We start from the raw sequence: 97,090 nt of genomic DNA, 5'->3' as shown, positions 1-97,090 counted from the left end.
TTAACATGTCACTTGGATATTCGAATTTATTATTTTTTATCCGGTTATCCAGTGACACAGTTTAAGTTACACTCTCATCAGCTTCTGAAATTTCTCCACAAATAATCCAACGTGGTAGCCGTCCATTAGTCCGTGGTGTACGTGAATAGAAACAGGCATTGTTTTTATTCCATTATTCTCGGTTACTTTTCCAAAAGAGATTTTGGGCGAGCTGTCGGGATAGGAAAAACTTCGGGCGTGGGAAAGAGCTGTAAAGTCTATCCAAGGAATAGCCGAAAAATGGATAACGCTTTCTCCCGAAACCGCGGGTATTAAATCATTGGACTGCTGTACTCGTTCAATCTCTCTTAACGCTCCTGCATAAAAATCGTTTTCGTCTTGGCAATAATCCATATAGGCAAAACCAAAAGTGCCGTTTGGTCGGTTGATAGTAGGCGAAGCGTTTATACTTTCAAAAAGATAAACTTGTTTGTCGATAATCCTGTATCGGAAATTTTCAATTTCATTGGCTGTTTTCAATGCTCTGAATAAATAGTACAGAAAAAATGAATTGTCTTTTTGCTTGGCAATTTTGTACGCTTGTGTGCAATCTATGTTTACCGTAACGCCAAAAAACGGTTCTTCAAATTGGGAAAAGAATAAAAAATGTTCTTTTCTGTTCCATTGTTCAATATCTATTAATGTTGTCATTTCTATAAATAATTTAGAATGCCGTCAATGCTTTTCAGTTCTACAAAATTATCGTGTTTCAGATTGTGTTCGTGTTGTTCGTGTGTCCACGTTACGTGGTACGGAATATGCCCGCCATATCCGCCCAACTCCAATACAGGCAGTATATCTGATTTAATGGAGTTGCCCAACATTAGGAAATTTTCGGGCCTGCAGTCCAAATGCTTTAACAGTTTTTGATAATCGCTTACTTTCTTGTCGCTCATTATTTCGATATGATGAAAATAGCTTTCCAATCCCGAATTTTTCAGCTTCCGTTCTTGGTCTAATAAATCGCTTTTGGTGGCTACTATCAACCTGTATCTGCCTTTCAACTGTTCCAAAGTTTCGGACACGCCCTGTAATAGTTCGATAGGCTTCTGCAAAAGTTCCTGTCCTATGGCGATGATTTTATCAATCAGCTCCAACGAGACGGTGCGATTGGAAATCCTGCTTGCGGTTTCAATCATACACAATACAAAGCCTTTCACTCCGTAACCATACAGGTGCAGGTTTTTCATTTCGGTTTTAAACAGTTCCTGCGACACCGAATGTTGAGGCAGATAATTTTCGAGTAATGTACAGAATTGTTTTTCTGCTTCATGAAAATAAGGCTCATTTACCCACAAAGTATCGTCTGCGTCCAACGCTATTGTTTTTATGCTGTCTTTCATTCCTTTACTTTGTATTTTTGGCAAAACTCAACAAAGGGAAAAACCAAAAAAAGGACATTTGTCCCGACTGATATATGTTACGAACAAACCAATCATTTTTAGCTTATGTGCAGGAGCTTTACGAACAACAGGAACGTAAGGAAAACATTATCGTAAAGCAATATGCCAAAGGACAAAAGTTATTTTTTCAAAAAGAAAAAGCAACGAAAGTAATGCTTATAAAAGAAGGCATTACCAAATGCTTTTTTACGGAAGACAACGACAAAGAATATATACTCGAATTTTTAGGCAAAGGCGAAATCTTGGGCGAAATTGAATTTATCCGTAAAATCGTCTGCCTATGCAATATCGAAGCGTTGACAGATGTAACAGTTTATGCCATTGCTCCCGACTATTTCTCGGAACTTATCAAAGGCGACCTTAAACTGAACAATCTGCTGTTAGATATTTTTGCGGAACGTATTATCAATACAGCAAGTCGGGCTTCATATCAACAGCTATACACCATTGAGCATAGTTTGGGTAAACTTGTGGAACTGCAATCCAAACAGGAAATATCCATTTCAAAAGAAGATATGGCTTCGTATCTTGGTGTTACGGTAAGAAGTTTGAACAGGGCGTTTAAAAGTTTGTCGAAATGATTTTGAATACATAAAAACAGCCCGCTGCTTAAAACGGTGGGCCGTGTTGTTTTACAGGCTTGCCACAAAAGAGCGTTCCAAACCTTTAAATCTGTGCGATACCTTTTGCATATCCTTACCCACTTTCTCGTTGAGTATCTTGGCGTAGATCTGCGTGGTGGACAACCATCCTCAATCCCGACAGATTCTTGGAGATGAACCCCGCAGTTGTGCGGGAATGGGAGCGGAATCTGGACAAATGCCCGAGCTAGGTATTTATGCGGCCTAGCGGGTATGCCTGTCAGCGGGAAAGCCGGACGATAGCCGGGAATAACACCGGCCACAGAATGGTTTTTTTTCTCCCGGCTATCAATAATTGCAGCACGACAATGCTATCCGGCTCGTCATCGGCCGTGATCGGTTGCCACCCCGCCGACATTCCCGAAACAGCGCTTTCCAATCGGTTTTCCGGCGGGTAATGGAAACACATAAATACCCAGTACTGGGTATTTGCAGCTTCGCGCAGAATCCTGAAATTTACCACAACGAAAGGCCGGAATATGTTCATCCCATCTAACCTGCGGTGCTTGCTTAATCTTCCCGGGATGCATGATCCGGTACAATCCTCACGTCATAAATGAATCAAAAAAATGAATCCTAAAATTTTACTATTCCTAGTTGCCATTTGGCCGTATTTCTTTTGCAGTGCGCAGACAATTCCATTTGGGTTCGCCAAATCGTCCCCACGGTCGCGTTCCGCGGGTTCAGCTGGCAGGGACGCAGACACGGTCGCACAACTGGCGGTCGCCGGCTTAGCCATAGATTACGATGACCTGATAGCCAAATTGGAAGAGGAGGCGGAGAAACAGAAAACGGCGGCGTATTCGGCGTATAAGGATGCCGTGGAATTTTCGGTAGCTCCGGTAGATGAAAATGAGTTGCAGACCTACCGTCTGGCGGCGGAACAGGCGGCGGAGGTCTGGAAGGGAAAGATGAAAACGGTCCAGGACCTGCGTCGGCAGGTCAAGGTTTTTGAGTATCAGAAGCGTCTGGCCGAAGGCCGGATCTTTTTTCCGGTCGGGAACGCGGTTGCCGCACAGGTATATTACAATGGCGCCGCTTCCGATTCCAAGGCAAAGTTTCTAAGCAATTCGTTGCTGACGTACGCCCCCGACGGCGGCACCGCATCGCTTTTCAACGAACTCTATGCGGACTACTATGGATTTCTGAGGGTAGGATTCGGCGCGTTGATCAGCAACAGGCAGGCAGCCAGCGGAAACGGGGAAGACGAGAACAGCGAGGAAACCAAGAAAGATGCTACGCAACGCCTGCTGGGGGGCGGCGGCAACGGCGTGTTCAACGTCAGTTACCCCATTTTGGATGCAATGCCCACCGACCTCTTCTCCATCAAACTGCATGCGGCTCCCAAGGTAGGGATTGACATTCCGACGCTTGGAACCAGTAGCGACAACGTGGCTTACAACATCAACGCAGGGCTGGAAGGTTCCGTATTTTACTCAGGCGTGCTGGAGGTGCTCACGCTCTACAGCAATTTCAGGTTCGCCAAGGTTTCCGGAAACAGCCTGTTTTACAGTAACCTGGGCCGTGAAGGGGACAAAAGGTCTTTCTATTTCCATCAGGTCAGTTTTGGTATCGCCATATCGTCGGCTTTCCGTCTGGGGTACAATTTCTATTTCGGTTCGTCCTTCGTGAACAAAAACTTTCCCGGCAATATTTCCTTCACGTTTGTCCCGAACAGCTAATCCGGAACTTCCTGTGACCACAGGGGATGAAAACGATAAGCCTGGCATTTTGGGATTAGCCGGACCTTTCTTAATCGACCTAAACCCATCCTTAACGCAAAAGCAGGCTCCATATTGTGAATGGGGTAAAACCAATACCGGAGCGGCGTCCGGCAGAATCCCGCGATGCGGGGCAGGTGTTCATAAAAATTCCCCTTAATTCTCCACACCACTGGGAACCAATGCTATTTTCTGTATACATTTGTTCGGAAGTATGATGCGGACATGGCAGAATATGCGGAATATACGGACAGGGAATTGGTTGCCCAGTTGAAATCGGGTGATCAGGCCGCTTTTACCGAAATCTATGACCGGTACTGGTCCCCCATGTACATCCATGTCTATAAAATGCTGCGCAGCCGTGACGATGCAATGGACGTCCTCCAGGACATGTTCAGTGCATTGTGGCTCAAAGCGGCGGATATCAATCCCGAAACCAAGTTGTCCGGCCACCTGTACCTCTCGGCAAGAAACAGGGTATTCAATTTCATCCAGCAGAACAAAGTAAAGAATGACTACCTCGGCTCGGTGGCAGCGTACATGACCGAGGCCGGTACCGAAACAATGGACGCATTGGACCAGCGGGATATGGCCGAAGCGGTCGAGGCCGAAATCGCCAACCTGCCCCCCAGGATGCGCGAGGTATTCGAGCTCAGCCGCAAGCATAACCTGACCCATAAGGAAATCGCCGAACACCTCAATATTTCTGAACAGACCGTCAGGAAGCAGGTGCAGAACGCGCTCCGGATACTGAAGCCGAAGCTTCACGCCATCGGAGCGGGCATTGCCATCCTGATATTTATCCATTAGTAACCAGGTGGTTGTCCCGTAGGCGGACAAATAATGCGAAAAAAGTAATATCCGTTCTACCCTATACCTACGTCCTCAACTGTTTTATAACAAAAGACAGGTTACAGCATGACCAGGCAGGAGGCAAAAGCATTAGTTGAAAAATACAATCAGGGACTGGCCACTCCGGAAGAACGGGCGCGCTTGGAACGGTGGTACCACGAGGAACAGGCCGCGCAGCGGCTTTCCGAGGATGAGGCGGATTTCCTGTTCCTGAAAGATGCCATCTGGCAGGGGACGCTGCAGCGTGCCGGCCTGCATCAGCCGGATTCCAGGATGAAGCGCATCAGGTACTGGTCCCGCATCGGTGCCGTCGCCGCCGTCCTGTTGATAACGCTTTCCGGCACATGGTATTTCCTGGGGGACCGGCTTTTTGACGGCCGGTCGGGTATCGCCGGTGCCCATGACATTATGCCGGGTGGCAACCGCGCGACATTGAAGGTGGCAGGCGGTCAGTCTTACCAATTGGATACCGCCCAGACCGGCATATTGATGGATGGCGAAAACATCCGGTATGCAGACAGCCAGCCCATTGAAGGGCTGATTTTGCAGACAGACAATTTTAACGATGTCGCGCTGCCGCTGGAGCTGGCTACCCCGGTCGGGGGCACCTATCGGGTGACATTGCCCGATGGCACCGGCGTTTGGCTCAATGCGGCATCCACCTTAACGTATCCTTCCAGGTTTGATGGCGATGAGCGCGTTGTGGAACTTACCGGCGAAGGTTATTTCGCCGTTGCCAAGGATCGCAACAGGCCGTTCAGGGTGCGCAGCCGCGGGCAGGAAATCGAGGTGCTCGGCACCGAGTTCAACATTGCCGCTTACGCGGATGAACCGGATATCAGGACCACGTTGGTGGAAGGGAAAGTGAAAGTGAAGGCGATAGGTAATACGCTAGACCAGTCACCGACCACCGATCACCGATCACCGGTTATCCTATCCCCCGGCCAGCAATCCGTCGTGCGGGACGGGGAGGCAACGGTGCGCGAAGCCGATGTCGACGGAGCGATCGCCTGGAAATCGGGTATGTTCCGTTTCAGTGAGGAACCGCTGGAAAGCATCATGCGTAAGGTTGCGCGATGGTATGACGTGGACGTGGAGTTCACCGAACCTTCGCTCAGGAATGAGTCATTTGAGGGAATAGTGACCCGCCACGACAGGGTATCCGCCGTCCTTCGGATGCTCGAGCGCGTCGGAAGCGTCCGGTTTGAAATCCGGGATCGCAGGATTATCGTATTGCCTAAAGAATAAGAAATAAAACACGGACTAACCACTAAACTGAACAGCCTATGCAGGATAGACAAAAAAGCATGTAGCCAAAACAAAAAATTCAGGAGCGGTTGCAACGCCCCTGAATGTTAGAACTGGCCGGTACCAAAAAATGAGAGTGAATCAATTTTAGTTTTTAACCAGTATACAAACGTAGGCAATCTTGTGCATCCATGCAAGTAATGGCTTCCCACAGGCCCCGCGGTTGTATCGAATTTCGCAGGAATGTATAAACGTTATACAAAGGATGCGCCTTGGGTGCATCATTACAAAAGAATCCTATTCATGATGCAGTTGGTGGCGATTTTGATGACGGTTGCTTTTATCCATGTCAGTGCCGCAGGACTGGCCCAACAGGTCACGCTGTCCAAGGAGCGCATCACGCTCAGGGAGGTGTTCAGGGAAATCAACAGGCAGACCGGATACGACTACCTGTGGTCCGCCGATAAGGTCAAGACGTCCACGGTCGTGAGCGTAAAGGCACAGGATATGCCACTGGAATCGGTACTCCAGCAGGTGCTGAAAGACCTTCCGCTAAGCTATACGATAGAAAATAAGACGATCCTGATTGAGGAAAGGGAGAAATCCATCACGGACCGGGTTAAAGATTTTTTTTCAGCCGAAACAAAAGAACTAAACAACCAACAGCCACTAACCGGTCTGATCGTTGACACACTGGGCCAACCCGTGCAGGGCGCGACTATCCGTTACGGAAACCTGACCACTTCAACGGATCGGCAGGGTCAGTTTATGCTCCAAAACGTACCACCAGATGCCACATTGCAAATCCGTATGGTCGGGTTTGAGTCGCAGGAGGTGGCTGTGAACGGGCAAAGCAGGCTGACCATTGTGTTGAAAGCTTCGGTATCGCCACTTGATGAAGTACAAGTCATCGCCTATGGTACAACAAGCCGGAGGCTAAGCACTGGTAACGTAGCTTCGGTCAGCGCAAAAGATATTGAAAAATCCCCGGTGACCAATGTGTTAAGTGCGATTCAAGGCCGCATTCCGGGAATTTTTATCGAACAGGGATCCGGTTTTGCTGGTTCGGGATTCAAGGTACGGGTTCAGGGCGATAACAGTATGAGATTTAACGGAAATCTTCCGTTTTATGTCGTTGATGGTGTTCCCTATCCAGCAGAATTATTGGGCAACATTAACGGGATACGCACCGGCGGCGGTAGTCCATTAGCCTTCATAAACCCATCTAATATAGAGTCCATCAGTGTGTTGAAGGACGCGGACGCCACATCCATCTATGGTAGCCGTGCAGCCAATGGGGCCATCCTGATTACCACCAAAAAAGGAAAACCGGGAAACACCCAACTGGACGTGAATGTAAACAACGGCCGGGGAAAAGTGACGCGCACGATGGAATTGGCAAATACGCAACAGTTTCTCGAAATGGTAAGGGAGGCCTTCCGAAATGATGGTGTTACCAATTTTGACGAAGCGCCTTGGACCGAACCAAGTCGGCGAGCCGCATTGGTCAGCTTGTTGTTCTACGATCCTACACGGTATACGGACTGGCAGAAAGAGCTTATCGGTGGCACGGCGAATTATACCGATGTACGGATGGATTTGTCCGGTGGAAGTAACCATACCAATTATCGTTTGGGAGGCAATTTCAATAGGGAGACGAGTGTCCAACCGGGCGACTTCAGCGACAGGCAGGGTTCTGTGCAGTTTAGCCTAAACAATACGTCTGCCAACCAACGACTGCGGATTGGTTTATCCGCCCAGTATCTGGTTGATCGGAATGCGCTGCCCAGGGTGAACCTAACCGGCATAGCATTCGAATTACCCCCCAACGCTCCAGCGCTGTACAATGCCGATGGCTCTTTGAACTGGCAATGGGAACCCGATTTAGGCACCTTTATTTTTGACAACCCCTTAGCCCAAACAGAAGGAAAATACCAGGCAAATACGAATAACCTAATCGGAAATGCAACAGTGGGTTATCAAATACTGGATGGATTGGATATCAAGGCACTCGTTGGTTACAACAGAATGGATCTTAATGAATTGCAAACCATTCCCAGCACAGTAATAAATCCTGCAGATCCAATTTTCCCCAGCTTCGTTCGTTCAACACGGGTGTCGGATGGAAGTATCAATTCGTGGAATTTTGAGCCACAGCTAACCTATCGGTCGACCAAGGGAAAAAGCCAGTGGAATGCCCTATTGGGTTCTACGTTTCAACAGACTTCAAGGAACAGAAAAGTGCTGGAAGCACAAGGTTTCAACAGCGATGTAGTCATGGAGGACCTCTCGGCCGCATCATCGGTTTCAGTAGCTGGCGGCGGCCTTATTTCCGAGTATCGGTACAACGCCATTTTTGGCCGGTTGGAGTACAATTTGGACAATAAATACATCGTAAATGCAAATATCCGGAGGGACGGCAGCAGCCGGTTTGGCCCGGAAAGCCGATTCAACACCTTTGCATCCGTTGCCGGAGCTTGGTTATTTTCCGAAGAAAGTTTCTTCAATAAGGATGGTGGGCTACTGAGTTTCGGAAAGCTGAGGGCTAGCTTCGGGACCACCGGTAATGACCAGATCGGGGACTATCAGTATTTGCCTCGGTATAATAGCGTCACAGGTATCGACATTTCCGTACCCTATCAGCCCGGATCCACCGGAATAGAAGCAGTTGGTCATGCCAATCCCTATCTGCAGTGGGAGGAGACGCGTAAACTGCAAATTGGATTGGATATTGGCTTTTTCAATGATCGGATCCTGGCCAATTTCGATTATTACGATAACCGGTCATCCAACCAGTTATTGAGTTTCAACTTACCTGCCATGACGGGATTTAATGGGGTGTCGGCAAACCTTCCGGCTACCGTACAAAACAAAGGTTGGGAAATCACGATCAACACGGTCAATATAGAAAGCAGTCAATTCAGGTGGACAACGGGCTTTAATATTACGATTCCACGGAATAAGCTACTGGCATTCGAAGACTTGGATGTATCACCATATGCACAAACCTATGTCATCGGGAGGTCCATCAACACAAACAGGTATTTTGATTTTGCCGGTGTAAATCCCGAAACGGGACTGTACCAATTTAGGGATTCAGAAGGAAATGTAAGGTCCGATCTGGATCCATACAGCAATGATCACCGTACGATTCTGTTGAACAACGATCCTAAATATTATGGGGGTCTTAATACTTCGTTAAGTTACAAAGGATTACAGCTTGATTTGCTGTTGCAATTTGTCAACCAATTGGGTGCTAACTATTATTTTGGTCGATATCCAGCTGGTACTCCTAGTCAGAATGTGCCATTATCGGTAATTAATAATAACTGGAAGCAACTGGGTGACATCGCCGAGACTCAGCGCTATAGTACAAGTTTTTTCATCTTAGACCCACTTAGTAAGGCTTACAACGCATTTTACGCCGCGAGCTACAGTAATGCTGCGTTCACTAATGCAGGGTATATTCGACTGAAAAATCTAATGCTCTCCTATCAGATACCCCAGAAAATACTACAACGTTCGGGACTAAAAAATATTCGTGTATATACGCAGGGGCAGAATCTCTGGACACTGACCGATTATGAAGGTTATGACCCTGAAAGCAGGGGAGCGGTGCTGCCGCCCCTTCGAATGTTAACCTTAGGCCTTCAAGTTATTTTATAAATCACCTATTATGAAAAAGATGATAAAACGATATTATTTCATCCCCCTTCTTGTTTTCATGGTTAGTTGCGAAAGGTTCATTGAATTAGAAGCTCCAGTAACCAGCCAAACAATGGAATCCGCATATGCAGTCGATGGATCCGCAATCGCTGTACTGACCGGCATATATATGAGGATGAGCCAGGAGGACGTTTTGCCCGGCCAGGGCGTAAAATCAACCTCAGTAGTAGCGGGATTATCCTCCGATGAACTAAAGGTTGAAGGAACAAACGGGATTACTGCTCCTGAGCTGATAGCATTGGCTACGAATGAATTGACACCGGTATCGCCTAATTCATGGAACAACTTCTATAACAAGGTGTATCGGGCTAATGCAGCAATTGAAGGATTAATGGCTTCCAACACATTGAACCCCAATGTCAAGCAACAGTTATTGGGCGAAGCGTTTTTCCTTCGCGCATTTTACTACTTCTATCTCGTCAATTTTTACGGCGACGTCCCATTAGCATTGACAACGGACTACACAGTAACAATGGGTTTGAGTCGTTCTCCCCAAGCGGAAGTGTATGGTCAAATTATAGCTGATCTACTGGAAGCGGAGAAGCTATTGAGCGCAGATTACCTAAGTGGCAATTTCCAAGGCGTTGGACAAGAAAGAGTAAGACCGACTAAAGGCGCGGCGCGGGCGCTGTTAGCACGGGCGCATTTGTACATCAACGACTTTGCAAGTGCCGAAAACTATGCCTCGGCCGTAATTGAAGACAATGAACGATATGCATTGACCGAACTGGATGGAGTGTTCCTCAATGGCAGCCAAGAGGCCATCTGGCAACTGCCGTCTGTGGGTGGCGGCAATATTACCAATACACACGAAGGGCGTGCATTTATCGTTGACGAAAACACGAATTTCCTAAACGGGGCCAACTTCGATTTAGCTACCGGCTTATTGGACGCCTTTGAAAACGGGGATGGTCGTCGGTCATCATGGGTGAAAGAAGGGATTTCTTCGACACTGACCCCCTACGTGTACGCTTATAAATATAAAGTCGGGTGGGGCCCGTTACCCAAGACGGAGTCTTCTATGGTGGTACGGTTGGGAGAAATCTATTTGATCCGGGCGGAATCGCGCGCGCGACAGGGCGATATATCCGGCGCACAGGCGGATCTAAATATCATCCGCAGTCGGGCAGGCCTTCCCACTACAGTTGCGGCTACAGCTGAATCGCTACTTTTGGCTCTGGAACAGGAACGCCGTGTGGAGTTGTTCACCGAATGGGGCCATCGCTTTTTTGATTTAAAACGGTGGGGAAAAGTGGATGAGGTATTAAGCCAAAAAGGGTCGGCCTGGCAGACAACAGATCAGCTATATCCACTGCCACAGTCAGAATTAAACAGTGCCCCCAGTCTGCATCAAAATCCCGGGTATTGACAGCTATCAGGAAAGTTAAATACTGCATTAAAATCTGTAAAGGCAATATTTAACTTTCAACTATTGTCATACTACACAGCGCATTTTGTGATGTTTACAAAATCAAGAAATGTGAATTGCACTCATATTTTAAAATTAACAAAGGAAATCTTTAAGTATGAATATTAACGCAGTTATTTTGTTTTCGCTCGGCACATTATTTAGTCCCCCCTCAATCTATGCCCAGAAGCCCCCCATTGATTTAGAGGCCTATGATTCATGGGAGTCATTGGAATATGGAGAAAAGATTTCAGCCGATGGCAAGTTCGTTTGCTATTCCATCAAGAACCGACCCGTTGGGGGCAAAACGTTATGCCTACGCTCGATCAATTTAGATTGGGAATTGGATGTTCCGGGTGTTTCCGCATTTGAAATGCAATTCACCGGTGACAGTAAGACAGCGGTATTCATAAAAAGCGATACGTTGTGCCTATTGGCGTTGGGAACATCGGGGAACATTCATATACCCTCCGTAAAATCGTTCAGCCTTCAGCTCTTCGGTCAAGATGAATATCTTGTATATGCATCAAACACAAGCGAAAATTTGTTGGTATTGAAAAATCTAAGAACAAAAGAAGAGTTGCGTTTTTCCGATATTAAAAGTCATTGGATAAACGACCGTGGCTCAACGGTAGCGCTATTAAAAGAATCCGAGCAAGCTAGGCAAGTATTGCAATTGGTGGAAATTAAACGGAAGCAACCGGTCCCGATTTGGGAAGGGCGGGGGGTGACCAACATGGTCTTCAGTCAATCCGGAGACCAGCTTGTCTTTATGGCTGAAAAACCAGCAACTGAATTGGCCGGTAAAGCAATTTGGCACTATGCAATGGGAAATAGCCGTGCAACCTTGTTGGTGGACGACGGGAGCGCAGGTGTGGACAGCGACTTACAGCTCGGCCGTATCAGACAATTCAGCAGCGACGACACGAGGCTTTTTATTGACCTGAATGAGGGACCACTCGCGAAGGCTGGCAATGATGCGATCATGGTGGATGTATGGAACTATCTCGACCCCAAACTACAACATACTCAATTAGCCGATTTAGGACCAAAGAGTTATCTAGCTATGCTCCAGATTGAGGACAAAGCAATATTCCGACTGCAACAGGAGAACGAGTTTGCTATGTTTAGCAGTGCTTCGAATGATTCTTACGTAATAAATAGCAGTACTAATGGTGGGGGGGATATCTCTGAGGATTATTGGAATACAGCAGCGATGAGGAAAGCTTATTTGGTTAACACAAAGAATAGTTCAAGGAAAGAAATCGAAGTAGGCTCCGTGTTGTCTCCCACCGGGAAACGCCTAGTATATTTTGACAAGTCCAGTAACCATTATATGTCACGCTCTCTATCCGACGACAAAGTTATAATTATCAGTAAATTCATTCCGGAGGAGTTGACCACTTCCTTCAATTCCCGTTTTGGTTCAGAGACATTTGGCATCGCTGGATGGATCAAAGGAAGTGAAAAGGTATTGATATATGACGAGTATGATATCTGGCTGGTTGATTTGAAGACGGAAACAGCCCCAATCAATCTCACGAACAGTTACGGAAGGAAAAATCGAATCATGCTCAGGTTAATGATTAACCCCTATGGTGACAAAATCATTCCGGAAAAAGGGGAAGTATTGTTGACAGGTTACAGCCGTGAAACAAAGGAAAATGGATTTTATGAAATAACCATGGGTAAAAAAGGCGATCCCGTTTGTTTGACAAGCGGTTTGTATACTTACTATGCACGCCAAAAAGAACGAGCGCCTAACGACGGCTTTTTGCCCCAGAAGGCCAAAAATGCAGGGGCTTACCTAGTCAGAAGAGAGTCTGCCACCGAGTCTCCTAATTTTTTTGTGACAACCGACTTCAAAACATTCACAAAGGTAAGCAATGTTGCGCCAGAAAAGAACTACAATTGGTTAACGGTAGAATTGCACAAATGGACGTCCCCGGACGGTAAAGAGCTACAAGGGGTTCTGTATAAACCGGAGGATTTTGATCCATCAAAGAAGTATCCGGTTATCTTCCATTATTATGAAATCATGTCGGATAGGCTAACCAGCTATCAGCCGCCCACGACATCGGGCAATGGACTGAATATTCCGTCAGTAGTAAGCAATGGATATCTCGTATTCACCCCGGACATACTGTATACCATCGGAGACCCAATGCAAAGCATCTATAGTTCCGTGGTTTCTGCGGCAAATTACCTTTCCGGGATGCCGTTCGTGGATTCCACCAAAATGGGCCTACAAGGAATAAGTTGGGGAGCGATACAAACCAACGGCCTAGTAACACATTCTAATCTGTTTTCAGCTGCATGCGCGGCTTCTGGTGCATCTGATTATATCAGCCATTTCGGTGCGATAAGTCACGGTAGTGGTGGCCAAAGCAAGTTTGAACGGGGACAACACCGGTTGGGTGCCAATTTATGGGAACGGCCGGAATGGTTTGTGAATGCATCCCCTGTCATGAATGCACATAAGGTAACCACCCCAATTCTACTAATGAACAATAAAAAAGATACTGCGGTGCCGTTTGAACAGGGGGTAGAATTTTTTACATCGCTGCGTAGACTGGGTAAAAGGGTATGGATGCTGCAATATGATGAGGGAGACCACGGTGTCTCGGGCGAATTAGGTAAAGATTTCACCATACGCATGATGCAGTTTTTCGACCACTACCTCAAAGGCAAACCTGCACCAAAATGGATGACCCGTGGTATTCCAGCCAAATTAAAGGGGATAGAGACCGGACTGGAGTTGGATAATGAAATCAAAACTCCACCCGAAGGTGGGCTGCTAATCCCGGAAGAGAAACGCAAAGTGGACTCTCTAATGCAACGCAAACCGATTACTATAACGATTGATTAAATTCTGAACTTTAAAAAACGATAAAATGAAACAACAAATAAAGTCCTTGTTGCTGGCAGTGGGACTGTTTTTTGCCCTGTCACCGATGTCTTATTCCCAATCACAATGGAAGCCAAGGGCCACACACATGCAATCAAGATGGGCAAAAGGTGTGAAACCGGAGAAGCCCCTCGATGAATACCCGCGCCCACAATTGGAGCGGGGGAACTGGACGAACCTGAACGGGCTGTGGGACTTTGTCATCACCGATTCGATGACAACGGCCATGCCTGCCGCAGAGGATAAAATCCTTGTCCCTTATCCGTTGGAATCGGCACTCTCGGGCGTGAAGAAAACACTGCTTCCCGAACAGCGCTTATGGTATAAACGCAGCGTCAGTAAGCCGAAGTTAAAAGGCGGTGATCGGGTATTGCTGCACTTTGGGGCGGTGGATTATCAATGCTGGATTTATATGAATGGCAAAGAAATAGGCAGCCATGAAGGGGGGTATACCGCATTTAGTTTGGATGTCACCGATGTATGGATAGATGGCCAAAACGAACTGGTCGTTAAGGTCTATGATCCTACCGATAGCGGCTACGGGCCACATGGCAAACAGGTATTGAACCCGGCAAACATCTATTATACACCAAGCAGCGGCATCTGGCAGACGGTGTGGATGGAAATTGTTCCGGAAAACTACATTTCCAGTCTCAAGATGACACCTGATATTGATAAGTCTGTAATCAATATAACCGTGAACTCAGCTGCCCAAACCAGCGTCAAACTGGAGGCTGGCGGGATGCGCATCACCGGGGAATCCAATACCGTAATAACCTTTCCGGTAAAAAATCCAAGGCTATGGTCGCCTGAAGACCCTCACCTATATGACCTGACGGTAACGCTGGGCACTGACAAGGTGAAAAGCTATTTTGGTATGCGAAAAGTAGAAGTGAAGAAGGCCGACGGCGGTCATGACCGCATCTTCTTGAACGGTAAACCCTATTTCAATCTCGGTACACTGGATCAAGGATTCTGGCCCGAAGGTCTTTACACGGCGCCAACCGATGAAGCACTGGCCTTTGACATCAAGGTTATTAAGGCAATGGGCTTCAATACCATCCGCAAGCACATCAAGATCGAACCCGCCCGATGGTATTACCACGCGGACAAAATCGGCGTCCTCGTGTGGCAGGATTTCGTGAACCCAAATCAAGGTAGGCGGAAGGGGTACAAGGATGCATTTGAACAGCAAGCAAAAGAAACGATGGATCAATTATATAACCACCCCTCCATCACTACGTGGGTGCTATTCAACGAACGTTGGGGTGCATATGACCAACAGCGGCTGACGGAATGGGTGAAAACTCATGATCCATCAAGATTGGTTAATGGTCATTCGGGAGAACTTTTGTACGTCAACGATAAGCTGAGAGCGCCATCGAATGATCCCTTTGTAAGCAGCGATTTTGTGGATTATCATTCCTACCCGGAGCCGATGGAGATCAAGGCCATTCCGGGAAAAGCGAGCGTCCTCGGTGAGTTCGGTGGGGTCGGCGTTCCGGTACCTGGCCATCAGTGGGATGATCTGACCGGTTGGGGTTATGTGCAGGTAACGCCGAGGGAACTGGTCGGCAAGTACGACGGCATGGTCAAACGGCTGAAAGAATTGGAAGCACAGGGCTTGAGTGGAAGCATCTACACCCAGCCGTTCGACGTGGAAGGCGAAGAGAATGGGCTACTTACCTACGACCGGGAAATAATCAAAATCCCGCTGGCAAAGCTGCGCGAGATCCATGCCCTACTGAATCCAGGCGCAGCGGCAAAAACAGCTGCCCTTGCAGTGAAAGGCATTGATCCAGACGACACCGATACCTGCTTTCCTGAATTCATGGTGGAGTTCGAGGGAGGAAGACGGGATTCGGCTTTCTTGCGACGGCTGAATTTGATGGCCCTGCGGAAAAAAGACCAAAATGCGGCAATCAAAGTTGCAACTACCTATTTGCAACAGCTTAACAACCTTTTCACCAGGGAAAACCTATCTTTTTTGGATGCAACGACTCGGCGAAGCGAAGATGCCGGATTTAGCATTTATCGGGAACAGGGCCAGCTAATAAACAACGTGCTGGGAAACGATGCTGCTGAACGGAAGGTCCGCAAGATTATCGGCGAAGAGGAAATCGATCCGTATATAAAAGGGGAAGGGGCCGATCCGGATTGGGAAATTATAGGGCGGACGTTAAAGGTAAAGTATGGGGCATTAGGGGAAGAAAAATATAACGGAGCACGTATGGCTTGGGCTTTTCAAAAGAAGGACTGGCGGAATCTCGGTAAATTCTATATGCTCTATTACAGAACAGCAACTCCCCGTTCAGAGTATAATATCAATAACCTCAGTTGGACAATATTCGAACAGATAAGCGATCCGGAGGTGTTGGAGGCAGCAATCGAGACGCAGAAATACAACATAGAAAATCTTGATATCACGGCAACCGCCTTCGACACCTATGCAAATTTACTCTACAAAGCCGGGCGCAAACAAGAAGCCATCGAATGGCAGGAAAAAGCCGTCCAAATGAAAAAGGGCGCTTTGAATGAAAATGTTTTTGCCGAAACTTTGGAAAAGATGAAACGAGGTGAAAAGACGTGGCCAGACAGCGCGTCGTCGCAACAATAAGAATTAACTACCTATGAAATTCATGTGTGTTGACCATAAGCAGCCCCCTGTGCTAACCCCGGCGCGGGGGCGCTTTAGTAAAAGACATAAAATCAATCGTGCAATAGGGAGAGGTTCGGCCGCTTCAATTTTTTAAAAAATACCCCGTAACTCCCCACCTAGGGCAAATTCAGCATTGATATTGGTCCCATAGTTTAACCAATAAGATATGGAGGACCTATGACAACAATGGATTTCGAGAAAGCGAGCTTCAAGGACTTTGAGGACATACCGGGCGTTGACCCCTACGGTCGCGCTGCATTATGGGCGGCCTATGTAGGGAGTCGCAAGAAACTTGGCGAATGGAATTACCGGCAGGAGAACCGTTCCGGCTGCGGGCCGGAGATCGAACTGGATTTACCTGGCATCGGCCACAAACGTTTTGTGAGCCTGGTGTCAAACGATTACCTCGGCTTTACGCAGCACCCGAAGGTAAAACAGGCTGCGATGGATGCCATCCGGCAGTACGGATCGGGAGCGGGTGCAAGCCCGGCCATCGGCGGGCATTACGATTTCCACCAGCGGCTGGAGGAGAAAATCGCGGGATTTTTCGGGCGGGACAGCGCCATCGTGTTTTCCACGGGATACACGGCCAACAGCGCCTCGCTGCAGTGCATGCTGCGGAAGGACGATCTGGCGATCCTGGACATGGCCGTGCACGCCAGTGTGTACGAGGGGTGCCTGATGACGAATGTCAAGACGTTCCCGCACAACAATTTGGATGCATTGGAGCGGGTGCTGAAGTTTTCCAAGGACCGGTACCGTACGCGGATGGTTATTATCGACGGGGTGTATTCGCAGGACGGGGATCTTGCCCCGCTGGACAGGATGCTGGAGCTGTGCCGCCAGTACGGTGCTTATCTGATGCTGGACGATGCGCACGGTACGGGGGTCATTGGAGAAACAGGCCGCGGGGTGATGGAACGTTACGGGTTGCTCAGGGAAGTGGATATCATCACCGGAACATTCAGCAAGACGTTCGCGCATGTGGGCGGCTACGTGGTGGCCAGCCGGGAACTGGTGGATTACCTGAAATTCCAGTCGCGCCAGCACATCTTCTCGGCCACATTGTCCCCTGCATCGGCCTGCATCGGCACGGCCATCGATTTGGTGGATGATGAGCCGGGATGGATGGCCAAGCTATGGGACAACATCGATCACTTGCGTAATGGGTTGCGGGAATTGGGGCTGGAAACGGGCAACACGCAGTCGGCCATCATTCCCGTGAAGATCGGCGACATCAAGCTGAATGCGCAGATCTGCGGGATGCTGCTCAGAACGGGCATCTATGCCAACCAGATCAACTATCCGGCCGTGGCCCGCAAGGACGCGCGGATACGGATGAGTGTGATGGCCACGCATACCACGGAGCAGCTGGACAGAGTGTTGGAAGCATGGGAATGGGTCATCAAAAAAACGGGTCTGCAACGGAAAAAACAAGAGTAAATATAGTAAAGGATCAAATGTTTGACGTCTAATGTCTGTTGTCTATCGTCTGATGTCTAATGTCTAAAAATGGCCACGCCACGGAAGAAATACAAGGTTAGGGACAGGGATGCCACCATGCGCGCATTGAAGGATGCCGTGGGGGATATCCTGCGGGAAACCGGATTTCACGGACTGCGTACTACGGCCATCGCAAGGCGCGTAGGCCGGGACAAGAACATCATCCGCTACCATTTCGGCGGCCTCGGCCAATTGCTTTCGGAATACGTCCGCGAGAAGGATTACTGGCCACCGTTCTTCGAGCGGTTCAGGCCCACGGAACCGGTATCGGCAAGGGAAGTGGAGGCCGCGTTCATCGAACTGATGCAGGAAAACTTCCGCCATTTCAATGGTGACCGGGAAATGCAGAAGGTCATCCTGTGGCAGGCATCGGAGCACCACCCGGTGATGCGGTCGGCATCAGCCCGCAGGGAGGCCGAAGGCCGGCAACTCATCGGGCTGACCGACCAGTGGTTCATGGGAACGGATGTACATTTCGGGGCGGTGCTGGCCATCGTGCTTGGCGGAACGTATTTTCCAATACTGCAGGGCAGCGCGGGAAACGGCCCGGTCTGCGGAATGGACACCGGACAGTGCCGGGATCGGGACATCATTGAGCGCACCATCGGACAGATCATCCAGTGGGCATGGCGGGCAGCCGCCGAAAGCAAGAAAGGAACGGAAATGAAAGAACTCAATTACGAATATGAACTGCTGGAGAACCTGGCAGCCACGCGGATAAAACCGGGTAGGCAGGGTGACCAGCCTGACACTGTGCTGCTTGCCGAGGCCAGGCGGTTGGAGGCGCTATTGCTTGCCGAACTGCTCCGGTTGGATAACGAGACGCAGATGCGGCTGTTCCTGAAAACGCACCTGAATCGGTTGGTCACGCTGTGCAATCGCCTGTACGATCCGCAGTCCCCGTCGAATCCCGATGCGGAGGCACTGCTCGGCATCATGGATGCCCTGCGCAGGGCGGTGTCGGGAATGCTGCCGGAGGAAGTGGCACTGCCGGAATTGTTCCGCAATAACATGACAAGGGATTTCGAGGGGCGATGGAAACAGATGCGCGGACAGTTTGCGGATATGGGTATCGATACCGCATTGCTTGACATCATGGAAGTGCCGCTCCAACGTTTTGCTGATAAGGACAGGACAGCCACGTGGATGGCGTTCCAGTACCTGCGGAAATACATGGAGGGACTGGAAGGACTCACGGCCGCAGGGGTGCTGGACGATTGGCTGGTGGGTGAACGGCTCATCGGGCTGGGGTTCAATCATGCGCGTTTTGCGGCCCATCTCGCGCAGGGCATCCGGTCAAGGGGGGCGGTAATGGACAGCCATGATCGCCGCGAATACCTGCTCGGGACACGCCAACGGGTATTGCAGGTGCACCGCCTTACGATGCTGCGCTTTGACCGGGACACGCCACCGATGTCGGAGGAAATGATCCGCTGGCTGGACGCGGAAATAGGCGGCACGGCGGGTATCGCAAAGCGGCACCCCAACATGATGAAGCTGAACACCAGGTTCAAGGCCACCCAACTCGCACTCTGGCAGAAATTATTGTATGACCACGGGATCTATGACGAGGCGAACCTTGACTTACTGTCCGAAAAGGTGGCGTACTGTTTCACCACTAAAGGACAGGAATCACTGTCGCCCGCCAGCATCAAATCGAAGTTCTATACAAAGGATGCGGACGCGATCAGGACCATCCGCAAGCTGATCGATGATATCCGCAAGGACTTGGATGACTACGGATAACGAAGGACAACAGGGCTTTATTTCATGTGTTTGCCGGGTCGGTGGGGATTCTCACCGGCCCTTTTTTGTTAGGGATCTATGAGTTTCCCCATCCCATGGATTTCCATGAAATGGACGTATTCGTAGAGGAGTTCCCGTGTGAATCCCGGTAGGGCAAGTAAATCCTTGCTCCTGTGGCGGGCGAGGTCGCCGAGCGTATCGAAACCGAGGATCTCCATCGTCACGGTAAATTCGCGGCTCATGCCCAAAGTAGGAATCAGCTTACCCAACATGTCTTTGCCCTGATGTATCATAATACCATAGTATGTCTCAGTTCGCAAAAATACAAATACTACTAATAAGTATGAATTTTTACATAGTAATATAAGAGACGGGTATTCATTTATTTTACCCGATGGCAAAAAAGGTTCAGGAGGCTAAAAAAGTTTCAAAACAGGTCAACGAAGACCTAATCAAATTGGGAAAGCGGATCAAGGAGCTACGGACTAAGGCGGGTTACAGCAATTATGAGTACTTTGCCTATGAACACGAAATTCCGCGCGCGCAATACGGGCGCTATGAACGTGGCGAGGACCTGCGGTATACCAGCCTGCTGAAAGTCATCAAGGCACTCGGCGTAACCGTCGAGGAATTTTTCAGCGAAGGGTTTGACTGACCGGTAGACACCCTTCCGTCTAAACCATCCAGAACAGCATTTCCGTAAACCGAATCAACCAACCAACCCCATTTCATCTACTAATTATATGCATTGCTTTTCAGCAGGGTATATGTGATATACATCTACTTGACCCGTATCGTTCTGTCTCTTTCCTTTGGCAGCTTTCCACAGGTAAACCAAAAAAAGGAGGATAAATGGACGTGATGCACTACGGCAATCCGGGAGCGGAATTGGCAGAAAAATTGGAATCGGAGCTTGACGGGATAACCGATCCGCTACAGCGGCTCAAACTGGCGCTGCGGACCATCCGCAGGGTGAAAGCGGAACTCCGTGAAAAGGTGGATGCCCGGCCACCCGCCACCGCCGGGGAGGAGATTCACCTGTACAAAGAGGTATGGCCCGCTGTCGTAAGCTGGCACATCCAGCACGTGGAAGGATATGCAATGGAAAGCAACCAGCCCATCGGAAACGATGGGAAACTGAGGGAATACTGGGAGCGGGAACTGGCGTTCATTTCACGCTTTTTCGCCATGCAGCCGTTCCACTACCAGTACTACAGGCTGGGTGCGACGGAACTGGATCACCTCTACTTCACGGTGGGTGCGGAAGTGCCGGATGTCCTCATCCCGGAAGTGCCGGACGTGGACGGGCGCACGGGCACCAGGATGGGATACCTGTTCGCCAAATTCATGGCGTATGAGCGGCTGCAGGCGCAGCTGCTTGAATTGCTCCGGGCGCCGGATACCGGTCCCGCGGGTGTAGCCACCCGTGCGGGCAGGGAAATGAAATGGACGGGCGAGACGGGCAACCTGATCGAGCTGGCCTATGGCATTTATGAAACCCGCCAGATCAATGACGGCGGCGTGGACATCGGTGACATCATCGCGTGGCTGGAGGGCAGCTTCAGGGTCAGCCTGCACCGCTATTACCGCAGGTTCAGCGAGATCAAGCGCCGCAAGACCATCAGCAAGACGCGCTTCCTGGATGAGATGCGCGATGCGGTGACCCGCAGGATCGACGAAGGGGATGCCTACAGGCCGCGGGAAACGCCCCGTGGAACGTATTGAGGCGGCCGCGGAGGAAATCATGCCGCCTCCGCATGCGGATTGTCAAACATCCGTAGGCAGCCTTCCCACCTTTGCTTCCGTTATCCCGCCGCAATGGGGCGGCGGGACCAAAATCAAGAACGTATGTTACAGCAATTCACCTGGCAGCAATTCGGGATGGGGGCGGGGGCGGTCGCCGCCGTATGGTACCTCGCGGTACTGCTCCTGTATTTCCGCACCGAGTTATCACGGCTCGGCGCTCCGCCCGGAAAGGGCGCGGGGCAGCACCGCCCCGCATCGGAGGAACCGGAAAATGAGGATGACCTGATGGGCAAAGCGGTGCTGCCTCACGGCATGGACACCGTGGATGCGGACGGCCTGTCGTTCGCGCCCGCCCTGCAGCCGGAGGCATCCTTTCATGCGAAACGGCTGGGCGTGGTGTCGGACGTGATGCAGGAGCTGAAGACGATGGTCATGCTGCTTCAGCGGGAAAACGGCAGCAAAGAGGAGTTTTATGGCCTGTTCGGCCACATCAAGAATACCTACCCGGCTATCCGCGAAAGCGGGCAGCTCGCGGCGCTCACCGGCTACCTGGAAGACCACCTTCCATTTGGATTGACAGAGGAGGAAAAACAGACATTATGGGATTAACCGGCAAAAAGAGAGAATACGATATGAACAGCAAACCATCCAGCAGACAGCGGCCAACGGTGAGGGGTTGGCTACCGGCGGTGACCTTCACCCTTTACCAGATTCTTGTTGCCATCACCACTGCACTGGGGCAGGACTCCGGCGACGGCGAAGCGGGCATCCGCGAGGCTACCGATAAGGTCAAGGGCTACTTCGATACGGGTACGGACCTGATGTACGCCATCGGGGCCGTGGTGGGCCTGGTGGGCGCGGTCAAGGTTTTCAACAAATGGAACGCAGGTGAACCGGATACCGGAAAGGTCGCAGCCGCATGGTTCGGCAGCTGCATCTTTTTGGTGGTCGTGGCCACGGTGCTCAAATCCTTCTTTGGCATCTGACGAATGGAAAGGCAACTGCCCATACACCACATCGGCGGCACGGGATTCTATGTGGACGTGGAGGCCGGGGAGTTCCGTGAGGTGCTCAATCCCGGGAACCGCATCCCCTTCGATGAATTGCGGTTCAAGGGTGATCATTACGAGCTGGCCTTCGACAGTTCCACGCGCGGCGCATACCGGGGTGACCTGGACAGCGCCATCGGTCGGGCACATGTTTCACTCGTGAGAATCCCGCGCCTGTTTGAGCTGGATCCCGAAGGCATGGAACGCAAATTCGCCGGCTGGAAGGCCATCGCCAACACACCGAAAGGAACGGTGCAGCAACAGGACAGCACCGTGGACAAACGGATTCGCTGATGGAATCCCAATACGCACTACCGATACGCAATACATAATGGCAACGGTCTATCACATCAACAAGGGCATCAATAAGCCCATCGAATTTAGGGGCCTCAAAGGCCAATACATCGGCTACCTCGCGGGCGGCCTCGTGGGCCTGCTGCTCCTGTTCGCGGCGCTGTACCTCATCGGCGCGGCACTGTACGTCATCCTGCCGCTGGTCGGCACGCTGGGCACGGCCCTGTTCATCGGGGTGAATCGGCTCAGTCACCGTTTCGGCCGGTACGGGCTGTTGAAATACTTTGCGGCCAAAGGGATGCCAAATTACCTGAAATTCCGCTCACGCCGGGTGTTCACGGCACTGAAAAACGGGGGTTACAGAAAAGGGTTGATGATGGTGATGCTCTTGTCCACCAACAGTTTGTGCTGCATGTCCTCAGAGTACAGCACCTCACATTTTCCCCCAATGGCCGCCGCCACGATGACGGAATCGAATAACTGGAATTTATACCGCAATACGAGTTCGGCCGCGTATGCCAGCGTATCGGGCAATACGGGTATGATATCGCATCCCGCCAGCAATCCGGAAGATTGTTTCAGTAGCTGGTCTTTGGAAAGATCGAGTATCCTCCGGCAGGTGTTCAGGTATTCGGAAACGACCTGTGAAGGGATTTTTGGGGTATCGGCAAGCAGCCCATTGGCAATCGCCCGTTTTTCCGGCGCGGACAGGTCGTGCAGGTATATCAGCACATTGGTGTCAACGGCAAATGCCTTATTCCGCATAGTCGTTGGCCTCGTCACGGTTGAACGTGAATCCGCTAAGGTCCACCAACGAGGGTTTGGTCAGCTTTTCGATCCGGCGGAGGCGTTCGGCGCGGCTCAATTCCTTTTTTCCGGCATTGATTTCAAAGGCAAGCAATTCCACGGTCTTGCCCACCATCTCTTCGGGAAGACGCACGGTCACAGACCGTTTTTTAGGGGTTATGATTTCGCGTACCATCATGGGCATAAAGATACCGATAAATTTTGATAACGGAAAAAATGACGGACATCGGAAAAATATTCCCCATCTACAAGGTCGAAAATGACCTAGTGCTCTCCGTGCGCGGGGACATCACCGTCGCCTACGAGGCCACCTTGCCCGAACTGTTCACGCTGAGCGAACGGGACTACGAAGCCTACCACCAAGCACTCGCCAAGGCCATCAAGGTGCTGCTGCCCCACAGTATCTTCCACAAGCAGGACTGGTTCACCGAAACGGGTCACCGGGCCGATTTCGATAGGGCAGGGGAGGCCTTCCTGTCCCGTTCCAGCGAACGGTTCTTTAACGAGCGGCCGTATCTGGACCACGCCTGCTACATCTTCCTCACCAAGGTGCCCGACAACTACAAACCTGCCACGTCAGCCACTTCGGGCATCCTGCGCAAGTCCGTCGTGCCGGAGCAGGGCATCAGTAAAAAGCTGGTGGGCGATTTCCTGGACAGCGCGGGCCAGTTGGAGCGTATCCTGAAGGACAGCGGTTTCATTACGTTGCGCAGGTTAGACGGGGATGAACTCGCGGGTACTGCGAGTAAGCCCGGCATCATCGAGCGGTACTGTTTCTTGCTGGACAGGGAACAGCATTCCATGATACGCGACATCCACCTGAAAGACGGACTAAGGATCGGCGACAAACACTGCCAATTATATACGCTTTCCGATGCGGAGGATCTGCCGGCCCTGTGCGGCCCGCGCATCAATTATGACCGCTATTCCACCGACCGGACGCGGTTTTCCATGGGGTTTGCCAGCCCGTTGGGGTTGTTGCTCGATGTCAACCACATCTACAGCCAGTACATCTTCATCGGCGATGGGCGCAAGACGCTCAAGAAGATGGAGGCCAAGCGGCTCCGGTTGCAGTCCCTGTCAGCCTATTCGCGGGAGAATGCCATCGCAAGGGATGCCACCAACGATTTTTTGAACGAGGCCATCACCGACCAGCGGATGCCCGTCCGTGCGCATTTCAATGTGCTGGCATGGACGGACGACCCCGCCCAGCAAAGCGAGGTGCGCAACCGGGTCTCCTCCGCCATGGCGCAGCTCGATGCGGTGGCTAAGCAGGAAACGGACGGCGCACCCCAGGTCTGGTTCGCGGGCATCCCCGGCAATGCGGGAGACTTCCCGATGAACGACACGTTCGATACCTTCCTGGAACAGGCCGCCTGTTTTTTAAACATGGAAACGGGTTACCGTTCCAGCATCAGTCCCTTCGGCATCCGCCTCGGCGACCGGCTGCACGGCAGGCCCATGCACGTGGACATCTCGGATGAGCCGATCAAGCGGGGCTTCACCACCAATCGCAACAAGTTCATTCTCGGGCCTTCGGGCAGCGGCAAGTCGTTCTTCACCAACCACATGATCAGGTCTTATTACGAGCAGGGTGCACACGTCGTGCTGCTGGATGTCGGGCATTCCTACAGGGGATTGTGCGATCTGGTGGACGGCTATTACTTCACCTATTCGGAGGCGGACCCGATCCGGTTCAACCCGTTCTACCTCACCGAGGGCGACGTGCTGGACACGGAGAAGAAAGAGAGCCTCAAAACGCTGCTGTTGGCATTATGGAAAAAGGAGGATGAACGGTTCACGCGTTCGGAATACGTGGCGCTTTCCAATGCGCTCACGGGATACTTTGCGCACCTGGAACAGCACCCGGACAGCTTCCCCTGCTTTAATACGTTCTACGAATACCTCACCGGTGTCTACCGGAAGGTGCTGGAAGACGGCCAGGTCAAGGAAAAGGACTTCGACGTGTCCAATTTCCTCTACGTGCTGAATCCCTATTATAAGGGCGGCGAGTTCGACTATTTATTGAATGCCACGGAAAACCTCGACCTGCTCCACCAGCGCTTCATCGTCTTCGAGCTGGATGCCATCAAGGACCATCCCATCCTGTTCCCCGCGGTGACGCTCATCATCATGGACGTGTTCATCTCCAAGATGCGCAAGCTGAAAGGAGTGCGCAAGGCCATCCTCATCGAGGAATGCTGGAAAGCGATTGCGAAAGAGGGCATGGCCGAGTACATCAAATATTTGTTCAAGACGGTCCGGAAATTTTTTGGTGAGGCCATCGTGGTCACGCAGGAGGTCGAGGACATCATCTCCTCGCCCGTGGTCAAGCAGGCCATCATCAACAATGCAGACTGCAAGATATTGCTGGACCAATCCAAGTACCAGAACAAGTTCGACGCCATCCAGCAGCTGCTGGGCATCACCGATAAGGAGAAGTCACTGATCCTTTCGATGAACCGGGCCAACGATCCCAAGCGGAAATACAAAGAGGTCTTCATCTCCCTGGGCGGGCAGCACAGCAAGGTCTACCGCACGGAGGTGTCGCTGGAGGAATACCTGTGCTATTCCACAGAGGAAAGCGAAAAGGTCAAGGTGCAGGAATACGCCGCCAGGTACGGCAGCATCCGGCGGGGCATCGAGGCATTGGCAAACGACATGAGGTCAGGGCAGGGTCCGCCATAAGGCCGGTCATAAAATATATGGCCGCAGCGGGCGGCAGAAGTTCTTTGAAAGTTCGGATAAATAGGAAAAGTTGAACGGATCAAAGTTCTCCGGCTGAACGGAGGCTCTGTTCGATGAGGGACTTGGCAACACGGAAATTGGTGCGCTGGACCCGATTAAGATAGGGACGCAGTTCGGGGATGATACCCCGTTGCCTGGCCATGACCAAAAGCCCTAACGTGCCCTTGAAAGTAAGCCCAACCTTTTGGGCAAATTTGCGGGCTTTCAGGTCATCGAGAATGACCAGATCAGCGTGGATTTCACCCGCCAAAACTAGGGCACTGGCTTCGCCACGGTCGACTTTCCCAAGATAGTTACGAAATATTTTCCGGTCCCTGGCAGGCTGGACGATTACCCATTCGGGAAGAGGCCCACCGAATTCTTCCGCGATTTCCGGTGTAGTGAATACCGTGGAGAACAGTTTCCCCAACACATCCAGCGCATCGATTTTGGAAAGCAGGATGAAACAGCTGGTATCGGTGACAACGATTTTATTTTCGCTCACGTTCCATCGCTTCCAGGTCCTCACGCAGGGCGGGCTCTAAATAATGGATACCGTAATCCACCAGGATTTCGGCGAAATCCCATTTCTTCATGCCCGCCATCTGTGCGGCCTGCCCCAATGTCAGTTTATCCGATTCATACAGTTTAGCCGCGATGAAACGGACGGTATCCTCCCGGTCTTTTTCCAGGGATTTTGGTACCTCAAGTGTCAGCGTAGTCATGATGTAAAGATACGAAATTTTGGTAATACAATGTAATACGACGAGAAAATGAAAACACGAATGCTAACCATGCTGCTTGCGGCCGCCACTATGCTTGCCGCCTGCAACACCGGCGCCGACCGGACCAGGGACTTCATCCCCGGCACGTACACCGACCACGCCGAGGGCGAATACAGCGTGGCCTACGACACGCTCATCATCCAACCGCTGGACGGGAAAACCGCCACCTACCGCATCTATCGCAAGACGGGCTACCGCCGCATCGAAAGCGGCAGGCTCCTGCCGCCGGAGCGGAAAACGGAGGAATGGACCGCCGTCTACAACCCCGAGACCAAGTCCATGCAGGAAACGCGGCGCGGCCGGACGATTACTATTTATCCCGATGCCGGGCGGATACTGGTCGAACGGCGGGAATATGTCAAACTCCGAACGAAGTGATCTTGAACACCGATGAAAACAGACACGAGTGAAAAACTAAAAGATTAACCATGATACAGGAAATGAAGAAAACACTCCGGACATACATGCTCATCCTGCCCATCAGCGCGGTGACGCTGTTCGTATCGCTGCCCGAGGGTGCGACAGCGCAGCTCGCCATTGCCGAGGTCATCAAAGCGGGTATCAAGAAGGTCATCAAGGCCATCGATTTGCAGATCCAGCGGATGCAGAACCGGACCATCTGGTTGCAGAACGCGCAGAAGGTGCTGGAAAACCAGCTTTCCAAGCTTAAGCTGGACGAAATCGCCGACTGGACCGAGCGGCAGCGCGACCTGTACGGCAAATACTACGATGAGTTGTGGAAGATCAAGTCGGCCATCAGCTACTACCAGCGGGTCAAGGACCTCACCGAAACGCAGGTCGCCATCGTTGAGGAATACCGCCGGGCATGGAACCTGTTCCAGCAGGACACGAATTTTACGCCGGAGGAGCTGCTACACATGGGGCAGGTCTACACGGGCATACTGGAGGAAAGCGTGAAGAACCTGGATCAGGTGCTATTGGTGGTCAACAGCTTCAGGATGCAGATGTCCGACGCCGCACGGCTGGAAACCATCAGGAAGGCCGGTGGGAAGATCGACGGGAATTACAATGACCTGCGGCAATTCAATAGGCAGAACAGCCTGCTCAGCATCCAGCGGGCCAGATCATCCGAGGAAACCAAAAAACTGAAGGACCTCTATGGCATCGAATAAATCATCCCTGCTGTCCCTGATCCTTATTCCTTTACTCCTTGCTCCGGCAAGTGCGAAGGCACAGCTGTGGAAGGAATGGTTCCAGCAGAAGAAGACGCAGAAACAATACCTCGGCGAGCAGATCGTGGCCCTGCACGCCTACGGGGCCGTGTTGAAGACCGGATATGACGTGGTATCCTCCGGCCTCGGCTTCATCCGGGGAATCACGGACGGCGAGTTCAATCTCCACGGCCTGTTCTTTGCCTCACTGTCCGCCGTCAGCCCCGCCATCCGCGGTGATGTGCGCATCGCAGAGATCGTCGCCCTGCAAGTGGCCATCATCGCGGCGTTCAACGGTGCGGATAACGGCCACCACAGCGGCTATATCCGCAGCGTGAAAGAAAAGGTGTTGCTGGAATGCGCAGCTGACCTCTCTGAACTGCTGGACATCGTGCTGTCCGGCAAGGTGGAAATGGACGACGACGAGCGGCTCCGGAGGCTGGATAAGGTGTGCACTGCCATGCGCGACAAAGCCACCTTCACCCAGCGCTTCACCGGCGACGTGCGGCTATTGGCGTTGATGCGGAAACGCGAAACGGAACAGATCGACAACATCAAAAACTGGTTCACCCATGAAGAAAATGAATAGCATAATCGCAATCCCACCCTTGCTCCTTGTTCTTTCCATCCTTGTTCCAATAAGAGGAAGGGCGCAGACCGACGAGGTCATCCAACTCCTGCTGAACGTGGAAAAGCTCAGCCAGCTCAAAGGCATCCTCTCGGATATGAAGCGGGGCTATGAAATTATCAGCGGAGGCTACAACGCCGTGCGCAGCATTGCAAAGGGCAATTTCAGCCTGCACGAGACCTTCATAGACGGGCTGATGCTGGTCAACCCCGAAATCAGGAAATATCACCGCATCGCGGACATCATCCGCGCTCAGAAGGACATCGTGCAGGAATACAGGACGGCATTCGAACGGTTCAGGCGCTCCGGTAATTTCACAGAAGAAGAGATCGCCTACCTCGGCAGGGTGTACGGGCAGCTTTTCGAGGCCAGCCTGCAAAACCTGGACGAACTGCTCATGGTCACCACATCCTCCCAGCTGCGGATGTCCGATGATGATCGGCTCCGCGCCATCGACAGGATATTCGCCGACATGGAGGACAAACTGCAATTCCTGCGGCACTTCAACCGCGAGGGCAGCCTGATGGGACTCCAGCGCGAAAAGGAAAAAAAGGAAACGGAAACAATGAACGAAATATATGGAACCAATTAAGCATACACCACCAGCCCGTTCCGGCCTGCGGGCCGTCCGCCCTTTTGCAGCCCTGTCCGCCGCTCCCGTCATCCTTGCCGCGCTTGCCGTGGCCTGCCTTGCCCCGTCCCCTGCATCCGCCCAATCCCTTGCGGGCGAGGTCGCCGGCCTGCATGGCGTGCTGGATAGCGTCCGCGCCGATATGCTCCCCCTATGCGGACAGCTCATCGGGGTGGGCCGCGGTTTGGCCGGCTTTGCCGCCCTCTGGTACATCGCCAGCCGCGTATGGCGGCAAATCGCCCATGCCGAGGCCATTGACTTCTATCCGCTGTTGCGCCCCTTCGCCATCGGGCTCGCCATCCTGTTCTTCCCGCTGGTCATCGGCATCATGGACGCGGTGCTCAGCCCCATCGAGCGCGGCACGGGCAGCATGGTGGAGAATTCCGACGGGGCCGTCGCGGCACTGTTGAAACAGAAGGAGGAAGCGGCGAAGAACTCCCGCTATTGGGAGATGTACGTCGGGGAGAGCGGCACGGGCGACGCCGACAAATGGTACAAATATACCCATCCCGAGGATCCGGGCCGCGAGGACGAGGGATTCTGGGCGGGCATCGGCAACGACATCAAGTTCTGGATGGACAAGCAGTCCTACAACTTCCGTAACTCCATCAAGAAATGGATGAGCGAGGTATTGCAGGTCGTGTTCATGGCCGCAGCATTGTGCATCAACACCATCCGCACGTTCTTCCTCATCGTGCTGGCGATAATGGGGCCGCTGGTGCTGGGGCTTTCCGTATTCGACGGATTGCAGCACACGCTCACCGTCTGGATCGCCCGCTACATCAACGTGTTCCTGTGGCTGCCCGTGGCCAACATCTTCGGCAGCATCATCGGCAAGATCCAGGAGGAGATGCTGAAAATCGACATCCAGCAGATCGGGCAGGAGGGGGACACGTTCTTCAGCGCGACGGACACGGCCTACCTCGTCTTTCTCATCATCGGCATACTCGGCTACTTCTCCGTCCCCTCGGTGGCCAACTACATCGTCCACGCGGGCGGGAGCAATGCGCTGATGCAGCGGGTCAACACGCTGGTCGTGCAGACGGGCACTGCGGTGCGCAACACGGTGGCCGCCCCCATGGGAATGGCCGCTGATGCGCTCGGCGACGGGGCGCGGCAGACCCGGCAGAGCATGGCTACACAGGGGAACAGCGACTATTTCCCGTCCGGCGGCAGCGGCCACCAGCACGACCGGATTTCGGGTAAATAAATAAAACAAAGCAGACAAGTGATCCAGCAGAAAGGGTCTGTTGTCTGATGTCTCATATCTAATGTCTCAAAAATGTTCAAGCAACTCAGAAACATCGACACGGCATTTAAGCACATCAAGGCGTTCAGCATCGCTGTCATCGTCGCTTGTGTACTGATTTCCGGCTTCGCGATCTATAAAAGCTACGAAACCGCGGCACGGGTGCAGTCCAGCATCTGGGTGATGGTGGACGGCAGGGCGGTCAAGGCGATCGCCGCCGGGCGTAAGGAAAACCTCGAAGTGGAAGCCCGCCGCCACGTGGCCGACTTCCACCGCCTGTTCTTCACGCTCGACCCGGACGAAAAGGCCATCACCGCTACGGTCACCCAGGCGCTGTACCTTGCCGACGGGAATGCCAAGCGGCAGTATGATAACCTGCGCGAGAGCGGTTATTACGCAGGCCTCATCTCCGGCAACATCAGCCAGCGCATTGCCATCGACAGCGTGAAACTGGACATGCGCCGTCAGCCCTACGCGTTCCGGTGTTACGCCACGCAGCGGCTCGTCCGCTCCAGCGGCACGCTCACGCGCATACTGGTCACCACGGGCACGCTCCGCGACGTGGCCCGCACGGACAATAATCCCCACGGCTTCCTCATCCAGCGCTGGGAAACCATCGACAACAGCGATATCCAAACGAAATAAAAATGGCAGCAACACCGGAACAACACCACGAAAACACCAGCAATACGACACGTGAACGGCTGGCGCAAAACATCGCCGGCCGCATTACGCGTACCCAGACCTGCGTCGCCGGACGGCTGAACCGCGCCTTTTCACGGCTCGGTAGGGTCACCCAACTGATCGCCATGGCGCTCGTTCTCGCCGCCATGGCGGCTTATTGCGCTTACCTCGTCTTTTCCAACCTGCCATAGTCTGTTATCTGATGTCTATTATCTCATATCTCAACACAAAAAAATGGAAACACCAAAAGTCACCCCACAGATGCAGCAGCGACGGAAGTTCCTGCTTGCATTACCCATCCTCGTGCTGCCTTTTGCGGCGCTGGCCTTCCACGCACTCGGCGGCGGACAGGGAAACCTACGGGAGGAATCGCCCTTCGCGGGCATCAACACCGGACTGCCCGAGGCCAGTTTCCGGAAAGAGCAGCCCACCGACAAGCTGGCCTACTACGAGCAGGCCAGGCGCGATTCCGCGCAGCGCGCAAAGGCCGAGCGCAGCATTGCCACCATCCCCGGCTTCGACAGCACCGGAGGCAGCGGCTCGCAGGAACAGCGCATCAGCGAGAAGCTCGCGCTAATCGAGGCCGAACTCGCCAGGCCGGACGACAACCCGCCCGTTTATGGCGGCAGCGCGGGTTACCGCACGTCACCGGACGTGCCGCGGATGCCGGAGACCGCCGCCGATGTCGAGCGGCTGGAACGCATGATGGACCAGCTCAACAGGCGCGGACCGGATGATGATCCTGAAATGCAGCAGCTCAACGGCATGCTGGAACGGATACTCGATATCCAGCACCCCGAGCGCGTGCAGGACAAGCTGCGGGAACAGTCCCTGGCTAATCGCAGCAGCGTCTATCCCGTCACGCTCGCCGGAGACACGTTGCCCGGCACGGCCATCCGCGCCGCCATCCACCGCGCCGCGGAGGTTACCGACGGGGCCACTGTCCAGCTGCGCCTGCTGGACAGCGTATACATCGACGGGCGGCTCGTGCCGCGCAACAGCTTCGTCCATGGCACCTGCCAGGTGGACGGAGAGCGGCTTACCATCCGCGTCCGCACACTGCGCCACGGCAACGCCATCCTGCCCGTGGCGCTCTCGGCCTATGACATGGACGGGCTGGAAGGTCTTTGCGTCCCCGGCGCGATGACCCGCGACGCCGCCAAGCAGGGAAGCAGTGACGCCATCCAGTCAATGCAACTCATGTCCATGGACCCTTCGCTCGCCGCCCAGGCCGCAACAGTGGGCGTCAACGCCGCCAAGGGACTGCTGTCCCGGAAAGTCCGGCAGGTACGCGTCAGGGTCAAGGCCGGCTACGAAGTCCTGCTCCGCGACGGCAACCAACGCTGATCCATTAACCCTTAAAATAACAGCAAGATGAACAGAACCACCCTTTTGACACTATTGGCCTGCCTGCTTTGGACCGTGGGCAGCGCACAGGTAACACCGCTCCGGTACCGCACCGGGGAAGCCGCGGGAATGCCCCGCAACACCACGGGCATTGCCGACCGCAACAGCCGGATGTCCGCCAAGCTCGAAAGCATCCGCATCCACGGCGACGTGCTCTATTTCACGCTCTTCCTGCATAACCGTTCCCACATCGCCTTCGACATCGACTTTGTCCGGTTCTACATCCGTGACAGGAAGACCGCTAAGCGGACCGTCACGCAGGAACATGAACTTCCGCCGCTGGACATCCACGGGTTGGAACACCCACGCGTGGAAGGGCGCTGCGGCAAAACCGTCACTGCCGCCCTCGGCAAATTCACCCTCGCCGACGGCAAACTGCTGGCCATTGAGATCTACGAAAAGGGTGGGGGCAGGCACCTGTACCTGACGGTACGGTATCACCACATCGAAAACGCAGAGCCATTAAACTGACCGCACCATGCAACTGGCAAGACCCGATATCGCACCCAGGGTAGCCGAGTACCTGCACGGACAGCAGGAACGCGGGATGCAATGGGCCGTCTACGAATCCGAAGCGGACATCACCGGGGCGTGGGACTTCACATGCTTCCGGCGGCAGCGCGATGCGCACGCATTCCTGGACGCAGGGTTTGCAAATCCGCTGCACCTGAGGGTGGACACCATCCCCAGCCTGCTCCACAAACTGGAAGAAAACATTGATCACCAACAAACAATACGAACCGGGGAAACACCCCATAACAAAAAGGAGGATAACATGAATCTCAACAATTTGGAGGAAAACAAGGGATACCTCGCCAAACTGCAATTCGACCCCACCCACATCAAGGAGCTGGAAGAGAAGATGGCCAAGGGCATCGCGGCATTTGAAATCACGGACCAGTTCATCGGGGAGGGGGAACGGAAAAGCATCGTCGACCTGAGTGTACCCGTGCGCCAGTCCGGCCAGTCCGGCAACTACTTCATCGACAGGTACGAATTGACCAACGCCCGGGCTGAACCCCTTCCCGAGGGCCAGCGGTATTTCGTGGTCACCAAGAACGGCGAAAAGAAAGAAGACCTGCAACGCCCGTTCACCAGCCCTACTAGGGCCATCGAATACTTCAACGGGAAAAACGGGGAACGGGAACTGGTCATGGGCAAGACCGCCGCGGACGGTGAACTGCTCGTCCGCAAGGAGGACGACAAGCTGATCTACGTCAAACCGGAGTTCAATGAAACTTACCATTCCAAGCCGCTCACCCAATCGTTCTATATCAACAAGGGCGAAGGCTTCACGCTGCCGCAGGCGCTTAACCTCGTACAGGGCCGCAGTGTCCTGAAGGATAACCTGATCACCGCGAACGGGGAATCCTACAAGGCATGGGTGTCCATCAACCGCACCGACCCCGTTTCCACCGGGACAGGATACCGCTATTACCAGTTCCGCGACCCCCAATACGGCTTCGACATGGGCAAGGCGCTTCGGCAGTACAGCATCCCGGAACAGAACGATCCCGTGAAGCTGAAAGACATCATGGAAAGGCTCCGCAACGGCGATCGCGTGCCAGTGACGATGGAAAAGAACGGCAAAAGCTACAAGGTGATAATCGAAACATCACCCAAGTTCAAGAACATCAACATCCACGAACGTGACGGCAAGCCCCTGATGCGGGAGTTCTTCGACCGCAACAGCCAAAGCCTTTCCGAGCCGAAGGCGCTCAAGCGCAATTGGGACCGCGAACAAAAACAAGGGATGCGGTTATAAAAGCCAAAAAACCAAACGAACGGGAGGAAACTCCCGTTTTTTTAGTTTATTTGCAATGCAGCTATCACCGACACTGCCAATTAACCATTTCTTTAATATAAAAAGTAACCATCATGAGCAAATTCGCACAGCTAAAGGAACTCATCGCCTCCGCGGAGGAAGACGCGTTGAAATTCTACGACAAGGCCAATGCCGCGGCAGGCACCCGCCTCCGCAAGGCGTTGCAGGAAGCCAAGACCCTCGCCCAGGACATCCGCAATGAGGTCACCGCCCTCAAGAATAAAGGGAAATAGCCCCAACCGTTTCCATCCCAATACGATGGCGTACCATATCAAATTACGCCATCGTATTTACTGTCAAATGTTGCTACATAATATGACACTAAACCTTGCGGATATATCCCATTTCGATTTCTTTGAACAACTTGATAAGTACGCCGCAGAAATTGAAGCCATGCTCGAATCTCCCGATATCGAAGCAGTCGCAGTGATTGATTTCAAAACATTCGCGAATACGAAAATCACAGCTGTTAAAGAGCATGTTTCCAAATATATAGAACCCGATGCCAGCGATATCTTAAGTCTGCTGCAAGACCACTGCAACAACGTATTTGATATCGATTATTCCCTATACGGTTTTGACAAGGAACCCGAAATCAAGAAAGAGATTGACCGGCTGGAAGGATACCGCCGGAGCCTGAAGTCGATGATGAAATACCTGTCCATCATAGACACGCTGTTCGACAAAACGTACAAGAACCACATTGAAACGATCATAGATAAAAATGATTTCATACTGGACAAATTAAACGGGCTATTCGATGACCACAATTATTCCGTTTCGCTGATCCTGTCATTTAATGGCATAGGTTTCAGAAATGGTGAACCACGGGAAATCGCTGAGGACTTGGCTAAACGGGGTTATGTCATATTAGAGAGGCGGTACGGTGAATCAGACCATGTAAAAATTTCCGTAAAAGGGGCATCCTATATCGAACGGAAGAATAAACAGCGGAAAAACTCCCAAGCTAAAAATGAGCTGGATAAAAAGATCGACAACATACTCGAACATTTGACGAAGTTGGGTTACGGCCAGGAAATCATTTTCAACGAAATCGACGAACTCAGGGGGTTGCAGCACAAAATATCGAAAAAAACCTGGTCGCAACTGTTAAAGGGGAAATTATTAGATTTGACATTGGACAAATTGATCAATATGGAAACCGCAGCTTCCATTTATGAATATTTGACGAGTAACAGTTTCAGATTACTGAAACAATAATCGGGCTTATGTAACTTTATCGGCAATGGACGACATTCTCTACTATCCCTATATCAACGTCCCGAAAACCCAATGGACGTTGAGAACTCTGTTATACTATGACAGTGTCGGTTCAATCGTTCCGGGAGAATATTTTTATGATCCGGAGCGGCTTTATGACCCTTTTATGCTGGAGCTCGTCAGGGAGCGGTTGGTCGTCCCGATTAACCCATTGGGTGTTCTGGATAATCCGTGGAGGGTCACCGATTCCTTTTTGGAGTATATTGCGGCAAATGCACAACGGATCAGGCGACAGCCTTTTAGACCAGCAGCCACGAGGCGTGTACCGATTCATGATAGCAAATTCCAAGGGGTACACATACATGGGGATAAATTCGGCGACAATCTTTTTGACCGATTGCAGGAGATGGGACTTGCCGAGCGGGGAGCCGGCAGATGGTTCCATGTTGAGCCCCGGACAGCGGGTTCAATGATGGCGTTTTTGGCATCGGTTATCGGAGAAAAAACGGAAAGGTTGCCAACTACCGATGTCAGGGGACCAATCCGTCCACCAAGAAATCTGGCGGCCATGCAACAGAAAAGAGAAACAATACTCCGGGAATTGATCCCTTTTCCCGAAAACATCGATTTATACAGATTAAGGAGGTTCAAGGACACGCATCGCGATTTGCTTATGGCATTCAAAAACCGAGTTGAGATGCTTACACTTGACCCGCAATTCGTCGCAGGAACCGATCTTTTCAATGAACAGTTAAGGGAGTTGACGATTAGACGCGATGAATTGGCCGCCAGGATGGACGAAAACCAATTGGGTAAAATATTGTTCGGTACCGTTTGCGGTTTGATCGGGGCATTTACGGGTCTGATATCTTCCGGTAATACATGGGGAGGAATAGCAGGGGCACTTCCGGGGTTTGCCAACGCCGTGCACGGCGCATTGCAAATTGAACGGGCGGAAAACACCGTAGACCAAAGCGGACTGAAATACCTGGCCCTATTGGATAAACGCTTATCTATACACAAACCATTCACGGTCCGTCGTTGACATTTTAGCGTCACTTATAAATCTCTCTTAGTATATCATCCAATTGGTAATCGGTTGTTTTTCTCAACCCTAAAAAGGATATTTTCCTCTCAAATAAGGCTCGATGGAAGAGTAGTTCCCTGTATATATTTGGAAAGCCAGACTTTAGGAAAATGGTCGTTATTATAGTTCCATTTCCGTAGCTATGGTCAATATCGCTGATCCAAAAGAAATTATGGGGCAATCTTACCTTTGCAAAACTCCAATGGAACCGTTCTCCAATATGGAAATGCCTATCCGTCCAAATGTGGTAACTTAGCCACGCATCTTCTGATTTATCCGAAGCATGGAATGCATAAAGCAAATCGGACTCCTTGGTTCTGAACAATTCCGGCTCCTCTTGATTAAGTTCCATTAGGTCATCGGCTATCATGGGAAGCCACTTGTGGATACGTTTCTCATTCAGATCGGCTGATATTTTCTTTATGGTGGGGAACTGAAAGTCCGCTTTATCATCCAACCATTCCGGTGCAATCCGGATAAGGTAATCGATCAGGGTGTCATAGACGCGACCCTTCAATAAATGAAGCCATCGGTATTCGCCCAACAGCCCGATTAATACGTCAACATTTCTTGGTTTCATAATTCGCGATTTGGATTTTTTTGATGCCATCTATTCCGGACCAAGCCGATTACCTATTTGGTTTGGAACTACCAAACAAGGGTACACTTCCCTATGTAACACCATCAGCCGAAAACTAAATCCGGAAAATTACTTGGATCAGCCTCTTTATGAAACCTGCGGATAACCATCCGGTCAGTGGAAAGTATCAAATCATCGCGAGTAATGCCCCAACCGATGTCAAAACAACAATGCCATACCATACCTTTTTCGGGAACTGTGCTGGTAAAATACTTGAAGTGAAACCCTGCATCCACCAATCTGCTTTTAGTCAGCTCAACTTCGTCTTCATAACCAAGAAATTTGAGCAGAATAAGGTGGTTTTGTTTGATAATCCGGAAAATTTCGCGATAGGTTTCCGGGATTTGTTCTGCAATAACGTGCCGCTTCTTCCTATTGTAACTATTCCGGCAGCCATCGTTACAGAACTGCTTATCGGTACGGCCCCTTAATATTTCATCGCATTCCTTGCAACGCCGTTCCCGGGTGGTTGATGTGTCTTCCATCATCGGTGTCCAATTGGTGTCCTAACAAAGGTAGCGATTAGCGCGTAAACTTTTCGGGAATCGGATAATCGTTTTCCGAATCGGGTATGCATTTTCGTGAACGGGTAATGTGCATTTGTACCGACTTTTTCCTATCCCGCTTCCCAACTTTGCCCGTAAACAACACGAATACGATCATGGCAAACAAATCGGCACTCACCGAAGCATTCCCGTCCGCATCCGGCAAGCGGCATTACTTCCTCGACTATATGCGGGCCGTAAACGGCAGCAACTATATCCGGCTAACGCGTAGCGATGCACAGGAAGACGGCACCTACCAGCGTTCCAGCGTGGTGGTGTTCGAGGAAGACTTCCAGTTTTTCATCCAGGCATTCTCCTCGCTGTTCCACGCAGCGGCATACCTTGACGAAGGGGAGGTGTCGGTTTCCAACCTCAAGAAGGCCAAGCAGGGCTTCCGTCTGAACCCGCCGGATACCGGACGGTTGCGTCCATGCGAGCGCATGGAGCTGCTGGGTCCGACAGAACTATCCGATACCGACCTGTTGGCCACCCTTATCGGCAGCGGCAACCCGTGGCATTCAGCCGTGGATATTGCAAGCCTTATACTGGGCGAGGCCGGCCACGACCTGCGCAAACTCGGACAGGCGGACCACAAATGGTTCATGCGGTTCACCGGAATGGGACTGGCGAAGGCCAGTGCGGTGATGGCCGCGATGGAGCTGGGAAAGCGCATGTTCTGGGTAAACATCATCCAGGGACCGCTCAAAGTGGGATTCATCGAAAGTTAAGGGCGATGGAAAATATCAGCACGTTCCGGGCAGCTATCGATGTGAACGGGGTTATTGTCCCGCATCATTACCTTTGCCATTACCGCACCCTGCGCTTCGGCTTTGACGCACTTTCCTGCAGCATCATCCATTTCAAACAGGGATATCCGGACGCCGTTTCCGCGTGGGTGGACTGCGCTATGTCGGCTGCGCGCAGCGTGGGCATGGGTAAGGGAGACATCGTTGTCCGCCCGATGGGCAGCTTCGAAACGGAAATTTCCGCTTGCGGTTTGGAGTACTCGCTTGATGAGGTATGCCGTGCTATGGCTTATGCTTCCAACAGCCGTTACCTGCCCGTTCTGCTCGAAAAGCGGCATTCCGTTCCATCCTTAAACGGAATGAACCGCACGGAAAGGAGGGAGGCTGTCCGCGGGGCATACCGGGTATCACCGGAATATACAGAAATGCGTTTTCGCCGCATTTGGGTCATCGATGACGTGCTGACCACCGGCGCCACGGCATCCGAAATCGCCCGTATCCTATTGGAGGCCTTCCCCAAGGTATCCCTGTCCATATTCACCCTGGCCAAAGCCGAAAACAACGTGTCGAAAGAACGGCCGACAGCATTGCATGGCGCCCGGTACCGGTGGTCGGCAGGCGGACGTTGGACCCGGATAGGGATGCGGCTATGACCTGACGGGAATACCGGTTAACGCCAAATTACTGTTCACGTACCGAATCTAACACTATAGCCAAGTTTGCCCCAAACCGCCGGTAAGACTATTAGCTGGCTCATCGGCCTTTGCTAAACAAATTTCTCAAACACCCCCCTTACATCAAGGCGGCTCCACTGCGTTCCGCTTGTTTCCGTAAAAAAATCTCCACCCCCCGCGCTGCGCTTGGGGGTCGTATTTTTTTACGGAAAGCCTTGCCTTTAAGGGGGGCGTGTTTAAGGGGGGCTGTTTATCAAAAGCCGGCGAGGCTACTGCCGAGCGACTTTTGCGGAAAAGCTCTTTAAAAACTATGCGGATGGAAAAGAACAAGGCGCCCCCTCCTTGCTCCCCGATTCGGGGCGTATGGGAAGAAGGATTCAACACAATTTTTTATCAAAAATTAAATCATTATGAAAACAGTGGAAACGGCCAATAAGGCCACGGAAAACAAGAACGGAGTAAACAGCAGCACGGTTAAACCAATGGACGGCAAAGCAGCGGCCGCGGGCATCAAGCCCAATACGGGATTCGATGCAAAGGCAGCTACAGCGGAAAAGGACGGGAAGGCAGCGGCTTCCGCAGCCCCCAAGGCCGTGGGCGCGGCGGTCGCCACGCAGCCGGAAGCCAAACCCGCGGCGGCCGGGGAACTGAAAGCCGCGGAGCAGCCCCAGCCGGCCAAACCTGCGTTAAACCTTGAGAACACGCTGAAACTGGTGGAAGAACTCCACCGCAGGAAGCGCCAACGCGACAGGCTGATTGAAACCATCGACAATCTGGAAGCCTTTGAAGTCGAGCAGCAGGAGGAATCGGACGAAACGGACGGCAATTATTACCAAGGCTGCAAACTGGTCGTCGAGGACGATAACCGCAATCAGTTCGCCACCAAAAACCCCGTCATCATCGGGGCGGTGGCAACGTTCGTCCGCGACATGTGTACGCAACGGCTCGCCGAAATCGAGGCCGATATCAAAATCCCCTATTAACCGGTAACCGGATACCCTTTGCACATAGGCAGAGGGTATCCCTTTTCCATAGCATGATGAAATACGAAATCATTTATCTGATGGTACGTGTGACGGTGCAGACCGCACACGCAAACATTTCCGATACCGTGCAAGAGGTGGAAACCGGAAGCGGGATGCATTTGGACGACACTCCCCAAGTAAAGGTACTGGATACCGAAATACTGTTGACAAGAGTAAGTAACCCCAAAAACAACAATCATGGCACATAATATCAATTTCAACGAACGGACAGGAAAACATAGTTTTTTCAGCGTGAAGGAAAAGGCCTGGCACGGCCTCGGTCAGATCGTGGAGGAATACCCCACGAGCGCCGAGGCCATCAAATACGCGGGACTGGATTACACGGTCGAAAAGCGCTACCTGTTCACCTATGGGGACGACACATGCCCCGAAACCGAGGACAACGATTGCGTGATGGAATGGCGCATTGACGTACCAGACCATTTCGCCACGGTGCGCGCCGATACGGACGAAGTGCTCGGCGTGGTGGGCAGGGATTACGAAATCGTACAGAACACGGACGCATTCGCGTTTTTCGATAACCTCGTGGGCGGCAATGGCGGCATAAAATACGAAACCGCCGGAGCGCTCGGAAAAGGCGAAAGAGTATTCATCACCGCCAAACTCCCCGACATGCTGCGTGTGGGCAGGGATGATCTGATCGAGCAGTATTTATTGCTCACCACCTCCCACGATGGGTACGGCTGCATCACCGCGGCATTTACTCCCATCCGCGTGGTGTGCAATAATACCTTGAACGCTGCATTGCGCAGCACCACCAAATGCGTGAAGATACGCCATACCGCAAATGCAAAGGACAGGCTCAACGAAGCCCATAAGCTGCTCGGCATCACCCACCGCCTTGCGGACGATTTGGAAGAAGTCTTTAATCAGTGGTCACGGGTACGCATCAGCGACCCCGATGTTAAAAAGCTGATTCAAATCGCGATGGCACCCAATCCCGAAACCATGGAAGCATTGCGCACCGGCAACGATGACGCGCTATCCACCCAATACCGAAACATGGTAGATAATGCCTTTGAATACGCCATGGCCAGCCCCACCCAACAGGGTGAAAGCGCCAAGGGAACCCTGTACGGCGCATTCAACGGGGTAACCGGCTACTTTCAGAATGTCCGCGGCTACCGCGATGACGAAACCAAATTCAAATCCATCATGGGAGGAACCGCCCTGCAACGGTCGGAAAAAGCCTTTTCCTTATGCACCGACTTCGCCCGTTCAGGTGATAGTGCATTAACCCTCAATTAAATCCAAAAAAGGCGTTTACAGGTCGTGTAAGCGCCTTTTTTGATTAAAACACTTCTTCGCATTATGTAAAAAGGAGGGCTTAAAAGTCCTGAAATGGCCTCTAAAGGCCATTTTTTGCTCCTAAGAGCCTTTAGGAGATGTTTAAACGTTATTTAGGTTTTTTGGGAAGAATGTGATTGAAAAGTATCCAAGATTTATCCCTCAGAAACCGGTTAAGTTGAATGTCGTCAAATTCCGTTTCTCTCAAAATTAAACATAGTAACAGGACTTTTAACTTTTCTGTTAGTAGAAATAAGGCGCTTCCGGTCTTAGCTTTCTTTTTAAGAGATGAATCATAGTGAGTGTAATAGTTCCTACTATTCTTGATGTCGCGAATAAATTGTTCTTTATCATCAATAATATCAGTTAACAAGTCAATATCGTATTCCGAAAGTAAGCTTTTTAGTCTATCGTGAAGGGTCGGTTCATTAGCAAAATGAAGTTTAGAACTCAGCCATTCCTTAAATTCTTTGCTAACATCTTCAATGATGCTGTTTTTCATTGCTTTGTATTCTTCGGTAGGCAGTACTTGATTTTTTCTGAATCGTCTATGGAAGGTTTCAACCGCTTGAACAACGTTCAGAAAGCTGTTTTCAGACAATATCCTATCCGAGGCCACGCTGTCAACCAAAAAGTCGATTGAAGGAGAGAGCCTGTCTTTGATTTCATACCACTTTTTTATTATCCTATTAAAATTGAGTGAAATGTCTTTGTAACTAAATATCATTTGATGCCAAGATTTGTTTTTCGGACTCTTGGCCCAATTACCAAAAAGATAGACCTCAATTATTTTTGAATATCGCTCGCCAGCATGTTCTTCATAGATTTTGGAACTGCTGACATCCAGCGACGTTACCTTTACGCTTTCAAACTGAGCAAGACTTAAAAAATCTTTAAAATGGAACATGGCACCTACTAAGTCCTTAAATGGAGCTTCTTTTTTTGAATGAATTTCAAAAGAAACAGTTTGGGTTAATGAAACAGTTTGATCAGGAAACGGACATCTGAAGCCAAATGAAAATTTGCCCGTCATGTGGTCTGACAACGTAAAGGTGATTTCTTCAGGGCGCCTATATTCAAATCGAATCTTGTCAAAATCAATCTCTTCATCAATAATTCCTGAGACTCCGAGCCATTCGTAGAAATTAGAAAAGTCCCCATTTATAGTGTCGAATTTTAAATCTTCAATGGAGGAAAAATGCGCTCCGACGAATATGACATTTGCCCGATATCTGCAAGTTTTGATTCCGGTTTCGGTTTCTCGGTAACTTATCATGCGGCATTGATGTAGGGTGATTGCCTTGCCTTTATCGTTATAACCAATAATAAGTTCTTGATAATTGTCTTCCAAGGAACGCGTTTGCCCAAATGTGCTCGCAAGTGAAAGCTCGATTATGCTTTTATCGATGTCGAAAGTCAAGGTTCCTGATACTTCTTTGGATTCGGAGGATGGTGAGCTCCAAACACCTTCGTAAACATATGAGTCCTTCATGCAAAGAAGATTTTATATTTAGTTAATGAGAGTGTCTAATCTAATTAGTAATCGATGATTTTATTCGTCAGAAGTAGAGCTAATGGCGGTTTCGATTTTAGAAAGTTCATTCTTAATTCGCTCTTTCGCCTCAGTCTTTTTTATTTCTTCTAGTTTTTCATCTAAAGACAGGCAAATGCACTCTTTTAACACCGGAAAATAGCTTAGGCACTGGTCTTCGTTTAAATTGTGGATTCCACTGCTAGATATACGATAAATGTTTTGATTTTCAGTAAGGTTATGGGGAAGAAAATCTTTTACTTTTTGAAATTTATCCTTGAAGCGTAACGCCTTATATTTTTCAATGTTAAAAGAAGTATCTATTGCAATTAATGTTTTCACTGCATCTTTCATAAAATAATTCTCAATGATTCTCCTAAGATGTGTAAACGCTGCCACTCCGAAGCCATTTGAATGGAGTACAATGGCGCTGTTTAAATCACTAAAATTATCACCGAGGATTTTTTTATACTTGTCAATTTTCCCACGGTTAATTTCTAAAGCAGACGGCGATTGCCCAATTTTCCGAAACCTATTTTCTTCTACGTTGAAGATAAAATAAAGTTTATGACTGTTATTTCGTGTACATGCAAAATCAAGTGAATATAGCCCTATTGGTATTTTGAATGTTTCTCGTGAGCCTGGCCTGTCATACCCTAAGTGTAAATTAACCTTCTTCTGTTTTAGGTCTGAAAGCGATTCGAAATCGTTTGTAAATACTGAATAGCTACCGCAAGATGTGCAATAACAGTCAATAGAACCAATGTAGAGAATAATCTCTTCTACAATATTTTTACCTAATTTATCGATATAATGAAATTTATACGCTGGGGTGTCCAAAATATAACTCCCAATCTCGCTTTTTTCCATTGCTAATTATTTGTAAACAAAGATACTGAAATGGGGTTTAAAACTGGAAAAGTTAGTGGTTATAAGATGTGTGTAGACTTTATACGTTACGGTTAGGATTTTTTTATAATCTCCTCCACCACCTGAAAAATCCCCTCTAAAAGTTCTAAGGGAACCTCATCTTCCGCACAACCAACATAGCGCCCCTGCTTTTGCAGGGGTTTTGTTGTTTTAACGCGAGTCAAGCTTGCTTGTGCGAGCGGTAAAACAACAAAACCATCGGCACGTAGTGCCGGCGCTGTGTTGGCTGTAACTCCCCATCCACAGATGGCTGCTGGTCTGAGTGCGGGAATTGCGGGACTCAGCCAATCTGCTCTTCCGCACAGCCGACATAGCGCCCCTGCTTTTGCAGGGTTTTTTTTGTAGCTCTGAGATGCGGTGTTACTGCTTTGCTATCGGTACATCCAACGCCGCTCCCCGGTCTCCCTGCTCCTCCATCCAATGTTTTAGTTGACTGGTGTATTGGCTGACCAGCGCCTGGTAGGCCGGTTTCCCGGCCAGGTTTTCCAGCTCGTAGGGGTCTTGCTGGATGTCATACAGCTCAACGGCCGGTCGATGCGTAATGCGCGCTATCAGCGGGCTGTAGGCAGGATCGCCGGAGGCTTTTTCAACCCAGGTGGTCCACACAAGATCATTCCGTTGAGGGGCCATCATGTACTTGATGTGATAAACCGAATCAGGCAGCAGGTTCATGATCAGCTTATACCGCTGGTCTCTGATGCTCCTGATGGGATAGGCTGGGCCTTCTGGAATATTGTTGTGGATGCCATAGGCGACCTCACGGTGTGTCGTCTTTTTTCCCTCCATTACGTTTTTGAAGCTTTGACCATCTAATCCAGGAATGGGTTCTCCGCCCGCAATATCAATCAACGTGGGGGTGATATCCTCATACTGGACGATCGCATCCGTTTCTGTTTTCGGACGTACCGTATTGGGCCACCGGATGATCATGGAACTTTTTTGGCCATTGTCAAACAGGGTCCATTTCCCACCTGGGAACTGCGGCCCCTGCTCTCCTAAGAAAATGACGATCGTATTCTTGTCCGCTCCAGTCTCCCTAAGCAGGTTCATGATATCGCCTACTTGATTATCCAGCCTGCGTACTTCCGCCAGATACCGGCAGAACTGGGTTCGTGTGAGCTTGGTATCGACCCAATGGGCAGGTAGTTTGAGTTGGTCGGGGTTAAATTCATCCGGATCACCCATTGTCCAGGGGGCGTGCGGATTGGTGCTCATGATGAATAGGCAGTAAGGATCGCCTTGTTGGATATACTGTCGCACACTATCCAGGGTGTAGTCGTCGGTCTTGGCAACGCAGTTGGGTTCAAATCCGTCGACGATGTCGAAGGGAAAAACGGATGCCGGCTTGGTTACATGATCTTTCCCCGTGAGGCCGACGCGATAACCCAACTCCCCGAGGTAATGGCAAACGCTTTTCAGGTCGTTATACACGGGCTTATGGTTTTGGTAGGCACCGTGCCGGACAGGGTATAATCCGGTGAATAAGGAAGCTCTCGTCGGTATGCACATCGCCTCGGAAGCAATCATCGAATGAAATGTAAGGCCGTCTGACGCCAGTTGATCAATATGCGTTGTCTGTATATTTTCTCCCCCGTAACAGCTCAATTGCCTGGAGTCCAGATCGTCCGCCATGATGATGATGATGTTGGGTTTTTGAGGGTTGGCAGACGCTTGTGCCGCTGCCGATAGCGGAAAAAGAACGTAACATATCAAGCCAATGAGGGGGATAGTACGTGTTGCCTGCTGAACGTTTGTCATGCTGTTTCGGGGTTTATAACGGTCAAACTTAATAAATTACCCAATGATCCAGAAATGATATCGAAACAAATCGCCCCTTATAGGTGTTACTATCCAACGTTAATTTATAAAATCTAAAGATTAAATACCATGGCTATTGTAAAAGTGATTGAGGTGATTGCCTCATCTGATTCGAGTTTCGATGATGCGATCCGCAACGCGGTAAAGGAAGTGTCCGCTACGGTAGACAACATTGATTCGGTATACGTAAAAGATTTCAAGGTGCATGTGAAAGATGGCGAGATCGCCTCCTATGGCGCCATCTGCAAGGTCTCGTTCAGAGTGGAGCGTACAGGCAAATCCGGTTAGGGGTTCCGTGTAGGTGCTTTTATTTCGGCACGTTGCGCTGGCGTCAGTGCCTTGAATTTGGCATAGGTATCCATGATGTAGAGGCGCAGGTCGGCTTCATCCGCGGTGGACAGAAAGTCAACCGTCGGGCGGTATTTGGTCATGTATAGTTCGAGGTCGCGGTCTTTCAGTGGGGTCACGGCCATCACGGCTTCCGGCGTGAAGCGGGCATCGATTTTGCGGCGTTCCTGCTCAGCGAGCAGCAGCTTATAGCGTAGGCGTGCTTGCTTGCCTTGCTGTCCGAACCAGCGGGAGGGGGAGATGCGTACGCCACCGCGGCGCTGCGATGCTTCGGCCACTTGACCTTCTTTTCGCGCGCGTTCAATCTCCGCAACTAAGCGGGAGTCGGTCATCGCCTGTATCTGTACTTCATCGATCTGGATAGCGCTTCCATCGGTGGTCATATACACGCGTTTGATCTCAAACGCCGTGACCACGAGCGTGTCTGTGCGGTACCCGGGATATTCGAATTGCAGGCGTTCATTTTTTTTGACCGGTATCGCAAATTTGCCGTCCGCTTGGCTTTCTGTCAGCACCCCCGTTTCCAGGTTTTTGATTTCGACATATTGCAAGGGCTCGCCATCGCCCAACTCAAGGACATATCCCGTGAGCGTATCCTGCTGTGCGAGGGCGGTGAAGGAAAGAGCCAGTAGGTAAAACAGCACATGCAGCGCCTTGATCAGCCGCTTGGCGCTCGGTGTCGTACGGGTGTATAGACGCTGCATGTGATGTTTCCGTTGATGCTTGTTCGTTATGTTATTGCGTCGGCTGGGCCGAAGCTTCCCATCGGTTGTTGTCCGGATTGTGATCGGGATATACCTTATCCGGATCCAGCTGTACCGACACCACTTCTTCGGTCGATGGATAACTAAAGGTCCAAGAAGTATTGCGCTCCCACACCTCTACGGGCAGCTTGACCCGGTGGGTATCGCCGCTTTTCGTGGTGATGTCTGCCACGATGGGCATGGGCAGCTTCTCCAGGTTGTCTACCGTGATCAGCACGCCCTGTGTCGGATCGTTGTTGGGATAAGCGACAGCGCGCACGGCTTGGTCCAACCGCCAGTTGTATTTGAACCATCCCCGCCAATACCAATTGAGGTTTTCGCCCGCTACATTTTCAATGGTACGGAAGAAGTCTTCCGGGGTAGGGTGCTTGTATGCCCAACGGTGGAGATAGGCTTTGAACGCGCGGTCGAAGCGCTCAGGACCGAGGATCTCATTGCGGAGCAGGGCGAGACCGAACCCGGGTTTCAGGTAAGCGAGCAATCCGATGTTGCGCTCCTGCATGTTTTGCGGGGCACTCATTACCGGTTCAAGATCGGGGCGTGTCAACGCTTGTGCCAAGCGGTTGGCGTCGCCCATGGGGCGGTAGTATTCACCATTGTTGAATGCCTCGGCAGACAAGTCGTTGATAAACGTGTTGAAACCCTCGTCCATCCACGCATGCAGCCGTTCGTTGCTGCCCACGATCATCGGGAACCAGATGTGGCCAAATTCATGATCGGTCACCCCCCACAGTCCATTGCCTTTGGATTTATAGCTACAGAATACAATCGCCGGATATTCCATGCCGCCGATCTCGGCCGCTACGTTTACGGCAACGGGGTAGGGGTATTCCATCAGTGTCTTCGAATAAAACTCGATGGACGCTTTGGTATATTCCGTCGAACGTTCCCAGGCGTTCCCGCCGTTGCTTTCAACGGGGTAGGCCGACAGCGCCAAGGAGGTCTTGCCACTGGGCAGATTGATCTTTGCCCCATCGACGATGAATGCCGGGGAGGAAGCCCAAGCGACATCGTGTGATTTTTCAAGGCGGTATTTCCAGGTCAGCTCTTTTTTGCCTTGCGGACGGGAGCTGGGTTGGGTCACTTCCTCGGCCGATCGAATGATGACGGTTTTATCGCTTTTCTTAGCGCTTTCCAGTCGCTTTGCCTGCTCGGGCGTATATACGTCGGCGGGATTGAGGAGCTCTCCGCCCATGACCACGATGTGGTTGGCCGGGGCAGTGATGTCTACCTCATAGTCGCCATATTCGAGGTAAAACTCACCCGGACCTGTATAGGGCTGTACATTCCAGCCCAGCACATCGTCGTATACCGCCACCCGGGGGAACCATTGGGCGATGGCGAAAATCTTGCCGTTTTGGGTTTCCAGTACACCGGTACGATCGGCCCCATGGGTGGGTACGACGTAGGAGTAGTCGATGCTGATGGTGGTTTTGCCGCCATTGGGTTCCAAGGGCTGGGGCAAAAATACCTGCATGCGCGTATCGGTGATCAGGTGTTCGGCATCGCCGTTGCCGATTTTGACCGACTTGATATCGTAGCCGCCGTCGAAATCCGATCGGGCATCGCCATAGCGGCTTTTGGTCAGCGGCACGATGAGGTGCCCGCGGCCTTCCTGCGAAAACATGTTCTGATCCAGCTGCAGCCAGATGAAGTCGAGCTGATCCGGACTGTTATTGGTGTACTCAAGGGTGACAGTGGCCGTGATGCGATTGGTCTCATCATCCAGCCGGGCCGCAATCTTGTAGTCTACGGCATTCTGCCAATACTTGGGTCCCGGCATGCCGCTGGCTGAGCGGTATTCGGTGCCGTTGCTGCTGTAGAAAAATGGATTGAATGCTTCCTTGTAGTCATACTTGCTTTCGGTGGTTTGCGACCGCACCGTTGATGGCGAAACCGCCAGCAGGAATGCGGCGCCGATAATGCTTGATATAGCCGATTTTTTATTCATATGTGTTTTGTTTGGTATTGATTATTTCAATGTGTTGTTATATTCCGCTTCGTCAAATCCCAAGAGGACGCCCGTGGGGCTTTCGATCACCGGGCGCTTGATCAGGCTGGTCTTCGCCTGCATCAGTTCGTTGGCCGATGCCGCATCGACGACCGCATTTTGCTCCGCCGGCGAGAGCTGCCGCCAGGTGGTGCCCCGTTTGTTTACCAAGGGTTCCCAGCCGACTTGATGTTCCCAGGCTTGCAGTTTTTCTTCCGATACCCCTTCTTTCTTGAAATCATGGAACGTATAAGCGATGTTGTTTTCTTCTAGCCACGAGAGCGCCTTCTTTACTGTGTTGCAATTTTTAATTCCGTAAACGTGCATAATCAAACTTTTATGCAAGCAAACTTAAAATTAATATCCATAATTACCGAAAAAAACGCCCCCTAATTTCCGCCCTGTTGGCCCCCGCCCCCCGACACGTCGTCGTTTTTAATGCCGCGGCGGTTTTTGCGGATTTGGTCTTTCAACCGCCCGAAATTATAGGTGAGGCTCACGTTGAAAGTACGGTAGTAGTTTTGGAAAAACGATGATTGGGTAAAGTTCGGCCCGCTCATGTCGTTCACGTAATTGCGGTACTTGTTAAATGGATTGGAAACTGACCCGGAGAGGCTGAGTTTCTCTTTGATCAGGTCTTTGGAGGCGCTGATGCTGTAGTACGGGAACGAATTGCTCTTTCCCTGCAGCGTGATGTATGGCGAGCTGTAACTGAAATTGCCATTTACACGCCAGCCGTCGTCAAACAGATAACCCAATCCCCCGTATACATAACCGCGCAATCCGGAATTATTGGTTTCTTGCCCACCCACCACGCCTTCCAGCCAGATGTAGCTTATATCACCGCTCAGGTTGAAATTCAGCTTTTTGGTGATGGGATAGTTGATGCTGATGTTGGTGCCCAGGGATTGATCCTCGCCGATATTTTCATAGGTAAACCGCGAGATACCGGTTTCTTCATTGTAGTTGATGAGTTGTTGGATGGTATTATTGGCAAAGGAGTAGCTCATGCCCACATTGATGCTGGCCTTGCCGAAGCTGCTATACCGTAGATTGAAGGTGTTGTTCAGCACCGGGCGCAGGTTGGGATTCCCGGTGTACTCGAAATTCGGATTGGACCGATTGACAAAGGGGTTGAGGTTCCAGATCCCGGGACGTTGTATCCGCTGCGTGAAGCCCAGGTTGAGTGTCTTACCTTGTTTGAGGATGTGGTTGATGGCCACCGAAGGGATGAAATTAAAATAGTTTTGGTCCACATTGGCGTCGCTGGAGATGAAGTCGGCTTTTATGACCGTCTGCTCGGCGCGTAACCCCGCGCTGAAGCCCCATTTCTCCAATTTATACTGGTACGAATTGTAGACGCTCAGGATATATTGATTATTTTCGTATGTATTGGTTTGCGTAGGGTCTTCAATAAAGGAATTGCTTGCCTCATCGAAGTTTGCCGAACGGAAATCACTGCTGTTCAGCCGGAAGATTCCCTTCACACCGCCTTCGATGTTCAGCTTATTGACCGGATGTACATAGTCGGCCTGGATGGTATGCTCGTCTTGGCTGCCATCATTGGTCTGGTTATAGTCCGGCACCACGTAGTTGATCCGGTCGGTAATGCGCATCCGGTTGTCCTGCCCTTCGACATCGTGACCGTACCGGTACGAAAAGGTCAGCATTTGTTCTTTATTGCGCTGAAATCCTTTTTGGTAGTTGAGCGCAACGTTGTAGCCATCCCATTGGGTCTCGCCCCGGTTATACATGGCAAACCCCTGCAATGGCGCACCATCTAGGGTGTTCGTATTTGAAAATTGGCTCATATCGTTATCGAATCGGCCCAGGTTAAATCCGATTTCGCCGGTGATGAGGTTGAGGCTGTCAATATCATAGCTCAGTTCGGTGCCCAGATAGGTAAATTTGCTTCCGCCTTCGGTGAAGCCGTTTTGAAACAGCGTATTGGGCTGGCTGCCCTGCGTGACCCGTTCGTAGCTGCTTTCGGTCTGGGGGCGCTCGGATAAGCTGCCTCCAAAATAAGCAGAAGCACCGAATTTCCCTTGTTTTAGCGTGAGCGAACCGCCTGCTCCCGGTCCGCCCGCCGGCGCCCGGTAACGGAGATTGACCGAGCCGCGATAACCATTGTCGACATTTTTGCTGGTCACAATATTGATGATGCCGGCCAGGCCTTCACTCTCGTACTTCGCGGGAGGGGTGGTGATCACCTCTATTTTTTCTATGGATCCAGCAGGCATGGCTTTCAGCACCTCTTTTGGGTTGCGCGCAATCATGCTGGAGGGCTTATTGTTGATGAAGATCCGATAGTTCGAATTGCCCTGCAACAATACATTTTCATCCCCATCCACCGAGAGCAGCGGCACCTTGCGCAACAGATCCAGTGCGGTGAGCACCTTGCTTTCGGGATCGGCTTGCACATCATAGGTCAGCCGATCGATATCCTGTTTGACGATGGGCCGGGCTGCCGTGACGACCACCTCCTCGAGCGCGCGCGCGTCAGCGGTGAGTTGCACATCGCCCAGCTGCAATAGGGGAGTGCCGTCAACTAGGATAATGGGCAGTTCCTTCGGATGGTACCCCACGGCAATGAAGGTTGCCACATATTTCCCCGGCGTCAATCCTGTCAGTTCAAACTCGCCATTCGCATTGGTCACTTTGGATGTTATCGCGGCACTATCTGCGCGGATGTTGATGGTTACGTATTCCAGGGCTTGGGTACTCGCCGAATCTACAACCCGGCCATTGATGACATAGGTCGTTTCCTGGGCCATTGAAGTGAGAAATGAAAGGAGTAGGAATAAGCTGAAAAAGGGTAGCGATCTACGTGTCATGAGGTTTTACTCGATAAATGGTATGCACTATTGTTTTAGTTCTGTAATACAAAGAAAAGTTTTTAACCCGTTGGCATTTGTTAATTAACGTTAAAGTGTGATACGATAATGATTAGAATGTTACGCCTATTCCATAACTCCGTTAAATTTGTTACACGTGTTATACCTAACAGTCGCGGACGTTCGGCTTTTGTTGCACCGTTTCACTCGAAATCCCTATCTTCGTACCGATGGATAATTTTATCGTTTCGGCCCGCAAATATCGGCCCGCCACGTTCGATTCGGTGGTTGGTCAGCAGCATATTACCGTTACCCTCAAGAATGCGATCAAGAATAAGCAACTCGCCCAGGCATTTTTGTTCTGCGGACCCAGGGGTGTCGGAAAAACCACCTGTGCGCGTATTTTGGCGAAGACCATCAATTGCAGCCAGCTGACCAACGATATTGAAGCCTGCGGCCAATGCGAAAGCTGCAAATCGTTTCTGAATGGCAATTCATTCAGTATCCACGAGTTGGATGCCGCATCCAACAACTCGGTGGATGATATTCGCAATTTGATCGACCAGGTACGCATACCGCCGCAAACCGGCAAGTATAAGATCTACATCATCGATGAGGTGCATATGCTGTCGCAGCAAGCATTCAACGCCTTCTTGAAAACGCTGGAAGAGCCACCTGCTTACGCGATCTTTATTCTGGCAACCACCGAAAAACACAAAATACTGCCCACGATACTTTCCCGTTGCCAGATTTTTGATTTCAACCGCATCAAGGTTGCCGATATGGCTGGTCACTTGGCCGCTATTGCAAAGGAAGAAGGCGTGTCCTATGATGCGGATGCCTTGCATATCATCGCCCAGAAAGCAGATGGCGGGTTACGCGATGCGCTGTCGATGTTCGACCAGATCGTCAGCTTCGCCAATAAGCAGGTCACCTACCAAGCGGTGATCGACAACCTCAATATGCTGGATTACGACTATTATTTCCGGCTTACCGACGCGATCATTGCGGAGGACTCACCCTCGGCCTTGCTTATTCTCGATGAGATCCTGTCGCGTGGCTTTGATGGCAGCCATTTCATCAGCGGCCTGGGTTCGCACTTCCGCGATCTGCTGGTCGCGAAGGAACCTGCTACACTGAAATTGCTGGACACGAGTGAGACCATCCGCCAGCGTTATCTCCAGCAGTCCCAGCAGGTCTCCGCTGGTTTGCTACTCTCGGCACTCAATATTGCCAGCCAATCAGAAATGAATTACCGCACCAGCAAAAACCAACGCCTGCAAGTAGAATTGGCTTTGCTGAAGATGTGCCATGTCGCCTCGGCGATCCAGCTGGCAAAGAATGGGGCCGCCCAAGTCACGATGCAGGTGGCCGAAAAAAAAAAGCCCAGTGAATCCATAGCAGCCGCAGCGCCGACGGCACCAGCCGCGGCCCCCGCGCCGGTTGCGTCAACTGCACGGCCTACACCACCTGAAGGAACTGCCCAAGTGGCTACGGCATCCATATCGCCCCAGTCCCCCAGTCCGCAATCCCCGGTCATCGATCCCCCATCACCGGCCACCGATCCCCCATCACCGGCCACACCAACCGAACGTTCCTGGGGTCAGGTGAAGCTCGGCAATGTCATCCCCGATTTGACTAAAATTTTCGAAGACAAGCAGGCTGCTCCGCAAGCGGACGAACCCAAGTTGCTCACGGGGGAAGAGCGTGAATCCTTCACCTACGACGACCTGCTAACGCATTGGCATGCATTTGCCGATAAGCTGAAAGCGGAAAACAAGATCAACCTGTTTACACTGATGACCGCCAATCCGCCCGAACTGTTGTCTGGCTCCCAAGTAGGGGTTGTGGTGGAAAATCCCATCCAGCAGGAGCTGTTGAATACCTCCAAGATTGATATCCTCAATGAGCTGCGGGCGAGGCTTCGTAATTTTGCCATCGACTTGGTACCCAAGCAAGTGACCAACGATGTAGCGCGCAAACCCTATACGGCTCAAGAAAAATATCAAGCCATGGCGGCGAAAAACCCAACGCTAGATGTATTGCGTAAAACGTTCAACCTGGGGTTGGAATAATTAAAATGTCCCGGCCGTCTAGGCCCTCTGCAACCCGTCGCGCCGAAACGGCTATTTGCTTGTCAAAAACTGCTGTCTTTCTTCCGGTGTGGGAGGGAGACCAGACCCGTGAAGCGACCAGTGATGAAGTGGCCGAGCTCCGCAGGGAGAATGCCCGCCTGAAGAGACCCTAGCCGACCTGGTGCTGCATACCGGTGCACCTACTGCGGCTATTTCCACCTTATTAATCGGAAATAATGTTTCTTTATATGATATTTACGTGCTTTCGAAGTATCCTCAAAAAACCTCCGAAGTCACTTTCGGAAGTGTCCGAAGCAAGTTTTTAAACCGGCTTCGGAGACTTTTCGGACGCTCCGAAGTCGGTTTCTGAAGTGACCAAGCGTCATTTTTGGTGATTTTTAACAAAAAAAAGCCGCCCCGGAACATCGGGGCGGCTGGGGAATCCGATTTGCGGAATCCGTTTTACCGGTTTTTCTCGAAAGTTAAACCATCGATCACCGCTTTGACATGCTTGCCGGGGTAAAACAGTAGGCGCTTGCGGAAAATATTGCCCGCGGTCACCTCCTCTTCGGTCTCACTTCCCGTGCTGTTGCTGCCCAGACGGAATGCGCCGAGATTGCCCAGGCGTACGATATACCCGTGTGAGATGTTGCGGGGGATTTCGCGCACGAGGCTCTGCAATACGGCATAGACATCGGACTCGGTGAGCGATGAGGAGTACGAAATGTCTGCCGCCAGGTTTTCAAGTGTGATCTCGCCGGCATGGACCGGCCGTGCATAGAACTTCTTCGGTGCGTCCGGGTCCCCCGGCTTACCGATTTCCAGAATGTTGTACTTAATTGCCATTGTTAAAAAATTAAAATGTTAAAAAATAAATATCAAGACAAAGATCTATGGATTTGCAAACTGCTCTGTCGGAATTGGCGGTTTTGGCGGGATTGACGGTTTTGGCGGGCGGGTTAGTACAAAAAAAACCGTGGCGGCAATCGACCGCCACGGTTTTCCCATAAAATCTTTCGCTGTCCCGGCAAACCCTTTGCCGGATGTCTGGGTCAGGATCGGTGCATGAAGCGGGAAATTTCCGCTACCGGAATGCCCAGACACTCAGAGGCCTGATAAACCGTTACATGCTGGTGTTTATCCAGATAGGCAACCTGAGATGTTGGAAGAAGAATAATTTTTCTTTCCGCTGCAAATTCTTTTTTATATTCGTCGGTAAGCTAGCCAAATCAACTTAAGGCTGGCTGTTGTCAATCATGAATAAGCTTGCTTGCATTATACATCATGGGCGCAATTAGTAGAGGGCTGCATAATACGGTGCTTTGCTGGTGCTTATTGATATGCAGCCAGATCGTAACAGCCCAGGAGCGGTTGGAAGAAACGTTGATAGCGAAATTTGACCGGTTGACCGCATCCGCGCTTAATGAGGAACGTTTTCAGTCCACGTGTTCGGTGATCGACCGAATGGAAGAATACGACGCTGTCGTCGGGATGAAGTATACAAACCGGCTGATAGCCATCGTCCGCCCAATGAACCGCCGCAAATGGATGCACGCGCTGTTAACCAATAAATATGAAGTTGCCCAGTTGGTCTATCCCTTTCGGGATTCGGCAGCGGCAATCGTCCGTGAGCTTCAGCGAAACGCAGGGGATATCCAGGATATCATTTTCCGTCAAACCATGGTATATAGCGTACATGCCTATATGCAAGCCGGATCGCCAGACCTTGCGGATGAGTTCGCAGGGGTGGGTATACAGGTATGCACAGCCCAGCAAGACTCGTTAAATTTAGCCATGTTGTATGCGCTCAAAGCCGAGTTATTATATAAACAGCAAGCAGATTCGGTAAACGGGGCACTGGAATACGCCTGGAAAGCCCAGGCAATTTCCAAAGGATTAACCAACAAAACAGCGCTTTTTACTTCGTCTTATTCGGCAGCCCACATCGCCTATGTGAATAATCCGGCAAAGTTAGTGGCAGCGCTGGAACAGCTCATCCCTTTATCCAAAGATTCGTCGCTGATTAAACAGCATTTTCACGATCAGACCTTTTTCACATTTGCCAAACCGGATTTTACCATCTACTTGGATTTGATGCGGCTGAACCTGGTATTGATGGATATACCGAGCGCGAGGCGCATGTATCAAGTCATTGAAGCGACACTACTGGCCCGCAAACGTAAAACCGGGATACTGAACAACAGGAGTCTGGGTATGTTGGTTTCAGACCGGGCAGTGATTGAGGCATTTGCAGGAAGCAAACGGTTGACAGGCGAATTGCTGGATTCTTGCCGCGCGTATTTTGCTCCGCTTCCCGAGACGGATATCCCATCCATAAACTATTTTCTTGCCCGCGCGCTGTGGAATGAAATGAACGCGCAATACCCGGCAATGCTTAAGAGTTTGGAAATATTGAAATCCAAGTATGTAGGAGCTGTGCTTCCCTTGTCGTTAACCACGTTGTTTGCCCATGCGTATGCCCTTAACGGATATGATGAGCGTGCACGAGTTTATTTTGACCGTGCTGCGGGAGAACTGAACCAGCGGGAGTATTCTGTCGCAGGTTATTATCATTATCAATACTACGCCGACTGGCTCTACCGGAAAGAGAACTACCGGGCATATGCAGGTGCGCTAAAAACATTCTACAGCATCAAAGACTCCATCGCAAACATCCGGCAAATGCGGGATATCAGCAACATACAAGCCCAACGATACGTCAAGGAACGTGATTTGGAAATCGCTTATCTGAAGAAGATTCAGGAAACCGATGACCAGATGAATCGGCTGATACGGGGAGGTGGGCTGACGGTCTTAGCCGTCCTGATATTGGCGATAGCACTTCTTTACAGCCGCAACCTGCAACGGCGGAAAAGCAACCTGATCCTGCAAGAAAAAAACGACCGCATCAAAACCCTCATCCGTGAGTTGCATCATCGGGTAAAAAACAATTTGCAGGTAATAAGCAGCCTGTTAAGTTTACAATCGCTTAAAATGGAAGAAGGGGCGGCCAGGCAAGCGGTTGCAGAAGGCCAACGTAGGGTAGAGTCAATGGCATTGATCCATCAAAAACTTTACCAGCATGAGGATATCACCGGCGTGGACATGAAAGCTTATATACACGATCTGCTCCAGCATATCGTGTATGGCTTTGGCGTTGCGGATATCGAACTGAAGATCGACGTCGAAGCCGTTTTGATGGATATCGATACCGCAGTGCCGCTGGGGTTGATTATTAATGAGTTAGTTACTAATTCACTGAAACACGGCATCGGGAAAAAGGGTGGAGATCAATTGTCGATAGGGCTTTATAACCGGGAGGATGGTTACCACGTTACGGTTGCCGACAGCGGCCCCGGGTTGCCCGAAGGATTTGATATCACGAGTTCACCGTCGTTTGGCCTGAAGCTCGTAGCCGAACTGGTGCGCCAATTACAGGCAACGATCAGGTGGGAGGGGGGTGGTGGTGCATCGGTCGATTTGATAGTACCTAAGTCGTAGCTAATGGAAAGTGTGAGAATTTTAATTATCGAAGATGAGGCCATTGTTGCCCAAGATCTGGCTGCCCGGCTCGAATCGGCTGGCTACGCAGTGGCCGCGGTGGTTGACAACGGCGAAGAAGCAGTTGCGAAATGCTTACATATTGAGCCTGACCTCGTTATGGCAGACATCCATTTAAAAGGTAAAATGGATGGTATACAAACCGTAGAGCGGATTAATCAAACGAATGCCGTGCCGGTGATTTACCTGACGGCCTATGCCGACGCTCAGATGTGGGAGCGCGCCAAGCAAACCCGGCCTTCTGCCTACCTGACCAAACCCTTCCGTGAGCGCGATATTCACAGCGCAATAGAACTGGCCGTTACCCGGCATCGGGAAAAACGGGACGGCCCTGCGTTGCATGCTCCCAAACCAATCGATCATTTTTTTATCCGGATAGAAAACGGGCGCTTCGAAAAGTTGGCACTGGAAGACCTGCTGTATCTGGAAGCAGATCGCAGTTATTGCCATGTGTATACCCGGCAGCAGCGTGTTACGCTATCCGAACCCCTGAATAAGTTACAGGAAAGAATCTCCCATGAGAATCTCGTCCGTATTCACCGCTCTTACGTGATTAACACGGTTGCTGTGGAGGCTATCGACCATAATACCGTAATCATAAACGGCATTGTATTGCCTATCGGCCAATCGTATGAAGCCGACTTCTTTTCCAAAATCCAATTTATTCGCTAACCGCCCCAAGGGAATCAAATTATCAGCGTTGGGAAACCGGACAGCCCTGTTCGGAAACTATTGCTATGATTTCTTCCGGGTTATTGAAAGTTTTGTGTTGTTGGTGTAATTAACGTCGTCCATAAATTCAACTTAAAATTTGCTTTCATGAAAAATAGCCGGTGTAAAGAACGTGCCCAAAAGCCGGAAACCAGGCGGTAGAAAATACTCACTTGTGAGTACTTTTAGCCACCCCATTTCACTCATCCACTGAATAAAAGAATAGACAAGCATTCTACTTCAAACTGAAAAAAACGAAATGAAAAATAAGTACCTAATCGATCTCTTTCAGATCATTGTATTTGCCTTTATCCACTTGGTCGCCAATGCACAAGAGGGTAATATCAAACGTTATTATTATAATAGTGGACAACTTCTCGCTGAAGGCCCAATGATCAACCTCAAACGGGAAGGCGAATGGAAAGAATATCACAAAAATGGAAATCTGAATGCGGTAGGTAAATTCAAAAGCGACAAAAAGCATGGTAAATGGCGTTTTTTCAATGAAAGTGGCGTTTATATAGGTACGAATACCTTCGCACATGGTGAACTCATACCCTCCGACAACGATATCGGCAAATTTGAAATAGAGGGTATCTCCAATATTTTCTTCCAAAAAGAAGGTGAATATGATCAAGCCTCTTTTAGTGTAGCGCTTTTAAGATACACCTTTGGAACGCCAACCTTTAGAGGCTACATCGGTGGCGGCGCAAGCTGGATTGACTTACCGTATTACCAAGTTGCGTACAAAGACAAAAGTGTTTTGACTGATATACCCAATGAATATCCCAGGGACAGCACCATCGTTTCTATGGGAACAATATCGAACCTATCGGCAACAGCCGGCTTTCAAGGTGAGATTCCATTAGATTGGACCAACAGACCCTATAACGGGTTTAACGTGGTTTGGGACGCGGGTGTAAACATGGGCTTCTTCAACAATTCGAGCGAAAAGGGAAGTGACAATTTTGTTCAACGAACATTTGACGATTTCGTTGCGGAACCCATGTTTAGTGTCAAAGGTACGATAGGATTGGAAATGTACTTGTCTGATGAATTTGGCATTGGCCTTATCGGTGGGTTAAACTACCTTTTAATAAAAAAAGAGGTGAATTCGTCTTATTATACCGATGAAGCCGGATCCTTTTCATTTAATGCCAAGCCTATATCGACCAAAACGCTATTGCCCTTTGTTGGATTGAAGCTGATATTTCGGGATTAACAAATATCCTTACAGATTAATATAGAGAACAATACTCCCACACCCTAAAAAAAGCAATTATGAAAAAAATGCTTCCAATAACGATCTTATATATATTACTGTGGACAACAGTAAAAAGCCAAAACAACTTGGATTACTTGAAACAACATACAGAAGATTTTGTCTACGTTTATTACGAAGAAATGACTCCTGAAGAACATCAAAATCACACTAAGGATTTTACTAAGAATTCAATTCGTTTGACAGGGAAAAGCAGCTCGATGACCGCTGATTGGAAAGATTTGACGGATATCTTTAGAATCCAATATCCGAGACCATCAAACTTCGGAAAAACGACAATGCCCGCTATAGCTCTTAAGAGTGTGGCTGGTCAACAGTTTGTTCTTGTCCCTAAAATAGGCACTGATTTCACCGGATTACTTAATTCGCTAAGGACTGTTGCTGCAAATTCCGGCGCGGCGTTATCGGGGTTAGATTGGCATACACTAAAGCCGTCTTTGACTGAAGTCTCCGATAATAATCCCAAAATCACTAAGCTTAACAAGCTATTAAAGAAGACCGTTGGCCAAAATATAGAATATGAATTGGATGTATACGGTGAAAGCTTCACGCAAATTCTCAAAAATGAACTTTATTGGCAGAAGCAGGAACGCATTCATATGAGGTCAGATACTAGTCATTTCGAGGGAACGGAATCAAGTACTCCGGAGTTGTTTACAGCATCAAAAATCCCTTGGTACGCGTTGCATTCAATCAATGTAAATGAAGTCCCAGCTAATGAAGATTTAAAACTTCTACAGATTCATTTTTCTGAACTGATACAGAACTACAGGTACACAGTCAAAATCTCTTCTTTAATGGACGAAGCAAAAGAAGAATATTCTGATGATGATTTCATCGAAGAGGACCTTTTAACAACTGCTATTGATCTTTATATTATGGCAGAAGACACAGACGAAATCAAACAGCTAATCACAGCATTGTCACAGATGGACAAGACAACGTATGAGTAAAGACGTCTAAAATCCATCGAACTGGAGTCCCTTGTTCTATAACTTCATCAGGCTAGCTAAAATCAGATCGATATGAAAAAGGCACTTCCTATTTGTGGTTTTATGATGTTTGTGATGTATGTTATGGCAACTCAAGCCCAAGACGCTCCAACACCTCCAAATAATCAAAACGACACGACCGGTTCTAACTCCAACACCACAATTAAAGGTGCGAAAATCAACAGAGGTGTCGACACCACTCGAACCAATACCTACTTGATTGAATACGATTTCCGAACCGGGCTGTATAACAGCAATAATCTGAAGATAAAAGTAAACAAACCGGTCGTTTTCAAAATTAAAAACATCAATAGATTGGCTTATAAAGTGGAGATCACCGCCGCAGACTCAGTCATCGGATATAGTGATTTAGAAGGCCTTTATGAATTGATAAACAGCGAAGAACGGGAACAAATCGCGCAACAGCTGCAGTCGGCTGAATCCACCGCATCCCCTCCCTTGGCCACCCCTCCGCCTTTAACCAGTGACGACACCAGTGGACTTAAAAATGGTGACCTGTTAAAGCAGATCAATGGGGCCAACGCATCTTATTTAAAAAGTATCTCAGAAGCATTGGATTCGATAAAAAATAACAAAGAAATACGATTCGATACATTGCTCAATAAGGACAGTGTCATTAATGCCAACTTTGCCGCAAACCTCCCGTTCCATTTCGAGGTACAACGAGAGCTCACCATCCTTTACCTACAGTTGTCGAAACTTCACAGACAGCTCATTGAATTTGGTGAAACCTATCTATATGTGCGCACGGTTATCAACTCGCCTATACTGCCCTTAGATTCCATGCTGGCGATCAAAGCCAAACTGGATGCTGTACACACGATGTTTGACCAACATAAAAATATCATGCACGATTTCAACATCAAGACCCGGCAATTTCAAAACTTATATCAGGCATTGAAATCCAACCCCGAGTTGGGAAAGCTTTTCAACTATGGAGGTGTCATAAAATTAGGATACATAGCTGATCATCAGCATACGGAAGTGGTCGCCTTAAAGGAACAAGTCGATAAGATCGGGTTTGATAAGATAAAAGGTGAAATGATGCAAATACACCATCTGCTAAATGATAACGTAGCAGGCAAGTCGATATTTGAATATGTTTCAAATCCTATCCAAGCCACTAAGGATGTTATCGTATTTGATGTTAAAATCTCAAAGAAAGAAAAAGATAATTCGTTGTTCTACAACGAACGTCAATTTACACACCGGGAGTTTACAAGACACGGCGTCAGGCTTGACCTGAGTGTTGGAGTATCCGGTAGCTTTCATAGTAGCAACTATGCCTACGATCTTCAATATGATTCCCTCGGAAACAAGAAAATAACCAAACAAGATAAGTCGCTGTTCACGCCGTCATTTGTGGGATTCTTTACGACTAGTTACCGTAGCTCAAACCATTGGACAGGCGGGTTGAGTATAGGCTTAGGCATAAGCGCGAGTGAGGGCACATTTACTTTCGATAACTTTTTTCTAGGAGGCAGCTTGATTGTAGGAAAATACGAGCGTGCTTCACTAACCAGTGGAGTATCATTCAGAAATCTGCCCACACTAAATAAGGACTATCGTGTGGGACAGACGGTCTCCGACACCTACACACCGGACAATGTGACAACAAAATCCTACAGGCCCGGATTTTTTATCGCGATATCGTATAACATCACCAAGGGCGTACGGGATAATATTAAGCAAGTAAGATCCTTTTTTTAAGTGATTTCTCTAAATGTGCCCCATTATTAGGGATTAAAAACGAAAACGTATGAAGACAATGCTTCTGATAATATTCTTGACGTTAAATATCATTCGCGGGCACACGACAACAACCAACGTGGAGACTTTCCGCGCGTTCTCTATCCTGACTTCCGATAGGTGGCTGCTTCATGACAACGCATTATGTTTTCACAGTGATTGATTGTTTAACTTGCTTCACAAACATATGGAATGATAATTTATTTAGTAAAAATAGCTGGATTAAAAGGTAGAAAACATCTTTCTCACCTTAAAATGGATGCCTTTCATTGACGTTACGGGTAGAAAACGGTCAATCGGTTTCTGTTTCTGTTTAATTGATTATCGCCCACCCTATCTTTGTTATTAATGTCATCAAACCCACTTAAGTATATGAGCAAAAAAAACGTGCTGTTTACGCTGATTGCCGTTCACGCATGTTCTTTTCTGTTACAGGCCCAGACGACAGACGAGACCCTTGCACGGCTAAACCAATACGGCAACACCTATCTCCATTTTTCCGATAGGCAACTGGCCGCCGAAGATCCGGTAGAGATGGTGTGGGACTATACCTACACATTTTATCCCGATCGGCTGGAAGAAAAGCTCGTTTTTTCGGGTGTGATGACTGATTCGGGTCAGAAATACTACGAAGACGTCACGACCTCCACACTGTACTACAAGGATATTTTACACGATGACTCCGTCGCTTCCATCGCGGATATAACCCGTATGCATCCTGAAGGCTCCATCCATCAGCTTTACATACCCGTGACGCAGTACCACCAGCGCGAAGAGGTTGTATTGTCCCACCGCGAAGGGGAAGCGGGCAAGGTCACCGAAAGAAATCCGAAAGGTGACGGCACGCAGTTTACGCTGCGCTGCATTGGCGATGAAGGAAAGAAAAAGGCTGATATGGTGGTGGCGGCCATCATACGCATGGCGAAGGGAATAAAATGATATTTACTACAAATAAATTAAAACAAGATAAATATGAAAATTCTATTCAGGGTTATGCTTTTATCATTTTTTTGTGTTAGTATGGTTGGATTTAGTTCATGTGAGCCAGCAGAACCGCCCGCACCTCAAAACAAAGTGAAGCCGTATTGCTATCTTGAAAATGGTGAGACGGTATGCTATGAGAATCCGAAATAGACTACGTATCAAAAGAAATCAATCGTTACAAAGAAAAATCCAATAGGTATTTACAAATGATCTTGAAAATACACAATACTCCAATCCCGCGGAGCAAAACATGCGCATGAATTGGACTGATGTAAAGTGTGGGGTGTTATGCTTGCTGGTCGTCGTTTCTGCATTCGGGGCAGGTACAAACAGCAACACCCTCCCAAACCAGCAGAATACACTGACCTCGCTGGCGAACAGCATAAACACACTGCAACGGCAGGCCAGCGGTAGCCGGTACGGCGCGGGCGAAGATGCCATCCGGCTGGGGTTTGCCGGTGACAATTTCAGCGCGGTGGGCGATAGGACGTTCCGCTACCGGGCCGTTTTCAGTAAACAGGGGAAGCCGCTGGAAATCATCGATAAGACGGTCGACTTCTCCACCGTCGCCTCCATCTACCCGTTGCCTGTTTCAGCTGACGGTACAGGGGCAATAGCCGTAGATTTCTCAGGGCCGGAACCCGGTCGGCTGCTATTCTACTATCCCGACAAAGGCGTCGCCGACGGCAAACTGATGAATGCCCTACTGGATTTGATCCATGCGGTAAACAAGGCGAAAGGCGAGGATTTGGACGGACTCTATGCCGATTGGAAGGAATTGGTACAACGAGCCGGGACCCACGAATCCATCTCGCAGTTCATCGCTAAACACCCCGATAGTTTCCTCCGTGATTTTGCGCGCATGGTACGCGATAGCAAACAACGGCAAAAAGATTGACTGATGGCTACATACACATATCCCTCACCGCCCGATACCTCCACCTTGCAGGTAGTCTATGGTAACTACGCCGGTGTATACGGCTTACTGCAATTGTTTTCAACAGGTCTACCGGAGTTGCAGCTCAACTTCTCTCCCGAGCATTTCATGGCTTTTTACGACGACTTCCGGGAGCGCGAAACCGCTGTTGACCTTGCTTCCCCCGAAGACGTGGAACCTGCGGTTTACTGGATAGAAGGGAAAGACTGCTGGATACGGGTCTGTCTGGAAGCACACGAAGGTTACTATGGCTGGAATTGCTTTACCTCAGCGGATAGGGTGGGGCATTACAGGGCGTATTTTTTTCACATGTATGACCCTAGGTAATCACGCCCAACCTTGCTGAATGCTCCGGGATATAAGATCTGCCGGTGTGCCGCCCATTTTGATAGGGGAAATATCGGTATGCATCCCCAATGTGCGGAGAATACCCCTGTCCGCTCCGGTTTGTATGGTGGTGACCTGCTGAAGTATCTGTACGTAATTTCCCGGGGCATTTTGAGCCGGTAGTCGTAACTTATCGCCGCTCGCCGATCTGCTGCCGCCACATGGCATAGTATAGGCCCTTTGCCGCCACGAGTTCATCATGGGTACCGGTCTCGGCAATCCCTCCCTTTTCCAATACGATAATACGGTCGGCATGCATGATCGTGGATAGCCGGTGTGCGATCAATACCGTGATCTGCTCACGCTCGCCCGATATGCCCCGTACCGTCTCTGTGATGGCCTCTTCGGTGATGGAATCCAGGGCGCTCGTTGCCTCGTCGAAAATCAGCAGGCGGGGATTGCGGATCAATGCACGGGCGATGGAGATGCGCTGCTTTTCGCCGCCGGACAATTTCAGTCCGCCCTCGCCCAGCATCGTGTGGATGCCCTTCTCGTTGCGCGCCAGCAGTTGGGTGCAGCTGGCTTTGTGCAGGGCTGCGACGACTTCGTCATCCGTGGCGTCAGGCTTTACAAACACGAGGTTGTCCCGGATGGTGCCGGCAAACAGTTGGGTGTCTTGCGTCACAAACCCGATCTGCCGGCGCATTTCGTTGAAGCGCACTTCTTCGGAGGGGATGTCGTTGAATAAAATCTTGCCCGATATCGGGCGGTATAATCCCACCAGCAGCTTGACCAAGGTGGATTTTCCAGAACCCGACGGACCTACAAATGCGATCGTATCGCCGGTCTTGGCTGTGAATGAAATGCCATCTATGGCATTTTGGGAGGCCGTCTTATGCCGGAAGACGACGCGGTCGAAGACGATCTCATCCAGCGAACCGATGGGCACCGGGTCTTCGGGACGGTGTTCAATAGGTTTGTCCATCAGGCTGTCAAAGAGTTGGATGGACACCTCGGCTTCCCGGTATTGAACAATGATGTTGCCGATATCTTGCAGCGGCATGAAGATGGAAGTGGAGATAAACTGCATGGTAATCAGCTCGCCGGGGGTAAGCATTTCCCGGAAGATCAGCCAAAGCAACGTGAACAAAATGGATTGCCGGAGGAGATTGAGGGTGGTGCCCTGGAGAAAGGAGAGAAAGCGTACCCGCCGTGTTTTGGTCATCTCCAGATCATAGATGGTCTGCGTATGCTCGCGCATACGGCGGATTTCAGGAAACGTAAGCCCGAGGCTTTTGACGAGTTCGATGTTGCGCAATGATTCGGTGATAATGCCCGACATCCGGGTCGTCTCGCGGTTGATGCTCCGTTGGGTGGTCTTGATTTTGCGGCTGAGCATACCGGTGATGGTACCGATGACCACAAAGCCGATGACAAAGATCGGAATCAAAGCCCAATGCTTGGTGATGGCATACCAGATCAAGAATCCGAAGCCCACCAATGATGAAAACAGGATGTTGATGGCTGAACTGATGAACCGCTCGGTATCGGTGCGCACCTTCTGCAAGACGGCAAGCGTCTCGCCGCTGCGTTGCTCCTCAAACTCCTGAAACGATAGGCGCAGGGTTTGCCGCAGCCCATCATTGAAGATCTGCATGCCGAAGCGCTGCACGGCCAGGCGCATCACATACTCCTGAAACGACCGGCTCAGGCGAGCGAGCAGCGCGATGGCAATGGCTACGAACAACCAGAACAGTACGCCCTTGACCAGTTCCTGCTCACTGCGGCCGCCCATGTTGTTGGCATAGTCATCGATGATTTTGCCAAAAATGATTGGATCGATCATTGATAGCAGCTGGGCCACGGCAGCCAATGCCAAGGCGAGGTAGATGGGGCCGCGCTGTGGCTTGAGGTATTTCCAAAGGATCTTCATGCCCGCTTGAGTTTCCGCTCCCCAAGCATCCAGGTTGCTTTTTTCGGTGGCTCTAATTTGATGCTGGGCGAGCCTTCGGCATATTTGCGCATGTGGGCGACTACCTCTTCTACCGAGTCGGTGAAGAGGAGGAGGTCCATGTCTTCGCGACTGATGGTTTCTTCCTCCATCATGCGCTGCACATGGGCGATGATCTCCTTGTGGAAGCCCACGCCCATCACGACGATGGGGAACCGCTGGATCTTGCCGGTCTGGATCAGTGTAAGGGTTTCAAAAAACTCGTCCAGGGTGCCAAAACCTCCCGGCAACACGATAAAGGCAAAGGAATATTTGCGCAGCAGTTCCTTGCGGACGAAAAAGTATTCCATGGTCACAAACCGGTCGAGGTAGGGATTATGATGCTGTTCATGGGGCAGCATGATGTTGCATCCTACGGAGAGTGCCCCGGCATCCCTCGCACCGCGATTGGCCGCTTCCATGATGCCCGGACCGCCGCCGGTCATGATGGCGAAGCCCAATTTGCCGATCTCTGCCGATACCTGACGGGCTAGTTCATAATAGGGATGGTCTTCTTTGAAGCGCGCTGAACCGAATACGGTGACGCAGGGACCGATGAAATGCAGTCCCCGGAATCCTTTGATGAATTGCATGACCACGCCACCGACGTATTTGAGTTCTTTCCAGCGGGCGCGCGCACCCTCCAAGAATTTCTTTTCTTCCCTGAAAAACGCGTTATTCATGGTTATGTATTTTGCTGGTTTACCAATTCGGTGGCTTCCTGCATGATCCTTTTCTTTTTGCGGGGGGCGCAGTCGAGCGCCTCCAGCTGGGTTTCATCATCAAGCAGGTCTTTCACCAAGATGCACCCACGCGTCAGCAGGTTATCTTTCTCTGATTTGTTGAGGGTGGTCAGGCACGTGATGGGGTATAGGCTCGCGTTATCCACGCGGCGTTTGATACTGCTCTCCTCGGGATAATCCCACGCCAGCAGGTTCAGTCCGTAATGCTGCGCGAAATGGATGGAATCGGAGGTCATGTACGCGTTGGTGACCAGCCAACCGGCGGTAAACGGCAGCTCTTTGCCGAAGAAGGAAAACTGACGGCCCTCAAAGTCCTTCACCCTTGACAGAAAATACATGGGTGTCGTCACCGTGATCTTGGCCTCTTCGGTGTTTCGGAATTTGCATTCCACCAAGAGCATCTCGTTGTCCTTTTGGGCCACTACATCGATCTCGTGGGTGACCGAATTGCCGACAAGCAGCTGGCCGGTGATGGTCTGGTAGTCTACATGCCGGAACAGCTTGGCCACCCACTGCTCGAAGTAGTAGCCCGCTGGTCCGAGGTCTTTCAACGCCCGTTTGAGGCTGTAGCGCGCCGCGAAGGAATCTGCTTCCCGCTTCAATAAGCGGAACGCAAGCCTGTAAAGGTCGCGCGTGTGCATCCCGTCGTAGACCATGGATTTCATCGTATTCCACACGCCGTCCACGACATCGGGGGAGGCGCCTGATTTGGAGAGCGAACCTTTCAAACGATTTAGATCGAATTCAACCAGTTCACCGGAGTGTTTCTTCACATGCATAAGCCGGATATTTTTATGCGGCAATATGCATATTTTTTATGCGGATGTCAAATGTTGGTTTTACACGGCGGCGGGCCGGGGTTGCCAGCGCTCCAGCAATGCCGGTAGCTGGCTGAAATCCCCGATTTCGGCATCGGATATTTCCAGCTCATCGATCCCCCATTCTTCCCAGCCCATGACGTTCAGCCAGATGGTCTTGCAGCCGACGGCCTTTGATGGCAAGATATCCCGGTTATAAGAGTCGCCCACGGCAACGCATTCTTCCGGGGGATACCCCAGTCGGCTTACGCCCTTTTCGTAAATCTCGGTATTGAAATGCATCGCGGAGGTGCTGGATTCCACCACATCGGCAAAATACTGTTTAATGCCGAATTCGGTCAGTACCGCATTCAAATTGCCGTAGAAGTTGGACACTAGCACGATCGGGAAGGTGTTGGACAGGTTTTCCAGGATCCGTTTCGTACCCCTGAGCGTACGGAGCGCCAGGCTATTGCATTCCTTGGCAATGGTTTGGACGCTGCTGTAGTCTACCTGATACCCTTGCCCGGCGAGGTAATCGAATTGCTGCGTGATCTTGTGCACCAGCACATCCAGAAACACGTGGGTGGGTTTGATGAACGACTGGGCGGCCAATACGTTTTCCGAATGGGTATACGCCCTGTTGAACATCGCTTTATCCAAGCCGATGACATGTTTTTGGAATTTGTGCCACAAGATGGCACCCCAATGTTGCCCATTCGTATCAATGGTGCCTTCGTAGTTCAATAGAATACCTCTTGTTTGCATAGTGTTGCGTAGTTAACAATTCGTTTTGACTTTTTGTTTTAATAAGTCAAATGTAAAAAATAATCCGGTCGTTCGATCCCGCTTTGTCAGCAGACGAGAATAATGACCAATAAATTACAATCCTCCGTATAAATAGTTATAAGCCCTTGTTTTTCAGCTGGTTTTTCGGTAGTTAAAGATCGCCCACCCATTCAGCACGGCAGCAAATGCCAGCATGATGCCCAGGTGCGGAAAGATGGCGTCCCATCCGCTGCCTTTCAGCACAATCATGCGCATCACCTCCACCAGGTAGCCGACTGGATTCAGTGCAGCGACGGCTTTGGCCCATGGGGGCATGCTGTCGATGGAGGTGAACAGTCCGCCCATGAGTATAAAGATCATCATAAAGAAAAACATGACGAACATCGCCTGTTGCTGCGTGTCGGTATACGTGGATATCAGCAGTCCGAAGCCCAGGACGACCAGCAGATACACCCAAATAAACCCATACATGGCCAGCATGTCGCCTTGGGGTACAATGCCATATATGAGCCAAGAAACCAATAAGCCAAGGGTAAACACCACATTGCCCAACACCCAAAAGGGTATGAGTTTGCCGAGGATGAAATGATGTTTCCGGATCGGCGTCACATTGATCTGTTCGATGGTGCCGATTTCTTTTTCCTTGACGATGTTGAGCGCAGAGAGGAACCCGCCGACCATGGTGACCAAAATGGCCAATATGCCCGGCACCATGAAGAACTGATAGCTGAGCAGGGGATTAAAACGGTTGGAGGAAACCACCTCGATCGACGGTAAGGACTGGAAACGGTCCACCGTCATCCATTCCATGCGGATATCTTGGTTATAGTCACGCAGGATGCTGGACAGGTAGGCGCCCCCTAAGCCGGCCTTCGTACCGTTGATGGCATTGATCGCCAGGAATAGCGACTGTTCTCCTTCGCGGACCAGATCGCGCTCAAAATCACGTGGTATTTCCAGCGTAACGTCCGTCCGGTCCTGTTCGATCAGGCGGTAGGCCTCCTTCATGGAAGCATGATATCCCTGCAACCTGAAATAACCCGACGCCGTGATCTTATCGATCAGTTTCCGGGAATACGGAGAGTGGTCGTGGTCGATTACCGAAAGATTGATGTTCTTGACCTCATAGTCCGCCGCAAGCGGCAAAATAATGAGCTGCATGATCGGCATCACCAAGATCAGCGCCAGTATCGCCCGATTGCGGAAGATCTGCCGAAATTCTTTTTCCAATAAAAATCTAATCGTTCTCATTTTTTTATCAACCATTAGCTATCGGCTAATAGCTATAAGCTACCTATCCATATTCCTTCTGTCCTTGTTCTATCATTACTCCAGCCGTATCTTAAAACTCCTGAGGCTCACGATGAAGAAAAACAGGGTAATGCCGCAGAGGATGAGCGTTTCCTTCCAGATCCCTTCGATGCCTACCCCCTTGATCATGATGGATTTCACGATGATGTAAAACCATTTCGCCGGTACAATGTTTGAAATGATTTGCAGCGGTATGGGCATGTTTTCGATGGGAAACATAAACCCGCTGAACATCACCGTGGGCAACATCATGCCCATCAGCGAAATGAGCATGGCCACTTGTTGGGATCCCGTCTTGATGGAGATGAAAATGCCCAATGTGAGGCAGGTGATGATGAACAAGGTGCTTTCGGCAAACAGCAGCACCCAGCTGCCCACCACGGGCAATTGCAACACGAAAACACTCATCAGCAGGATGGACAATACGTTGATGAGCGAAAGGATCAGATACGGCACCGCCTTTGCCAAGATGACCCATACGGGTTTGAACGGCGATACCAACAGGATCTCCATGGTGCCCATTTCTTTTTCCTTGACGATGGAAATGGCCGTCATCATTACAGACACCAGCATCAGCACCAACGCCATGACGCCCGGCACAAAATTGGGAGCCCCTTTCAATTGCGGGTTGTATAGCATCCGTATCTGGGGCGTGATCCGGTAGGGGAGGTCGGCATTTCCGGTTAATTCCGTTTGGTAATCCTGGATAATGGATGATACATAGTTGGTCAGCGTAGTGGCCTGGTTCGGGTCTGACGCATCGGCGATGACCTGTATCTGGGCGTGATTTTGATGGTAGAGGTCATCTTGGAAGCCGCTGGGAAAGACAATAGCCAGTTTAATCTGGCCTTCCTTGAAGGCCGCCTCCATGCGATTGCGGTCCATCACCTCCTCCCGGAGCTCGAAGTAGCTGCTGGCTGCCAAGCGGTCGATGACGTGCCGGGACGCCTCATCCCGGGCCTGGTCGATCACGACGATCTTGGCGTTTTTCACCTCGTTGGTCAGTGCAAATCCGAAGATCAGGATCTGCGCGAGCGGCATGCCGAATAAGATGAGCAAGGTCCGCCGGTCGCGCAACACGTGGTAAAACTCCTTCCTGATGAATGTGATGAACTGTTTCATGTCCGCTTACTCCTATTCGTTATTTTTCGCTCCCCTGGCCAACTGATAAAACACACCGTCCATGGAATCCGCGTTGAATTGCTGTTTCAACTCCCCGGGAGTCCCCAATGCTGCAATACGGCCATCTACCATAATGGATATGCGGTTGCAGTATTCCGCTTCGTCCATGTAATGCGTGGTGACAAACACCGTGATACCATTTGACGCCGCTTCGTAAATCATCGCCCAGAACTGCCGCCGGGTCACCGGGTCTACGCCGCCAGTGGGTTCATCAAGGAACACGATGTTGGGTTCATGCAAGATCGACACCGAAAACGCCAGCTTCTGTTTCCACCCGAGCGGCAGCTCGCCGACCAGCTTCTTCCGCTCCGCTTGCAGGCCGAGGCGCTCAATCAACGTTTCGCTTTTCGATCGAAGTGCTTGACTGCCCAATCCGTATATGCCGCCGAAGAAGCGGATGTTTTCCAGCACGGTGAGGTCTTCATATAAGGAAAACTTTTGACTCATGTAGCCGATACGACGTTTGATGTGTTCGGTCTGCCGATAGACGTCGAACCCGGCGATGCTGGCATGGCCCGACGACGGGGTCGACAAGCCGCATAACATCCGCATGGCGGTGGTCTTGCCGGCACCGTTGGCACCGAGAAACCCGAATATCTCGCCTTTATGCACCTCAAAAGTGATTTCGTCTACGGCGGTGAAATCGCCGAATCGCTTCGTGAGTTTGTCCGTTTTGATGACCGCTTCTTCCGTGTTCATATCGTCAGCAGTTTAATGAAGCAATCTTCGATGGTGGGCGTGATGGGGATCACCGTGACGCCTTCAAAACCCTTATCGACCAAGAATGCTGTCAGGTCTTCCCCGAAGTGATCCCCATCCATGCCCCGCGCATCCACATGGATATACTCGCCAAACAAATAGCTATTAATAGGCGAAGCATACGTGGGTAATACGTGGATAAGACGCGGCATATCCCCGGCTTTCACGGCATATAGCGGACTGTCAAAATTGCTGACGATCGTTTGCGGGGTGTCGATGGAGAGGATTTTCCCGTTTTGGATCAGCGCGATGCGGTCGCACAGGGTGGCTTCGTCCATGTAGGGAGTGGAAACCACCATCGTGATGCCCTGCTGTTTCAGGCGCTTGAGCATCTCCCAGAATTCCCTGCGCGATACCGGATCAACACCGGTGGTAGGTTCGTCCAGAAAAAGCACGGTGGGTTTATGGATCAGGGCGCAGCAAAGCGCCAGTTTTTGTTTCATCCCGCCGGAGAGTTTGCCCGCCCTTCTCTTTTTGAAAGGAGCCAGCTGCACGTAGATGTCTTCGATGAGGTGGTAGTTCGCTTCCACGGTCGTGTTGAAGACCGTGGCAAAGAACCGCAGATTTTCTTCGATGCTGAGATCCTGGTAAAGCGAAAACCGGCCCGGCATATACCCCACCTTGCTGCGGATCTGCCGGTAATCGTTTACGATGTCATGCCCATCCACTGTGGCCGTGCCGCTGTCGGGAACCAACAACGTAGTGAGCATCCGGAAAATACTGCTTTTGCCCGCGCCATCCGGACCGATGAGCCCGAATAGTTCACCTTTTTCCACGGAAAAAGACACGCGATCCACTGCTTTCACCGTGCCCTTGTTGTATGTCTTCGTGATGTTGTTTAGCGTGACCATGTTTTTCTCGGCTGTCAGCTGATCAGCTTTTTGGCTATTAGCTATCGGCGTATCCTTATTCCTTATTCCTTACTCCTTACTCCTTACTCCTTACTCCTTATTCCTTACTCCCCCTATCAAACCTCACCTCCCCATACATGCCGATTTTCAGCAGGCCGTCGTTTTTGACACGGATTTTGGTCGCATAAACGAGGTTTTCCCGTTCATCCTTGGTCTGGATGGTCTTGGGCGTAAACTCAGCCTTGTCGCTGATCCATTCCACCACACCGGGATAGTCGCGGTATTGACCATCCGCGCTGTCCACCAGTACCGTTACCGGCTGGTTGAGCCGGAGCTGCGCAAATTGCGGTCCGGTGACGTACGCACGGAGAATGATACTGGAAAGGTCGGCGATTTTATAGAGCGGTTTGCCTGCCGAGGTCATTTCGTTCACTTCGGCGTACTTGACCAGCACCGTGCCCGCTATGGGGTTGGTGATGCGGCTTTTGGCCAATTGGTCTTCCAATTGGGCGATCTGGACTTCCAGGGGGGATGCCTCCTGGGTCAGGCTGGATGCCGTGATGCCCAATGTCGACCGCTGCGCGGCAAGTTGTTTCTGGATGACCGCTACCTGCGCCTCGGCATCATCCAATTGCTTAGGGGTGGCGGCATCGGCCTTCACCATGTTAGCCACCCGTTGCCGCTCGCGGGTAGCTTGTGCAAGTTGCTCCTGCAAGGCGGCCAACTGCGCGGCCGTGTTGGGCCGCTTGCTCAGCACGGCGCTTATTTGCGACTGAAGCTGCTGTTTTTTGAGGTAAAGCTGGGTGGTGTCGATATAGCCCACGGCTGCCCCCGCTTGGAGTACTTGGCCCTCTTCAATGGCCAACGCTTTGATTGCGCCTGTGGCTTCGGCGGAGACGATGGTTTCTACGGCCTCGAATGTCCCCGATGCGTCATAAGCCTGCTGGTTATTGGTACAAGCCGCCAGGAGGAGGGAGGCGATCGCTAAGGTCTTTACATTGTTCATATTCATATTAATTTCCGGTGGTGTATTGCATGTCGTACAGGGCTTTCAATCGTTGAATCTCATGGAGGATCCTGGCTAGCTTGGCATTGTCTTCGGCGTTAACCTCCTGCATATAGTCGGCCGTGTTGATCACGCCGTTTTCGAGCTGCGCGAGGGCAGCGGCTTTCACCGAGGTGCGAAGGCGGATGATCTCATCGTCGTGCTCCAGCAGTTCCGCCCATTTGGCTGCTTCGGTATGTTGCTGCTTGAGCGAGAGGTCGGTGTTGAATAAGAACGCTTCCTTTTGCACGTCTATGCCCTGTTGCCTGATGTCCAGCAATGCCTTTTCTTTCTTCAGCGTATAGAGGCCCGACAAAGGGACGCTCAGGCGGATACCGCCGTAATAGTAAGCATCTAAATCGTTGCTGAGCATGTTCAGCGCCGGGCGCCCGATACCACCCTGTAGGAATAGCCCGAGCTGAGGCAGGTTTTTGGCCGAAAGCAACCGGCGCTCAACCGCGATGCTGCCTTGCTGCCGCGTGTACCACTCCAGTTCCGGACGATTGATGTCCAGCGAGGGTTGTACGGTTTCCGGTGTTTCCAGTACGGTGTGTTCATCCAGCGTTTGGTTGACGAATAGGCTCAGCATGTGCAGGTAGGCATTTCTTGACGCCCGCAGTTCCACGGCACGCTGCTGGGCAGTAAGCAGTTCGGCTTCGAGCAGATTTCCGCTGCTTTTTAACGCCGCACCGTTCGCGATAGCGGCCCGGGTTTTGGCGAGGCCCGCCTGAATGTCTTTTTGTACGAGGTCGTTTTGCGCAAGTTGGGCGTCCAATAATAGGATACCGAAGAACAATTGATTCACGCGTTCCTTCAGTTTATGCAGCTCGACTTCCAGCGCTTGCTCTTCCACGAAAGCACGGGCTTCAATGGCTTGCTTTTGCAGGTTGGTGGTGCCACCGTCGTAGAGGCTTTGGTTGACCTCCCCATACAGCTTATATTGGTCTTTACTCAAGGCAGGCACATCTATGCCCGGTACCTGGATGGGGATCTGCGTCACCGCTGATTGGTACGTGGCCTGTCCATTGATGTTGATCTGGGGCAGGTAGCGCGCGTTGGCTTGCTCGATGGAGTACGCGGCACTCTGGCTGATCAGGTTACGCTGCTTCACCAACGGGTAATTTTCAAAAGCCAGGGCATGGCTTTCGTGGAGGGTCAGCCTTGCTGTCTGTGCGTGGGCTGTCAAATGGAAGAGCATTGCGACACAAAAACCGATCAGTAGGAGATAGCGCGTCATTTTGTTTTTATTTTTTGAATTAATCATTTGATTAATATTGATGCAAAAAAATAGCTCATGTTGTTTCCAGCATCGCTGCAAACCACTTTTTAATCCATTGTTTTCGTTCCTTCATAATCGCGGTAATTTCTTCCGATCGGATGCCGGTAATCAGTTGCAGCAAGGGTTTGCCGATAAACGGAAAAATAATCAACCCCAGCATATTGAAAATAAAATGAATGGGGTTCAAATCGGGTCGCCTTTCCTGCAATTGTTTGAAAAAGGCGGAATCCACGATTTTGGTCTTGGTGTTGATCAATGTTGCAAACCGATCAGGATTGGATTTGATCTCGCCCAATACAAATAACGGGATATCCGGATTTTCGAGTAAGGCGTCGATGTAATGCTCCGCGATGCGCTCCACCTTCTGCTCGATGCTGGTTTGCTTATCCATCAAAACAGGAGCGATTTTGCCAAGCAGGATGTGCATCTTTTCCAGGATCACGATTTCGAAGAGTTTCTCTTTGCTGCGGAAGTAATAATTGAGCAAGGCCAGGTTGATACCCGCGGCTTCAGCAATGTCGCGTGTGCGCGTGGCTGCATAACCCTTCTGCGTGAATACCTTGCGGGCAGCTTCCTTGATTTTCTCCTCCGTACTGAGGTCCCCTTTTACCTTCTTGATCGTTGCCATTGTATCGTTTACGAGGCAAAGATAAGAGGTGATTTTGATTTAACCAACTATTTTAATCATTTGATTAAAAATATATTTCTCATACGGTATTTCACTTGGTTTAGGGTGCCGTATCGTCAAGAAAACGCAGGAGCATCGGCACGATGAAATCCGTGTCTTGGTAGCCGGGGCGCAGCGTGGTAATTTCGCCCATATAGGCACCATGCCCGCCCGGAATGATGGCCAAACGGCTGTTGGGAATCAGCCGATGCATTTCCACGGCATGTTCAGGCGTCATCACATCGGCATCACCGATAACGATCAATGTCGGGGCCTGTATGTACCGGATCTGCTCGTCAGGGATGTCTTGGAAGTTGACCATTCGCTTAGCGCTCTTGTCATGCATGGTTTGGAGGTTTCCGGGCTCAGGGGCAACTGCGGCATAGGCGTCTTTGTATAGCTGCGGCATATCCTTGATGGAAGCCTGCTTCATGAACTCCCAAAATTGAGCAGGCACACCGTCGCGTTTGTACATGGCTGACGCGATGATCAGTTTATCCACCGTTTCGGGATGGCGGATCGCGATCTGTAAGGCTGTTGTACCCCCGTTGCTGAAACCGAAGATATCGGCCTTGGCCACCTTCAGTGCTTGCAAAAGGGCCGCCACGTCGTCGGCATCCTGCTCAAACGACAGGTCGGCATCCCGGTCGCCTGTCCGGCCGTGGGCTTGCAGTTCGACACCGATCACCTGCCGGTGTGCGGCAAGCTGCGGAATGATCCGGCCAAAGGATGTCTGTATGGTGGATCCTCCGCCATGGATCAACACCAGTGGCTTGCCCTTGCCATAAATCTCATAATACATCTTCAGCCCATTCACGTCGGAATAGCCGCTGTTAAAGGTGATACGATCCATCTCAGTAGTTTTTGAATGGTTTTCTGCATCCCTGCTGCCTGTACAAGAAGACAGCAGTAAAGCGATTAAAAAAAGCTGTTGTATGGTGCTGTTCATCATGGGTCAGCCATGGTCCGATTAGAAGGGGATGGTCACGGTATTGGCGTTCAGTCCGCTTGTCGTACCGCACGTAGCGTCTATGGTGACACCGGTAATGGTGCTTGCATGATCGGATGCGAGAAATACCGCTATCCGCGCAATTTCATCCATCAGCGGAAGCCGCTTAAGCATGGTGTCGCCCGCTATCTTGCTGATAAACAGGCTAGCCACTTCGGGGTCATGTCTCATCGCTTCCACAAAGGGCCTGGAATCCGGTGAACCGGCGGATCGGATGTTGACCACGCGGATACCGGCCGGCCCGACTTCGGTTGCCAGATCCCGGGAAAAGCTTTCGATGGCGCTACAAGCGGGACCGAAACCACCTACCTGTGGGTAGCCGATTCCGCCGGGCGTAGCGGTGATGGATAGGATCACACCCGCGCCTTGCCTTGACATGATCGGTACCAGCGCTTTTGCGGTCAGGAAGTGGGAGCGCATGGCGATGGTAATGGGCCGCATAAAGTCGTCGAGTGCCATATCCGCTAACGGTATGTTTTGGGTATCCTCCAAGCCGATGGCATTGAAGGAGATATCAATCTGACCGGCCACCTCCATCAGCCCGGTCAGTTGGTCCACTATCGCCTGTCCGTCGCAGGCATCCACAACGGCTATTTCGGCATTGCCGCCTGCCGCCCGTATACGGACTTGCACGGCTTCCAAAGGCTCCTTGGTTCGGCCCGCAAGTAGTACCACCGCGCCCTCATCGGCAAAGGCTTTCGCAACGGCACTGCCGATGGACCCGCCTGCTCCATAAACGATTGCTTGTTTGTTTTTCAGTAACATCAGCTGCAATATTGGTTACTCGCAAAGTTAAGTAGCTGGCTGTAGAAAAGTGGGTAGCAAAAAGGACAAACTGGCGGGGAAAATGCGACAACCGGTCAGCCTACCTTACTGACTTCCATTCCCACCCACACCAAGGCCACGCCCAAAACCACGCTGAGCAGGGTGTAGGCAATCGCGGTGAACACTTGCTGGCTTTCGATCAGCTGCAGGTTTTCATGGGCGAAGGTGGAAAAAGTGGTGTAACCCCCGCAGAAGCCGGTGATGAGCAATAACCGGAGATTGCCGCTGGCAGATGGGGCCTGGTTGAACAGGCCTGCCAATAACCCGATCAGGAAACAACCGGAAAGGTTGACCAGCAATATCGGAAGCGGGAACGTGCCGTGAACGAACCGGCTGGTCAAAACCGATACCAGAAACCGGAGCATGCTTCCGACGGCTCCACCTATTCCTACGGCAATAAGTTGTTTGAACATGGTCACGGCGTTACAGTTGATCGATGGGTCGACGGAGATTGATGCCAAGCGTTTTGAACTGGGAAGGGGTGAGGCCGGTGACCTTTTTGAATTGTGCCGAGAGGTATGCCACACTGCTATATCCCAGCTGGTAAGCGATTTCGCTCAGCGTCTTCTCTTGGTAAGAAAGCAGTTCCTTCACCTTCTCCATACGTTGGAGGATGACATATTGTTCGATGGTGATGCCCTCTTTCTCCGAAAAAAGCTTACTCAGCTGCGAATATTCCTTGTTGAGTTCGTCTTGCAGCACATGGGTGAACGCGAAGTGATTGTCCTCGAGCTCATGGATATGCCGGATGATGACGGATTTGATTTTCTCGACCAGTTGCTGCTGCTGGTTATTCAATAATTCAAAACCGATGGCATTCAGCCGCTGCTCCAGATCCGCATGCTGCTGAGGCGTCAATGGCTCGGCCACGATCGCTTCACCAAGCCTTACATCCAAGGGCGTGATGCCCATCGAAGCGAAGACATCCGATACGGCCTGGATGCAGCGGGGGCATACCATGTTTTTGATGGCGACTTTCATGCAAACAAATGTAATCAAAAAAGTAAATAGAACACATCCGCCTCCATCTCAAAACAACTCCCTGCTTAGGATATAAATCCCCATGGTGAGCACAAACCAGCCGAAGCCTGCTCGCAGGCGCTCGCCCGGTATACGGCGGCCGATGATCCCGCCGATGATCACCCCGAATATGGTTATGCCCAGTATCTTCAAGAGGAAGGGCCAATCGATATAAACGTGTCCTACATCGCCGGCAAATCCCACCAATGAATTGATTGTGATGATAAACAGCGAGGTGCCGATGGCCTCCTTGATGGGAATACGGACCAGTAGCACCAGTGCCGGGATGATGAGAAATCCGCCCCCCGCCCCCAGCAGGCCAGTGACCAAACCGATCGCGAAGCCATAGGCCAGCAACGTGACGAAACGGGCTTGCCGTCCGGCGAGATCTTCCCGGTGTCCGAGGATCATCGATACCGATGCCGCCAGCATCAGCGCGGCAAAAACCACCATGATGGCGGTGGATTTCGTAAGCGTGACGGCACCTACTTGAAACAGCGTATCCGGGATGGCGGGCAATAGGTATTTCCGGACCGCAAAAACCGTTGCTACCGACGTAATGCCAAACGACAGCGCCGCCCGGATGTTCACATGCCCCCTGCTATACTGGTATACCGTTCCCGCTAGGCTGGTGAGTCCGACGATAAACAGGGAATAGGAAGTGGCCAATGCGGGTTCGATATGAAACAGGTAAACGAACACCGGAACCGTGAGGATGGAGCCGCCGCCGCCGATAAGGCCAAGGGAAATGCCGATGAAAACAGACAGAATATAGCCGATGATCTCCATTAATGGTGCGTTGGGTCTCGCTGGCAAAGTACGGTTAATTTGCCAACGCTATCAAGCCGCGTGTTAAAATACCTTTCCAAAAACCAAATGACTCATCAATTGTTTGTATAGCATTAACAGGTGAATTTCAAGCAATCAGATAATATGAACACCAAGACCAAAGAAATACTGGAGGATGTCAAAGATCGGCTTAAAGAAGCCAGCGAGCATCAAAACATTGCCAATTCCGAGCGGTTACTGTCCGTGGGGGCAGGTGCTTTCGTACTCTATACCGGCATCACCGGCCTATTCAGAACTCCCCTTTCTTCATTGGCCGAAGTGGCGGTGGGGAGCTATCTCATCCTGCGCGGTGCGACAGGTTATTGCGCAGTAAAGGATTCGGTATGCCCTGATAGCAATGTAACCATTGTGGAGCGGATTGTGGAATAGGGCATTTTGGCCGGTCGGTGTTTTTGCCGATATTAGGCGGCTGTATATGCATCCCAACAGTACTGCATCATCCCGAGAAACAAGCTCACGCCATGCGAAACGGGTGTTTTCCGGCTCTTTATGGGGTATCTTGGCCAAGATCCTCGATGCGCTGGCGAAGTTTGTCACCATCCCCCTGCTGGTGGGTTTCTATGGCAAGGCGGATTATGGCTTGATCGCCCTGGCGTTCTCACTCAATGCATACTTGCGTTTGATGGACCTCGGATTCAATGTGGGGGCCGTGCGCTACTTTTCCATGTGGACCGCTGCCGGCGAATGGGAGAAGATCGGCAAGGTGTCCCGCTCCAGCATCGTATTCTATGGTGCTATCGGTATTGCCAATGCGGTGTTATTCCTCATCATGTCGGCTTATGGCGAGCAGCTATTCAACCTCACCGATACGCAGGTGCCGCTGTATCGGCAGATCATGTATATCCTGTCGTTTTCTACCGTGGTCAACTGGCTTTCCAGTGTAGCGGTACAGTTACTGAGCGCCAAGGACGAATTGGGCTATGTCAACCGGATAACGGTAATCAGCAGCGTCCTGAATTTTGCAGTTGCCCTGTTAGCCATCCAACTGGAGTGGACCCTCATTACGTATTTTATCTGGTATACGCTATCCACCCTGGCGCCCATCCCGTTTTATGTGGCGCGATTGGGGGTGTTTCCCATGTCACGGAGCACCTTACTGGCCCCACGGTGGCATGGGAGCGCGTTCAGGGAGATTTTGACATACAGTCTGGCGATATTCGTGATGGGCCTGTTTCAGCTGACGGCCAACAACCTGCGTCCGCTGCTATTGGGCAAATTTGCCGACGGTACAGCCGTGCTCACCGACTACCGGATCATTCAAACCATCGCCATGCTCATCGTCGCTTTCGGCGGGGTATTTATGCAGGTGTTGCTGCCCTCGGCGGCAAAAGCCTATGCGGAGGGCAATCAGGAACGGATCGAGCGCATGGTCTTCGAAGCCACTAAATACATATCCATTTTCTTGGGATTCATGGTGTTTGTGCTGATACTGAATGCCGACGATATTTTATTGCTGTACATGGGAAAAGCATATGCCCACTTATCGCTGTGGCTGTCGCTGTGGCTACTCACGGTGTTGCTGTCGATGCACAATACCCCCGTGGCCAGCTTAGTGCTTTCTACGGGCAAGACACGATTTTTGGTGTATTCATCAGCGATCGCCTGCATCGTGTCGTTGCCCATCACCGTCATCTTTGCCGATACGTTACAGGTAGGGGCGGCCGTGGTAGGCTACCTGGTCTATATGGTGCTGCAAATCGGTTTTTTCTATGTGTACTACATTCCCCGGGTATTGAAATTAAACGGCTTCCGGTTATTTACCCGGGCATTCCTCCCCGCCACTGCAGGGGGCGCACTGGCGCTGCTTGTCGGTCGCTATATCGTGCGCTTGCTGCCGATATCCGGCGGATATGGCACGGTAATCGCCAGTACGGTTATATTTACGGTGGTATACGGCTTGTATTTGTTTGCATTTGTGATCAAGGCCGCCGACATCCGTTACCTGAAACAAACACTTATGGGGAAAGGAAAGGGCAATGCCTAAGTTTTCGGTCTGTATCCCGGCCTATAAAAGCCGGTTTTTGCAGGAATGCATTCAGAGTATCCTTGCACAGTCCATTGCCGATTTTGAGCTGATTATCCTCAATGACTGCTCGCCGGAACCGGTGGCGCAACTCGTGGCGGCATTTACGGATAGCCGTATCCGCTATCACGAGAATGAACGTAATGTAGGCGCGGTGCGGCTTACCGACAACTGGAATAAATGCCTGGCATTGGCCGAAGGGGAATACCTCGTGATGATGGGCGATGATGACCGCATGGCACCGGATTACCTGGAAGAATTTTCGGCGTTGATCGCCACCTACCCCGGTTTGGCGGTCTATCATTGCCGGAGCCTCGTCATTGATGACCGCGGCCAGCCACGCCAGCTGACACCGGCTCACCCTTCCTTTGAGCGGGTGTGTGACAGCATCTGGCACCGCCTCAACCAATGGCGGTCGCAATACATCTCGGATTTTGTATACCGCACGGACGCGTTGCGGGAACAAGGCGGTTTTTACCCCTTGCCCTTGGCGTGGGGGTCGGATGACATCACGGCCTACCTTGCCAGCGCGGAGCAAGGCGTCGCCCACACCTATAAGCCGGTGTTTCACTACCGGAGCAATAGCTTGTCCATCACCTCGTCGGGCAACGACTTGGAAAAGATGCGGGCCAACCTGTCGTATGCCGACTGGCTGAGATCTTTTCTGGAGCATCATGTGCCGCATGAAACGGAGCGCGTGGTATATAACACCCTGTGCGAACAGCAAGAGGTGCTGATGCGACGGCGCAAACGCTATACGATGATCTTGTCGATGCAGCGCCGCATGGTCAGCAAGGGTTGGCTTTGGTTCAAACATCGAAGGGAATTTGGCTTGCGTATCAGCGATATCATCATCGCGGCGCTAAAGTCACGTGGACAGCAAAATGGAGACGCGAGTTAACCAGCTATGAACATTATTTTCAATCCACCGGTCAATGAAGAAAATCAATATATCCAGCTATTGGTGGGGGAGTTGCGCAGCAGGGGTTATCGGATCCATCCATTGGATACCCTTTTTTCGAGCACTAAACATTTTAAGTCCATCAAACTCGTCCACCTCAATTGGTTTGAGGTGATCGATGATAGCAGTTTTTTGGTTGCATTGCGGAGTTTTATACGGAAGCTGGCGGTGCTGACCGTCATCCGGCTGAGTGGAAAGCCGCTGGTGTGGACCATGCACAACCGCGTTTCGCACGATGGTCGGTTGACGTTTTTTAGCCGTGTCATCACCCGGTTATTAGTGCGCTGGTCGCAGCGGATCGTCATCCATGCACGGCAATCGGCGGACCTCCTTGTCGCTTACGGTGCCGGTATCCCCCGGAAAGCGGTTTACATACCCCACCCGGATTTTATAGGTGTATACGGAGCGGTGCATCGGCCGTTGTCCCGCCCGGTGGCGGGCCTACACCTGCTGTTCACCGGGATGGTAAAACCCTATAAGAACCTCGAGTTGCTCATCGATGTGGTGGGAGAATTCGGTGCGGGCGTGCAACTGACCATAGCCGGCAAGGCCGTCGATGAACAGTACCAGCGGCAGATCGCATCGCAGGCGGCGGATGTAGGCAATGTGCGGCTGTTGCCGTATTTCGTTCCGGATGGGGAAATGGCAGCCCTGCTCGCCAGCGCTGACGCATTGGTGTTGCCTTATGATTTGTCCAGCAGTCTCAATTCGGGAACCGCTATTCTGGCATTTTCGTACAAACGGACGGTCATCTGTCCGGATATCGGTACTATTAAAGACCTGGGTATTCACCGCGATCAGGTATTTCATTATCGGTATAGCACCAGGGAAGAACACCGCACAGCGCTCAAGGCGCAAATCGCGCAGGCGGTGGACAGGAAGCGGCAGGACCCTGCGGCGCTGGAACGCATGGGCGCGCAATTATACGACCATATGGCTGCGGCACATGACCGGCGCGGCGCGGGGGCCGCGTTGGATGAGGTATATCATGAATTATTGCGGAGGGCGGTATGAAGATCCTATACATCAATGCACTCTATACGCCTTATGTGGCCGGGGGAGCTGAGATATCGCTCAAGCTCATCGTGGAGGGTATGCAGGCAAAGGGGCATGAGGTGGCGGTGCTGAGCCTGGTGCCCTCGGGCGGATTGCATAGCGATTGGGTAGATGGCGTGAAGGTGTACCGCGTGGGATTGCACAATCATTATTGGCCGTTTTCAACCGATCGCCCCGGCAGTGTCAGCCGACTGGCCTGGCATGTCCGCGATCGGTATAACGCATCCATGCGCACCTATATTGCTGAAGTGCTTCGGCTTGAACGACCCATTGTGGTGTCATGCCACAACCTCGTGGGCTGGTCGATCGCGGCATGGGACGAGGTAAGGCGTGCAGGCATCCCGCTCGTACAGGTCTTGCACGACATGTATCTCCTGAGTCCGGATAGTACGATGTTCAAGAACGGCAAACCCCGTACGCGCCAAGGCCTGATCGGCCAGTTATTACGGTATCGGCACCGGCAAAAGTCGCGGGATCTCAACGCGGTGGTTGGCATCAGTCGGCATATCCTGGAGCGTTTTGCAGCACATGGGTATTTTAGCGGTGTCCCCCAATATGTCATCCACAATGCTCGCCGTATTCCCGCGGTGAAGCCGTTGGAACTGCGCTCAGCAGGCCAGCCGCTCCATGTGGGCTACATCGGCACGCTGTCCGCCGTCAAGGGCGTGGAGTGGCTCATCACCCAGTTTAAAGCATCGGGCATTGATGGCCGCTTAACCATTGCCGGAGGCGGCAAGGAGGAGGATTTGCATCATTTTAAACGCGTGGCTGGTGATGATCGCCGCATCACCTTTGCCGGATATGTAGACCCGGCGGATTTTTATCCGGGTATCGATGTGCTCGTGGTCCCCTCCCGATGGGAAGAACCCCTGGGCATGGTGGCCGTTGAGGGTTTGGCAAACAATTTGCCGGTGATTGCAAGCAACCGAGGGGGGTTGCGGGAATCGGTCGTCGATGGCAAAAATGGCATCCTTTGCGACCCTGATCATCCCAATTCCCTTGGGCAAGCGCTCATTGCACTTTCGACAGATGTGCAGCTGTATAATCAGATGGCCGAAGCGGCAAGACCGTCGGTAAACGAATACCTCAGTGTAGATCGCATGGTGAATGAATATGAACACGTATTGCAAACAATAACGGATCATGCAGACGCTCAAGACCATCGCTAATCACCGGGCTACGCTTTGCGAGGCCGTGTTCTGCTTCGCGCTATTGGCGGTCTTTTTCCCGGTCAAGATCTATCCGCTGGTCTTCTTATTGGCATCGCTGTTTTTTTTCTTGGATACCCCGAAGCTGCTCCGGCATCATTGGGTGGTGTTCCTACTGGTGTTTACCGGTTATGCCTCGCTCATTTTCCTCATCGACCTCCCGGCGGACTACCGGGAAGTAACGAACTTTTTCAAACTGCCGGTCAATTTCACGTTTTTGTATTTTTCGGTGGGGTGGATGGCGCAACGGGACAATACACGCCTGTTGCGGTGGGTAGACCTCACGCTGTTCCTCGCCCTTGTACTTACGCTGCTGCAATTGCTGCTATACCACCAAGCGGCGGGGTTTCGATGGGTGGGCGGTGCGCCCAGTTCGGCCCAGGGGAGCGCTTTATACCGTGCCAGCCATTATTTCTGGGGACTGGATGATAAGAATATGTTCGGTGCGCGCATCGCCCTGCTTGGGTTTGTCTATGTGTTGTTGCCGGTGGTGCGGCAGCAAACCATCGTATGGTGGCGCATCGCCTTGGTCATGCTGCTTGCCTGGCTCTCGTTGTCGCGCACGCCCATGGTGGCGCTGCTTATCGGCGTAAGCTGCCTGCTGTGGTGGGCTTCCACCAAGCCCTGGCGATGGGCGCTCGGTGGAGCAGCGGTATTGGCGATACCCGTGGTGGCGCAGAAGGTGGTACGGATAGACAGCATTACGGCCTCCAACGATGGCATGGGCGTGAGGTTAGCCTATTGGAGGGCATTTTTCGAGCATTTCACGGCGATTTCGCCATTGGGCAACGGGTTCATGAGCGGTCAGCATTTTCTTGCTGAATATGCCCGGTTTTACCATGGCGAGCCGCATATCCACAATACCTTCCTGAGTTGCTACCTTGATTTTGGTATCATCGGGTTGCTATCGTATGTGCTGTTTCTTTTTTACTTTTATCGGTTTTGCCTCAGCACGCAGCGAAATGCCGCTTTCTGGATGTTAGCATTCATCCCTTTATTGGCCATTATGATGATTCTGTATTCGGGATATGACAACGATATTGTGCTTTACCTCGTGTTGATTTTTCTGTTGGGGAGCGGCCAGCTGGTCGACGGCAAACAGGTGAAGGGGAGGATTGCTTGATGGAACAACGCGTATTGATCGACAGCCGTTGGGATGGCGATACCGGTATCGGCAAGCTGTACCGGGAAGTGATGGCGCGTATGCCCGCCGATGTGGTGCCTTCGTTTGTCCACAGCCGGATGGATCTGGGAAGCCTGCTTACCCCGCTGATGCTCGCCCGTGAAATCCGGAAGACTGACGCTGACGTGTTCTACAGTCCGTCCTTTATGCCGCCGCTGTACAGCCGCATCCCGTTCGTGTTTACCATCCACGACCTCATGCACTTATTCTATTACAGCCGGTGGCACCGCGTATATTATGAGCAGGTGATCGCGCGTTTGGCGGAGAGGGCCAAGCAGATCATTACGGTATCGCATTATAGCAAAACCCAACTGGTTGATTTATTGGGGATCGACGAACGCTTGATTACTGTTGTCTATAACGGGGTGGACGAAATATACCACAGCAACCGTGAGCGTTTTCGTTCGGAACGGCCCTATTTTCTGTACGTAGGCAACCGCCGGAAAAACAAGAATATCCCCGCGATGTTGACGGCATTTGCCCGCGCGGCCATCCCCCCGGATTTTATGGTGTTTCTCTCAGGGCACGCAGACGAGGCCCTGTCCACGCTGATCAAACAGCTTGGCATCGAAAATAGGGTCCGGTTTTTGGGACGCATTCCCGAAGCGAAACTGCCGGCGGTATATCGGGGAGCTTACGCAACACTGTTCGTCTCGCTCATGGAAGGTTTTGGCCTGCCGATCATCGAGTCGATGGCCTCCGGCACACCGGTGCTCACCGCTACAACCGGACCGTTACCGGAGGTGGCAGGCGATGCCGCCTTGTGCGTGGATCCATACGATGTAGCGGCGATCGCCAGCGGCATGGAGACCTTGGTAAACGATCGTTCGTACTACCAATCGCTCCAAGCCAAAGGCACCCTGCGGGCCGGACAGTTTACGTGGGATAATGCGGCAACGCAGACATGGAAGGTGATACTTGATCAGCACGAGAAATCATGAAGACAGCTAATTTTCGACACATCGTTTGGATATACATGGCCATCATGGCCATGGCGTGCAGCGCCGAAACGCCCCGTGGGGCGGATAAGCGAACCCAGGAAGCGGGACGCCGGATCGATGTCAAACGGTTTGGCGCCAAAGGCGACGGCAAGGCAGATGACAGCCGGGCGATCCAAGCCGCGCTGGATAGTGCGGCAATGGGTGATACGGTCTATATCCCGAAAGGGACTTATCTGGTGCATACCCTCCGGCTGGTGCCCAATGTGCATCTCGTGGCCGATGGTGTATTGAAACAGCCGAAAGCGTTGGCCGGGCAGTTCGCTATCGAAAAGCAACACTCGGATGCACCGCTTTTCCGCGCCCACCGGGTATCCAATGTATATCTTTCCTTCCGTGCCGAAACGGTTAATGAGGCCATTTATGCCTCGCAAAGCAGCAACATCACCATCGCCGAGAGCGACATACAAGGAGATTCTACCAATAGACGCCCCTTCCCGGCCGTCTTGTGGTACAGCTGTTCCGCTTGCCGGGTCGTGGGCAGCACGATTAGCCAGGTGGGGGGTGCGCGCGAGTCCCCAAAGGTCTACCATCCCGGTACCGCCGTGCGCGTACTGTCCAGCAGCGGCGTGACCATCTCCGGCAATCACCTGCACCACAACGGCGAAAACGGTATTTTCATCCACGACAGCGGGGATGTCGAAATCGATGGCAATTACATTCACCACAATGGCATGAGCGGTATCCAGATCGCATTCAATACGGCGGATCGCGTGACGAACTATCGCATCACCAACAACCAGCTGGAATACAATGCCGCCGATGCGATCGATATCAACAACCGGGCGCACGGTCGGGTAGTGGCGATCAACGCGCTCATCGCCAGCAACTACAGCCGGGCCAATGGCTTTGTCAACGGCGAATCCACCCCGGATGGTTCCGGTATGGGTACACTGATCGGCGTATCCGACGTGACGTTGAGCGGAAACCGGGCATTTGAAAATAATAGACCGGCGCTGTATATCGAAGGATGCGGGGACATTACCGCCAATAGGAATGTCACGGATGGAGCGTTCGAATTGGTAGGGCAATGGGAAAATATACGAATGCAGGGCAACACGTTCCACACGCTGCGCGTATTGTCCAATGCCGAGGGGCGGCTGCTGGATATCAGGCATAGCGAGATCGCGAGCCTGCAATTACCCAATGGCATTCGCATCGACTCCTTGAATATCATCGAAAATCAGATCAACAGCGGACCGGTAAACTTCAATATGGAAGGGAGTCTGAAATTTGAGGGCAATCGCCTGAAGAGCGCACATGATGCAGGCGCCTTACTCCTGGTGAATGTGGGCAGCGCATCGCTATTGGGCAATCACATCGACAATGCCAAGAACGCCGCGATCACGGTCAGGAAGACCGCGCTTAATGTCCGCATCGATAGCAATTTTGTGACCTCCGGCGGCACGTGGATTCATAATTTTGGACCGCCGAACATCAAGATCAATAAAAATAAGGTTCAGGAGCGGGTAGCGAAAAGCAAACAATAATGAAGGTAAACCTGTACATACCGACATTAAACGGAGGGGCACGTTTCAAGGAACTCTTGGCTGCACTGGGGCAGCAGGCCTATCAGGTGCAGCAACGCATCGTGATTGACTCGGGTTCGACCGATGGCACGATTGAAGCGGCGCGGGCCAGCGGTTTTGAGGTGATGGGGTTGGGCGGCCGGGCATTTGACCATGGCGGTACGCGCCAACAGGCGATAGAGGCCAACCCACAGGCAGACATTTATATCTTTCTGACCCAAGATGCGATTCCTGCCGATGCACACACGTTAGGCAACATCGTCGGTGCATTTGACGATCCGACCATCGGCATGGCCTATGGCCGCCAGCTTCCGCATCGCGGCGCCACCCTTCTAGAACGCCATACCCGGCTGTTCAATTATCCCGAGGGTACGCAGGTGAGGAGCGTGGCCGATGCCGATCGATATGGCATCAAAACCATTTCCTGTTCCAATTCGTTCGCCGCCTATCGCCGTATCGCCTTCGAGCAGGTCGGCGGTTTTCCCTTGGGTACCATCATGGGCGAAGATGTCATCGTAGCGGGCCGGATGCTGCTGAATGGATGGAAGATGACCTATGCGGGTGATGCCCGGGTATACCATTCGCATAATTATACCCTCCGGGAGGAGTTAGAACGTTATTTTGATATCGGCGTATTCCATAGCGATAACCCTTGGATATTCGACTCGTTTGGCCGTGCCGACGGCGAAGGGTTTCGGTACGCCAAATCCGAAATCGGTTATGTCGGTCGCCGCAATCCGCTTTTGCTGCCGCGTGTAGGCTGTTCATTCGGCGCTAAATGGCTGGGCTATAAATTGGGACTGTCATACCGGCTATTGCCGCGCAGCCTTCGGAAAACCCTATCCATGTACAAAGGCTACTGGAACTGAGAAGGGGGGTGTGGAATACCCTAAATTGTGGAAATTTTCCCCACTTAAAGTCGTTGCTTTTTTTAGTGAAAAGCCGCTCAGGAGACGGTGAAGGGCATAATTGAGCTGCCCGGTGATTGTGGCACCCAATTGGCATTTCTATCTGTAATTAAAGATAAAATGCCATGATAAGAGAGAATCAAGTTCAGCAGATTGCTTATAAAGTAGACAACAGCCTATACGAGTTGATCACCTATCAGCCGGCCATCTGGATCGATTTCCAAGCCGTAAAAAGTAAGCTGTTGGCGTATCAAGAAACCGTTTTTTTGAAACGTGTGTTTGATATCTTGTTTTCTTCGGTCGTATTGGTAGCCGGTTTGCCGCTCTATGCCGTGTTGATGTTGATCACGAAGCTGACCTCGAAAGGCCCTGCACTCTACCGGCAAGAACGCATCGGCAAGGACCAACGGCCGTTTTATATATACAAGTTCAGGAGCATGCGCATCGACGCCGAAAAGGACGGCCGTCCGCAGTTGGCTTCCGATGATGATCCCCGGATCACCAAATGGGGCAAGTTTATGCGGAAGACGCACCTCGACGAATTGCCCCAATTCTGGAATGTATTGAAAGGCGATATGGCCATCGTGGGCCCACGCCCGGAGCGCCGCCATTTCATCAATGAAATTAAAGAGCAGAAGCCCGAATACATGCAGCTCTTCCGCCTTAAACCGGGCATCACCTCCATCGGCCAGGTCAACTACGGCTATGCCGAAAACGTGAGCCAGATGTGCGAGCGGGTGGATTACGATTTGAATTACTTGTCCACCATGAGCTTGAAAACAGATATGGGCATCATCCTGCAAACGGTGAAAGCAATGGCACAGGGAAAAGGGAAATAGGAAATAAGGGAAATAGAAAAAGCAGAAGCCGTCCAACGTGACGGCTTCTGCTTTTTTAGGGCTGATAGCTCACCGAGGCGGTCACGCCGGGCCAATCGTCCGTGCGGAACGGTACCGCCGGTAATCCGGCACCATTGAAGAGGTTGCTGGTGCCTGCATCATCCGCCCAGGCGTAGCGCACTGCCACCGGCTTCGCTACGTCATCGCTATGCAATACCACAGTGTTGCCTTTAATCGTGGCCTCAGCGGGTCTGAATTGGCGATCCTCGCCAGCCAGTTCAAATCCCAACAATTGTTGTCCGCGGACGGTCAGACCATCGTCGGTATGGTCAAATTTTACGATCGCTTGATTGCCCCGTACCCGGAAGGCACCATAAGTAGGCCCACTGAACGGTACCCGCTTGCCATAGGCATCATGCAAGGCCACGAGTGCCAGCCGTTTGCCCACATCTTGTTTATTGCGCGGGTGGATATCGTCCGTTTCGCCGATATCCGTCGTCACGGCCATGCCTGTATGGGGGAGGGATAGTGTCATCGTTTGCGCTTCGCGGAGCTCAGCCCAAGAGCTTCCGTTTGCGCTGGTACCACCCTGGGCTTTGAAGCTGGCCAGTTGCACGAAATAAAACGGGAAATCGCCGAGCCCCCAGCGCTGCCGCCAGTCATTGATGAGCAAAGGGAATGCCTTGCGGTATTGATAAGCCCTGCCCGCATTGGTTTCGCCTTGATACCAAATGGCTCCCTTTATGGTATACGGGATCAGCGGATTGACCATCGCATTGAACAACAGGGTCGGGTAGTCGTTCGGCCCTACACTTTTCTGGGTACCCTTGGGCAGGGAATCGATGCCCGAACGGGGCACCCCTGCGATCATCGGAGCAAACTCAGGCTCCCCTTCAAATGCCTCCCTGCTCGTCCAGGTCTCTACCATGGTGCCGCCCCATGACGTATTGATGAGGCCAATGGGTACATCCAATGTTTCATGGAGTTCGCGGGCATAGAAGTAACCCACCGCGGTAAATCCGCCCACCGTCTCGGGGTTCGCCGGTTGCCAGGTCACATCGCCTTCAATATCCGGTTGCGGTTCGCCGGCAATGGTATTGGGTATTTTCACATGCCTGATTTTCGGATAGTCCGCAGCGGCGATCTCCTGCTCCCCATTGGTCACGTTTTTGACCTGCCATTCCATGTTTGACTGACCGGAGCAGATCCATACGTCGCCCATCAGCACATCCCCAAGCGTCACCGTGTTTTTCCCCTTGACGACCAGCTCATATGGCCCTCCGGCCTTTTCGGCATCGAGCTGTAGCTGCCATTTGCCATCGCCCGCCGCCGTCACCTGCTTGGTTTGTTTGTTCAGCGACACTGATACCGACTCATTCGGATCCGCCCATCCCCATATGGCAATGGGATGGTCACGCTGCAAGACCATGCCATCGCCAAAAATCTTGGGTAATCGGACATCGGCTGATAGCACGTGGGTCAACAACAGTAAAATGGTTAACAGGGTAGTTTGTTTCATGCTTATTCGTTTAATAAATGGCACACGCGTTTCGCGATAGTCAAAGGTATAATTTTTCCTTAACATCCGAATCGTTAAGTTTGCAGCGATGGAAACAACAGCATTGACAAAGGCTTTTAGCCGCTACCAAATGGTGGTGGTACTCATTTTAACCGTCACACAGTTTACGGTCATCCTCGATTTCATGATCATGTCGCCCTTGGGCGATATCCTCATGAAATCCATGCACTTACGGCCGGCTGAATTTGGCCTGGCAGTATCCGCTTATGCATTCAGTGCTGGCCTTTCGGGTTTCCTCACCGCAGGGTTTTCCGACCGGTTCGACCGGAAGAAGTTACTGCTATTCTTTTATGGGGGCTTCATTGTCGGCACATTCCTGTGCGGAATAGCCCACACGTACCTCTTTTTGGTTGCGGCACGCGTCGTCACTGGCCTGTTCGGCGGGGTTATCGGGTCGATATCGATGGCCATCGTGGCAGACTTATTTGCACTGCAGCAACGGGGACGTGTAATGGGATTCATCCAAATGGCCTTTGGGGCAAGCCAAGTGCTGGGCATTCCCATTGGATTATACATCGCAAATGGTTGGGGGTGGGAGATGCCATTCATGATGGTGGCCGTATTAGCCATCGCCATTATGATCGCCATCATGGGCTTTGTCAAACCCATTAACAGTCACTTAGGCGTCAAAAGCGACCGATCCGCCTTTGCCCATCTGTGGCACACCCTTAGTCAACGCAACTATCGCATAGGCTTCACGGCTACCGCCCTGCTATCCGTAGGAGGATTCATGATGATGCCTTTCGGCAGCGCCTTTGCCATCAATAACCTGCACATCACGGAGCAGCAGCTGCCCATCTTGTTTATGATCTCGGGACTGAGCACGTTGGTGATCATGCCCTTCGTGGGCCGGTTCAGTGACAAGATTGATAAATACAAGCTCTTTGTCATGGCCTCGGTTTGGATGATGGCCATGTGCATCTGGTATACCCACCTTTCCATCACCCCATTATGGATCGCGGCGGTCATCAATGTATTGATGATGGCTGGGGTCACCAGCCGGATGGTGCCTTCATCGGCGCTGACCAGCGCCGTGCCCGAACTCAAAGACCGTGGGGCCTTCATGAGCATCAACGCATCGCTGCAGCAATTAGCAGGAGGCATCGCCGCCGCCCTTGCCGGCAAGATCGTCATTCAGAAAACCAGTTTCAGTCCGCTTGAAAACTATGACGTATTGGGCTATGTGGTGGTGGGATTCTCCCTATTGGGCCTTTTTCTGATGTACCGGGTGGATCGGGTGGTGAAGGCCCGTTTATTCCATTAACAGGTCTTTCAGCTTTCGCCAGGTCTCTGATGTTAATATGGGTTCATCGTTGATCGCCTTATCTTCCGTATGCGCCAGGATATAAGCCGCCCTTTCCTCAGCGGCCGGATGCGTACTGATCCAAGATAAATAGCGTGATGGTGCAGATTCGACGTCCGCGAGCCTGTTTAGGAAATTTGCAAAAGGCCTGGGGCTGATATGAGCCTGAGCCAAATATTCAACCGCCTGGATGTCGGCTTCTTTTTCCAGGGCTCTATCAAATGCCGTGGAAGACAGTAGTTTGGCTGATTCCCTCATGACTTCTGTTCCATTACCTCCGGTCGCCATGGAGATCAGCATGGTCAACCCCACCTCCTTGATTAATTTTTTCATCACATGACGGAGCTCGATGTGAGCGATTTCGTGGCAAATGACCCCACTCAGTTCCCCTTCTTCATCAACGGCAGTAATCAACCCACTATATAATACCAAATGTCCATCTGGCAAGGCGAATGCATTGACCTCGTCTTTCATCAAGATATGGAGTTTGATTTTGTCCTTATCGATGCGATTGGCCACACACACCTTCGCGAGCATACTGTCAACAGCGCTCGTCACGAACGGGTCTTGGTTTTCTGCTGCGTCCTTTTTAAACACCTCCCAAAACAAATCGCCTAGCTTTTCTTCCGTTTTGTTGCTTACCTGCTCCACACGGAGGATAGACAGCCAATCAGCTTGGCTCAACACAAACCAAGCAGCAAAAAACGAAGCGACGATGGAGATACCTCGGAGTACTACCTTGTTCATGGTATTGGTTTGCTGAGCAACGCGGTTAAGTCGCCATAAAACCACCACACGACATGTTTTCCCTTTCCGGTTTGGATAGCCGTATAGATGGTGGCGATAAATTCAATTAAATTGAAAAAGAGCGCTACGAATAAGTATGCGATATACGAATTGCTGACGGCCTCGGAGAAAAACAAGATGGAAACAGTCCACCAGAAACCGTAACTGTTGATAAAAAACAAGGAAAATTGAGAGAGCAGCGCTTGCGTGCAATGCCAACGGACGAACGGCGTACCCCTTTTGTTCCCAAGATAGAAAATCAACGTTGCGACGAGGTTGATGATCGGGAAGGGCAATCCCGCAATTAAGGCCACCAGCGACATCAGGTAACTGGCGGAGGCCTTCTCCGCCTCATGTTCGGCCGGCAAATAGTCGAAATCCGTGGTCTGTATCATAGCCCCTTTGCGATATTCCAGATCCAGTTGGCCACCACCAATGCGACAAGCGGTATGGCTACACCTGGCTTTCTGATGAATGCCTCGATTCGCCGATAGCCATCATATAGCGTTGGTCGCTGGACCACGAGGTCTACGATTAACCAAAGCGGCACGATGACCATCAGCGCCGCCACAACGACCCCAAAAGGATTGATATACAATGCATCCAAAAAATCACCATGCAGCAGGGAGAGCACCGCCCGCGTAGATCCACAGGAAGGGCACGGTACACCTGTGGCATGTTTGATCGGGCAAACGCCAACGGCTCCGTGAACCGATGCACTTGTGCTCACCATATAAAAAAGCCAAAGATATCCGGCTGCACAGGCAATGGATAGCATTACATATAGCCTGATTCGTTTGGCGTGCATTAGATCAACACTTGATGGATTTTCTCGACGTTTTTCTCCTTGGCAACGCCCATGATCAAAAACCAGTCAACAATGGCCCAGATTCCAAGTCCACCGCAGGTCAGCAGTTTGGCTATGCCGATGCCCGTATCGCCAACGAAAAACCGATCAATTCCCAAACTGCCGCCAATCAACGAAATGATCAGGGTTATTGTTGGGTCCTTGAATTGCAAGGTTGAGATCAATCCCCATTTGGAGTCGTCTAATTGTAAAAGACGTTCCCTGATTTGGGGGACATAGTGGCTTTCAAAATACTTGCTGTTGAGCATGATGAATAGGTCGACTTTTTGAGTATCCATGTTATTGGTTTTAGTTGTAGGCGTTTATATTTGTTTGCCAAGTTTACAAAAATATTTCCGTAAAAAATAAAAAAGCCATCCGATCGATGGCCTCTTGTGTTCCCGAAGGGATTTGCTGACAATATCCCCCCATCAACCCGATAATGGGGGGCTGGAATAACGCATCATCCAAGCCTATTTTACAGCACTGGCAAAAATAACTTGCATGATAGTAACTTATAAGTTACCTTTGCATAATGAAAGTCAGGGAAGTCATCGCATTCAGGGGCTACTTCGAGGATTTCCTCAAAGGCCAGCCAGAAAAGGTGCAGGACAAGATTTTCAAGATAATCGAGGCCATTGAAACGCTGGAGCGGGTGCCGTCGAATTACCTGAAGGCGATGGTCGGAACGGATGGGCTTTATGAGGCAAGGATTCAGCTTGGCTCGAACATTTGGCGTGTTTTCTGTTTCTTCGACGGTGACCGATTGGTAATACTGCTGAACGGTTTCCAGAAGAAAACGCAGAAGACCCCGAAGAAAGAAATTGACAAGGCATTGAGGTTGATGGCCGAATATTATGAACAGAAAAAGAGCAAATGATGGAAACAAAAAGCTGGAAAGACATCAAGGATAGCGTATACGGTGCCCAGGGTACCGAAAGAAGGGATGCGCTGGAAAGGGATTTCGAGGGGTTCAAGGTCGGTCTGTTGCTTCGAAAGGCGCGGGAGGATAAACAACTCACCCAAGCGGAGCTTGCGGATTTGGTGAATCGGAAAAGGGAATACATTTCGAGGATCGAGAACAACGGCAGCAACCTTACGCTGAAAACGTTATACGACATAGTGGAAAAAGGGCTTGGGGGTAAAGTAAAGATTTCGATAGAGGTGTGACCCCGGTAGAACCCTTGGAAAAATACAAAACCCCGTCACTTTCATTTCGAGGTTTTTATGTGGTTAAAATTTACAGCCTCACGGGCCATGATCCCAAGTTACGGAATTATCGCCAAATTGACCTCCATTAATCAAACCGACAACGATATAACGAAAAAAGGCCATTTAAGGCCTTTTTAGTGTTCCCGAAGGGATTCGAACCCCTATCTTCAGAACCGGAATCTGAAATTCTATCCATTGAACTACGGGAACGGGGTTGCAAAGATATTCAAATTTTCTAAATCAATACACCTTAGGAATAAGAATTTTTTCTCGATTCAGCGTAGTATCTTTGCATGAAGGTGCCGCTAGGAACTGGCCTCATGGAACAGCAATCTCAGACGGCAAATGGATTTAAAACAACATCACATGGGAAAACTGATTGCAGCAATCAACAGCCGGTGCCTAACCACTTGCATGTTTCTGATGGCTGCCTTTGTTTCCTGTTCACAAACCGGTCGGGTTTCGCTGGAAAAGGCGATGCACGATGTCGAACGCGGTGCATACCCGGGCATCGATGCGATCATCATCGCCCGCCATGGCGAAACCATTTACCAGCATTATGCCAACGGCATGACCCCCGAAAC

The 97,090-nt window shown here is 51.1% G+C and carries 96 protein-coding genes, 1 tRNA gene and 1 pseudogene; 59 read left to right on the top strand and 39 right to left on the bottom strand.

Annotation, left to right across the window (positions count from 1 at the left end):
- Positions 1-66 precede the first annotated feature (66 nt).
- The gene (locus ACMGDE_RS17945; protein ID WP_436834205.1) at positions 67-690 is read right to left on the bottom strand and encodes a CatA-like O-acetyltransferase; all 624 of its coding nucleotides are present in this window, start codon (positions 688-690) and stop codon (positions 67-69) included.
- A 2-nt stretch (positions 691-692) separates the two neighbouring features.
- Positions 693-1,382 (bottom strand): HAD family hydrolase, encoded by a 690-nt coding sequence (locus ACMGDE_RS17940; protein WP_436834207.1) that lies wholly within the window; start codon positions 1,380-1,382, stop codon positions 693-695.
- A 74-nt stretch (positions 1,383-1,456) separates the two neighbouring features.
- On the opposite strand from ACMGDE_RS17940, the gene ACMGDE_RS17935 reads away from it, so the two are divergent.
- Entirely contained in the window at positions 1,457-2,023 is a 567-nt protein-coding gene (locus ACMGDE_RS17935; protein ID WP_436834204.1) for a Crp/Fnr family transcriptional regulator, read from the top strand.
- A gap of 280 nt (positions 2,024-2,303) precedes the next feature.
- Here ACMGDE_RS17935 and ACMGDE_RS17930 read toward each other — a convergent pair whose 3' ends face one another.
- Positions 2,304-2,570 (bottom strand): hypothetical protein, encoded by a 267-nt coding sequence (locus tag ACMGDE_RS17930; protein ID WP_436834203.1) that lies wholly within the window; start codon positions 2,568-2,570, stop codon positions 2,304-2,306.
- 82 nt (positions 2,571-2,652) lie between these two features.
- Between ACMGDE_RS17930 and ACMGDE_RS17925 the strand changes: the two genes are divergently transcribed.
- From ACMGDE_RS17925 to ACMGDE_RS17885, 9 genes are all read left to right on the top strand, one after another.
- Positions 2,653-3,765 (top strand): hypothetical protein, encoded by a 1,113-nt coding sequence (locus ACMGDE_RS17925; RefSeq protein ID WP_436834202.1) that lies wholly within the window; start codon positions 2,653-2,655, stop codon positions 3,763-3,765.
- 264 nt (positions 3,766-4,029) lie between these two features.
- Entirely contained in the window at positions 4,030-4,614 is a 585-nt protein-coding gene (locus ACMGDE_RS17920; RefSeq protein ID WP_436834201.1) for an RNA polymerase sigma factor, read from the top strand.
- 108 nt (positions 4,615-4,722) lie between these two features.
- On the top strand, positions 4,723-5,904 hold the full coding sequence (locus ACMGDE_RS17915; protein WP_436834200.1) for a FecR family protein: 1,182 nt from the start codon (positions 4,723-4,725) through the stop codon (positions 5,902-5,904).
- Positions 5,905-6,147: 243 nt separating this feature from the next.
- Positions 6,148-9,570: a SusC/RagA family TonB-linked outer membrane protein gene (locus ACMGDE_RS17910; RefSeq protein ID WP_436834199.1), complete on the top strand. Its 3,423-nt coding sequence runs from the start codon at positions 6,148-6,150 to the stop codon at positions 9,568-9,570.
- Between the two features lie 112 nt (positions 9,571-9,682).
- The gene (locus ACMGDE_RS17905; RefSeq protein ID WP_436834198.1) at positions 9,683-10,999 is read left to right on the top strand and encodes a RagB/SusD family nutrient uptake outer membrane protein; all 1,317 of its coding nucleotides are present in this window, start codon (positions 9,683-9,685) and stop codon (positions 10,997-10,999) included.
- Between the two features lie 157 nt (positions 11,000-11,156).
- Entirely contained in the window at positions 11,157-13,907 is a 2,751-nt protein-coding gene (locus ACMGDE_RS17900) for an alpha/beta hydrolase family protein (RefSeq protein WP_436834197.1), read from the top strand.
- 25 nt (positions 13,908-13,932) lie between these two features.
- A complete protein-coding gene (locus tag ACMGDE_RS17895; protein WP_436834196.1) occupies positions 13,933-16,563 on the top strand; it encodes a glycosyl hydrolase 2 galactose-binding domain-containing protein in 2,631 nt (876 codons plus the stop codon).
- Positions 16,564-16,791: 228 nt separating this feature from the next.
- Positions 16,792-18,048: an aminotransferase class I/II-fold pyridoxal phosphate-dependent enzyme gene (locus ACMGDE_RS17890; RefSeq protein ID WP_436834195.1), complete on the top strand. Its 1,257-nt coding sequence runs from the start codon at positions 16,792-16,794 to the stop codon at positions 18,046-18,048.
- A gap of 69 nt (positions 18,049-18,117) precedes the next feature.
- Positions 18,118-19,854: a TetR/AcrR family transcriptional regulator gene (locus tag ACMGDE_RS17885; RefSeq protein ID WP_436834194.1), complete on the top strand. Its 1,737-nt coding sequence runs from the start codon at positions 18,118-18,120 to the stop codon at positions 19,852-19,854.
- A 68-nt stretch (positions 19,855-19,922) separates the two neighbouring features.
- On the opposite strand, the gene ACMGDE_RS17880 is transcribed toward ACMGDE_RS17885, so the two are convergent.
- Positions 19,923-20,147 (bottom strand): hypothetical protein, encoded by a 225-nt coding sequence (locus tag ACMGDE_RS17880; RefSeq protein ID WP_436834193.1) that lies wholly within the window; start codon positions 20,145-20,147, stop codon positions 19,923-19,925.
- 101 nt (positions 20,148-20,248) lie between these two features.
- Between ACMGDE_RS17880 and ACMGDE_RS17875 the strand changes: the two genes are divergently transcribed.
- From ACMGDE_RS17875 to ACMGDE_RS17850, 6 genes and pseudogenes are all read left to right on the top strand, one after another.
- Positions 20,249-20,509, top strand: a complete 261-nt coding sequence (locus tag ACMGDE_RS17875) for a helix-turn-helix domain-containing protein (RefSeq protein WP_436834192.1) — start codon at positions 20,249-20,251, stop codon at positions 20,507-20,509.
- A gap of 197 nt (positions 20,510-20,706) precedes the next feature.
- Positions 20,707-21,579 carry an RteC domain-containing protein gene (locus tag ACMGDE_RS17870; protein WP_436834191.1) on the top strand — a complete coding sequence of 291 codons (873 nt, stop codon included), beginning with the start codon at positions 20,707-20,709 and terminating at the stop codon, positions 21,577-21,579.
- A gap of 123 nt (positions 21,580-21,702) precedes the next feature.
- A complete protein-coding gene (locus ACMGDE_RS17865) occupies positions 21,703-22,209 on the top strand; it encodes a hypothetical protein (protein ID WP_436834190.1) in 507 nt (168 codons plus the stop codon).
- Positions 22,210-22,232: 23 nt separating this feature from the next.
- Entirely contained in the window at positions 22,233-22,586 is a 354-nt protein-coding gene (locus tag ACMGDE_RS17860) for a DUF4134 domain-containing protein (protein ID WP_436834189.1), read from the top strand.
- A gap of 3 nt (positions 22,587-22,589) precedes the next feature.
- Positions 22,590-22,943: a hypothetical protein gene (locus tag ACMGDE_RS17855; RefSeq protein ID WP_436834188.1), complete on the top strand. Its 354-nt coding sequence runs from the start codon at positions 22,590-22,592 to the stop codon at positions 22,941-22,943.
- Positions 22,944-22,980: 37 nt separating this feature from the next.
- Positions 22,981-23,259, top strand: a pseudogene (locus ACMGDE_RS17850) (DUF4133 domain-containing protein); the annotation flags it as partial.
- Positions 23,260-23,300: 41 nt separating this feature from the next.
- Here the strand turns inward: ACMGDE_RS17850 and ACMGDE_RS17845 are convergent.
- The gene (locus ACMGDE_RS17845) at positions 23,301-23,708 is read right to left on the bottom strand and encodes a PIN domain-containing protein (RefSeq protein ID WP_436834206.1); all 408 of its coding nucleotides are present in this window, start codon (positions 23,706-23,708) and stop codon (positions 23,301-23,303) included.
- Between the two features lie 258 nt (positions 23,709-23,966).
- Here ACMGDE_RS17845 and ACMGDE_RS17840 point away from each other — a divergent pair, with 258 nt between their 5' ends.
- A complete protein-coding gene (locus ACMGDE_RS17840) occupies positions 23,967-26,438 on the top strand; it encodes a TraG family conjugative transposon ATPase (protein WP_436834187.1) in 2,472 nt (823 codons plus the stop codon).
- Positions 26,439-26,517: 79 nt separating this feature from the next.
- Here ACMGDE_RS17840 and ACMGDE_RS17835 read toward each other — a convergent pair whose 3' ends face one another.
- Positions 26,518-26,982 (bottom strand): PIN domain-containing protein, encoded by a 465-nt coding sequence (locus ACMGDE_RS17835; protein WP_436834186.1) that lies wholly within the window; start codon positions 26,980-26,982, stop codon positions 26,518-26,520.
- Entirely contained in the window at positions 26,969-27,202 is a 234-nt protein-coding gene (locus tag ACMGDE_RS17830; RefSeq protein ID WP_436834185.1) for a UPF0175 family protein, read from the bottom strand. The genes ACMGDE_RS17835 and ACMGDE_RS17830 overlap by 14 nt, the downstream gene beginning before the upstream one ends.
- A gap of 48 nt (positions 27,203-27,250) precedes the next feature.
- On the opposite strand from ACMGDE_RS17830, the gene ACMGDE_RS17825 reads away from it, so the two are divergent.
- The 13 genes from ACMGDE_RS17825 to ACMGDE_RS17765 all read left to right on the top strand — a co-directional run bounded on the left by ACMGDE_RS17825 (position 27,251) and on the right by ACMGDE_RS17765 (position 37,124).
- Positions 27,251-27,640, top strand: a complete 390-nt coding sequence (locus tag ACMGDE_RS17825; protein ID WP_436834184.1) for a hypothetical protein — start codon at positions 27,251-27,253, stop codon at positions 27,638-27,640.
- 62 nt (positions 27,641-27,702) lie between these two features.
- A complete protein-coding gene (locus ACMGDE_RS17820) occupies positions 27,703-28,395 on the top strand; it encodes a conjugal transfer protein TraI (protein WP_436834183.1) in 693 nt (230 codons plus the stop codon).
- Positions 28,382-29,023 (top strand): hypothetical protein, encoded by a 642-nt coding sequence (locus tag ACMGDE_RS17815; protein ID WP_436834182.1) that lies wholly within the window; start codon positions 28,382-28,384, stop codon positions 29,021-29,023. The genes ACMGDE_RS17820 and ACMGDE_RS17815 overlap by 14 nt, the downstream gene beginning before the upstream one ends.
- Complete coding sequence (locus tag ACMGDE_RS17810) at positions 29,016-29,654, top strand: TerB family tellurite resistance protein (RefSeq protein ID WP_436834181.1); 639 nt, start codon at positions 29,016-29,018, stop codon at positions 29,652-29,654. Before ACMGDE_RS17815 ends, ACMGDE_RS17810 begins: the two co-directional genes overlap by 8 nt.
- A complete protein-coding gene (traJ, locus tag ACMGDE_RS17805; protein WP_436834180.1) occupies positions 29,641-30,903 on the top strand; it encodes a conjugative transposon protein TraJ in 1,263 nt (420 codons plus the stop codon). The genes ACMGDE_RS17810 and traJ overlap by 14 nt, the downstream gene beginning before the upstream one ends.
- A gap of 72 nt (positions 30,904-30,975) precedes the next feature.
- A complete protein-coding gene (gene traK / locus ACMGDE_RS17800) occupies positions 30,976-31,587 on the top strand; it encodes a conjugative transposon protein TraK (protein ID WP_436834179.1) in 612 nt (203 codons plus the stop codon).
- Between the two features lie 2 nt (positions 31,588-31,589).
- The gene (locus ACMGDE_RS17795; protein ID WP_436834178.1) at positions 31,590-31,817 is read left to right on the top strand and encodes a hypothetical protein; all 228 of its coding nucleotides are present in this window, start codon (positions 31,590-31,592) and stop codon (positions 31,815-31,817) included.
- 43 nt (positions 31,818-31,860) lie between these two features.
- On the top strand, positions 31,861-32,973 hold the full coding sequence (gene traM / locus ACMGDE_RS17790; protein WP_436834177.1) for a conjugative transposon protein TraM: 1,113 nt from the start codon (positions 31,861-31,863) through the stop codon (positions 32,971-32,973).
- Between the two features lie 27 nt (positions 32,974-33,000).
- On the top strand, positions 33,001-33,504 hold the full coding sequence (locus tag ACMGDE_RS17785) for a DUF4138 domain-containing protein (RefSeq protein WP_436834176.1): 504 nt from the start codon (positions 33,001-33,003) through the stop codon (positions 33,502-33,504).
- Positions 33,505-33,511: 7 nt separating this feature from the next.
- Positions 33,512-34,798: a hypothetical protein gene (locus ACMGDE_RS17780; RefSeq protein ID WP_436834175.1), complete on the top strand. Its 1,287-nt coding sequence runs from the start codon at positions 33,512-33,514 to the stop codon at positions 34,796-34,798.
- Positions 34,799-34,911: 113 nt separating this feature from the next.
- Positions 34,912-35,091 carry a BF3379 family histone-like protein gene (locus tag ACMGDE_RS17775; RefSeq protein WP_436834174.1) on the top strand — a complete coding sequence of 60 codons (180 nt, stop codon included), beginning with the start codon at positions 34,912-34,914 and terminating at the stop codon, positions 35,089-35,091.
- A gap of 82 nt (positions 35,092-35,173) precedes the next feature.
- Positions 35,174-36,079, top strand: coding sequence for a hypothetical protein (locus ACMGDE_RS17770; protein ID WP_436834173.1), 906 nt, complete (start codon positions 35,174-35,176; stop codon positions 36,077-36,079).
- Between the two features lie 25 nt (positions 36,080-36,104).
- Positions 36,105-37,124, top strand: coding sequence for a kinase (locus tag ACMGDE_RS17765; RefSeq protein ID WP_436834172.1), 1,020 nt, complete (start codon positions 36,105-36,107; stop codon positions 37,122-37,124).
- 10 nt (positions 37,125-37,134) lie between these two features.
- Here ACMGDE_RS17765 and ACMGDE_RS17760 read toward each other — a convergent pair whose 3' ends face one another.
- On the bottom strand, positions 37,135-37,746 hold the full coding sequence (locus ACMGDE_RS17760) for a hypothetical protein (RefSeq protein ID WP_436834171.1): 612 nt from the start codon (positions 37,744-37,746) through the stop codon (positions 37,135-37,137).
- A 104-nt stretch (positions 37,747-37,850) separates the two neighbouring features.
- Entirely contained in the window at positions 37,851-38,291 is a 441-nt protein-coding gene (locus ACMGDE_RS17755) for a hypothetical protein (RefSeq protein ID WP_436834170.1), read from the bottom strand.
- A 176-nt stretch (positions 38,292-38,467) separates the two neighbouring features.
- On the opposite strand from ACMGDE_RS17755, the gene ACMGDE_RS17750 reads away from it, so the two are divergent.
- The 5 genes from ACMGDE_RS17750 to ACMGDE_RS17730 all read left to right on the top strand — a co-directional run bounded on the left by ACMGDE_RS17750 (position 38,468) and on the right by ACMGDE_RS17730 (position 42,065).
- Positions 38,468-39,079: a UPF0758 domain-containing protein gene (locus tag ACMGDE_RS17750; protein WP_436834169.1), complete on the top strand. Its 612-nt coding sequence runs from the start codon at positions 38,468-38,470 to the stop codon at positions 39,077-39,079.
- Positions 39,080-39,084: 5 nt separating this feature from the next.
- Positions 39,085-39,750, top strand: coding sequence for a ComF family protein (locus ACMGDE_RS17745; protein ID WP_436834168.1), 666 nt, complete (start codon positions 39,085-39,087; stop codon positions 39,748-39,750).
- Positions 39,751-40,181: 431 nt separating this feature from the next.
- Complete coding sequence (locus tag ACMGDE_RS17740; RefSeq protein ID WP_436834167.1) at positions 40,182-40,754, top strand: hypothetical protein; 573 nt, start codon at positions 40,182-40,184, stop codon at positions 40,752-40,754.
- A 53-nt stretch (positions 40,755-40,807) separates the two neighbouring features.
- Complete coding sequence (locus tag ACMGDE_RS17735) at positions 40,808-41,005, top strand: hypothetical protein (RefSeq protein ID WP_436834166.1); 198 nt, start codon at positions 40,808-40,810, stop codon at positions 41,003-41,005.
- On the top strand, positions 40,995-42,065 hold the full coding sequence (locus ACMGDE_RS17730; protein WP_436834165.1) for a DUF932 domain-containing protein: 1,071 nt from the start codon (positions 40,995-40,997) through the stop codon (positions 42,063-42,065). The genes ACMGDE_RS17735 and ACMGDE_RS17730 overlap by 11 nt, the downstream gene beginning before the upstream one ends.
- A gap of 148 nt (positions 42,066-42,213) precedes the next feature.
- Here ACMGDE_RS17730 and ACMGDE_RS17725 read toward each other — a convergent pair whose 3' ends face one another.
- The 3 genes from ACMGDE_RS17725 to ACMGDE_RS17715 all read right to left on the bottom strand — a co-directional run bounded on the left by ACMGDE_RS17725 (position 42,214) and on the right by ACMGDE_RS17715 (position 46,323).
- Positions 42,214-43,596, bottom strand: a complete 1,383-nt coding sequence (locus tag ACMGDE_RS17725) for an ApeA N-terminal domain 1-containing protein (protein ID WP_436834164.1) — start codon at positions 43,594-43,596, stop codon at positions 42,214-42,216.
- A gap of 60 nt (positions 43,597-43,656) precedes the next feature.
- Positions 43,657-44,505: a hypothetical protein gene (locus ACMGDE_RS17720; RefSeq protein ID WP_436834163.1), complete on the bottom strand. Its 849-nt coding sequence runs from the start codon at positions 44,503-44,505 to the stop codon at positions 43,657-43,659.
- A 420-nt stretch (positions 44,506-44,925) separates the two neighbouring features.
- Positions 44,926-46,323, bottom strand: a complete 1,398-nt coding sequence (locus ACMGDE_RS17715; protein ID WP_436834162.1) for a sulfatase family protein — start codon at positions 46,321-46,323, stop codon at positions 44,926-44,928.
- A 129-nt stretch (positions 46,324-46,452) separates the two neighbouring features.
- On the opposite strand from ACMGDE_RS17715, the gene ACMGDE_RS17710 reads away from it, so the two are divergent.
- Positions 46,453-46,671, top strand: a complete 219-nt coding sequence (locus ACMGDE_RS17710) for a dodecin family protein (RefSeq protein WP_436834161.1) — start codon at positions 46,453-46,455, stop codon at positions 46,669-46,671.
- On the opposite strand, the gene ACMGDE_RS17705 is transcribed toward ACMGDE_RS17710, so the two are convergent.
- The 4 genes from ACMGDE_RS17705 to ACMGDE_RS17690 form a co-directional block, all read right to left on the bottom strand.
- Entirely contained in the window at positions 46,668-47,435 is a 768-nt protein-coding gene (locus ACMGDE_RS17705) for a peptidase associated/transthyretin-like domain-containing protein (protein ID WP_436834160.1), read from the bottom strand. The two genes, ACMGDE_RS17710 and ACMGDE_RS17705, sit on opposite strands and share 4 nt — an antisense overlap.
- 31 nt (positions 47,436-47,466) lie before the next feature.
- The gene (locus ACMGDE_RS17700; protein ID WP_436834159.1) at positions 47,467-49,446 is read right to left on the bottom strand and encodes a M1 family metallopeptidase; all 1,980 of its coding nucleotides are present in this window, start codon (positions 49,444-49,446) and stop codon (positions 47,467-47,469) included.
- A 21-nt stretch (positions 49,447-49,467) separates the two neighbouring features.
- Entirely contained in the window at positions 49,468-49,812 is a 345-nt protein-coding gene (locus ACMGDE_RS17695; protein WP_436834158.1) for an ArsC family reductase, read from the bottom strand.
- A 62-nt stretch (positions 49,813-49,874) separates the two neighbouring features.
- A complete protein-coding gene (locus ACMGDE_RS17690; RefSeq protein ID WP_436834157.1) occupies positions 49,875-52,319 on the bottom strand; it encodes a TonB-dependent receptor in 2,445 nt (814 codons plus the stop codon).
- Between the two features lie 230 nt (positions 52,320-52,549).
- Here ACMGDE_RS17690 and ACMGDE_RS17685 point away from each other — a divergent pair, with 230 nt between their 5' ends.
- Positions 52,550-54,394 (top strand): DNA polymerase III subunit gamma/tau, encoded by a 1,845-nt coding sequence (locus tag ACMGDE_RS17685; protein ID WP_436834156.1) that lies wholly within the window; start codon positions 52,550-52,552, stop codon positions 54,392-54,394.
- Positions 54,395-54,856: 462 nt separating this feature from the next.
- On the opposite strand, the gene ACMGDE_RS17680 is transcribed toward ACMGDE_RS17685, so the two are convergent.
- On the bottom strand, positions 54,857-55,240 hold the full coding sequence (locus ACMGDE_RS17680; RefSeq protein WP_436834155.1) for an HU family DNA-binding protein: 384 nt from the start codon (positions 55,238-55,240) through the stop codon (positions 54,857-54,859).
- Positions 55,241-55,678: 438 nt separating this feature from the next.
- Here ACMGDE_RS17680 and ACMGDE_RS17675 point away from each other — a divergent pair, with 438 nt between their 5' ends.
- The 8 genes from ACMGDE_RS17675 (at position 55,679) to ACMGDE_RS17640 (ending at position 64,958) form a co-directional block, all read left to right on the top strand.
- Positions 55,679-57,895: a sensor histidine kinase gene (locus tag ACMGDE_RS17675; protein ID WP_436834154.1), complete on the top strand. Its 2,217-nt coding sequence runs from the start codon at positions 55,679-55,681 to the stop codon at positions 57,893-57,895.
- A 3-nt stretch (positions 57,896-57,898) separates the two neighbouring features.
- Positions 57,899-58,627: a response regulator gene (locus tag ACMGDE_RS17670; protein ID WP_436834153.1), complete on the top strand. Its 729-nt coding sequence runs from the start codon at positions 57,899-57,901 to the stop codon at positions 58,625-58,627.
- 298 nt (positions 58,628-58,925) lie between these two features.
- Positions 58,926-59,888: a toxin-antitoxin system YwqK family antitoxin gene (locus tag ACMGDE_RS17665; RefSeq protein WP_436834152.1), complete on the top strand. Its 963-nt coding sequence runs from the start codon at positions 58,926-58,928 to the stop codon at positions 59,886-59,888.
- Between the two features lie 59 nt (positions 59,889-59,947).
- Complete coding sequence (locus tag ACMGDE_RS17660; protein WP_436834151.1) at positions 59,948-60,901, top strand: hypothetical protein; 954 nt, start codon at positions 59,948-59,950, stop codon at positions 60,899-60,901.
- Positions 60,902-60,973: 72 nt separating this feature from the next.
- A complete protein-coding gene (locus ACMGDE_RS17655; protein WP_436834150.1) occupies positions 60,974-62,671 on the top strand; it encodes a hypothetical protein in 1,698 nt (565 codons plus the stop codon).
- A gap of 411 nt (positions 62,672-63,082) precedes the next feature.
- Entirely contained in the window at positions 63,083-63,649 is a 567-nt protein-coding gene (locus tag ACMGDE_RS17650; RefSeq protein ID WP_436834149.1) for a hypothetical protein, read from the top strand.
- Between the two features lie 295 nt (positions 63,650-63,944).
- Positions 63,945-64,592: a hypothetical protein gene (locus tag ACMGDE_RS17645; protein ID WP_436834148.1), complete on the top strand. Its 648-nt coding sequence runs from the start codon at positions 63,945-63,947 to the stop codon at positions 64,590-64,592.
- A gap of 3 nt (positions 64,593-64,595) precedes the next feature.
- On the top strand, positions 64,596-64,958 hold the full coding sequence (locus tag ACMGDE_RS17640) for a hypothetical protein (protein ID WP_436834147.1): 363 nt from the start codon (positions 64,596-64,598) through the stop codon (positions 64,956-64,958).
- 190 nt (positions 64,959-65,148) lie between these two features.
- Here ACMGDE_RS17640 and ACMGDE_RS17635 read toward each other — a convergent pair whose 3' ends face one another.
- From ACMGDE_RS17635 to ACMGDE_RS17560, 16 genes are all read right to left on the bottom strand, one after another.
- Positions 65,149-66,891, bottom strand: coding sequence for an ABC transporter ATP-binding protein (locus ACMGDE_RS17635; protein ID WP_436834146.1), 1,743 nt, complete (start codon positions 66,889-66,891; stop codon positions 65,149-65,151).
- Complete coding sequence (locus ACMGDE_RS17630) at positions 66,888-67,631, bottom strand: LOG family protein (RefSeq protein WP_436834145.1); 744 nt, start codon at positions 67,629-67,631, stop codon at positions 66,888-66,890. The genes ACMGDE_RS17635 and ACMGDE_RS17630 overlap by 4 nt, the downstream gene beginning before the upstream one ends.
- Before the next feature lie 2 nt (positions 67,632-67,633).
- Positions 67,634-68,470 carry a restriction endonuclease gene (locus ACMGDE_RS17625; RefSeq protein ID WP_436834144.1) on the bottom strand — a complete coding sequence of 279 codons (837 nt, stop codon included), beginning with the start codon at positions 68,468-68,470 and terminating at the stop codon, positions 67,634-67,636.
- 60 nt (positions 68,471-68,530) lie between these two features.
- The gene (locus tag ACMGDE_RS17620; protein WP_436834143.1) at positions 68,531-69,256 is read right to left on the bottom strand and encodes an HAD family hydrolase; all 726 of its coding nucleotides are present in this window, start codon (positions 69,254-69,256) and stop codon (positions 68,531-68,533) included.
- A 153-nt stretch (positions 69,257-69,409) separates the two neighbouring features.
- Positions 69,410-70,528, bottom strand: coding sequence for an ABC transporter permease (locus tag ACMGDE_RS17615; protein ID WP_436834142.1), 1,119 nt, complete (start codon positions 70,526-70,528; stop codon positions 69,410-69,412).
- 75 nt (positions 70,529-70,603) lie between these two features.
- Entirely contained in the window at positions 70,604-71,710 is a 1,107-nt protein-coding gene (locus ACMGDE_RS17610) for an ABC transporter permease (RefSeq protein ID WP_436834141.1), read from the bottom strand.
- A 12-nt stretch (positions 71,711-71,722) separates the two neighbouring features.
- On the bottom strand, positions 71,723-72,469 hold the full coding sequence (locus ACMGDE_RS17605; RefSeq protein WP_436834140.1) for an ABC transporter ATP-binding protein: 747 nt from the start codon (positions 72,467-72,469) through the stop codon (positions 71,723-71,725).
- On the bottom strand, positions 72,466-73,380 hold the full coding sequence (locus tag ACMGDE_RS17600; protein WP_436834139.1) for an ABC transporter ATP-binding protein: 915 nt from the start codon (positions 73,378-73,380) through the stop codon (positions 72,466-72,468). Before ACMGDE_RS17600 ends, ACMGDE_RS17605 begins: the two co-directional genes overlap by 4 nt.
- Positions 73,381-73,477: 97 nt before the next feature.
- Positions 73,478-74,386 carry an HlyD family secretion protein gene (locus ACMGDE_RS17595; protein ID WP_436834138.1) on the bottom strand — a complete coding sequence of 303 codons (909 nt, stop codon included), beginning with the start codon at positions 74,384-74,386 and terminating at the stop codon, positions 73,478-73,480.
- 7 nt (positions 74,387-74,393) lie between these two features.
- A complete protein-coding gene (locus tag ACMGDE_RS17590; protein WP_436834137.1) occupies positions 74,394-75,662 on the bottom strand; it encodes a TolC family protein in 1,269 nt (422 codons plus the stop codon).
- 55 nt (positions 75,663-75,717) lie between these two features.
- Positions 75,718-76,332 (bottom strand): TetR/AcrR family transcriptional regulator, encoded by a 615-nt coding sequence (locus tag ACMGDE_RS17585; protein ID WP_436834136.1) that lies wholly within the window; start codon positions 76,330-76,332, stop codon positions 75,718-75,720.
- Between the two features lie 100 nt (positions 76,333-76,432).
- Complete coding sequence (locus ACMGDE_RS17580; protein ID WP_436834135.1) at positions 76,433-77,224, bottom strand: alpha/beta fold hydrolase; 792 nt, start codon at positions 77,222-77,224, stop codon at positions 76,433-76,435.
- Positions 77,225-77,341: 117 nt separating this feature from the next.
- Positions 77,342-78,145, bottom strand: a complete 804-nt coding sequence (locus tag ACMGDE_RS17575) for an SDR family NAD(P)-dependent oxidoreductase (protein ID WP_436834134.1) — start codon at positions 78,143-78,145, stop codon at positions 77,342-77,344.
- A 95-nt stretch (positions 78,146-78,240) separates the two neighbouring features.
- Positions 78,241-78,618, bottom strand: coding sequence for a fluoride efflux transporter CrcB (gene crcB / locus ACMGDE_RS17570; RefSeq protein ID WP_436834133.1), 378 nt, complete (start codon positions 78,616-78,618; stop codon positions 78,241-78,243).
- A 10-nt stretch (positions 78,619-78,628) separates the two neighbouring features.
- Positions 78,629-79,186 (bottom strand): helix-turn-helix domain-containing protein, encoded by a 558-nt coding sequence (locus ACMGDE_RS17565; RefSeq protein ID WP_436834132.1) that lies wholly within the window; start codon positions 79,184-79,186, stop codon positions 78,629-78,631.
- Between the two features lie 48 nt (positions 79,187-79,234).
- Positions 79,235-80,014, bottom strand: coding sequence for a sulfite exporter TauE/SafE family protein (locus ACMGDE_RS17560; protein ID WP_436834131.1), 780 nt, complete (start codon positions 80,012-80,014; stop codon positions 79,235-79,237).
- A gap of 144 nt (positions 80,015-80,158) precedes the next feature.
- On the opposite strand from ACMGDE_RS17560, the gene ACMGDE_RS17555 reads away from it, so the two are divergent.
- The 10 genes from ACMGDE_RS17555 (at position 80,159) to ACMGDE_RS17510 (ending at position 90,779) form a co-directional block, all read left to right on the top strand.
- Entirely contained in the window at positions 80,159-80,443 is a 285-nt protein-coding gene (locus tag ACMGDE_RS17555; protein ID WP_436834130.1) for a YgaP family membrane protein, read from the top strand.
- Positions 80,433-82,058 carry a lipopolysaccharide biosynthesis protein gene (locus tag ACMGDE_RS17550; RefSeq protein ID WP_436834129.1) on the top strand — a complete coding sequence of 542 codons (1,626 nt, stop codon included), beginning with the start codon at positions 80,433-80,435 and terminating at the stop codon, positions 82,056-82,058. The genes ACMGDE_RS17555 and ACMGDE_RS17550 overlap by 11 nt, the downstream gene beginning before the upstream one ends.
- The gene (locus ACMGDE_RS17545; protein ID WP_436834128.1) at positions 82,051-82,998 is read left to right on the top strand and encodes a glycosyltransferase family 2 protein; all 948 of its coding nucleotides are present in this window, start codon (positions 82,051-82,053) and stop codon (positions 82,996-82,998) included. The genes ACMGDE_RS17550 and ACMGDE_RS17545 overlap by 8 nt, the downstream gene beginning before the upstream one ends.
- Before the next feature lie 6 nt (positions 82,999-83,004).
- A complete protein-coding gene (locus tag ACMGDE_RS17540; protein ID WP_436834127.1) occupies positions 83,005-84,072 on the top strand; it encodes a glycosyltransferase in 1,068 nt (355 codons plus the stop codon).
- Positions 84,069-85,283: a glycosyltransferase family 4 protein gene (locus ACMGDE_RS17535; RefSeq protein WP_436834126.1), complete on the top strand. Its 1,215-nt coding sequence runs from the start codon at positions 84,069-84,071 to the stop codon at positions 85,281-85,283. Before ACMGDE_RS17540 ends, ACMGDE_RS17535 begins: the two co-directional genes overlap by 4 nt.
- The gene (locus ACMGDE_RS17530) at positions 85,258-86,445 is read left to right on the top strand and encodes an O-antigen ligase family protein (RefSeq protein WP_436834125.1); all 1,188 of its coding nucleotides are present in this window, start codon (positions 85,258-85,260) and stop codon (positions 86,443-86,445) included. Before ACMGDE_RS17535 ends, ACMGDE_RS17530 begins: the two co-directional genes overlap by 26 nt.
- The gene (locus ACMGDE_RS17525; RefSeq protein ID WP_436834124.1) at positions 86,445-87,446 is read left to right on the top strand and encodes a glycosyltransferase family 4 protein; all 1,002 of its coding nucleotides are present in this window, start codon (positions 86,445-86,447) and stop codon (positions 87,444-87,446) included. The genes ACMGDE_RS17530 and ACMGDE_RS17525 overlap by 1 nt, the downstream gene beginning before the upstream one ends.
- On the top strand, positions 87,443-88,993 hold the full coding sequence (locus ACMGDE_RS17520; protein WP_436834123.1) for a right-handed parallel beta-helix repeat-containing protein: 1,551 nt from the start codon (positions 87,443-87,445) through the stop codon (positions 88,991-88,993). The genes ACMGDE_RS17525 and ACMGDE_RS17520 overlap by 4 nt, the downstream gene beginning before the upstream one ends.
- Positions 88,993-89,901 (top strand): glycosyltransferase family 2 protein, encoded by a 909-nt coding sequence (locus tag ACMGDE_RS17515; RefSeq protein WP_436834122.1) that lies wholly within the window; start codon positions 88,993-88,995, stop codon positions 89,899-89,901. Before ACMGDE_RS17520 ends, ACMGDE_RS17515 begins: the two co-directional genes overlap by 1 nt.
- A 164-nt stretch (positions 89,902-90,065) precedes the next feature.
- A complete protein-coding gene (locus tag ACMGDE_RS17510; protein WP_436834121.1) occupies positions 90,066-90,779 on the top strand; it encodes a sugar transferase in 714 nt (237 codons plus the stop codon).
- Between the two features lie 55 nt (positions 90,780-90,834).
- Here ACMGDE_RS17510 and ACMGDE_RS17505 read toward each other — a convergent pair whose 3' ends face one another.
- Positions 90,835-92,298, bottom strand: a complete 1,464-nt coding sequence (locus tag ACMGDE_RS17505) for a sialate O-acetylesterase (RefSeq protein WP_436834120.1) — start codon at positions 92,296-92,298, stop codon at positions 90,835-90,837.
- An 88-nt stretch (positions 92,299-92,386) separates the two neighbouring features.
- Between ACMGDE_RS17505 and ACMGDE_RS17500 the strand changes: the two genes are divergently transcribed.
- Complete coding sequence (locus ACMGDE_RS17500; protein ID WP_436834119.1) at positions 92,387-93,622, top strand: MFS transporter; 1,236 nt, start codon at positions 92,387-92,389, stop codon at positions 93,620-93,622.
- On the opposite strand, the gene ACMGDE_RS17495 is transcribed toward ACMGDE_RS17500, so the two are convergent.
- The 4 genes from ACMGDE_RS17495 to ACMGDE_RS17480 are packed head-to-tail and all read right to left on the bottom strand — an operon-like array spanning position 93,611 to position 95,593.
- Positions 93,611-94,408, bottom strand: a complete 798-nt coding sequence (locus ACMGDE_RS17495; RefSeq protein ID WP_436834118.1) for a M48 family metallopeptidase — start codon at positions 94,406-94,408, stop codon at positions 93,611-93,613. The genes ACMGDE_RS17500 and ACMGDE_RS17495 overlap by 12 nt on opposite strands.
- Positions 94,405-94,842, bottom strand: a complete 438-nt coding sequence (locus tag ACMGDE_RS17490) for a magnetosome magnetite crystal formation protein family (RefSeq protein WP_436834117.1) — start codon at positions 94,840-94,842, stop codon at positions 94,405-94,407. The genes ACMGDE_RS17495 and ACMGDE_RS17490 overlap by 4 nt, the downstream gene beginning before the upstream one ends.
- A complete protein-coding gene (locus ACMGDE_RS17485) occupies positions 94,839-95,255 on the bottom strand; it encodes a DUF2752 domain-containing protein (protein WP_436834116.1) in 417 nt (138 codons plus the stop codon). The genes ACMGDE_RS17490 and ACMGDE_RS17485 overlap by 4 nt, the downstream gene beginning before the upstream one ends.
- Positions 95,255-95,593, bottom strand: a complete 339-nt coding sequence (locus ACMGDE_RS17480; RefSeq protein WP_436834115.1) for a TM2 domain-containing protein — start codon at positions 95,591-95,593, stop codon at positions 95,255-95,257. Before ACMGDE_RS17480 ends, ACMGDE_RS17485 begins: the two co-directional genes overlap by 1 nt.
- Positions 95,594-95,829: 236 nt before the next feature.
- On the opposite strand from ACMGDE_RS17480, the gene ACMGDE_RS17475 reads away from it, so the two are divergent.
- Both ACMGDE_RS17475 and ACMGDE_RS17470 read left to right on the top strand, forming a co-directional pair.
- Positions 95,830-96,174, top strand: coding sequence for a type II toxin-antitoxin system RelE/ParE family toxin (locus tag ACMGDE_RS17475; protein WP_436834114.1), 345 nt, complete (start codon positions 95,830-95,832; stop codon positions 96,172-96,174).
- Positions 96,174-96,464, top strand: a complete 291-nt coding sequence (locus ACMGDE_RS17470; RefSeq protein ID WP_436834113.1) for a helix-turn-helix domain-containing protein — start codon at positions 96,174-96,176, stop codon at positions 96,462-96,464. Before ACMGDE_RS17475 ends, ACMGDE_RS17470 begins: the two co-directional genes overlap by 1 nt.
- A gap of 180 nt (positions 96,465-96,644) precedes the next feature.
- Here ACMGDE_RS17470 and ACMGDE_RS17465 read toward each other — a convergent pair.
- A tRNA-Arg gene (locus ACMGDE_RS17465) sits at positions 96,645-96,716 on the bottom strand.
- 156 nt (positions 96,717-96,872) lie between these two features.
- On the opposite strand from ACMGDE_RS17465, the gene ACMGDE_RS17460 reads away from it, so the two are divergent.
- Positions 96,873-97,090: hypothetical protein (locus ACMGDE_RS17460; RefSeq protein ID WP_436834112.1), on the top strand; the 218-nt coding region annotated here is incomplete at its 3' end.

Source organism: Parapedobacter brassicae, assembly GCF_051400755.1.
Classification (GTDB): domain Bacteria; phylum Bacteroidota; class Bacteroidia; order Sphingobacteriales; family Sphingobacteriaceae; genus Parapedobacter.
Note: the sequence above shows the minus strand (reverse complement) of the source record. Positions and strands in the feature narration are given on the sequence as shown.

Coding starts and splice junctions, on each gene's coding strand:
- ACMGDE_RS17920 (WP_436834201.1), top strand. CDS start 4,030: ATGGCAGAATATGCGGAATATACGGACAGGGAATTGGTTGCCCAGTTG.
- ACMGDE_RS17680 (WP_436834155.1), bottom strand. CDS start 55,240: ATGGCAATTAAGTACAACATTCTGGAAATCGGTAAGCCGGGGGACCCG.
- traM (WP_436834177.1), top strand. CDS start 31,861: ATGGAAACACCAAAAGTCACCCCACAGATGCAGCAGCGACGGAAGTTC.
- ACMGDE_RS17735 (WP_436834166.1), top strand. CDS start 40,808: ATGATGAAATACGAAATCATTTATCTGATGGTACGTGTGACGGTGCAG.
- ACMGDE_RS17520 (WP_436834123.1), top strand. CDS start 87,443: ATGAAGACAGCTAATTTTCGACACATCGTTTGGATATACATGGCCATC.
- crcB (WP_436834133.1), bottom strand. CDS start 78,618: ATGTTCAAACAACTTATTGCCGTAGGAATAGGTGGAGCCGTCGGAAGC.
- ACMGDE_RS17905 (WP_436834198.1), top strand. CDS start 9,683: ATGGAATCCGCATATGCAGTCGATGGATCCGCAATCGCTGTACTGACC.
- ACMGDE_RS17890 (WP_436834195.1), top strand. CDS start 16,792: ATGGATTTCGAGAAAGCGAGCTTCAAGGACTTTGAGGACATACCGGGC.
- ACMGDE_RS17695 (WP_436834158.1), bottom strand. CDS start 49,812: ATGCACGTTTACGGAATTAAAAATTGCAACACAGTAAAGAAGGCGCTC.
- ACMGDE_RS17755 (WP_436834170.1), bottom strand. CDS start 38,291: ATGGAAGACACATCAACCACCCGGGAACGGCGTTGCAAGGAATGCGAT.
- ACMGDE_RS17900 (WP_436834197.1), top strand. CDS start 11,157: ATGAATATTAACGCAGTTATTTTGTTTTCGCTCGGCACATTATTTAGT.
- ACMGDE_RS17780 (WP_436834175.1), top strand. CDS start 33,512: ATGCAACTGGCAAGACCCGATATCGCACCCAGGGTAGCCGAGTACCTG.
- ACMGDE_RS17560 (WP_436834131.1), bottom strand. CDS start 80,014: ATGGAGATCATCGGCTATATTCTGTCTGTTTTCATCGGCATTTCCCTT.
- ACMGDE_RS17615 (WP_436834142.1), bottom strand. CDS start 70,528: ATGAGAACGATTAGATTTTTATTGGAAAAAGAATTTCGGCAGATCTTC.
- ACMGDE_RS17885 (WP_436834194.1), top strand. CDS start 18,118: ATGGCCACGCCACGGAAGAAATACAAGGTTAGGGACAGGGATGCCACC.
- ACMGDE_RS17940 (WP_436834207.1), bottom strand. CDS start 1,382: ATGAAAGACAGCATAAAAACAATAGCGTTGGACGCAGACGATACTTTG.
- ACMGDE_RS17595 (WP_436834138.1), bottom strand. CDS start 74,386: ATGAACAATGTAAAGACCTTAGCGATCGCCTCCCTCCTCCTGGCGGCT.
- ACMGDE_RS17715 (WP_436834162.1), bottom strand. CDS start 46,323: ATGACAAACGTTCAGCAGGCAACACGTACTATCCCCCTCATTGGCTTG.
- ACMGDE_RS17640 (WP_436834147.1), top strand. CDS start 64,596: ATGGCTACATACACATATCCCTCACCGCCCGATACCTCCACCTTGCAG.
- ACMGDE_RS17895 (WP_436834196.1), top strand. CDS start 13,933: ATGAAACAACAAATAAAGTCCTTGTTGCTGGCAGTGGGACTGTTTTTT.
- ACMGDE_RS17490 (WP_436834117.1), bottom strand. CDS start 94,842: ATGATACAGACCACGGATTTCGACTATTTGCCGGCCGAACATGAGGCG.
- ACMGDE_RS17530 (WP_436834125.1), top strand. CDS start 85,258: ATGCAGACGCTCAAGACCATCGCTAATCACCGGGCTACGCTTTGCGAG.
- ACMGDE_RS17870 (WP_436834191.1), top strand. CDS start 20,707: ATGGACGTGATGCACTACGGCAATCCGGGAGCGGAATTGGCAGAAAAA.
- ACMGDE_RS17670 (WP_436834153.1), top strand. CDS start 57,899: ATGGAAAGTGTGAGAATTTTAATTATCGAAGATGAGGCCATTGTTGCC.
- ACMGDE_RS17760 (WP_436834171.1), bottom strand. CDS start 37,746: ATGAAACCAAGAAATGTTGACGTATTAATCGGGCTGTTGGGCGAATAC.
- ACMGDE_RS17840 (WP_436834187.1), top strand. CDS start 23,967: ATGACGGACATCGGAAAAATATTCCCCATCTACAAGGTCGAAAATGAC.
- ACMGDE_RS17815 (WP_436834182.1), top strand. CDS start 28,382: ATGGCATCGAATAAATCATCCCTGCTGTCCCTGATCCTTATTCCTTTA.
- ACMGDE_RS17470 (WP_436834113.1), top strand. CDS start 96,174: ATGGAAACAAAAAGCTGGAAAGACATCAAGGATAGCGTATACGGTGCC.
- ACMGDE_RS17710 (WP_436834161.1), top strand. CDS start 46,453: ATGGCTATTGTAAAAGTGATTGAGGTGATTGCCTCATCTGATTCGAGT.
- ACMGDE_RS17585 (WP_436834136.1), bottom strand. CDS start 76,332: ATGGCAACGATCAAGAAGGTAAAAGGGGACCTCAGTACGGAGGAGAAA.
- ACMGDE_RS17880 (WP_436834193.1), bottom strand. CDS start 20,147: ATGATACATCAGGGCAAAGACATGTTGGGTAAGCTGATTCCTACTTTG.
- ACMGDE_RS17740 (WP_436834167.1), top strand. CDS start 40,182: ATGAAAACAGTGGAAACGGCCAATAAGGCCACGGAAAACAAGAACGGA.
- ACMGDE_RS17655 (WP_436834150.1), top strand. CDS start 60,974: ATGAAAAAGGCACTTCCTATTTGTGGTTTTATGATGTTTGTGATGTAT.
- ACMGDE_RS17525 (WP_436834124.1), top strand. CDS start 86,445: ATGGAACAACGCGTATTGATCGACAGCCGTTGGGATGGCGATACCGGT.
- ACMGDE_RS17725 (WP_436834164.1), bottom strand. CDS start 43,596: ATGAAGGACTCATATGTTTACGAAGGTGTTTGGAGCTCACCATCCTCC.
- ACMGDE_RS17620 (WP_436834143.1), bottom strand. CDS start 69,256: ATGCAAACAAGAGGTATTCTATTGAACTACGAAGGCACCATTGATACG.
- ACMGDE_RS17925 (WP_436834202.1), top strand. CDS start 2,653: ATGAATCCTAAAATTTTACTATTCCTAGTTGCCATTTGGCCGTATTTC.
- ACMGDE_RS17685 (WP_436834156.1), top strand. CDS start 52,550: ATGGATAATTTTATCGTTTCGGCCCGCAAATATCGGCCCGCCACGTTC.
- traJ (WP_436834180.1), top strand. CDS start 29,641: ATGGAACCAATTAAGCATACACCACCAGCCCGTTCCGGCCTGCGGGCC.
- ACMGDE_RS17555 (WP_436834130.1), top strand. CDS start 80,159: ATGAACACCAAGACCAAAGAAATACTGGAGGATGTCAAAGATCGGCTT.
- ACMGDE_RS17810 (WP_436834181.1), top strand. CDS start 29,016: ATGAATAGCATAATCGCAATCCCACCCTTGCTCCTTGTTCTTTCCATC.
- ACMGDE_RS17510 (WP_436834121.1), top strand. CDS start 90,066: ATGATAAGAGAGAATCAAGTTCAGCAGATTGCTTATAAAGTAGACAAC.
- ACMGDE_RS17730 (WP_436834165.1), top strand. CDS start 40,995: ATGGCACATAATATCAATTTCAACGAACGGACAGGAAAACATAGTTTT.
- ACMGDE_RS17625 (WP_436834144.1), bottom strand. CDS start 68,470: ATGCATGTGAAGAAACACTCCGGTGAACTGGTTGAATTCGATCTAAAT.
- ACMGDE_RS17580 (WP_436834135.1), bottom strand. CDS start 77,224: ATGGATCGTATCACCTTTAACAGCGGCTATTCCGACGTGAATGGGCTG.
- ACMGDE_RS17675 (WP_436834154.1), top strand. CDS start 55,679: ATGGGCGCAATTAGTAGAGGGCTGCATAATACGGTGCTTTGCTGGTGC.
- ACMGDE_RS17855 (WP_436834188.1), top strand. CDS start 22,590: ATGGAAAGGCAACTGCCCATACACCACATCGGCGGCACGGGATTCTAT.
- ACMGDE_RS17845 (WP_436834206.1), bottom strand. CDS start 23,708: ATGCGGAATAAGGCATTTGCCGTTGACACCAATGTGCTGATATACCTG.
- ACMGDE_RS17860 (WP_436834189.1), top strand. CDS start 22,233: ATGAACAGCAAACCATCCAGCAGACAGCGGCCAACGGTGAGGGGTTGG.
- ACMGDE_RS17635 (WP_436834146.1), bottom strand. CDS start 66,891: ATGAAGATCCTTTGGAAATACCTCAAGCCACAGCGCGGCCCCATCTAC.
- ACMGDE_RS17910 (WP_436834199.1), top strand. CDS start 6,148: ATGTATAAACGTTATACAAAGGATGCGCCTTGGGTGCATCATTACAAA.
- ACMGDE_RS17690 (WP_436834157.1), bottom strand. CDS start 52,319: ATGACACGTAGATCGCTACCCTTTTTCAGCTTATTCCTACTCCTTTCA.
- ACMGDE_RS17660 (WP_436834151.1), top strand. CDS start 59,948: ATGAAAAAAATGCTTCCAATAACGATCTTATATATATTACTGTGGACA.
- ACMGDE_RS17795 (WP_436834178.1), top strand. CDS start 31,590: ATGGCAGCAACACCGGAACAACACCACGAAAACACCAGCAATACGACA.
- ACMGDE_RS17945 (WP_436834205.1), bottom strand. CDS start 690: ATGACAACATTAATAGATATTGAACAATGGAACAGAAAAGAACATTTT.
- ACMGDE_RS17750 (WP_436834169.1), top strand. CDS start 38,468: ATGGCAAACAAATCGGCACTCACCGAAGCATTCCCGTCCGCATCCGGC.
- ACMGDE_RS17765 (WP_436834172.1), top strand. CDS start 36,105: ATGGACGACATTCTCTACTATCCCTATATCAACGTCCCGAAAACCCAA.
- ACMGDE_RS17605 (WP_436834140.1), bottom strand. CDS start 72,469: ATGAACACGGAAGAAGCGGTCATCAAAACGGACAAACTCACGAAGCGA.
- ACMGDE_RS17535 (WP_436834126.1), top strand. CDS start 84,069: ATGAAGATCCTATACATCAATGCACTCTATACGCCTTATGTGGCCGGG.
- ACMGDE_RS17600 (WP_436834139.1), bottom strand. CDS start 73,380: ATGGTCACGCTAAACAACATCACGAAGACATACAACAAGGGCACGGTG.
- ACMGDE_RS17935 (WP_436834204.1), top strand. CDS start 1,457: ATGTTACGAACAAACCAATCATTTTTAGCTTATGTGCAGGAGCTTTAC.
- ACMGDE_RS17830 (WP_436834185.1), bottom strand. CDS start 27,202: ATGACTACGCTGACACTTGAGGTACCAAAATCCCTGGAAAAAGACCGG.
- ACMGDE_RS17770 (WP_436834173.1), top strand. CDS start 35,174: ATGACACTAAACCTTGCGGATATATCCCATTTCGATTTCTTTGAACAA.
- traK (WP_436834179.1), top strand. CDS start 30,976: ATGTTCAAGCAACTCAGAAACATCGACACGGCATTTAAGCACATCAAG.
- ACMGDE_RS17645 (WP_436834148.1), top strand. CDS start 63,945: ATGCGCATGAATTGGACTGATGTAAAGTGTGGGGTGTTATGCTTGCTG.
- ACMGDE_RS17495 (WP_436834118.1), bottom strand. CDS start 94,408: ATGAACAAGGTAGTACTCCGAGGTATCTCCATCGTCGCTTCGTTTTTT.
- ACMGDE_RS17630 (WP_436834145.1), bottom strand. CDS start 67,631: ATGAATAACGCGTTTTTCAGGGAAGAAAAGAAATTCTTGGAGGGTGCG.
- ACMGDE_RS17825 (WP_436834184.1), top strand. CDS start 27,251: ATGAAAACACGAATGCTAACCATGCTGCTTGCGGCCGCCACTATGCTT.
- ACMGDE_RS17665 (WP_436834152.1), top strand. CDS start 58,926: ATGAAAAATAAGTACCTAATCGATCTCTTTCAGATCATTGTATTTGCC.
- ACMGDE_RS17515 (WP_436834122.1), top strand. CDS start 88,993: ATGAAGGTAAACCTGTACATACCGACATTAAACGGAGGGGCACGTTTC.
- ACMGDE_RS17475 (WP_436834114.1), top strand. CDS start 95,830: ATGAAAGTCAGGGAAGTCATCGCATTCAGGGGCTACTTCGAGGATTTC.
- ACMGDE_RS17565 (WP_436834132.1), bottom strand. CDS start 79,186: ATGAAAGTCGCCATCAAAAACATGGTATGCCCCCGCTGCATCCAGGCC.
- ACMGDE_RS17705 (WP_436834160.1), bottom strand. CDS start 47,435: ATGCAGCGTCTATACACCCGTACGACACCGAGCGCCAAGCGGCTGATC.
- ACMGDE_RS17865 (WP_436834190.1), top strand. CDS start 21,703: ATGTTACAGCAATTCACCTGGCAGCAATTCGGGATGGGGGCGGGGGCG.
- ACMGDE_RS17915 (WP_436834200.1), top strand. CDS start 4,723: ATGACCAGGCAGGAGGCAAAAGCATTAGTTGAAAAATACAATCAGGGA.
- ACMGDE_RS17500 (WP_436834119.1), top strand. CDS start 92,387: ATGGAAACAACAGCATTGACAAAGGCTTTTAGCCGCTACCAAATGGTG.
- ACMGDE_RS17650 (WP_436834149.1), top strand. CDS start 63,083: ATGAGCAAAAAAAACGTGCTGTTTACGCTGATTGCCGTTCACGCATGT.
- ACMGDE_RS17820 (WP_436834183.1), top strand. CDS start 27,703: ATGAAGAAAACACTCCGGACATACATGCTCATCCTGCCCATCAGCGCG.
- ACMGDE_RS17930 (WP_436834203.1), bottom strand. CDS start 2,570: ATGAACATATTCCGGCCTTTCGTTGTGGTAAATTTCAGGATTCTGCGC.
- ACMGDE_RS17545 (WP_436834128.1), top strand. CDS start 82,051: ATGCCTAAGTTTTCGGTCTGTATCCCGGCCTATAAAAGCCGGTTTTTG.
- ACMGDE_RS17700 (WP_436834159.1), bottom strand. CDS start 49,446: ATGAATAAAAAATCGGCTATATCAAGCATTATCGGCGCCGCATTCCTG.
- ACMGDE_RS17485 (WP_436834116.1), bottom strand. CDS start 95,255: ATGCACGCCAAACGAATCAGGCTATATGTAATGCTATCCATTGCCTGT.
- ACMGDE_RS17505 (WP_436834120.1), bottom strand. CDS start 92,298: ATGAAACAAACTACCCTGTTAACCATTTTACTGTTGTTGACCCACGTG.
- ACMGDE_RS17875 (WP_436834192.1), top strand. CDS start 20,249: ATGGCAAAAAAGGTTCAGGAGGCTAAAAAAGTTTCAAAACAGGTCAAC.
- ACMGDE_RS17785 (WP_436834176.1), top strand. CDS start 33,001: ATGAACAGAACCACCCTTTTGACACTATTGGCCTGCCTGCTTTGGACC.
- ACMGDE_RS17575 (WP_436834134.1), bottom strand. CDS start 78,145: ATGTTACTGAAAAACAAACAAGCAATCGTTTATGGAGCAGGCGGGTCC.
- ACMGDE_RS17480 (WP_436834115.1), bottom strand. CDS start 95,593: ATGGATACTCAAAAAGTCGACCTATTCATCATGCTCAACAGCAAGTAT.
- ACMGDE_RS17590 (WP_436834137.1), bottom strand. CDS start 75,662: ATGACGCGCTATCTCCTACTGATCGGTTTTTGTGTCGCAATGCTCTTC.
- ACMGDE_RS17720 (WP_436834163.1), bottom strand. CDS start 44,505: ATGGAAAAAAGCGAGATTGGGAGTTATATTTTGGACACCCCAGCGTAT.
- ACMGDE_RS17610 (WP_436834141.1), bottom strand. CDS start 71,710: ATGAAACAGTTCATCACATTCATCAGGAAGGAGTTTTACCACGTGTTG.
- ACMGDE_RS17745 (WP_436834168.1), top strand. CDS start 39,085: ATGGAAAATATCAGCACGTTCCGGGCAGCTATCGATGTGAACGGGGTT.
- ACMGDE_RS17775 (WP_436834174.1), top strand. CDS start 34,912: ATGAGCAAATTCGCACAGCTAAAGGAACTCATCGCCTCCGCGGAGGAA.
- ACMGDE_RS17540 (WP_436834127.1), top strand. CDS start 83,005: ATGAACATTATTTTCAATCCACCGGTCAATGAAGAAAATCAATATATC.